Here is an 87,443-nt window from a genome sequence, read left to right on the forward strand (position 1 = left end):
AGGACCCGCCGGTTGACGGCCATCCGCATCGATGTGACGCGGGAGCCGTCCTTGAACTGGTACTGCCGGGGGTCGTCGGTGACGTTCCCGCTCAGCGTGACATAGATGTCGCTCATGAAGTGCCTCCCAGGCCCGGGCATTCGCCGGACTCGGAGGACACAGTGGCCCGGGACCGCCGGGCCGCAGGCCACCGAACCGCTTTCTGTGGACGGCCGGATCCCTGTGGATGATCGCGGCTAACGCCTCGCCGTGACCATCGCGCCGAAGAACTCGTTGTAGCGCTGCAACTCCCGCTCCACGGGCTCCACGACCATCTCCTGGGCGACGGTGCCCACACGACGCCGCATGTCCCGCTCCAGGCGGTCCCGCTCGTTGCCCGCGCCCAGCACGACGAAGTTCCGGCTGGCCACCGCCGACAGCAGGCCCAGGCCGAGGACGCTGACCATCATCAGCCCCAGCCACGGAAGGGCGGCGACGTCGCCGAGGATCTCCGCCGGAGGCTTGCCGGCCCTGAAGACGCCGTAGGCCAGGATCGAGCCCACCCAGGCGAGCCCGGCCACGAACATCGCGACGAGGAGGTACTGCCAGACCTTCAGCAGCCACCACCAGCCCGGCACCCGGTCAAGAGGTGGAGCGACCTTGGCGAGCTCGTCGGACAGCGCCTTGGGCAGATCCGCCGACCGCGACCGCGCCGCCTCGCGCACGCCGCTCTGCCAGACCTCCGGCATGCTCCCCGTGAGTCCGTCGGCCAGAGCCTGCACGGCGTTGTCCACCTCGGCCGGCTGGGCGCTCACCGCGCTTCCCACGAGGTTGCGGATCTCGTCCTTCACCGCGCCGAGACGCAGGCTGCTCAGTGGGTCGGGCCGCAGCTTCGCGGCCCACCGGGCGTACGGCCAGCCGACCCAGTCGACGGAACGCACGCCGTAGACGTTCTCCATGGCCTCGCCGAGGGCCGACACGCCCACCGCGTCGCACAGGGCGTCGGTGAGCCCCGCCCGGCGGGCGCCGTCCACCGCCGAGTCCACCTGCAGAACCTCCGGCATGTCCTCCGCCAGACGCAGCATGAGCCGGTCGAGGTCGGCTTCCAGGCGCAGGGAGGCGGCCCGGCCCGCGGAGACGGACTCGGCGAGCACGGCCTTGAGGCCGTCGACGCCCTTGCCCGTGGTCGCGGACGTGGCGACCACCCGGGGATGGGCGACCCCTTCCCGCTTCAGCAGGTCTTCCAGGTCGGCCACGCACTCGGCCTGCTCCTCCGGGCTGAGCCGGTCGGCCTGGTTGAGCACGAAGACCGTCACCGCGTCGTGCCCGGCCAGATCGGTCACATAGCGCCGGTGCACGGAGGCGTCGGCGTACTTCTGCGGGTCGAGCACCCACACGATCAGGTCGGAGACCTGGATCAGCCGGTTGGCCTCGGGGTCCGTCAGCGCCCGGATCGAGTCGTGGTCGGGCAGGTCGAGCAGGATGAGCCCGTGGAGCTGGCTCTCGCCCTTGTCCAGCGCGCTCGCGCGGGCGAAACGGTGCCGCCACTGGATCTGCAGCCAGTCGAGCAGCGGAGCGGCGCCCTCCAGCCCCCACACGCAGGCGTGGGTGCGCGCGGTGGTCGGGCGGCGCACCCCGATCGGGGACAGCTCCAGCCCCGAGATGGAGTTGAACAGCGACGACTTCCCGCTGCCGGTGCCACCCGCCAAAGCCACGACGGTGTGATCCGGGGAGAGCTTGAGCCGGTCACCCGCTCGCAGCAGCAGCTGAGCGGCCTCGGTGAGCAGCTCGGGGTCGGCCCGGCTCTGGCCGACGTTCACGATCCTGGCGAGAGCGGCGAGCCGGGAGCCCAGCCCGTGCTGCGTCTCGGCGGTGCTGACAGTGCTCATCGCGCGACCTCGAGGTTGTACGTTGCCTGGTACAGCCGGGTGGCGGCGGCCTCGTCCGGGATCCCGGCGCTGTCCAGTGCGTCCACGTAGCGGAGCGTCTCCTCGTCGAACAGCAGGCCGATCCGCGCCCGAAGGTCGCTGCGCGCCTTGGCGCTGATGCTGCGCAGGGACTCCGCGCCGAGCAGACCCCGTAACAACCGCTGGGGCAGCGCGCTGTTGCCCGAGCCCACCGAAACGTCCGTGGTCCCGTAGCCGAGCAGGCCGACCGTGAAGATCAGGGACAGCGATTCCACGTCGAACGAGACGAGCCTGGCGACCGACCGCTTGGTCACGCCCTCGGTCCTGATCAGCTCGGTCACATGGTCCTGCCAGGCGGTGATGGTCCGGGCGGTCCGCCGGACGATCTCGTCTGACGGGCGGCCGAGACCGGGAGTCGCGGCGAGGCGGTCACCGGCGCCCGCGCGCGCTCGCCACCGGGTCACGACCTCCTCCGCCGCACGCTGGGCCGCCGAGGTGATCACGGATTCCAGCGCCGTACGGAGGGCCGACCTGAGGGCGCGCAGCCGCTCGGGGCCCTGGTGCTGGGCCTTGCCGCCGCGGCGAAGCTGAAGCGTGCGCATGAGGTCGCCGGAACCGGCGAAGTCCTGCCAGCGGGCCAGCACCTCGCCCCTGAGCAGCGAGCCGTTCCTGGTCGCCTCGTCGATCTCGGCGAGCGCGCCCATGTAGGCGGCGTCCACGTCGGAGCGCAGGTCGGCCCGGAGAGCCACCTGGGTCTCCAGATGCCTGGCCAGCGCGGGGAGCCGGATCTTGAAGCTGTTCAGCACGCCGTTCAGCGTGGCCTGCACGGCGGCCGAGCGCCGCTGATCGTCGACGGAGAGCTCGGTCAACCACATCCGCAGCTCGGTGACCTCGGTGTCGCTGAGCCGTCCCTCACGCACGGCCGTCTCGTTGATGACGAAACGCTCGACGTCGCCCATGCCGTACTCGTCGAGCATGCGGCCGAAGTGCTTCACGATGACGTCGCGGGACTTCGCGGGCACCCGGGACAGCACGATCACCAGGCGCGCTCCGCGCTCCTTGGCGCGGCGCAGCAGCCCCCACGACGGCGCGTCGGCGTAGCGGGCGGCGGTCGTGACGAACACCCACAGGTCGGCCGCGTCCAGCAGCCGATAGGCGATCTCGTGGTGCTCCTCGACGACGGAGTCGATGTCCGGCGTGTCGAGCAGCGCGACGCCCTGGGGCAGCCGCTGGGTCTCGACGAGCACGACGCTGTCCGGCCCGGTGTCCTTCCCGGCCTGCTCGACCCTGGTGAGGCCGCCCAGCAGGTCGCCCTTGGAGAACCACTCGTAGTCGTCGGGGTGACAGGCGAGCACGGGGGTCGCGGTGGTCGGGCGGCGCACGCCCGTCGCCGTGACGTTCTGCGCGGCCAGCGTGTTGACCAGGGTCGACTTGCCCGCGCCGGTGGAACCGGCCACGACGATCAGCGCCGGGGCCGTGCTCATCCGGACGCGCGGGATCACGTAGTCGTCGAGCTGGGCCAGGACGGCGTTCTGCGCCTTGCGGGCCTCATCGGCGCCCGGCACGTCAAGCCCGAAGTGCAGGCCCTCGACCGCCACCCGGAGCTGGCGGAGCACGCCCGTCAGCGCCCCGGAGACCGGCTCGGGCAGCGGCACCTCCTGGACCCGCTCACCCGCCGGCGGCCCGTCATGGGTGCCCGTCTCGTCCGAAGAGGCCGCGGAGTCACCCGCCTCGCCGTCCCCGGCGCCCTCGGCCTCACCCGGCTCCCCGGCCAGTTCGCCGTCCCCGGGCTCCCGGGCGGAGTCCGCGTCTTCCTCTGTCTCTGCGAGTCCGGCGTCTCCCGGCTCACCGTCGCCTTCGTCGAAGGAGCCGGCCTCGGCGTCGTCGTCCGCATCCGCCCCAGGCACAGCCACAGCCACAGCCACGGCGTCCGACGCCTCGGCCTGTACGGCCGGGCGCTCGGCGGGCGACCCGGCATCGGCCGCATTGCCGGCCGCGCTGTCATCCGCGCTGTCATCCGCGCTGTCATCCGCGCTGTCATCCGGTGCCACGTCGCCCACGGGGTCACGGTCGGCGTGCTCACCGCCGTCCGGGCGGTTCAGGACGGGTCGCTGGAACGGATCGAACGGGGTGAACTCCTCTGATGACTCTTCGCCGTCGGGCCCGCCCGCCACCTTGGGATCCGCCGCCTCAACGATCGCCGCTTCGACGTTCACCGGCTCCGGCTCCAGCTCCGCGTTCGCCGGCTCGCCGGAGACATGAGCGAAGGACCCGCGCTTGCGGGCACCACGGGCGCGCGGAGCAGCCTGGGTCGGCGACTGGAAGGGCTGGAACGGGTCGAAAGCCGCGAACTGCTCGGACGGCCCCGTGTCGTCGGACAGGTCCGCGTCCTCGGCCGGGCTCGCGGCCTCAGACGCGCCCGAACCTAGGGATCCGCCCTTCCGGGAACCCCTCCCGGCCGAGGCGGCGTGAGCCGGCGGCTGGAACGGGTCGAACCGCTCGGACGGCTCTTCGCCCTCCGGCTCCCCGGAGGTGGCCGGAGCCGAGGATCCGCCTTTCCGGGGACCACGGCCGGCCGGGGCGGCGGGCGCCGGTGGCTGGAACGGCCGGAACGGGTCGAACGCCTGAGACTGCTGAGACGACTCGTCGCCGATCACGTTTGAGGCTGAAGACCGCGCCGTCTTGCCCTTGGACGGCTGCTGAGCGGTCCCGGCGGCATTTCCGGCAGTGGCTTCCGCGGCGTTCTCCGCGGTGGACGCGGTGGACGCGGTGGACGCGGTGAACTCGGACGCGGGCTGAGGTGCGGGATCGTCGTCGCGAATGGGACGGAACGCGATCGTCTGCTCCTCCGGCGTCTCCGGGTGCTCGTCGATGGCCGGCTCCTCGGTTGCGGCGTCGCCGGACGGCTTGGCGGGCTTGGGGACGGGAGTCTTCCTGGCAGCCGATTTCACGGGACCCGCTCCGCTCGCACCATTTCGATCTCCTGGCCGACTCTGACGACCTCACCGACGATCACGATCGCCGGGGGCCGTACCCCGGCCGCGGTCATCCGTTCGGCCACCGTGGACAGCGTGGCGGCGACAGCCCGCTGGGTCGGAAGAGTACCGTCCTGTACCACCATTACGGGCGTTTCTGGGGAACGTCCGTCGCGAAGCAGGGTTTCGGCGATCTCCGCCACCCGCTCGACGCCCATCAGGAATATCAGGGTCCCCTGTGATCTCGCCAGCCCACGCCAGTCGACCGTGGATCTGGGATCCCCGGGCGCCACGTGTACCGAGATCACATGGAACTCCTGGCTCACTCCACGATGGGTGACCGGAACACCGGCGGCCGCGGGGACGGCGACCGCGCTGGTGATGCCCGGGACCACGGTCACCGGGATGCCCGCCCGCGCGCACGCGATCATCTCCTCGCCACCACGGCCGAAGACGAAGGGGTCGCCCCCCTTCAGCCGCACCACGAACTTGCCCTGCCGGGCGTGCTCGATGAGCAGCTCGTTGATCTTATCCTGGGCGAGCGCGCGGCCGTAAGGGATCTTCGCGGCGTCGATCAGCTCGACGTCGGCGGGCAGCTCGTCTAGCAGGGCACGAGGCGCGAGGCGGTCGGCCACGACCACGTCGGCTTGGGCCAGCAGCTGGCGCCCCCGGACGGTGATGAGGCCGGGATCCCCCGGGCCGCCGCCGACCAGCGCGACACCGACCGGCTTGGTGCGGTGGCGGCGGGCATCCACGGTGCCGTCGCGCAGCGCGCCGACGACGGCGTCGCGGATCCCGGCGGCCCTGCGGGGGTCGCCCCCGGCGGTGACGGCGACGCTGATCTCGTCGACCCGGCCGCTCGCGGGCGTCCAGGCCGCCGAGGCGTCCTTGTCATCGGCCCGCACGCACCAGATCCGCTTGGCGTCGGCCTCGGCGGCGATTGCCGTGTTCACCTCGCGGTTGCTGGTGCAGGCGTGGACCAGCCAGGCGCCGTCGCAGTCACCGACCTGGTAGGGCCGCCGCTCCCATGTCACCCTGCCGTCGGCGATCAGATCGTCGAGCGCCGGGGTGACGCTGGGAGAGACCAGAGTGACCGACGCTCCGGCGTCGAGCAGCGCGGGGACCCGCCGCTGGGCGACGCGTCCGCCGCCGACGACGAGGACCCGTCTCCCGTGGAGGCGGAGGCCGAGCAGGTAGGGCGCCATGACCCCAGTCTCCCTAATGCGTCAAGCGTGCTCTGTTAGGAGGCAAACCTACCTGTTGACCTGTGATGGCACCCACCAGACGAGACTTATCGGCCTCGACCTGAGGGTTTCGGCGAGGCCGAGGGTCAGGACTCCTTGTCCGCCACGCCCGCGGCGTCGAAGGTCGCGACCTCGTGCATGACCCGCGCCGCCGCGCTGACCAGGGGGTGGGCGAGCAGGCCGCCGGTGCCCTCGCCGAGGCGGAGCTCCAGGTCGACGAGCGGGCGCAGGCCAAGGTGGGACAGCGCCAGCGCGTGGCCGGGCTCGGCTGACCGGTGCCCCGCGACGCAGTAGCCGACCGCGTCGGGAGCGAGCGCGGCGGCCGCCAGAGCCGCCGATCCGGCGATCACGCCGTCGAGGATGACGGGGACCCGCGCCGCCGCCGCGCCGAGGACGAACCCGGCGATCGCGGCGTGCTCGAACCCGCCGACCGCCGCGAGCGCCCGGAGGGCGGCCTCCGGCCCATCCTGTACGGCTCCCGCCTCCGGAATCGCGTTGGTCCGGAGCGCCTGGCGGACGATCTCGATCTTGTGCTGGTGCATGTCGTCGTCGATGCCGGTGCCGCGCCCGGTGGCCGCGGCGGGGTCGTGGCCGGTGAAGGCGCAGATCAGGGCCGCTGATGCCGTGGTGTTGGCGATGCCCATGTCGCCGGTGATCAGACAGCGGTCGCCTCGTCCGATCAGGTCTCGGGCCACCTCGATGCCGGCGCGGAGGGCCTCGACCGCCTGCTCCGGCGTCATCGCGGGCCCCTGGGACAGGTCGGCCGTGCCGTACGCGACCTTGCGGGAGATCAGGCCGGGGGCGGCGGGCACGTCGGCGGCCACGCCGACGTCGACGACGGTCACCGAGGCGCCGACCTGGGTGGCGAACGCGTTGGCGACGGCTCCCCCGGCGGCGAAGTTGGCCACCATCTGCGCGGTGACCTCCTGCGGCCACGGGGTGACCCCCTGGGCGTGCACTCCATGGTCGGCGGCGAAGATCGCAAGCGCGGCGGGCGCCGGCAGCGGCGGCGGGCAGACGCCCGCGACCCCGGCCAGCCGTACCGCCACGTCTTCGAGCACGCCGAGCGCGCCGCGCGGCTTGGTGAGCCGGTCCTGGTGGGCCCGTGCCTCGGCCATCGCGACCGCGTCCACGGGGCCGATGGCCGCGATGGTCTCGTCAAGCAGCGTCATGGGCCACTCCTTCAGACGGCGCTGGGCACCCCTGGCCCGGCGTCAATTCCGGCGTCGAAGCCCCCATCCAGCCCGGCATTCAGGCCCGCGTCAAGCTCGGCCTCCAACTCCACGTCGAGTTCGGCGTCCAACTCGGCGTCCAACTCGGCGTCCAACTTGGCGTCGAGCTCCCCATCCAGCTCCATGTCCAGCTCCATGTCGATGTCCGGGTCGATGTCCGGGTCGAAATCCGTGGGACGGTCCGCGGGGAGGGCCGGAGCCGGGGACAGCGCGAGGCGGGGCTCGGGCCGGGGAGGGGGCTGGATGGCGAGGACGTTGTGGTAGCCGTGGCGAGCGGGCGGCTCCCCGGCGCCGGCCAGCGCCTCCTCGTACCGGTCGATGACGACGTCGGCCAGGCCCTCGCAGTCGCCGATGACCTCCGCGCACCGGACGTCCAGGCCCTCGTGGTTGGCCGCGTAGGCCAGCGCCTGCGCCCAGATCCGCTCCAGGACAGCCCCGGCGAACAGGACATAGGGAAGGACGATCACGCGCTTGGCGCCGAGCCGGCGGCAGCGCTCCAGCCCGCCGGGGACGCCCGGGCGGCTGTGGGAGACATAGGCCGTCTCCACGGTGAGCAGCTCGCCGGCGTGGGTCTCCCAGAACAGCCTGGAGACCCGGTGGACCTCGGCGTTCACGGCGGGATCGGCCGAGCCGTGACCGACCAGGACCACGGCGGTCTCGGCCGGGCCGATGAGCTCTTGGGGCTCGTCCGTCACGAGCCTCGGCATCTCCGCGCGCGCGTCGGCGAGCCGTTCCGCGAGCAGCCGGAGCACGCGCGGGTCGGGACCGAGGGGCCGGCCGAGGTCGTATTCGAGCGTGGGGTGGCGCTCCTGCTCCAGCGCCATCGTGCCGGGCACGTCGCCGAGCGCCTGCCGGTCGCCGGTGAGGCTCAGCGGCACGGCGATCAGGTGGTGGTGCCCGCGGGCGACGAGGGAGGCGATGGAGTCGCCGAGCGCCGGGCGCGCGTTCGTGATGAAGCCCCCGCTGACCTCAGCGGGGAGGCCGTCGAGGCGGCAGCGGAGACGGTGAACGAACCTGCCGAACTCGGCCACGCCGGTCTCATCGTGGGTGCCATGTCCGATGAGCAGCAGCGGCGGTTTCATCTAGCTGATCTCCCATGCCTTGACCTGCGGATACGTGATCCGGTTTCGCCGGACAACCCCCAGGGGCCAATCATGGGCCGCGCTTGACCGATCGCCCAGGCGGTAGGGCAATTCTTTACCTTTTGTCATGAGATTTCCCCGTTGAGCACGCTGAACAGTACGGCGTCGGCCCGTCCGCCGGGCACCGGAAGGGCCTGCCTCAGGATGCCCTCCTCGATGAACCCGGCCCGCCGCGCCACCGCCTGGCTGGTGTGGTTCCCGGTCGCCACGAGCAGATGGACGCGGTGGAACCCCACCTTGAACAGATGCGCGGTGACGGTCCGCGTGGCCTCCACGGCGTACCCCTGGCGACGGGCCCACGGCGAGATCCAGTACCCCACCTCGACGTCCCCACGCTCGTGATCCTCGCGCTGCACGCCTATCGCCCCCGCCAGCCGGCCGCCCTCGCGCGGCTCGATCGCGAAATTGCCCAGGACCGAGCCTCCAGCGTGGGCGATCCGGGTGCACCAGTCGATCGCGCGCTCCAGCGTGTACCCGTGCGCCCAGGGCATCCAGCGGGCGATCTCCGCGTCGTCCCTGACGGCCGCCAGCAGGTCGAACGCGTCCCGCTTGACGAACCGCCGCAGGATCAGGCGGTCGCTCTCCAGCCCGTGCTCCATCCCGGTACGGCTGTCGCCGCGCAGCATGCCGAAGACCACCAGGTCGTGCGGGCCGTCGTCCTCGAACCCGGCGCCCCGGAGCAGGCCCTCCCTGGTGAAGCCGGCCTTCTCCGCGACGCGGACGGACGCCACATTGTCCGCGTTGGCCCGCAGCTCGATCCGGCGTAACACGCCCTCCCCGAGAAGCCGCCCGGCGAGCCCGCGGACGGCCTCCGTCGCGTAGCCGCGTCTGCGGTGGGCCGGATGCACGCCGTACCCGACCTCGGACGTGCCGGCGCCCCACTGCGTCTTGAACAGGCTGATCGCGCCCACGACGGCGCCCCCGGCCTCCATGGCGAGGTGGACGCCCTGGCCGGAGCGCCACAACTCGTGCACACCCTGGGAGAGCCACTGCGCGATCCCCAGCGGGTGGCCGGGAGCTCCCGGTGGCAGGGCGGTCGAGTGAGCGCCTTCGGCGATGATCGCGCGCACCTGACCCGCGTCCCCCGGGCCGAACGGCCGGAGCACCAGCCGCTCGGTGTTGATCGTCAGCCGCTCGTCGAACACAGCGTCACTCCAGTAAATATGTGGATCTTTTCGCCCGAGACAGACTCGGGTGCGGCCCGAAACCGGCCCACGCCGATGTTTGGAGCAAGGGGGCCGGGTACGAGCCACCTCATGACCCTAATCGGGAGGTGAGGTCATGAGTATCCAACGCGGCAGTGCCAAGCACGGCCCCCGCCTCGACGAGGAGCAGAAGCACGAGACCGCAGGGCTGGTGCGCGGCGCAGGGACGACCCACGCGCAGGAGTGGAAGGAGCCCGAGCCCGCGCAGCAGCCAGAGGACGACCTGTCGCCGAGGCGGCGGCCGCCCGGCCGCGAGCCCGGCACCCCCATCGGCATCACGCCGGCCGACGTCGAACGCCGCAGCAACCTCGCGAAATGGCTGAGCGACGCCCGCTATCCGGCCGGTCCCGACGGTCTTCTGGCCCACGCAGAGAGCAAGAACGCTCCCGACGCCGTCCTCGAGGCGGTGCGGCAACTGCCCGATCTAAAGTTCCACAACGTCGGCGAGGTCGCCGAGGCCCTCGGTCTTGGGGTGGAACGCCGGCGCTGGTGAAAGGAGGCGACCGGTGAGACTCGACTTCATCCGGCCGATTTACCGGCGCGCAGGGCCGTTCGCCTCGGTCTACCTCGACACCGACCGCTCCAAGGAAGGGGCGTCCAACGTCATCCAGCGGCGCTGGGCCCGGCTCAGACAGCGGCTCGCCCAGGCCGGAGCCCCGTCCGGCGTCCTCGACCCCATCGGGGAGCTGGTCCTCGACCCCGCCGAGGCCACGCCCGGCAGGGCGGTGTTCGCCGAAGGCCGGGAGGTGGTGCTCACCGAGCCCCTGACCTCGTCTCCGCGCCGGGAGACCGCGCGGTGGTCACCGCTCCCCCACGTGGTGCCGCTGCTGGCGCAGCGCGGGGAGCGGGTGCCGCACATCCAGGTGCTTGCCGACCACGCCGGGGCCGATGTGATCATCGTCGCGGAGGGTCCGAAGCGCGAGCTGGTCGTCGAGGCCGCGGACTGGCCCATCCAGAAGACCGGCGAGGGCGGCTGGGCCCAGTATCGCTTCGAGCGTGACGTCGAGGAGACCTGGCGGCGCAACGCGGCCGCGACCGCCGAGGTCGTCGACAAGGAGGCGCACGGCCTGGGCGCCGAGGTCATCGTCCTCGCGGGCGACCCCAAGGCGCGGGGGCTCGTCATGGAGTATCTCAGCAAGGACAGCGCGAAGCGGGTGACGGTCGCCGAGCACGGCAGCCGCGCTCCGGGGGCCGCGCCCCAGCCGTTCCAGGCGGAGGTGGACCGGGCCCTCCGCGCGTGGGCAGACCGGCGCCGGGCCGAGTTGCTCGACGCCTACGCGGCGGGTCCGTCGGCGACGGGCCTCCAGGAGACGGCCAGGGCCCTGCGGGACACGCGGGTCCGCACGGTGCTGCTGAAGGACGATCCCTCGTCGACCGCCACGATGTGGGTCGGCCCGGAGGCGGCACAGCTGTCCACCGACAGAGCCGAGCTCCTCGACTGGGGTGTCGAGCAGCCGGTCGAGGAGCGGGCCGACGCGGCCCTCGCCCGCGCGGTCGCCCGGACGGACGGCGAGATCTGGTTCGTCTCCGAGATCGACTCGCCCGACGGCGTCGGAGCCGTCCTCCGGTTCTGACCGGGACCGGCGCCCGGCTCAGACCACGATCACGACCTCGAGCGTGCGGGGGCCGTGGACGCCCTCGACCCGGTTGAGCTCGATGTCGCTCGTGGCGGAGGGGCCGCTGATCCAGGTCAGCGGCCTCACCGGGTCGAGCCGGGCGACGGCGTCCGGCACGCCCGCGACGATCTGGTCCGCCCGCACGAGGCACAGGTGGTAGTCCGGCACGAGCGTCAGAGCCCGCCGTCCCTGCCCCGGCCCGGCGTCGAGCACGATCGTCCCGGTCTCCGCGATCGCCAGCGCGCACGTGGTGAGGACGCCGTCCACCGCGTCCAGATCGGCCGCGCCGAGCCTGGGCTCGTCGGTGACCTGGTCGATCTCCGACTGCTCCAGCCACGAGGCCGGGAAGCCGCCGGGCACGGCCAGCCGCCGGGCGGGTCGCTCGGCCACCGACCGGGCGACGAGCGCCGGGACCTCCGGCTCCGCCACGACGTGGACGACGGCCTTGTAGTCCCGGACCCGCTCCGCGAAGAGCTCCACGAGCCCTTCGGCCCCTGCGGCGGCGGAGGCCGTACCGCGATAGGCGCGGGGCACCTCGACGTCGGGGACGCCCGCGACGGCGGCGCGGACGCGGGCAAGGATCAGGTCGCGTGAGCTCATCGGGAGCCTCCGTCCGTGCGGTTCCACCAGTCCCGGAACGACTCCTTGGGGACTCTCGGGAGGTCGCGGGTGTCCGTCCAGCCCGAGAGGGGACCGGGCAGCCGCTTGGGCACCATCGTGCGCATCTGGCCGCCGATCCGCTGGAGGCGGGCGAGCCGTCCCGACCGGTTGAAGACCCACCCGGCTGCCGCCATCCCGGCGCGCTCCGTCCACGGGTGACGGGCCCTGGCGCGCAGCTCCACCAGCACCGACGGGATGTCGATGGCCACCGGGCAGACCTCGTAGCAGGCCCCGCACAGCGAGGAGGCGTACGGGAGGGAGCGGTCGAGTTCCGTCTCCATGCCGCGCAGCAGCGGCGTCAGAATCGCCCCGATCGGCCCGGGATAGACCGAGCCGTACGCGTGGCCGCCCGCGCGCTCGTACACCGGGCAGACGTTGAGGCACGCCGAGCAGCGGATGCAGCGCAGCGCCTGCCGTCCCACCTCGTCGGCCAGAACGCCCGTCCGCCCGTTGTCGAGCAGGACGAGGTGGAAGTCCTGGCCTTCGGTCGCTCCGGTCCACATCGAGGTGTAGGGGTTCATCCGCTCGCCGGTCGAGCTCCTCGGCAGAAGCTGCAGGAACACCTCCAGATCGCGCCATGTGGGCAGCAGCTTCTCGATCCCGACGACGCTGATCAGCGTCTCGGGGAGGGTCAGGCACATCCGGCCGTTGCCCTCGGACTCCAGGACGACCAGCGTGCCGGTTTCGGCGATCATGAAGTTGGCCCCGGAGATCGCGACCTTGCTGGCGAGGAAGCGTTCCCGCAGGTGGAGCCGGGCGGCCTCGGCCAGCGCGGCGGGGTCGTCCGTGAGGTCGTCCGGCGCGGGGCGGCCCCAGCCGGACATGTTGTCCGCGAAGATCTCCCGGATCTCCGACCTGTTGCGGTGGATCGCGGGGACCAGGATGTGCGAGGGCCAGTCGTCCCCGAGCTGCACGATCAGCTCGGCCAGGTCCGTCTCGTACGCGGTGATGCCCTCCTCGAGGAGGGCCTCGTTGAGCCCGATCTCCTGGGTGGCCATCGACTTGACCTTGACGACCTCGGTCTCGCCGGTCGCCTTGACGAGCCCGGCGACGATCCGGTTGGCCTCGTCCGCGTCGGCGGCCCAGTGGACGTGCCCGCCGGCCTTCGTCACGGCCTCTTCAAGCTGGATGAGGTACGTGTCGAGGTTCCGGAGCGTGTGATCCTTGATCGCCTTGCCCGCCTGGCGGAGCTCCGCCCAGTCGGGAAGCTCGTTCACGACGCTCGCCCGCCTGGCCCGGATCGTCCGCGTCGCCTTGCGCAGGTTGAACCTGAGCTGCGAGTTCTGTACGGCTCTCGCGGCGTTGCCGGGGAAGGTCTGCCCGCTCTTGCCGGGAGAGGCGATCCCGGGCATTCCGAGAAACGTGCGGCTCATCGGGAGCCTCCCTGCCGGTGCTCGGTGGAGGCGAGGATCTCGGCGAGGTGCATGACCCGGATGCCCGTCTTCTGCCGGTGGAGGGTGCCGCCGATGTGCATCAGGCACGAGTTGTCGGCCGCGCAGAGCACCTCGGCGCCGGTGTCGAGGACGTTGCGGACCTTGTCCGCGCACATCGCCGCCGATATATCCGGATTTTTGACGGCAAAGGTGCCACCGAAGCCGCAGCACTCCTCGGCGCCCGGCAGTGGGACGAGCTCAAGCCCCCTGACCTGCTGAAGCAGTCTTGTGGGCCGGTCTCCCAGGTGAAGGCCGCGAAGCGAGTGACACGTCGGGTGATATGTCACCCGGTGCGGGAAATATGCCCCCACATCGGTCACACCCAGCACGTCGATCAGGAACTCGGACAGGTCGTAGACCTTGGGCGTCGTCTCGGCCGCCGCCGCCGCGAAGCCGCTCGCGCGCCCAGCCCCGGCACCGCCCCCGCCCGCCTTACCCGCCACCACGCCGGCGGCACCGCTCCCGGCCAGCCGGGGGTACTGCTCGCGGACCATCGCGGCGCACGAGCCGGACGGGACCACGACCGCGTCGTAGTCCCGGAAGACGTCCACGAAGTGCCGTGCCAGCCGTACGCCCTCGTCGCGGTAGCCGGTGTTGACGTGCATCTGCCCGCAGCACGTTTGCGCCTCGGGGAACTCGACGTCCACGCCGAGCCGCCGGAGCAGCGTCACGACCGCCCGCCCGGTGCCGGGAAAGAGTGTGTCGTTGACACAGGTGATGAACAGGGCGACCCGCACGTGCCCTCCCGCGTGTATGGTCAGACCAAATATGGTCAGACCATACATCGAACGTCGCCATCCGCACCACGGGAGCCGAGGAGGCCCAGTCATGACCGTCGATGACCGGCCCGAGCCCGGCACCGTACGGCGGAGAGCCTCCGGCCGGCCTCGCCCCCGGGCGTTCGAGGAGGTCCTCGCCCGGATCGAGGGATGGATCGCGGCCGACGGGCTCACCGTCGGCGACCGCCTCCCGGGGGAGCGCCAACTCGCCGAACAACTCCAGGTGAGCCGCTCGTCCGTCCGCGAGGCCCTGCGCGTGCTGGAGACCCTCGGTGTGGTGTCGTCCCAGGTGGGCCGGGGTCCCGACGCGGGAGCCGTACTGACCTCGCGGCCCGGCGGCGCGCTCACCGGCCTGCTGCGGCTCAACCTCGGCCTGGCCACGCTGTCCATGCGGGAGGTGATCGACACTCGGCTGATGATCGAGCAGTGGGCGGCCGGGCACGCGGCCCGCTCGCGTACCGGGCTCGACGAGATGGCCCGCGCCCTCGCCGCCATGGACGACCCCAGCGGCCCCGAGGAGTTCGTCGAGCACGACATCGCCTTCCACGTCGCCATCGTGGAGGCGTCCGGCAACCGGCTCACCTCCGCGATCATGCGGGCGCTGCGCGACTCCGTGCAGCGTTTCGCCATCGACGCCGTCGTACGGCTGGGCGACACCCGTGACCTGCAAGCCGACCACCGCAGGATCTACGCCGCGATCAGGGACGGCGACGCCGCCACCGCCGTCTCGGCCGTCGCCGTCCACCTCGCCCGCGCCTATCCCCCGGACTGAGGTCTGGCGAGGTTTGCTAGAACCTGTTCTACTTGGGGGTGTGGCTGATGACTTGAGACTCGGGCTGAACCTCGGCTATTGGCAGCGGAACCCCGACGACGCCACCGAACTGGTTCAGGCGGCCGAACGGCTCGGCTACGAGTCGGTGTGGACGGCCGAGGCCTACGGCAGCGACGCCTTCACCCCGCTCGCCTGGTACGGCGCGCGGACGAAGACCATCAAACTCGGCACCAGCGTCGCGCAACTGTCCGCGAGACCCCCGGTCACCACCGCGATGACCGCGATGACGCTGGACCACCTCACCGGCGGGCGCCTGCTCCTCGGCGTGGGCGCGTCCGGGCCCCAGGTCGTCGAGGGCTGGTACGGCCAGCCGTTCGCCCGGCCACTGGCCAGGACCCGCGAGTACGTCGAGATCATGCGGAAGGTCTGGCGCCGCGAGGAGCCCGTGACCAGCCCCGGCCCGCACTACCCCCTGCCGCTCCCGGACAGCCTCGGCAAGCCGCTCAAGCTGATCACCCACCCGCTCAGGACGGACATTCCGCTCTATCTCGGCGCGGAGGGGCCGAAGAACGTCGCGCTCGCCGCCGAGATCGCCCAGGGCTGGCTCCCGCTGTTCGCCTTTCCCGAGAAGATCGAGACGATGTACGGCGAGGCCCTGTCGGGCGCGGCGCCCGGCTTCGACATCGCCGCCATGGTCATGGTGCTGGTCACCGACGACGTCCCGGCCGCGCTGAACGTGGCGAAGATGATGCTCACGCTCTACATCGGCGGTATGGGGGCCAAGACCCGCAATTTCCACGCGGACATCGTCGGCCGGATGGGCTACGCGGAGGACGCCGAGAAAATCCAGGCGCTCTATCTGGCCGGGCGCAAAGACGAGGCCTTCGCCGCCATCCCGGACGAACTGGCCGACGGCATCTCCCTGGTCGGCCCCATCGGGCGCATCCGCGAACGGCTCGAGCTCTGGCGCAAGAGCCCCGTCACGAACCTGCTCGTCATGGGCCCCCGCGACGAGCCGACTCTAAAAGCCATCCGCGACCTCGTCCTCGGTTAGCCACCACCGGCCGCTCGTCGTGGGGTCGCCGGTCACCGGCTCGCTCGTCGCCGGCCACCGGTCTGTCCTGGCGGGCCACCGGCCACTGGTCACCAATCACCGGCCGGGGTAGTCGCGGGCCGCCGGTCACCGGCCTGTCCTCGCAGGTCGCCAGTCACCGGTCACCGGCCGTTGGTCACCAATCACCGGTCGGTGGGCGCCGGCCGCCAGTCGGTCGTCGCGGGTCGCCAGCCGCCGGCATGTCCTCGCAGGTCGCCAGTCACAGGCTGCTCTTGCCCCGCCGGTCATCGCCGACCGCTGGACATCGGCCCGCCAGCGTGGCCCACCCTCGCACCCGCCGATCTCAAGTGAACCCCCTGGCAGCCACCCACCCAGTCGTCATGTCGCTGGCCGTTTCGCGTGTCGTTCACATCTCCCCATAAGAGTTGTGGAAGTGGCAGAAATCGGCGGCCCTCATTCCCTATATACCATGAAATATCCGTGTATCCGGGAGGTTGGCGGTATCACAAACCTCGGACCTCCCCGGAACAAGTCCGTGAACGCCATCGGTTCGTGCGTTTCTCTTCTTTCCACCGCCTCCCGAACCAGCGTTTTTGTCGGTGGTGGTTGGTAGTTTTACCGTGTGATTGTCGAACGGCAGCAAATCCCCGAAGGGCTCGCGCGGATGACGCCCGGCCCCGGGCTCGCCGCCGTGCTGGACGGGCTGGATATCGCCCGGTTGAGCGGCTACGACGCCGTGCTCGTGCTGCAAGCCTACGCCCGCCTCGAAGCCCACGTCCAAGCCCGCAAAGCCGCCGTCATGGCCGAAGTCGGCCTGTATGAACCGTCCCCGGGCGACATGAAGAAAATGCCCCGCCCGGACAAATACTCCGCCGACGAAATCCGCGCCGCGCTGGTATTGACCCGCCGCGCCGCCGAGCGTGAATACGTCTTCGCCTATGACCTGTCCACCCGCCTGGCTCCCGTCCGCCACGCCCTGGCGGCCGGGACCATCGACAAAGCCCGCGCCCTGGTCTTCCACGACTGGCTGGAAGGCGTCCCCGACCCCCTCGCCCACGCGGTGGCCGGCCACCTGCTCCCGAAGGCGGGGGCATGCACGACCAGCCAGCTGAAAGACAAGATCAAGACGCTGCTGGTGGCCGCCGACCCGCAGTGGGCGCGGCGCAAGTATGAGCGGGCGCTGCAACGCCGCCGCCTCGAAGGGATGCGGCACGCCGACGGCACCGCGACCATCACCGGCCACCAACTGCCCGTGGATCAGGCGGCCGCCGCCATCGCCCGGGTGGACGCCATCGCCCAGCAGGCCAAACGCGCCGGCCTGCACGCCCCGATCGACCACATCCGCACCGACGTCTTCCTCGGCCTGCTCGACGGCACCCTGACCGGGCTCGACGACGACGCCATCACCGCCATCCTCCTCACCAAAGCCCACAACCCGGATCCCACCGACACCGAAGACGACTACGACCCCCACCTCAACGACAACAACCACGACAACAACCAGCCACACGACGACGCCGCCCAGCCCTACGACGACCGGCCCAACGACAACGATCACGACGCCGGCCAGCCCCACGACAACGCCCACGACGCCGACCAGCCCCACGACGGCCAGTCCCACGACGGCCAGTCCCACGACGGCCGGTCCAATGACGACGCCGACCCTCAGGAGCCCGCGGACCCCGACAACCCTGACAGTCCCGATGGCGCCCACACCCTGGCCCGGACCCGTCACACCGATGACCCCGGCGCCCACAGCTCGCACGGCGTTCACGACCGGGCCGGAACAGGGGGCGTGGACAGCGCCGAAGCCGCCGGTGGCAGGCGAGCCGGGGATGGCACGACGGCCGCCGACGCCGACGCCGACGCCGACGGCGACGGCTCCGACGGTACGGACGGCCCCGGCGGCGTGCGGAGCGGAGGCGGCCCCGGCGGCCCGCAGGACGGGGGCGGCCTCGGCGGCGGGGAGCAGCCAGGTGGCGGGGGCGGTGAGGCTGCAGCCTCGAAGGCGGCGCAGGGTGGTGGGGTGGCCGGCCTGCTGTCGGGTGGGGCGGGGTTCGCGGCCGGGGAGGTACGGGTGCGGGTCTCCACCCTGATGCACCTGGACGACCTTCCCGCCGAGCTCGCCGGGTGGGGGCCCATCCACGCTCAGCTCGCCCGCCGCCTGGCCAAACGCCAGATCAACGGCGAATGGCGGTTCGCGATCTGCGACGACGACGGGCAACTGCTGTTCGCCGGGATCACCTCCTACCGGCCCGCCGGATGGCCCCGCCGCCCCACGACCCCAACCCGGACGCCACGACAGCAACCACCACAAAAGCAACCACCACGACCGCAACCGCCACCGGCAGCACAACCGGCAACGGAACCGGGAGCTGAATGGGCTCCGGAACCGGCATCGGAACAAGCCGCTGGACGAGTAGCGGAACGGGCATCGGAGCAAGCGGCGGAACGATCACAGGCGCGAGCGGCGGTGCGGACGGCGCGCGGGTCGGTGCGACGGCGAGGCATCGTCGAGTTGCAGATCCCGCTCGCCCTGCTGCGCCAGTGGCACTCCGACCTCGCCGCCCTCGGCGCCGGATGGGCCTGCGTCATCACCGACATCACCCGCCAACTCGACGAGGCCATCGCCGACGGCCACACCACCGGCGCCCACACGGACAGCCACGCCGAAAAGGACACAGGCATCAACACGGGCCCCCGTGCCGGGGCCGAGGACGTCTGTGCTGAGGCCGTCGAGGCCGCCGGCCCTCCAACCGAGGACGGCCAGGCGCAGGCCGCCGAGGCCGTGAGCGAGAAGGATCAAACTTGGGGCGGGCGTCCGGTACGGGGCGGGAATGCTCGTCCTGATGGTGTGGATGAGCGGCGGCGGTTCGCGAGGGCCGGGTTGCGGCGGTGGGTACAGATCCGCGACCGCGTCTGCACCCACCCCGGCTGCCGCGCGCCCGCCACCCGGTCCGAGCTCGACCACACCCACCAGCACGGCCACGGCGGGCCCACCACCGACCGCAACCTCGGCGCCGCCTGCGCACACGACCACGACCTCCGCGACCACGGCTGGCGCGTCATCCAACCTCGACCCGGCCACCTGATCTGGATCAGCCGCACCGGCCACCGCTACCCGGTCACACCCCCGCCGATCATCGAACGCCTGCCCGAACCGATCATCCCGGCCACCTCGGAGACCGTCGCCACGGCTTTGGAGGACGACCTCCCGCTGCCATCAACCTGGGAATACGGCCCACCGTGGCTCGAAGAAACGCAGCCTCAACAACCGCCCGGCAGCCAGCCCAGGCCCGGCGACCAGCAAGCGCCCGATGGACAGCACCCACCCACGACCTGTTCATCAGACCTGGAGGCGGACATCCCGCCCTTCTGAGATCAAGGGCGGACACCGCTGCATCCCTGGGGCTGGGTCGTGCCAGCAGCGGAGGATGGCTGTCTCCTCGGCGGGCGAGTCGACGGCGAATGACGGCGCAGCTTGTTGCTGGGCTATAGGAACCCGCGTGCCGTCAGCCTTCTTGCCGGTCGCTGCCTCTCGCCGATGTGACGCTCTCGATGGCCTCGGACGGTGCGACGGCCTTGGAGAGCGCAGCGGCTCACACCAAGCGGCGGGCTCAGACAGCGGGGTGGCCCGGCACTGTGACGGATTGGGAAGCGGCTGGAGAAAGCGAGGCGGTCACGAAGGGGGCGAGGGAGCGTCCGGCCGCCTGGGACGGTGTGGTGGCTTCGACCAGGACGGCAGTCACGAAAGGAGCGAGGGAGGGTGCGGCTGCCTCGGACACGTTCACAGGATCGATGAGGCACCCGCTCGCGAAGAGGACGTCGGCTGCCTCCTGCTGTTCGGCGAGGAACTCGTCCGAGACCGGCTCCAGCCGCCAGGGCAGCCGCTTCAGCGCTTCCTCCCAGGCGTCGACCGAGCCGCCGACTGCCTCGACTGTGAGGTGGGCGGCCTCGCGGGGGTTGGCCTGGGCCCAGGCGTCGGCCTGGCGCAGCGCCCGCACGGCGGCGGCGACGGTCTCGGGCCGGGTCTCGGCGTAGTCGCGTCGGGTGTAGAAGACCGAGCGGTTGGAGATGACGCCCGCCGTGCCGGCGAGAGTACGCGTCCGGGGCTCGGCCCGGACGAGATCGGCGCCCTCGGCGACCCAGGCGGCGATCTCGCCGGAGCGCAGCCACTCCCCCGCCTCGGGACCGGCCGGCCGGGGCGAGACGTCCCGGTACGAGAGCCCGTTCTGGGCCAGGAGCTTGGCCAGGAAGTGCGTCTGCCAGGAGCCTGCTCTGAACGCGACGGACTGTCCGCGGAGCTGGGAGACAGACCTCACCGGGCCGTCCTTCGCGACCACCAGGGCGCCATGGCCGGGGCGAGGGGCCGAGGCCGCGGCGTAGACGATCGGCAGTCCGGCCGCCTGCGCATTCAGGGGTGGGACGGAGCCGGTGCCGCCGAAGTCGATGGAGCCCTCGGCCAGCAGGCGGCCCGTCCGGGTGGGGTCGGAGTAGAAGTACAGCTCCACCGCCTCGCCCAGCTCATCGAGGACATGGTCGAGCCGCGAGACGAAGAACAGCGACGGGTTGTGGTTGTGCACGCCTATGCGGATGGTCATGGGCCAACTCCAGGATTCGGGGGAGCCGGTGGCGGAGCCGTACGAACTCGGGGAGGGCCGATCCATCTCCACCGGCAGGTCGATGACGGAAGGCCCGTTCGCGGAGCACGATCACCCGGTCGCCGCGGCGGGGGGCGCCTGCGGGCCCTTGTCAACGGCGACGCCCGCGGGGCCAGGCACCGGGCAAAGCCAAGAAAGCGGGCGAAGCCGGTAAAACATGTGAAGCCGCCTAGCGCGGCGGCATCGCCGTGCCGGCCAGCACCGGCGCCGCCGGTCAAGCGGCCGAAGCGGGCCAAGCGGCCGAAGCGGGTCAAGCGGGTGAGCCTGCGCTCCCGCATGGCGTGCTCCTGTCGTGGTCGATCAGCCGGCGGACTTCAGAGACGACTCCAAAGACGACATCAAGGACGACTTCAAGGACGACAGAGCGCGCTGGACATCCGGCACAGGTCGATGTGATCACGGGAGGTGAGGAGCGCGCTACGGACCACGAGGACGACCGTAGCCGACCGCCGCACTGCTTTCAAGTTTCCCTACAGGTAAACCATAGAATGCGCCTGATTAGGGGGAACGCGGATGGGATAGGACTGAGGAGGACGACGCGCATGCCGGGGGGAGATACACATGCGGTCCACCTCGTCATCGGTGAGGCCAGTGGGTGAGACGGCGGTCAAGGCCGCGGGTAAGCCTGTGGGTAAGCCGGCCGCCAGACCCGCACCGGAGCCGGCACTCCAGTCGGCATTCCGGTCAGCCGTGCGATCAACTGAACGATCAAGGGGGCGATCAACCGGGACACCCGCGGTGAGGTCCGCCGTCAGCAGAGCGGCCGTCGCCGTGTACGTGTGCCTCACGGCCCAGGCCGTCTCGATGGGCGCGCTGGCGGTGTTCGAGGAGGTCCGAGGCCGGCGGCTGGCTCACCAGATCGCGGCGTTCGGCGGGGATCCGCACGCGCCGGGCGCGCGCCAGGTGGTCGGCGCGGTGACGGTGTTCGCGATCGTGATGATGGCGGTGGCCGCGACGACCGCCGCCGCCGCGGTGGCCTACGTGGTCTGGTCCCGGCGCCTTCGGCAGGCTCCCCATGGCCAATACAGCGGGTCGGGGCTCGGGCTGGCCGCGGCGTGGCTCGTGCCGGGGGTCAACCTGGTGGTGCCGCCACTTCTGGTGGACCGGGCGTGGCGGGAGCTGGCCGGCGAACGCCCGGCGCGGGACGCCCGGAGCCGGGCGCGCTGGCTGGTGCTCCTCACGTGCTGGTGGTTGAGCTGGCTGGTGGCGCTGTTCCTGGTGTTCGTACGGCCGGCGCACTCGGGGAGGGACCTGACGGGCGTCGGCCTGACCGACCTGGCGGCCACGGTCGTCGCCGCGATCCTTTGCGCGGCCACGGTCCGGGAGCTGACCGCCCTGAGCGAGGCCCCTCACCGGCAGGCCCCTCACCGGCCGGTCGTCGGGCCGGAGCTGCCCGAGCTGGCGTGCCAGAGTCGCCGGTGGTCGTCGCGCGGAGGGCCGATGTCGGAGTAGGGCGACAGCTGGAAGCCGTTGCCGTACTGGATGGGACGCCCGCCCACGCCCGCCCCGGGGACGGGCACTTCGTCAAGGATGGCGCGGACGGCGTCGATGCCCCCGCCGGGGGCGCGCCACACCCGGTCGAGATCGACCAGGTTCCAGCAGTGGACGGCGCGTAGTGAGATGGCCCTCCCGCCGGTCCGCCTGACCACTCCCCTGGCGACCAGCAGCCATGATCCGAAGACGGTCGCCGCGGTGTGCGCCTGGACCGACTCGAAGAACGTGAGGTCGATCGGGCCGGTGGAGTCGTCGAGGGTGGCGAAGATGACCCGCTGGCCCGAGCGTACGGCGGGCGTCTGGGTGGCGACCTTGACCCCGGCGACCAGGATCTCCGCGCCGTTCCGCTGCTTGAGCAGGTCCTTCGAGCGGATCACGCCGATCGCGTCGAGCAGGTCGTCGTGGAAGTGGACCACGTGGCGGCTGACGTCCATGCCGAGGATCGAGAGCTCGGCCTCGACCGCCTCGGCCTCGGTCATCTCGGGCAGCTCCCCCGGCGTGACGCTCTCGGTGAATCCCATGGGGAGCTGCACGGCCGCCTCCGAGCTCCCGACCACACCAGAGGCGCGGTCGAGCGCGCCGACCTGAGCGATCAGGTCGCGCCTCGTCAGCTTCCCCGGCCGCCACCGCGGCTCGCCGGGGCGCAGGCCGTACACCGCGTCGAGCCCGCCGACCTCCACGATGCGCTCGGCGACCGGGCGCGACGGGCGGGCCCGGTCCCAGAAGTCGGCCATCGAGGTGTACGGCTGGCCGGCGACCATCCGGCTCACCTCGGCCTGGCTCACCCCCCTGACGGCCGAGAACGGCACGCGCAGGCCGTACCCGCGCCCCATCTCCTCGATCCTGAGCCCGCCGGGCGGGCTCTGCCCGGCGGCGGGGGCGGCGGCAGCGGCCGGGCCCGTCCTCTCGACGAGCCAGTCCGTCCCGGACCGGTTGACGTCGAGCGGGAGGATGTCGACGCCGCACTGGCGGGCCTCGTCGAGGATCACGCGGTTGGGGTACATGCCGGGCTCGTGGGTGAGCACGCCGGCGAAGAACGCGGCGGCGTGGTGCCGCTTGAGCCAGGCCGACTGGTAGGTGGGCAGCGCGAACGCCGCCGCGTGGGCCTTGCAGAACCCGAACCCGCCGAACGCGTCGAGCACCTTCCACGCGTTCTCGACCGTGGCCCCGGCGAAGCCGTTCCGCCTGGCGAGCGGCACGAACCAGGACCTGACGATCTCCCTGCCCTCGGGGGTGCCGAGGGTGCGGCGGGCCTTCTCGGCGTCCGAGAGCCCGCATTCGGTCATGACATCGATGATCTTCAGGACCTGCTCGTGGAAGACGACCACGCCGTAGGTCTCCCTGAGCGCGTCCCGCAGCTTCTCGTGCGGGTAGCGCGGCTCGCGGAAGCCGTGCCTGGCCTCCAGGTACGGCGTGACCATGTCGGAGTTGACCGGGCCCGGCCGGAAGAGCGAGATGTCCACGATCAGGTCGTGCATCGTGCGGGGTTCGAGCTTGGCGACCAGCTCCCGCTGGCCGGGCGACTCGATCTGGAAGCACCCGAGCGTACGGCTGGCGCGGATCAGGTCGTAGGTGGCCTCGTCGTCGTGGGGGACGGCGTCCAGGTCGATCTTCTCGTGGTCGACGCGCTCGATCTCCTTGATGGAGTAGGCCAGCGCCGACTGCATGCGCACGCCGAGCACGTCGAGCTTGAGCAGGCCCGCCTCCTCGACGTCGTCCTTGTCGAACTGCGACATCGGGAAGTCCAGCAGGCTGCGCTCCACCGGCGTGCGGTCGCGGAGCGTGGAGTTGCCGATCAGGACGCCGCACGGGTGGAGGGCGATGTGCCGGGGCAGCCCGTCGAGCCGCTCCGCGAGCCGGAACACCGTCTGCAGCGACCGGTCGTTCAGCCCGCTGTCGCGCAGCTCGGGCAGGTCGGACAGCGCGGCCCTGATCTGCTTGGCCCGGACGTGCGGGAACGCCTTGGCGATGACGTCGATCTCATGCGGCGGCAGGCCCATGGCCGCCCCCACGTCGCGGAGCGCGCTGCGGGCCCGGTAGGTCTCCATCATGGAGACGCAGGCGACCCGGGCCTCGCCGTACCGGCCGAGGATGGCGCGGTAGCAGTCGAGGCGGCGGGCCGACTCCACGTCGACGTCGATGTCGGGCAGGCCCCGGCGGCCCTCGGACAGGAAGCGCTCCATCAGCAGGCCGTGTTCGAGCGGGTTCACCTCGCCGACGCCGATGAGGTAGTTGACCAGGCTGCCCGCTCCGGACCCGCGGATGGCGCAGCGGACGCCCATCGAGCGGATCATGTCGGTGATGCCGGCGACGGCGATGAAATACCCGGACAGCCGCTTGTTCTCGATGACGCGCAGCTCGTCGGCGAGGCGCCGCCTGGCGTCGTCTGACCGGGCCATGCCGCGATCGATCAGCCCGTCCTCGCACCGGTGCCGCAGCAGCGGGACCGGGTCCTCGCCTATCTCGGGGAGGTGGAGTTTCGGCCGCTCGGGGTCCAGGAGCGGGACGATCTCGACGGGGTCGAGCACGCAGTCGTCCGCGACGCGGCGCGTCTCCGCGAGCAGCCGCCCGGCCCGGTCGGGGTCGCCGCCGCAGATGCGGGCGGCCACCAGCGCCATCTCGCGGCCGTCCTTGAGGTAGGCGTGGGCGGTGGGCTGCTCGATGTGCCGGGCGTGGAGGGGCACGAGCTTGCGCGCCGCGTCGAGCACGTTGCCGATCTGGTGGTCGGCGGCGTCGAGGTAGCGGACCGCGTTGGTCAGCACGGCGGGCACGCCCAGGGAGTCGGCCAGGGCAAGCATGCGGGTGGCGTTGTTCGTGTCGCGGTAGCCGTAGTGGTCGACGAGCTCGACGACCAGGTCGGGCACCACGGAGCGCCAGGCGGTCAGCAGGGCGCGCGCCTGGTCGTCCCGCCGCTCGGCGATCGCCCGGCCGACGCCCGAGCGCGGCCCGAGCATGACCACCAGCCCGCCGGGCCCGGAGGCGTGCTCGGCGACCATCCCGGGAGTCACGTACGGCTCGCCGCGCTCGCCGGCGTGGTGGGCGGCGGTGACGAGGCGGCACAGGGCGGCCCAGCCGTCGGAGCGGGCGAGCACGACGATCCGCGTTTCGTCCCCCTGGAGCGCGAGGTCCACGCCGACGATGGGGGCGATGCCCTCGTCGTGGCAGGCCTGGACGTGCTTGATCGCTCCGTAGAGGCCGTCGCGGTCGGTCAGCGCGAGCCGGTCCATGCCGTGCTCGGCCGCCCGCCGGACGAGCACGCCGGGAAACGCCGTCCCGTACCGGAGCGAGTACGCGGAGGCCGTGTGGAGGTGGGCGAACGCGGCCATGGACTCGGCCATGAACGGGGTCATCGGCCCAGTGCCCCTCAATCCCAGGCCCTCAGCAGGAGCCAGCCATCGCCGGCGGTGTCGAAGCGCACCTCGTAGGTGCCGATCTCCTTGCCCGTGGCGGCCTCGACCCGCCAGAAGCGCCGCTCTCCCGGGTCGGCGTCGGTGGTCTTCCACCACTCGCGGGCGACCACCCAGTGGTCCTGGATCTCGCGAACGGTGTAGAGCCGGTCCCGCCAGACGAACTGAGCAGGCTGACCGTCCCGGACCCACACCTCGATCGGATCACCGTAAAGTCTGCTCAAGACGTCTTCTCCCTGTGGCTGCGTGGCACCCGGGGGAAGACGGGCGAATCAATCGGGCAGAATTGCCGCTACTTCGAACATACGTTCCCAGAAGATCGAACGCAAGTTCACTCGGCCGCGCGGCGGACGAGGGAGTTGGCCGAGGTGGAGTTCCGGATGCTGAAGGTGACGCTGCCGGCGCGGTAGCGGTCGTCGGAGCACTCGACCGGGCGGCCCTCCTGGGTGGTCGTGGTGCGCCGCTGGCGGAGCAGAGGGCTGCCACGGCGGACTCCGAGCAGGCGCGCCTCCTCGGCGCCCGCCGCGACGGCGTCGATCAGGTGCTCGCCGTACGCGAAGACCAGGCCGACCGACTCGTAGAGCTCCTGCGTGACGGACTCGCACGACGGGTCGAGCTTCTCCACGGCCGGCGCGATCCAGCCGGCGTAGACGGTCCGCTCGATCAGCACGGGCTCGCCGTCGAGCCGCCGGAGCCGCAGCACGGACAGGACCTCGTCGCCGGGGGCGACGGCCAGCCGTACGGCCTCGGAGGAGGTGGCGGGACGGCGCTGGGAGGCGAGCACGACGCCGCTCGCCCGGTAGCCCATGGAGCGCGCCCACTGGGCGAAGCTGTGCAGCTCGGCGAAGCTCTGGCTACGCTCGCTGCCGAGCACGATGCGCCGGGCGCCCTGCCGGGACCCGACGAGCCCCTCGGCGACGAGCACGGCCACGGCCTGGCGGACCGTGCCCCTGGCGGCCGAGAACCGCGCGGCCAGCTCAGCCTCCGACGGGAGTTGGGCGCCGATCGGATAGTCCCCGCGGATGATGGCGTCCCGCAGGTCTCCCGCGATCTGTTCATAACGCGCCATCGCCGCGGTCCCTTCTGTTCACTTGACCGACATCGATATGGGACTTACTTGGTCTGGCTTGTTTGTACAAGTTCGCTTAGGTTCGATCCACATATCTCAGTGGGAGGCACCGTTGTCCACACGTACCGCCGGCCTGTTGGCCGCCCTCACCATAACGACCTCCATGATCGCCGCGTGCGGCGCCGCCCCCAAGCCCGGAACCGGCGCCTCCGGCTCCGACGGCGGCTCCAAGGCGGCGACGGCGACCTCCGCGCAGGACCTCGGCGGGCTGGACAAGCTGGTCGAGGCGGCCAAGAAGGAGGGCGCGCTCAACGTCATCGCCCTCCCGCCGGACTGGGCCAACTACGGCGAGATCATCAAGGCGTTCACCGCCAAGTACGGGATCAAGGTCAACAGCGACAACCCCGACGGCTCCAGCTCGGACGAGATCAACGCGGTCAAGACCCTGAAGGGCCAGGGCCGCGCCCCCGACGTGCTCGACCTCGGCAGCGCCTTCGCGCTGAGCGGCGCCCAGGAGGGCCTGTTCGCCCCCTACAAGGTGCAGAGCTGGGACAAGATCCCCGACGGCCAGAAGGATGCCGGCGGGGCGTGGTTCTACGACTACGGCGGCTACATCTCGATCGGCTGTGACGCCAAGCGGGTCAAGGTCTGCCCGGAGACGTTTGCCGACCTGCTGAAGCCCGACTACAAGGGCAAGGTCGCCCTGAACGGCGACCCGACCAAGGCCGGAGCCGCCTTCGCGGGCGTCTACGCGGCGTCGCTGGCCAACCAGGGCTCGTTCGACGACATCCAGCCCGGCATCGAGTTCTTCAAGAAGATGAAGCAGGCCGGCAACTTCAGCCCCGTCGAGGCCACCCCGGCCACGGTCGAGAAGGGCGAGACGCCGATCACCATCGACTGGGACTACCTTCAGGCCAGCTACGCCAAGGAGTTCTCCGGCAAGGGCATCGACTGGAAGGTCGCCATCCCGACCGACGCCAAGTACGCCAACTTCTACTCTCAGGCGATCAACAAGTCGGCTCCCCACCCGGCCGCCGCGCGCCTGTGGGAGGAGTTCCTCTACAGCCCCGAGGGCCAGAACCTGTGGCTGAAGGGCTACGCCCGCCCGGTCCTCCTGCCCGCCATGCAGACCGACGGCAGCGCCGACGCCGCGCTGGTGGCCCAGCTTCCCAAGGTGGACGGCACCCCGGCGTTCCCCACCCCCGCCCAGGTCGACAAGGCCAAGGAGACCCTGGCCGGCGGCTGGGGCGCGGCGGTCTCGGGCTGACGTCCGTGGCCAACGCACCCCTGTCGAAGAACAGGTCGAAGAGCTGGCTCGCGGCCGTCCCGCTGCTGGCCTTCGTCGCTCTCGTGTTCGGCGTCCCGCTCGTGGTCATCCTCGGCGGGACGTTCACCCGGGGCGGCGCGGTCAGCACGGCCAACGTCACCGAGTCGGTGCAGGGCGCCTACCTCACCGCGCTGCTCGGGAGCGTGAAGCTCTCGGCGCTGGTCGCGGTGGTCGGCGCGGTGCTCGGCACGTTCCTCGCGCAGGCCGTGGTGACCTCCCGGTTCCGGGCGCTGCGCGAGGCGGTCCTGACGGCCTCGGGCGTGCTGTCCAACTTCGGCGGCGTGCCCCTGGCCTTCGCCTGGATCGCCACGCTGGGCAACTCCGGTGTGATCACCACGTCCCTCGGGTTCGACGCCCGGGGGTGGAGCCTGTACAACTTCTGGGGCCTCGCCCTCGTCTACCTGTACTTCTCCATCCCGCTGATGGTCCTCGTGGTCGTGCCGGCGCTAGACGGCCTGCGCCCGCAGTGGCGGGAGGCCGCCCAGAACAACGGCGCTAGCGCCTGGCAGTTCTGGCGGTACGTCGGGATCCCGGTCCTCACGCCGACACTGCTCGGCGGGGTCGTGCTGCTGTTCGGCGGCTCCTTCGCGGCCTACGCGACGGCGCAGGCGATGGTCGGCTCGGCCGTCCCGCTGGTCACCCTGCAGATCGCCAACGCGCTGTCCGGCAACGTCCTCATCGGCCACGAGAACGTCGCGCTGGCCCTCAGCCTCGACATGATCGTGGTCGCGGGCCTGGTCATGGCGGTCTACCTCCCGCTGCAGCGAAGGAGCGCCCGATGGCTGCGCTGAGTCCGCAGACCCTCCCGGCGGCCACGAAGGCGACACCCGCGCCCGGCCGTCCGCACCGGATCAGGGTCTGGCGCGGCGCGATCCTGCTGGTCGCCGCGGTCTACTTCCTCGTCCCGCTCATCGCCTCGTTCGCGTTCACGGTCAAGACGCCCGGCAAGGGCGTCACACTGGACGCCTACGGGCAGATCTTCTCGGCGGAGGGCTTCGGGCGCGCGCTCCTGCTCTCGCTCGGCCTCGGAGTCGCCACGATCGCGGTGGTCCTGCTCCTCACGCTGCCCGCGATGCTGGCCGTACGGCTCAGCGTGCCGAGGCTGCGGCCGATCCTGGAGGTCGTGTGCACGCTCCCCCTGGTCGTGCCCCCGATCACGTTCGTCGCCGGGATCAGCAAGGTCCTCCAGTGGGGCCCCGACTACCTGGCTAGCACGCCGTTCTACCAGACGATCATCTCCATCCAGAACCCCGACTTCCCGGTCGTGCTGGTGCTCACGTATGTGGTCCTGGCGCTGCCGTTCGTCTACCGGGCGCTGGACGCCGGGCTGAGCGCCATCGACGCGCGCACACTCGTCGAGGCCGCCAGGAACCTCGGGGCCTCGTGGCCGCACCTGCTGCTCCGGGTGATCGTGCCCAACCTGAGGGCGGCGCTGGCCAACGCGTCGTTCCTCACGCTGGCGCTCGTGCTCGGAGAGTTCACGATCGCCCGGCTGCTCAGCTTCCAGACCTTCCCCGTCTGGATCTACACGATCTCCGGCTCGCAGGCCCAGGTGTCGGTGGCCGTCTCGGTGTTCAGCCTGCTGATCACCTGGCTGCTGCTGCTCGCCCTGTCCTCCGCCGGAGCAAGGCAAAGGAGTGGTAAATGAACGGGGCCCGGGTCGAGTTCCGCGGGCTGCGCAGGCGGTTCGGGAACACCGTCGCGCTGGACGGGCTGGACCTGACCGCCGAGCCCGGCGAGCTGCTCGCCCTGCTCGGCCCGTCGGGGTGCGGCAAGACGACCGCCCTGCGTTGCCTGGCCGGATTCGAGCACCCGGACGAGGGCGAGATCCTGGTCGACGGGTCGGACATCACGCGGGTTCCCGCCAACCGCCGCGACGCGGGCATGGTCTTCCAGTCCTACAGCCTCTTCCCCAACCTGAACGTCAAGGACAACGTGGCCTTCGGCCTCCGCGTCCGCAAGGCGCCCACGGCCAGGCGGCACGCCCGCGCCCAGGAGCTGCTGGAGCTGGTCGGCCTGCCCTCGATCGGCGAGCGGTATCCGCACCAGCTCTCCGGTGGCCAGCAGCAGCGCGTCGCGCTCGCCCGCGCGCTCGCGCTGGAGCCACGGGTGCTCCTGCTGGACGAGCCGCTGTCGGCCCTCGACGCCAAGGTCCGGGTGAATCTCCGGGAGGAGATCCGCCGGCTCCAGCTCTCCCTCGGCATCACGACGATCTTCGTGACGCATGATCAGGAGGAGGCCCTGTCGGTCGCCGACCGGGTGGCCGTGCTGCGCGCGGGCCGCCTGGAGCAGGTCGCCGACCCGGCCACGCTGTACGACCGGCCCGCGACGCCGTTCGTGGCCGAGTTCGTCGGCACGATGAACCACCTGCCCGGCCGTGTCTCGGGAGACAAGGTGACGGTCCTCGGGCAGGAGCTGCCCGTGGAGGGCCCGGTCCCGGACTCGGCGGACGTGAACGTGCTGATCCGGCCGGAGGCGGTGCTGCTCACGCCCGACGAGGACGGCGACGGGAAGGTCCTGGTCTCCTCGTTCCGCGGTTCGACGGCCCGCCTGCGGGTTCAGCTCCCCGACGGTAGCGAGGCCCTCGCCGACGTGCCCGGCCACCATTCCGTACGGCTGGCGCCCGGCACCGCCGTACGGGTCGCCCTGGTCGAGCGGCCGGTGCTGGTCTCGGTTGCATCGTCCGGCGAGCACGGACGATGACGTGTGACGGTCTCGGCGCCGTCCTGCTCGACATGGACGGCACCGTCGTGGACACCGAGGGCCTGTGGTGGGATGCCTGCGCCGAAGTGGCGCAGGGCCTCGGGTTCGCGCTGACGCCGTCGGACCGGGAGGCGCTGTTCGGCCTCCCGGTCGAGGACGCCGCCGCGTATCTCGTCGGAGCCGGAGGTCTGGAGGATGCGGGGCCGCGTGAGGTGGAGGGCATGCTCACGCGGGCGTTCACCGTCAGGGTCGAGGCGGGGGTGACGACCCTGCCGGGAGCCGTCGCGCTGCTGGACTCGCTGGGCGCGGCGGGCGTCCCGGCGGCCCTGGTGAGCGCGTCGCCCCGGTCGGTCGTCGACATGGTGCTGGAGACGGTCGGCGGGTTCCGGCTCTCGGTCGCGGCCGGGGACAGCCCCAGGAACAAGCCCGCGCCCGACCCCTACCTGACCGCCGCCGGGAGGCTCGGCGTCGACCCGGCGTGCTGCGTGGCGATCGAGGACAGCCCCGCCGGGGTGGCCTCCGCCCGCGCCGCCGGGTGCGCGGTCATCGTGGCGGGCGGGGCGGGAGCCGTACCGGGGGACGGGGTGGTCCCCGTGCCCGATGGGATAGTCCGCGTCCCGTCCCTGGAGAGCGTCGATCTGGCCCTGCTGCGCCTGCTGGTGTCGGGGCGCGGCTGATCCCCCGGGCAACGGGAACAACGAGTGCGGGCCGCCGGTTGGACGACAGACAGCGAGCCTTCAGACAGGGAGTTGCGCAATGCGTGCGGTCGTCGTCCCCTCCTACGGTGATTCCTCGGTGCTGCAATACGTCGAGCGCCCGGATCCCGTCCCCGGACCGGGCGAGGTCCTGATCGACGTGGCGGCGAGCGGGGTCAACTTCGCCGACGTCTACCACCGGGAGGGCCGTTACCCGCTGCCGCTGCCGTTCACCCCGGGCTGGGAAGGCGCGGGCACGGTGGTGGCCGTGGGCCCCGAGGTGACCGACGTCGTCGCGGGTGATCGGGTCGGATGGGTCAACGTGGTCGGCTCCTACGCCGAGAAGGCCGTCGTCCCGGCGGACAAGGTGATCCTCCTCCCCGAGGGGCTGTCGCCCGAGCTGGCCGCCGCCGTCCTGCTCCAGGGGCTCACCGCCCACTACCTCTCGCACTCGACGTATCCGATACGGCCGGGGGACGACGTGCTCGTCCACGCCGCCGCGGGCGGAGTGGGGCTGCTGCTGACGCAGATGGCCAAGCTGCGCGGCGCCCGGGTGATCGGCACGGTCTCCACGCCCGAGAAGGAGAAGCTGGCCCGCCAGGCCGGGGCCGACGAGGTGCTCGGCTACGACGACTTCGCCGAGGGCGTCAAGGAGCTGACCGGCTCCGGCGCGCACGTGGTGTACGACGGCGTCGGAGCCACCACCTTCGACGCTTCGCTGGCGTCGCTGCGCCCGCTCGGCATGATGGTCCTGTACGGCGCGGCCAGCGGGCCGGTCCCGCCCGTCGACCCCCAGCGGCTCAACTCGGGTGGCTCGCTGTTCCTGACGAGGCCCTCGCTCGGCCACTACGCCGCGACGCGCGAGGAGCTTCTCTCCCGGGCGGGCGACCTGCTCGGCTGGGTGGCGTCGGGCGCGCTGAAGGTGCACATCTCCCAGCGCTACCCCCTGGCCGACGTACGGCAGGCCCACGACGACCTGGAGTCCCGCCGGACGACCGGCAAGCTCCTGCTGATCCCGTAGGGCTACGTGGGCGGCCTACGTGGCCTGATGTCGCCTACGTGGCGGCGTGGAAGATCAGCACGCCGAGATAGATGCCGCCGGCGATGGCGATCACGTGAAGGGCGATCGACAGCGCCCGGACCGCGGTGACGTTCATCGGCGTGACCCCATCAGTGAGAGCCGTTCAGTAGTCGTTTCTTGGCGGCGGAATACTCGGCGTCGTCGAGCTGTCCGGCCCGGTGCAGTGCGGCCAGCCGTTCGAGCTCGCCCACGAGGCCGGACCCGCCCGCGGGCTCCGGCGTGACCGGGGCGAGCGGGCGGTTCCTGACCCGGTCTCGGTTTCGGTCCCGGTCGCCGGGGAGCTCCACCGTGGTGGTCCAGCGGACGTTCCCCGGCCCCGGGCCGCTCACAGCCGGCGGCGGCGGGGCCGTACCCCAGAAGACCTGCCGGAACGTGCCCCGGTTCGCCAGGAAGAGCAGCGGAACGCCGCCCATGAGGATGAACAGCACGGCGCAGACCATGAAGCTCCAGTCGACGCCCGTCTCGGGGTCGAGGCTGGAGTCGAGGAAGGCGTAGCCGAGGCTGAGGAACAGCGCCGGCCAGGCCAGCGAGGTGAGCCGGGGACCGACCGGAAGCAGGCTCGCCGCGTAGACGCCCAGCGCGACCAGACCACCCAAGATCGAGACCGGGACGATCCAGGCGATCCCCGTGGGGCAGGGCGTCGCGATGACGTACGGCCCGCCCGACCCGCAGCTCCCGCCGATCCCCATGACGGAGCTCGACGCGAGATAGAGCAGGGTCAGGGCGCAGGAGAACGCGCCGAGCCCGACGAGCAGCCCGATGGAACGCCGGACGAGCTGGAGAGGGGTGAGCACGGCTCGAATAGTAGGACAGAGGCCACGCCGATGCCCTAACTACGCGATCACCCACCCTTGCCAGGAGACAGTCAGATCAGCGGCTGGGCCGGCCAGTCGAGCAGCCGCGCCCCCAGCACCGCCGTCTCCAGGGTGAACCGCTGGGTCGGGTCGGCCGGCGAGAACCCGGTCAGCCTGCGGATCCGCTCCAGCCGGTAGGTGATCGCACGGGTGCTGACCCCGAGCCTGCGGGCTGCCGCGGTGTGGTTGCCCTGCGACGCGAAGACGGCCTCCAGCGTCTCCAGCAGCGGCTCGGGCCCGCCGCGGGCCTCGGTGAGGGGGCCGAGCACCGTGGAGACGAGGTCCACGATCGCGCCCCTGTCCCTGAGCAGCACGGGGAAGACCAGGAGGTCGGCCGCCTTGAGCACCTGGGCCCGGAGGCCCAGCCGCTCGCCGAGGTCGATGGCGTTCGACGCCTCCCGATAGGACGTGACGATGCCGCCGGGCCCGTGGTGCGGCCTCCCGACGCCGATCCGCCAGGAGGGACGCGATGCCTGGGACGACAGCGCCGACCGGACGTGGTGGGTGAACTCTCCGGTGGCGGCGGTCAGCGACGCCGGGGAGGCGCAGACAAGCAGGCCGTCCCTGGCAGCCACCAGGACGTTGTGCGAGCCGAACCGGGCGACCAGAGCCTGCTCGATCGTCCTGATCAGCGGGTCTCCCATGGGCAGCGGTGTGGTCATCCTGGCCACGGTCACCACGTAGGCCTCGGCGAGCCGCAGGCCGAAGTGCTCGGCCCGCCGGGCGTCGGCCCGGCCCTGCAGCAGGTCGTCGACGAACTCGCGGCGGGCGTCGTCCTCCTTCCGGATGGCCGTGAGCTGGGCCTCCTCGTATCCCTCCGCGAAGGCCGCCATGCTCCGCCGTACAGCCGCGAAGGCTCCTCCCGCGGTGAGCTCCGCCGCGTGGAGGCAGGCGTCGGCGAGCACGCGGAGGGGGATGCCGCGCTCGGCCGCGAGGGCGCCGCACTCCTTCAGATCGTCCATGTCGGAACGGCCGGGCAGCCTGCCGGTCGCGGCCGAGGCCGCCAGCACGGAAAGGTACCCGCCGAGAAGGTCGGCGGGCACCCCGGTCGCCTCGCTCACGCGAGCGAGAACGCTGTCCATCACACCCCTACGTCACGCCGCTCGAAGGCGAGCACGGCCGTCAGGAGCAGCACGGCCGTCGCGCCCAGCAGGACAAGGTAGTCCCCCACCGGCCAGCCCAAGAAGACCGGCCTGCCGTCCAGGTAGTAGTGGAACGGCGAAAGCCAGCGGAGCCACGCGATCGCGTCCACGCTCTTGCCGAGGGTCTCGATCACATATCCGGCCACCGCGTAGCCCCCGGCGACGGCCAGCGCGAGACCCTTGCCGCCAGTGGCCGCGCCGACCGTCAGCGCGACCGTGCCGAAGAACAGCGCCACAAGAAACAGCCCCGTGTGGGCGGCGACGATGTGGCCCGCCGGCACGCGCATGTCGCTCTTGGCGGCCATTGCGAGGATCACGGCCAGCGTGACGACCGCGATGACCAGCAGGCCGAGGAACAGCGCCTGCCAGCGCTCCAGCACGAGCCGCTTGCGGTCGATGGGAAGCGTCAGCGTGAGCTCCAGCGTCCCGTTCTCCTCCGGACCGGCGATCGCCCGGTTGCCGAGGATCGCCGCGGACATGATCAGCAGCAGCGGCACGAGAAGCTGGTAGGCCACCGCCTGGAGGTAGCCCTCTCCCGACGCGATGTCGGCCAGACCGCCCATGAGGTCCCTCAGCGCGCCCGGATACTTCGACAGGGCCGCCTGCTGGGAGAACTCCGGATTCGCCCGGATGCTCGGGTAGATCGAGAGGTAGAGCAGGAGGAACGCCGAGATCCCGGCGGACCAGCCGATGACGGCGCGGCGATACTCGCGCAGGGTCTTACGCACCAGCGTGGGCATGGTGGGCGTCCTCCTCGCTGTAGTAGGTCAGGAATATCTCTTCGAGGTCGGGCTCGGCGCTGACCATGTGGACCACGGTGAACTTCGCCGCCGCCTTGATGAGCGCGTCCGGGCGGCCGTCGATCGTGCAGCGGAGGCTCGCGCCGTCCACGACCAGGTCGCGGACGCCGGGAAGCCCCTCGAACGCCTCCTTGGGGACGGGCGCGTCGAAGTGAAACTCCACATGGCGTACGGCCCGCTCGCGCAGGGCGGCGACGTCCTCCACCGCGACCAGCCGGCCCGCCCGCACGATGCCCACCCGGTCGGCGACGTGCTCCACCTCGGCGAGGACGTGCGACGACATGAGCACGGTCCGGCCGGAGGTGCGCACCTCCCGGAGCATCGCGAGGAACTCCTGCTGGACGAGAGGGTCGAGGCCGCTCGTCGGCTCGTCGAGGATGAGCAGCTCCGGCTCGTGCATGAACGCCTGGATCAGGCCGACCTTCTGCTTGTTGCCCTTGGAGAGCTCGCCCATCCTGATCGACAGGTCGGCGTCGAGCCGCTCGGCCAGTTCGTCGATCCGCGCCCGGCTCACGCCGCCCCGGACGTCGGCCATGAAGGTGAGGTAGTCGCGGGCTCGCTCCCGGCCTTCGAGGGCGAGCTCGCCAGGGAGGTACCCGATCCGGGCCCGGACCGAGGAGTCCCGCGTGTCCGCGCCGAGGACGGTGGCCCGGCCCGACGTGGGGCGGATGACGTCCAGGAGCAGCCTGATCGTCGTTGTCTTCCCCGCGCCGTTCGGACCGAGGTATCCGAAGACCTCCCCCGGCTGGATGTCCAGCGTGAGGTCCTCAAGGCCCTTCCGCGTGCCGTAGAACTTGGTGAGTCCCTCGGTCTCCACTACTGCTGTCATGCCCGCCATGGTCCTGCGGCGGGCCGTCCCGGCATATACCGATCATCGGACAGTTGGGCGCCCGTTCCCTTCCCACATCCGGCAATCGGTGGGCGTCACACGGCCGTGGTGCCGGGGGCTCCCGGGAGGCGGTGCCGATAGCGGGAGACAAGGCGGTAGCCCGTCTCGGCCACCCAGCTCACCGGGGGCACGAGCATGATCCGGCCGGCCGTACGCCATCCGGGGTTGGGCTGGAGGGAGAGCATGACCGCGATGGCGCGAGCGCCCGAGGCGTGCAGGCCATTCGGCCCGACGAGCTGGACCGACGCCGCCGCCTCGCCTCGGGTCAGTCCGAGCGCCCCGAGATCGGCGAACTGCCAGGCGCGCACGCCGGGCATGTACGCCAGGGACTTCCGCCCCACATTGACGCACATCTGACAGAAGGCACAGTCTCCGTCGAAGAGAAGCACGATCTGGTTGTCCCGGCCCACACCCCCAAGCTACCAACCCCCCTCAGGCGTGATCATGCACAGGTTCCCAGAGCTCACCCGTGACCTGCCCCTCCTCTGGGCGTGATCATGCGGAGGTTCCCCGAAGGGCATCGGACCAGCGCCGATACCGGTCGTGATCATGCGCAAGGCCATGCCCGGCGAATCCGGGCGGTGACCGTCAGGGCCACGGCCGACAGCGACACCGCGCGTGCCAGCCGTACGGACCGGCGGATGTCCGCGACGGCGGGGCGCGGGCCGTCGCCCAGTTCGGGACGGTGCTCCACCCGGCCGCCGTAGTCGTTGGCGCCGCCGAGCCGTACGCCGAGGGCCCCCGCGAAGGCGGCCTCGCACCGCCCGGAGTTGGGGCTGGGGTGACGGTGGCCATCGCGGCGGAGCATGGCCAACGCGCGGCGCGGGGATCCGCCCACGGCGGGCGCGAGGGCGACGGTCAGCAGGCCGGTGAGCCGGGCAGGCACGAAGTTGGCCACGTCGTCGAGCCGGGCCGACGCCCACCCGAACCGTTCGTAGCGCGGCGACCGGTGGCCGACCATGGCGTCCAGCGTGTTGATCGCCCGATAGGCCAGCAGGCCGGGCACCCCGGCGACCGCGCCCCAGAAGAGCGGGGCGACGACGGCGTCGGAGGTGTTCTCGCCGATGGACTCGACGGTCGCCCTGGCGAGATCACCGGCGTCAAGATTGGCGGGATTACGGCCACACAGGTGCGGCAGCCGCTCGCGGGCGACCGGGAGATCGCCGGCCTCAAGGGCGCGCGCCATGTACGCGCCCTCCCGGGCCAAGGTAGTCCCGCCGAGGACGGCCCAGGTGGCGGCGGCGGTGATAACCGTCCGGGCGACAGGGCGCGAGCGGGTCAGCCGGTCGGCGATGACGCCGATGCCGGCGGCGGTGCCGACGCATAACGCGGTAAAGGCCACCCCGCGGCGACGCGAGTCACGATATATCCGCTTTTCTAGGGTGGCCGCCCGACTGCCGAACACGGCCACGGGATGACCTCGCCTCGGGTCCCCCGCCACGGCGTCGATCGCCGCCCCTAGCAGCATCCCCGCCGCGGTCGCGCTCCTCATGCCCTTGATCACGCGGGCATTCTTCCACTCAGATCAGGTGGGAGTGGAGGGAGTCTTCGTGGGCGTCGAGCCACGCGGCCGCCCTTCTCATCCGCTGTCCGGCCCCTTCGGCCCACAGGACGGCCCAGCCTCCCCCGTGGGTCTGAGCCCTGTTCCGCATGGCCGTATAGGACCGGCCGAACCTGATCCGGGCCGTCTCCAGCAGCCGCAGCCGGTCCCTACGGCCCAAGCCGTACGCGTCGGCGAAGAGCCGCAGGCGTGCCCCGACGTCGAGGTGGCGCTGGAGCGGGTCACGGTCGATCGGGTCGGCTATCGGCGCCCAGTGCCGCAGCGTCGTGACCACGTCGAAGAGCCGCGTCGTCGGCCGGGCCATGTCGAAGTCGATCAAGGCGTACGGCACCAGCCGCGACGCTCGTGGGTCCTCGCGGAAGACGACGTTCTCGGGAGTGATGTCGCAGTGGCCGATCAACTCGGGCTCGTCGTCCGGGGAGGACCCGACCTCCCAGATCGCGCCCGGCGGTGGTGTGAAGGACGCCGCCGCGTCATGGAACCGCCGCAGCAGACGGGCGAGCTCGACGAGCGACTCGTCGCTGACGGCGTGGTGCGGCAGGGGACGCGTCGGCACCTCGCCCTCGACGTACGTCAGGATCTCCCGGCCGAGCCCGTCGATGCCTACGACGCGTGGAGCGCCCTCGAAACCGGCCACCTCCAGGTGCCTGAGCAGCGCGTGCACTGAGGGTGAAGAAGCCCGCATGGGGCGCCTGACCGTGCCGCCTACTCGCACGACTCCCTCAGTGACATCACCGGTGAGGGGGATCTCAGAGGGGGCCGTGCGCGCGAACATAGCCATCCACCTTAGCGGTCGCAGCCTCGCCCGGAGCCTGACCTGCGCCAAGACGGCATGTCGGGAGAAGGAGCCACAAGCACGGGTTGATGCGAGCCATAGGCGTCGACTGCGAGCGCCGTAGATCGATGAGTGCCGGGTTCATGGCGACCCCTAGGATGATCGGCGTGCGAATCGGTACGCTCGGCGCCGCCCGGATCACCCCCGCCGCCCTGGTGAGGCCCGCCCGGCTCGTTCCCGGTGTCGAGGTGGCGGCGGTCGCGGCCAGAGACCGGTCACGGGCCGCCGCCTTCGCGGCGAAGCACGGCATCCCGGTCGTGCACGACTCCTACGAGGCGCTTGTCGCCGACCCGTCGATCGACGCCGTCTACAACCCGCTGCCGAACGCGCTGCACGCCGAGTGGACCATCCGGGCGCTTGAAGCCGGCAAGCACGTCCTGTGCGAGAAACCGTTCGCGTCCAACGAGGCGGAGGCCCGTACGGTCGCCGAGGCCACGGACAAGTCCGGCCTGGTCGTGATGGAGGCCTTTCACTACCGGTACCACCCGCTGGCCGAACGGATGCTCTCGATCGTCGGCGACCTGGGCGAGATCCGGGAGATCGAAACGTGGCTGTGCTTCCCACTCCCCCGCTTCTCCGACATCCGATACTCGCTGCCACTCGCCGGCGGAGCGCTCATGGACGCCGGGTGCTACGCCGTACATTGCGCGCGCCTGCTCGGCGGAGGTGAGCCCACCGTCGTGTCGGCGCGGGCTCTGCTCCGATCGCCGGGGGTGGACCGCGCGATGACGGCCGCGCTGGAGTTCCCCTCGGGGGCGTCCGGCCGCGTGCACGCCTCGATGTGGTCGTCGCAGGTACTCAAGATCGCGGCCCGGGTCATCGGTTCGCGCGGTGAGATGCGGGTCCTGAACTTCATCGCCCCGCAGTTCTTCCACCGCCTGTCGTACACGGTCGACGGCGTCACGCGGCGGGAACGGGTCGCGGGAGACGCCACGTACACCTACCAGTTGCGGGCGTTCGCGAAAGCCGTTCAGACCGGGGAGGGCAACCTCACGCCGCCGTCGACTTCGATCGCCAACATGGCCGTCATCGACGAGATCTACCGCAAGGCCGGCCTGGCCCCACGAGGCACCATCTGAGGCCCCTGCCGGAAACCGGGTGTGTACTCACTCGTAGGATCATGCAGAATTAGGCACGAGCGCCCTTAGCTCAGCCGGATAGAGCATGGAACTTCTAATTCTTCAGACCTTCAGATGGTGTGCGGCAACCCCATCGTCGCAGCTAGACCGCACGTTCCCCGTGTCGGTGTAGGTAATCCGATGCTCTTTCGTCGCAGCAGCTCAGCGGCGCCGAGGACGGAACATTATGTCCATTCGTCCCGTTTCGCGCCCCGCCGAATCCGACCCCCCCCGCCACGCCTTCAACGCCGCCGCGCACGCGCCGGGACCGCGTCACCGACGTCTGCCGAGCTCGCCGCGAACCTCGCCCGGTTCTTCAACCGCCTCGAAGACCACATGGCCGACGACCCGGCCAACCTCGTACTCGCCGACGAGCTCACCGCCTACCTCCGCGACTGCAAGCTCCGCGCGATCGCCCGCGCCGCCCGGGCGGCCGACGAAGGCGGCGACTACACCCTGGGCGACATCATCCGGATCCTCGGCATCACCAAGCAGTCCGTGCACGAGCTGATGCGCAAGGGCCAGGCGCTGCTCGCCGCCAAGCGGGCCAGGCCCGGGGTGGCCGACCTCCGCGAGCGCCGCCGCCGACGGCTCGACGAAGCGGGCATCGGCGAGCGGCGTGAGGCCGCCCGGTGACGCTGCTGGGCATCAGCCCTCGCGGCTTGCCCCCTCTGGCCACACTACGGTGACGGGCAAGCCTCGGCGTCGCGCCTCGGCCACCACATCGGCGGTCCCCGACCGGCCCCCTGGCTGCCCATCCCACACCGCGACCAGCTTGTCGACGCTGCCCAGCACGGCTTCGTTGGCCGACTCGTACGCGTCGCGATTGGCGTGAGGGTGGTCCATCACCCGCACCTGTGAGGCCCGGGAGACGAGCGCGTCGAACTGGTCAGCATGATCTGACTTGACCTTCGCCTCTCGGTAGTCCTGCGACGGAATAACGACCTCCAGGGCGCCGCCGACCGAGAGAACCGCCTCGGCGAACACCGAATCCGCGCCCCGAGCAATGCAGGACACACCCACGAGTCGCTCGTCCACCTGCTCACGCAGGAGATCGCACAGGGCGTCGAACACAAGCCGCTGCGTGCCGTTGGTGATGTTGGTGTGGCCGGTGACGCCGATACGCATAATGTCCCTCTCGAATCGGGGTCAGTTTGCCGTAGCTGCCTGCAGCCGCGCCCGGAGGTCAGCGACTCCCGCCGTCGGCCGTTCGGCCAGAGCCTGGTCCAGGTGACGCAGCTGAGCTCGCACACGGTCGGATGTAACCCGCCCGGCCGCGGCCGCCGCAGCGCCCCCCGCGATCACGGCGGCGTCGACGTTACCCCGGATCATGTGAGCATGTACCAGCCCGGTGTAGTCCAGAGCGAGACTTCGACCGGCAGAGCGGCCCCGCAGGTCGATGGCACGCTGGATGTAGGTCACGGCCTCGTCGGCGAACCGGGCGTCGTTCCGGGCCAGGTCGAGGTACCGGCCGCCGGTGACTCCCGCCAGTTCGGCCTCGTCGAAAGAACCGCCCTCGTCGTCACTGGCCCCGGCGAGCGCCTCTTCGGCGGTTCCGGTAGCGCGGCGAAACGCTTCGACGCGGCCAAGCCCTGCGTAGGCCCAGGCTTCACGGGTGTGGAGCATGGCGCACAGGCGCCCAGCCCCGCTGGCGCGGGTGCCGTCGAGGGCCAGCCGCACCAGTTCGAGAGCATCCCGAGGCTGGTCGAGGTACAGCAGTTGCCGCGCCATTCATGACCATGAACGGGCGCGACGGTATGGCAGGCTCCCAGGCCCCACGCTGTCGCGCCTCCAAGTCGCGCGTCCCGGACCTGGGGGGACCTGGGAAGTGCGCGCGGCGGCGGCAGGATCGCGCGTCGTTCCTGCCGCCGCCCACGGAGAAAACTGAGGCGGACCGTGGCCACGTGGGATGACCTCGTGCACGAGGCTGGCCGCGCTCTGGCCGCAGGAAAGCCGCACGAGTTCCAGATCACGGGCCAGGTCGCAGAGCTGGCCAACAAGTTCAACATCCCGGTCGACACGCTGCGGGTCATCCTCCTTACCGAGGCGTTCGCCTTGTACATCGCTGAGGTGCGCCGAAGCATGGTGATCCGCCCCTGAGCTGCCCGGCCGGTTGTCCTCGTTGGCCAACATGCGACCGGCCGGGCTGGGCCGCCTCCTGTACGCCGTGGGGGCTGGTGGGAGGCGGCCCCCTGAAGCTGCTCGCCTGCCGCGGATGGTCCCCCGTCCCCGCGGCAGGCGGGCCACCAGACCGGCCCCGAGGTAGCGCGCCCAGCTAGGGGCCACGAGTGCCCCTGGAGGTGGCACGTGCAAGAAGATGCTCGCCGCCGCGCTGCAGGCGGAGGTCGACGCCTATATCGCCGCTTTCGCCGGAGAGCGTGACGAGGCCGGCCGCCGCCTGGTCGTCCGCAATGGCTACCACCAGCCCCGCGAGATCCTCACTGCGGCCGGTGCGATCGAGGTCAAGGCCCCTCGGGTCAACGACAAGCGCATCGACGAGGCCACCGGTGAGCGCAAGCGGTTCTCCTCGGCGATCCTGCCCGCAAGACGCCCCAGCTCACCGAGGTGCTGCCGCTGCTGTACCTGCACGGCCTGTCCTCCGGCGACTTCGTTCCCGCGGTGGGGCAGTTCCTCGGCTCGAGCTCGGGCCTGTCCGCCTCGGTGATCACCCGTCTCACCGAGCAGTGGAAGGGCGAGCAGCGCACCTTCGCCGCCCGTGACCTGTCGACCGTGGACTACGTCTACCTGTGGGTCGACGGCATCCACGTCAACATCCGGCTGGAGGAGCACAAGGTGTGCCTGCTGGTGATGATCGGCGTACGCGCCGACGGCCGCAAGGAACTGCTCGCGCTGACGGACGGCTACCGCGAGTCCACGGAGTCGTGGGCCGGCCTGCGCGACTGCAAACGACGTGGGATGAGGGCGCCGGTGCTGGCCATCGGGGACGGCGCGCTCGGCTTCTGGGCCGCGCTGGGAGAGGTGTTTCCGCAGACCAGGGCCCAAAAGTGCTGGTTTCACAAGATTTCTAACGTCCTGGGGTCGATGCCGAAGTCGGCGCACCCGGGCGCCAAGAAGGCGCTGGCGGAGATCTGGAACGCTGAGGACAAGGACCATGCCCTGGCCGCGGTGCAGGACTTTCAGGCCGCCTACGGCGCCAAGTACGTCAAGGCCGTCGCCAAGGTGGTCGACGACCTGGACGAACTGCTGGCCTTCTACGACTATCCGGCCGAGCACTGGGTGCATCTGCGTACGACCAACCCCCATCGAGTCCACCTTCGCCACCGTCCGGCACCGGACCAAGGTCCCCAAGGGGCCCGGCTCACGCGCGGCCGGGCTCGCGATGGCCTTCAAGCTGATCGAGTCGGCCCAGGCCCGCTGGCGCGCGGTAAACGCGCCCCATTCTCGTCGCCTTGGTCCGCGCCGGAGCGACGTTCGTCAAGGGCAGGCTCGTCGATCGGCCCGAGGAATCACCCGCCGTCGAGGACCGCTCCATAGCCGCCTAAAGATATTGATCCACAGGTCTTGACGATTGATCGGCATACCACTTTCATTCATCAACGATTCATGTGATGGTGATCACGCGACTATCAAAAGGCTTCATCTCATAGTCGGTAATTTCCCGTTCCCAATCGGAGAAAAGGAGAGTGCATGCGCTACCCTGTCCGCATCGGTATCGTGGCTGTGATGCTGGTGACCGCGATCACAACCGCCTTAGCGCCGCCCACTTGGGCCGATCCCGGATTTGTCGATGGGCCGCCTGATGGCGGTCAGCACAACTGGTGCCTCAGTGCCAGCGTCAGTCAAGCCCTCATCGCCCCCATACAAGCGTCCATGAGCTACTTGGACTCAGCATCGGACGTCAACGGCGTACCCCAGCACGTACCATGCCGACTCTCAGGCGGAAGCCAGACAGACGTCGTCTGGAAGGGATCATTGTTGGACCCAGGGGACATCGGATGGACGGGTTGCGAGTCCTGGTGGTCTGACCTCGCATCGTGCGACCGATACGGGGTTTACCTCGACAAGAACCAGATCGATTACTACGCCCTTTATCCCGCCAACGAATACAGGCATACCGCTTGCCATGAACTCGGGCACTCCGCAGGACTGTCCCACTACGTGAATGGGGACGAGCCTGGCGGGGTCAAGGACTGCATGATGAGCGGAGTGTGGGACGGCGGGCAGAGCTGGACGCGGACCTACGATCCCCACCACATCACATCCCACCTCAACGCCTACTTCTAAAGGAGGTGCGAAGCGCAATGAGGAAGATCCGCGTTTTTCTTGTTCTCGCCACAGCAACCGCTAGCTTCACGCTGGCAGGATGCGGCACCGACGGGGCTGTGACTCAGAGCCAGAGCTCTCTTCAAAGGGAGATTGATATCTCTGTCTTGCGAGTCGGCCACTACAACTACATCCCTTTCGACACCCCAGAGAAGCTGGCGACCAGTAAGGTTACGCAAGTGGTTGCCCAGGGCGAGGTGGCCGGATTCGCCGCCGGCCGAACGATCGTAGGTGCGGACCCAAACGACAAGCGTTACTACGTCGTCATGGATGTCAAAGTGACGAGGAAGCTCAAGGGAGTGGTCGGCACTCCTGCCGATCAAACCGGGCACGTCTACGTCGAGCTTTTCCGTGGGCCGGTCTGTAATGACACAATGCAACCCTGCCGATCGATCGACGACTTCAACCGCGCTATCCCTAGCGGGACCAAGATTCTTCTATTCGGCAACGACGGATCAACTCCCTTCGCAGTTGACGCGAACGGACACAGCGAGGGCGACGACGCCGGTCGCCCGAAGGGATCTCCCCTTCTGCGTCCCTATCCTCAGGGGCTACTGTTGGAGCAGACCACTGCCAGCGGCAAGGAAGTGCTAGGCGGACTAGAGGAAGACATCCCGAAGGGATGGCTCACTCCCTCCATCACAAAGACGGGTCTCGACGCCATCGCCGATCGCGTAGCTGCTGCTGGATTTAACGGTTAGCAATCAGCTGTACCAACGTATCCCTTAATAGGATGCCCCCGGGTTTCGGTGCGGGGGCATCCTGGGGACGCATGTCAAGCCTGGCCCACCTCTTGCCAGGTGTTTCACGGAGCATCGATGCCTTCTCGGTCCTGCTTGCGTCCCAGCCCAAGCCCTCCTGATATGCGCCCTGAGCTGATGCCGATACTCGGCGACCTTTTCATCGGCCTTACTGCGGGCGTCCTCATTGAGGGCGACCGCCGCACGCCGCTTGTAAGCATTCAGCAGTTTTGTGACGCCTCGTCGACTGGGTCCGCCGGTACCTCGGCCAGCATCAGCTCGCAGCGGCGGCCACCGCGTCTCTCGCCGCAGCCACCACCATCTATGGCGCGACCCTCGCCGTCAGGGAAATCCCACTGAGCCAGCCGCCCGCAACCACGACCGTTACCGCCGCCTCGGCGGCGCCCCCGTCATCACCGCACGTTGGCCGCAACCAGATCAACCCGACTCAGCGACCGGCGCCGAAACCGTCAGAAGCGCAGCCGGACGCAACCACCGCGGACACAACCACCGCAGATGGCCACGACGAGGACCGCCGCGACGCTCCCAACCCGATGGCCAACCCCAGCCCGACACCGTCACGCATCGAACTCAAGGACGACCCGCCACGTCCCGTACGGCCGACGCCAACCCTGCCGCCTGCCGTCCCGTCCGACGCTCCGGCGCACCTGCCCACGGCTCTGCCTTCCCCGCTGGAGTCCGCGTGCCAGATCGAGATCGATCCGCTTACGAAGGTCAAGACGTGTCTCGGGGGGTGATGTGGCTAGAGCCGGTCGCTGGGCGAGAGCCGAGCGTGGGCGTCCCTCGCCCGGCGCTGAGCCGTGGCCTGCGTGTAGCGGCGGACCATCTCCAGCGAGGTCCAGCCGCCCACATGCATCAGGTCGATGGGGTCGCCCCCGGCGTCCAGGAACGAGGTCGCCATGGTGGTGCGGAAGCGGTGGGTGTAGACCCCGGGGATACCGGCCTCCTTGGCGCGCCGCTTCAGCATCTGCAGGATGCCGGTCGTTGTCAGACGGCGGTCGCCCCCCGCCGCGGTGATGCCCCGCTCGGGCAACCACAGCCAGGGGGACTCGGCGTGCTTGTGCCGGGCCCGGGCGCGGATGTAGCGGTCGATGGCGGCCGCGGTCTTGCGTCCGATCGGTGCCATGTGCATCCGGCCGCCCTTGAGCCGAATCCGCAGGACGTGCTGAGATAGGAACACGTCGGTGAGCTCGTCGTCCTCGGGGTGGTAGCGCAAGCCGGCCAGGCCCGAGCCGCGCATGCCGTTGTCCAGGAGGACCCGCATGATGGCGGTGTCACGGCGGTCGATAAAGCTGGTGCCCTCGCAGGCCTTGAGCATGAGCTTGAGTTCGGTCTCGGTGAGGGGCTCGACCGGCTGAGCGACGACGTTGGGCGGCGCGACGTTGGCCATCGGAGAGCGGCCGTCCAGTTCGCCGTCGGCGACCAGCCAGTTGAACATGACCCGCAGGTTGCGGAAGTGCTTGTGGCCGTCGCCCGCGCTGCGAGCCCGGGTGTCGCCACAGGGGCAGGGCTTGATGCGCTTGTCGTCGAGCCAGCAGCCGTACAGGCGGGCAGCCAGGAAGGCGCGGACGTGCTTGGCCTGGATCTTTTCGAGCTGCTCGGGCATGTCATGCTTGTCGAGGTAGGCGATCAGAAGTCGCGCGGAGTGGAGGTAGCTCGTGATCGTGCCAGCGGCGAGCTTCTCGCCTTCGAGGGCCAGCTTCCACGAGGGGATGAGCTCTCGCAGGAGTGGGGATCTACCCATGAGGGAAACTCCAAATCCGATGCTGTTTCATCGGTGTGCGGCTATGCTACCTTAGGCCAAGGTCAGCAAACCTGCTGGTCATCCCCCAATTTCTAGCGCCCTTAGCTCAGCCGGATAGAGCATCGGACTTCTAATCCGACGGTCGGGGGTTCGAATCCCTCAGGGCGCGCTCACAATCATGCGATGACCTGCGATTTCTCGATCGAGACGGACTCGCAGCGAGAAGTTGATCTCGTATGGTCGCTCGTTGTTTGCTCGCGTGTTCCGTCGAGCACCCAACCATCGGACTTCGGCATCGGATTCTTTCATGATCGGGCACGGGTTGGGCAGCCGGTAGATCGCTTAGAGCCGGTGCGTCAAACCGGACCCCGAAGACGGTCAACGGAAGATGAAAACCGAACACCTCCCAGGCTTCGCCCCCCTTCCACGGCACGCTGACCGTCAAGAACCCCCAAGGGGCACCCAGGCGAACAAGTAGGGCGAAAGGTGACAATCCGCGCCAGAACTCGACAACCAGCGGACGAATAATCCGTAGGGCTGGTTCGACTACTCGACCCCCGTCAGGACATGTCTTTCCCACCGCTGGAGCACGCGGCCACCGCCATGTGGTTAAGCAACCGATCAGCTACCCTGCTGGGCGGGCCGGCGTTCGGGCATGACCCCAATGTAGGAACCAGTCAGGATCAGGAGGAGTCCAAGGACTGCCCACTCCGCTGGGTTCCTGAAACGAGGGTCAGGCAGTGACCACCGCAGCTCTGATAGCTGACAGCTCCCCGCCTCTCACAGTACGCGAATGGAGGAGATCAGCCGGTTCACGTCCGGAAGATAGTCGTGTGACGGGTCCGGCATGCTGACGAAGAGAAAGGCGGGACGTTCCCGCCCGATGTCGATCAGCACGAGAGTGTGCAGCTCGCTCCGGATGTTGGCGGTGCTCGCCTTCGGCCCGAACCCGATCCACCGGGTGATGACCCAGGCCTTCCGGCCGTCGATGGTCAGCGGTTGGGAGACCATGTCCCGATAGGTGGTGTCGGACGAGGGGATCGCCGTGAGGGCGTCCTGCTGGGCCAGCGCAGCCTGGAAGAGCCCGCCGTCGCCTTCGTAACGGTAGAGCAGCTCCGGATCCATCAGGCCGGAGCCGTACATGGCGAGCCAGCCTCGCTCGGGGCGAGAGTCGCGCAGGAGTGTGAACTTGCTCGCGTATGTTGGGCCCCTGTCCGGGCTCTGCGGGCCCCACCCGCCGCTCAGGCGGGCGTAGGAGATACCCGCCGCACGGTCGGTGAGCCGCCCGTTCACCGGGGAGGACCGGCCCGAATACCGCGGAAGCTTCATGACCCCGCCCAGCTGCGCCGGTACGTTGAAGACTTCCCCGGACGTCGAGGGCACATAGGTCGCCGGTTCGCCGATCGTGGCGCCGCATCCCGTGCTCTGACCGGTGTTGGCGGCGACGAGCCGGCCGTCGATCCGCAGATGGCAGCTGACCAGGACACCGCCCACCCCAGTGGCGATCACGGACACACGATCGCCGCCGTGAACGATGAAGTCCCGGCGCAGGGGAGCGGCGATCCTCGTCCGCTGCGGGTGCTCGGCACCGGGCAAGGTCAGCTCGACGTCGGCGCGGCCGGTCACGCCGATCTCGTAAGTCACCTCGCTCGACTGGAGGCCGTTCGAGTGCTGAGCCGGCACCGCGGCGTAGCCGAGCAGGATGAACGCCCCGAGGCCGCCTACCCAGCGGGGAACGGGACCGCTCAGGCGCCGTCCCTGACGCGACAGCCCCATCAGCTCGCCACCGCCAGACCCGGAGCCAGGGCGAGCCCGGCCTTGCGTGCCCGGCTGACGCTGGCCCGCAGCGTCTCCTCGATCCTGCGGGCCTCTTCGGTCAGTCCCGCGATCTGGGCGATCGCGAGCTCGTCCCGCACGGTGCTGGCGAGTAGTTCCTGATAGGCGGCACTTCGTCCGGACAGGTGCTGCACCGTCTTCCACTGTCGCAGCGCGTCGTCCGCCGCGCGAACCTGTGCCGCGTAGTCCTCGATCGCGCCGATACGCCGGGTGACCGCCTCGGTCGCCAGTGTCAGCGCCTCAGCCTGCGCGTCCAACATCTCGGCGATGCGCGGGTTGTCCCTATCTGGCACGGCCTCATGCTCCGCCCGCAGCCGGTCCACCCGCATGAGCGTGAGCGCGATCTCCCAGACCTGGGCGGGCAAGGTCACCGCGTTGCGGACGTCGTCGAGCATGCCCGCGGCGTTGACGTCCGATTCCAGCACGGCCGCCACCGCCATCTGCGCCCGTCCGAGCAGGCGGACTCCCGCCGCGTCGAGGTCCTGTGGCCGGACGTACCGCCCATGCAGGCTCCGCGCCAGCCGCGCGGCTGGCCCTTCCCCGCACCGGCCCACCAGGACGCCGAACAGGACCGGCATCGCACACCCGCACAGGACGAAGAACGCTCCCAGTCCGAGACCCCCAACTGCAGCGGCCACCGCCAGCCCCACCACGATGCCCTGAGCGACCAGGCCCACCGCTTTCACACGCCTGCCGTAGAACCAGCCCATCAACCCCGGCAGCAGAACCCACACCGGCGTGTGCACCAGGCACACGCCGACGTCCTGCCAGGTCCGCCCGCCGAACCAGGGCCTGCGTGGCAGCACTCCCGGCCCATGCAGCACCACGGCGTCATCGATCAGCAGGTTCCGCGCCCGCTCGGGAACCTCAGGATCGATCACCGGTTCCGGCACGCGTCCCACACTCGGCTCGCCCACATTAGTTCAGACGCCAGCACACGGCCGAAAGTTCTCCAGAGCTTGGCAGCCAGTCACTTGGAACGCTGGGGATCTTGAGGAAGTAGGCTGGAAACACCGATCGCGACGGCGTGCGAGTGAGCGGAGGCACCATGGCCCCCGTCATGGTCGATTAACCTGGCTTATTGCCGACTCTGCCCGGCAGAGCAACCATCCGCCCTCCTCATGACATTTTGGACCGCATGGCGCTCCGTGGGGTGGTGATGAGCGCGGCGGTCGACTCCGCTGCCGCCTTCGCGACCTCCGGGAAGACGCTGGTGTAGGTATCCCGGGTAAATGTGGACGAGACGTGGCCGAGGGTTTCCTGGACCACCTTCAGTTCCACTCCGGCGGCCAACATAAGCGACGCGGCGCCGTGGCGCAGGTCGTGCAACCGGATCGGCGGCAACTCGGCCTCGTAGCACAGCCAGGAGAACTGGTCGGAGACGTGCTGCGGGTGCAGCGGCCTGCCGTGCTCGTCGGTGAAGACGAACCCGCTGTCGATCCAGTCCTCTCCCGCCTTGAGGCGTTCCTTCCCCTGTCGTGTGCGGTGCTGTTTGAGGATCTGGAGGGTCTCGGCATCCGCGGCGATGACTCGGTCGCTGGCTTCGGTCTTCGGCTTGCCTTGCACGGGGGTCCAGCAGAGTTGCGTGATCTGCCAGTTGACTCCGATCGTGCCCGCGGTGAAGCTCACCTCGGGCCAGCGCAGCCCGACCGCCTCACCCCGGCGCAGCCCCCGAAGGGCGATCAACCGGTACAGCGCGTACAGCCGGTGGCGGCGCGCGTAGGCCAGGAATGCCGAGGTCTGTTCCGGGGTCCACACCATGACCCGTGAGGGCCGGGCGGTGCTCAGGTAGACGTTGACCACGTCGACCGCGCGTCCGGCCCGCCGCTGGTTCTCGGCGGCGCGGTTGACGGCGTGATCGGCCCGCCAGCGGGTAACCCGTTCCTCGGTCCACACGAGCCCTTTGGGTCGGGTGACCGGTGGGAGTTCGACCACGGCGGCGGGGTTGAAGTCGATCAGCCGGTCCTGCTTGATCGCCACGTTCAAGGCGTGGCGGAGGGTGGCGCGGATGCGGTGGATGGTGGCTGGGCCGACCGGCTTGCGGTATTTCACCTTCGCCCGCTCCTGCGGGTCGTCGCTGGCGCGGGCGGCGGCGATGACGTCGTTGAACTCTTCGATCGCGTCGAACATGCCGCTGATGTCGGACACTCGTAGCCGGTCCAGCCGGATGTTGCCGAGATAGGGGACGAAGTACAGCCGGACGTGCGTCTCATAGGAGCGGCGGGTGGTGGGGTCGATCCTCTTCTTCCGTTTGAGGAACTCGGCCATCCATTCCGCGACCGTAACGGTCCGGTCGAGGTCCTGATGGGTACGGACCTTCCGCCGCACCTCATCGACGGTCGGTAGCGCCCGGGTGTCCTTGAGGACCGACAGCATCAGCTCGCAGACCTTCCGCCGGGTGTGCGGGTCCTCATCCAACGCAAGTAGGCCGCGGGCATGGTCGAGTTCGGCCTCGGCGTCCTCCAGCGTCGCGAACCCGTGACGCCGCAGGGGGGTACGGCGGCGCCCGTCCGCGTGCGGGGGGAGTTCGAGCTGGTAGGCCCATTTGCCGTGCGTGGAACTCCACCGCTCCCCTCCCCCACCGGCGCGGCGGAGTTTCGGGCATTTCTTCCCGAGCTGCTTGCCGGTGGCCGCGTCGCGGCAGCCGCAGGTCTTGTAGGTGGTCCCGTTCGCCAACCTGTCTCACCCTTCCTCAGGTTCTGGACGGCGTGTGCCGTCGTCGTGGTAGCCGAGCAACGCCCACACCTCCCGCGTCGGCACCAGGTAGCTGCGTCCGATCCGCAGCACCCGGCAGGGGAACCGGCCGTCTTTGGCCAGCTGGTAGGCCTTGGTCCGGCCGATTCCCAAAAGCCGCCCTGCGGTGACCACATCGATCACCGCAGGCAGATCCCCCAGATCAGCCGCCCGCACCGTCGCTGTCATCGCCCACCCCCGCACGGGAGCGGGGCCGTCGCGACGGCGCGCAGGCGTGGCGTCGTTGCCGTGGCCCAGGCGGTCCAGCGGCCCCCACGTCGCCGCGCACGGGCGTGGCGGGGCGCGGGGACGCCGGTCGACCATGGCCGCCGGTATCGACGCCCATCTCTATGGTTCGCGTCAAGCAATATCCGCTGGTCAGGCATGCCGTGTCGCCGCCGGGCCCGTGCCGTCCTCACCGCGACCCCCGATCACCGGGGTGTGGTTTCGTCGGCGGGCGGCTTGCGGAAGATCAGCAGATCCTCGTGGGCGAGCGCGTGGATCGGCACGCCGCGTTCCCATGCCTTGCGTGCCTCGTGGAGCTGGAAGAACGACGCCCGGTTGACCACGATGCCGGCCGCATGCCGCCCTTGATGGATCGCCTCGACCAGGGTGGTGCCGATCCCGCACATCGGGTCGATCACCAGCTCACCGGGCTGCGTGTAGGTGGCGATGACCTTGGCGGCGATGGCGGGAAGCATCTTGCCCGGGTGCTTCATCGACTCCGGCAGATAGCGGCCTCGCCGCTGAGTACGCGAGGGATGTTGCCCCGTCGCCCATACAGATCCGTTCGGCTCGCTCATGGCTACTCCTCCTCTGCGCGCAGGTACATCCTGGCGGCGACGGGCAGGCTGGAAGGCTTGGTAAAGATCAACACGTCGGCATGCGCTCGCACGGCCATGAAGACATGTGGCGGGGCAACGGTCGCGCGTGCGACGGTGGCGGGAAGCAAGGACAGGACGATCCCGCGCCGCCTGACCGGGCCGTGGACCGCCACGATGTGCTGGAGATAGACCAGCCCCGCCCGCTGTGCCTCGCGGATGGTGCCGGGTACCGGGTCGTGCGGGCGACCATGGACCAGGTGCACGCCGGTCACGACCGCGAGATGGCCGCCGCGGGCAAGCAGAGCGGCGCACCCTGACAAGAAGCTCTCTTCCGGAGGGCCGCCGGCCGAGCATGCGCGCGTTCTGGTTTCGCACGTTCGGCGCAGGACGGCGAGGGCTGCTTCACCCCGTGGGAGAGCCATGGCGGCATTCGGGGCCTCGGCCCGTGCGACACGCTCCTCCACCGTGCGTCCATCGCCTTTGTCGCGGCTGTTGGGTGCCCACGTCCAAATGACGCCCGCCCTGTTGGTGTCCGTGACAACAGCCGAGGCGCGGCGGCCGAGGATTACCGCGTTGGCTACCAGCGTGTGGTCGGCGGGGTGGATGTCGACGACGAGCCCACCCGTCCGGGTGAAGGTCGTGATGAGCTGGCGGGCGAGCCGTCCGGTAACTGGCATGCAGCAGCCGTTCGGGCACGCTGTGGGTGACTGCCCCTCCGGGCTGGTCAGCCACACGCTGAGCGGCAAATGCCTCGGTTGGGAGGAATGAGTGGAGAAGTCCTGGAAGGAGTGGGGCGAGGTCGTCACGATGGTGTGGCCCGGTCACCCCGGCCACCTGATCCCTGTCACTCATTCAAATACCTGCGTAGGGATGCCTGTTGGGACAACGTCGCTCGAAGACGCGTGCACATCAGTACTGTTGCGGTGTCCCCAGGAGGCCGTCAGAAGGGCGTCGGCGGCAGTATGCGCGTCAGGTACGGTGTCCGCAATTGAGCGGACGGTGTGCGTCAGGTGTCAGGCGGTCGTCTTACACCGGCCGGGCGCGCGTTCGGGAAGGGGCGCGACGGTACGGGGCAGTCGGCGAAGTCCTGCGCGGACTTAGGGAGCTGGAGACCTCGCCACCAGGGCCCGTGGGCAATGGTCCGGCGCCGTCGGCTGAGAGCGTCGTCCGGCCCGCGTTGAGGCGCAACCGTACGGCCGGAGAGCCTGCTCAAGGGCATGGTGAAAGGGGCAGGCTGTCAACCGCGCTGGAGCTGGTGCCCGGGCCACTCGTGGGGCGTTCGGAGGGCAGGTGCGCTGGATGCTCGCACGCCGACTCGACAGGCCCACCCGTATCCCTGCCTGTCGGCACATCACCTGTGAAAGGTGCCGGCCCGCAGAATGGTCAATGCCGGGACAACTGCTTGAGGGCGGCCTGGCTTATCTGCAGCAGAGCTGAGCCGTCCATGTCGGTCTTCGCGAGAAACTCGATGCCCTGCATGACGCCAAGGAGCAGTCGCCCGAGCTCCTGGGCGTCCGCGCTCGGTTCGACCGTCCCCTCGTCCTGGGCTTCCTTCACGCAGGCGATCAGAAGATCTTCGACCGCTTGATAGCTGGTCCGCGCCCGGGAGACGACATCCGGATCATTGCTGTGCAGCTCGGACGTGCTGTTGACTAGAAGACAGCCGCGCCGCTGCGGGTCCTCCATGAATCCCTTGGCCACTCCCTCAACCAGCAGGGTCAGGCGTTCGAAGGCCGTACCGGGGCCGGTGAGGACCGCCCGGACTCCGTTCAGCTGTTCGTCGCGGTAGCCGTCCAGCACGTGCAAGAACAGCTGCCGCTTGTCGCCGAAGGCCCCGTATAGGCTCCCCTTGCCCAGTCCCGTGGCGTCCGTCAGGTCCTGCAGTGACGTAGCCGCGTAGCCCTGATTCCAGAACTGCTCGCGCGCAGATTTCAGTACCTGGTTCTCGTCGAAATTCCGCGGTCGTCCCATGTTCAACAGCATACGTTGTTCTTGACCTATCGGTCCAGATTATGAGGTCCCATCCCGGCCGTAGGGAGCGCAGGGAGGGCCGGGCGGCCTCTCCGTCATCGCCACACAGGGCGGCAGACCGCGCGATGGCGGGGGTGCGTGATGCATGGCTCCCGGTCGGAGCCTTTCGCGGCGCCCCTCGCGGACGGGCCGGCGTCGGCCAGCCTGTCGCTGCTCGGAGGTGTGGATGCAGTCACGTTTTTGTCCGTGCGGTCCACAACGTGGTTCTTTACCGTATAGTCCATAACCGGGCCTGGGACCGTCCGGTTCGGACTGTAATGCGGTAGTGACACTTGGTGCACGTCTTCTGGCGTTCGCACCAGACAGGAGTAAACGATCATGGGACAGCTTGACGGGAAGACGGCAGTCGTCACCGGAGGCAACAGCGGAATCGGACTGGCCACCGCCAAGCGATTCGCACGTGAGGGCGCGCACGTGTTCATCACGGGCCGCCGGCAGAAGGCTCTCGACGCCGCGCTGGTCGAGATCGGTGGGGAAGCCACCGCTGTCCGGGGCGACGTCGCAAACCTCGCGGACATCGACCGCCTCTACGCGGCTGTCGCCGAGCAAGGCCGGTCCATCGACGTACTGTTCGCCAACGCGGGCGGCGGTGAGTTCGCCCCTCTTCAGCAGGTCACCGAGGAGCACTTCGACGCCACCTTCAACATCAACGTGCGAGGCATGCTCTTCACAGTTCAGAAGGCCATTCCGCTGCTCAATGACGGCGCCTCGGTGATCCTGACCGGATCGACTGCCGCCACCTCAGGCGGCGCCGCCTTCGGCGTGTACGCCGCGTCCAAGGCCGCGGTCCGTTCCTTCTCCCGCACCTGGGCCAACGAACTCAGCGGCCGCGCGATCCGAGTGAATACCCTGGTGCCCGGCCCGATCGTCACCCCGGGCATCACCGGCCTGGCTGCGGACGCCGACCAGGCCGCGAAGATGAGGGACGTCTTTGCCAGCCAGATTCCGCTGGGCCGGATGGGGCACCCGGACGAGGCCGCAGCTGCCGCACTGTTCCTCGCCAGCAATGAGAGCAGCTTCGTCACCGGATCCGAGCTGTTCGTAGATGGCGGACTCAACCAGATCTGATTGAAGCCATACAGCCGGCGGAAGCGGCAGAAGACACGAGGCCTTCCCCCGGCAGGGCCCCACAAGGCACGAATCACCCCGAGCCCCTCCGCCGCTGCGGGAAGGACCCGTCACCGACGCTCTTGCCCATGGTGACGGCTAGCAGTCCGCCGCTGCGCCCATGGCAAAGACGCCTGCTTCTGAGCACCGGCACCGGCGTAAGCAACATGAGTGGGGCCCGGTCGTTAGCGGCCGGACCCCACTCCTATGGTGCCGTGCGCGTCAGATCACCACCGCTACCCTCCTCCGCGGCCGTCGCCCACGCCCGTGCAGAGCGTGACGAACCCGAGCAGCCACAGCACCAGGATGGCGGGCGCCACCCGCCAAAGGGACTTGACGGCGAACCCGCACCGAACGGGACGCGTGAGAAAGCAGAACGAGCAGCAGGGAAGCCATGGTTGTCGACGTCGTGTGCCGTGGCCTGCCCTGCTGCAGCTCCTTCAGCCCGTAGCCCGCTGAACCGAACCAGAGGATGTCGAGCTGCTCAGCCGGATCTGCACGGCGGCCGGCGACGCCGGGTTCGGGTCCGACGCCGGCCTGCCCTCCACGACCGGCGGCCAGCGCGCAGCACGGCATCCGACGGGAGGGCCTTGCTACTACAGCGCAAGGTCAGTGAGGACCAGCACGCGCTCGTAGGTGTAATCCATCATGGCGTCGACGCCCTGGACGCCGGCGCGCTGCGGCGGGTCCAGGACGCCGACCGCGCCCGGGACGAGGCGCTGGCCGAACGCGACGCCGCCCTCGCCGGCCAGGAGACGGCCGAGACCGCCCGCCGCCGAGCCCTGGGCAACGAGCGCGAGGCCGCCGAGGCCCGCCGGCGCGCCGAGCGCGTCGCGGCCGCGGCCGCCGATAACGAACGGCGGGCGCTGGCCGAGGCCGGAGCCTTCCGGGCGCGGGCCGCAGCCGCCGAGACAGCCGCCGACCAGGCCCGCGAACGGCTCACCGAAAAAACCGAGGAGTTCGAGCGGGAGCTCGCCCACGCCCGCGCCGAACTGGAGACCGAACGGGCCCGGACCGAAACGCTGCGCGCCGAGCTCGCCCAGCAGCAACGCGCCCTCGCTGAGGCGCGCGAAGAGCGCGCAGCGGAGCGGACCGCGCCGAGGGCCTGGGCCAGGAGCTGGCGGCCGCCCGCACCGCACAGCTGGCCGAGACCGCCGCCGCCCTCGAGCGCGCCGAACAGGCGCTGGCCGAGGAGCGGCGCGCGGCCGCCGACCGGATTGCCGTGGCGGCCAGCCCATGACAACCGACACCGTCGAAAAGCTTCGCCTACACAGCCTTCACAACGTGACGATTACCGTCAGTGACCTCGACGCGTCGATCCAGTGGTGGAACCGGGTGTTCGGCCTCACCCTGCTGGCGAAGTCCCGCTTCGACGCCATCGGAGCCGACGTCGCATTCCTGGAGGGCCCCGGATTCCGGCTCGAACTCCTTCAGTCTGCAGACGGCGTGCGGATCCCCGAACTGACGGCAGAGCCCCCCGCCCACATCCGCCCGATCGGCAACAAGGCCCTGGTCTTCCACGTCGAGGACCTCGCCAGCGTGACCCGCACCTTCCGTGACCTGGGCGTGCCGACCGTCTGGGAGCAGATGGACCTCGGCGACGGCAGCATCTCGACCGCGATCCGTGACAACGACGGAAATCTCATCAACGTCTTCCAGCAGGTCGCAAGCCCGATCGGCTGACACGGCGAACCGATCGCGCTCCGTCCATCCAGCCGGCACAGGACCGGACACTCACTGTGGAGACGGCGCGCGATCGCCCTGGCCGCCGAGCCAGGTTCAGCCGCTCCGAACGCGGCTGTCCGGGACGCGGTTCGGGAGCGCCGCCGGACCGATGCCTGACAGGCGGGGAAGTGGCCCGTCTCGTAAGGTGGTCCAAGACGACGCCGCGGTCGCTTGCACGGTCAGGAGAAGCCAGGGTTACGCCACCCCAGGAACTCCCGGGCACGGTCACCCACCCGCCCTGAACATCACCGCTGGCGGCGGGCGGTAGTCTGACAATCACCCGTCGTACTGCTCGTTCTGTGGCACGGGGAGGACAGAGTATGGGATCCGACATTGACGTGCTGGTCGTCGGTGCTGGTCCAGCGGGGTTGCTGCTCGCAGGTGATCTGGCCGAGGCCGGAGTGCGCTGCACCGTCGTGGAACGGCGGGAAGGGGAATCCGAGCTGACACGTGCATTCGCCGTCCACGCCCGAACGATGGAGCAACTGGACGCCCGCGGCCTGGCCGACGACCTGCTGCTGACCGGCCTGCGCAACCCGATCCTGCAATTCCTGCGGATCGATCTCTCGCACCTGCCGACCCGATACCCCCACGTACTCGTGACGCCCCAGTACAACACCGAGCGACTGCTCCTGGCTCGCGCCCTGACACACGGCGTGAACATCATGCGGGCCCACGAAGTCACCGGCGTCCAGCAAGACCCCGCCGGTGTCGACGTCACCGTGAAGACACCAGCCGGCACTGAACACAACCTGCGCGCGGACTACGTCGTCGGCGCAGACGGACGGAACAGCTGCGTGCGCCAGTCCCTCGGCCTCCCGTTCCCCGGCCGCTCCGCCGTTCGCTCCATGATGCTCGCAGACGTCCGCATGGCCGAACCGCCAAAGAAGCCGCCCACCGTGGCAGCAATCGGAGACGCCTTCGCCATCGTCGTCCCGTTCGGCGACGGCTGGTTCAGGGTCATGGCCTGGAATCGCCACCACCCCATGCCCGACACCGCATCGGTCGACCTGGAAGAAATCAAAGACGTCGCCCGCCAGGCGCTCGGCAGCGACTTCGGCATGCACGACCCCCGCTGGCTCTCCCGATTCCACAGCGACGAACGCCAGTCACCCCACTACCGAGTCGGCCGAGTGTTCCTCGTCGGCGACGCCGCCCACGTCCACTCCCCCGCCGGCGGCATGGGCCTCAACACCAGCATCCAGGACTCCGCAAACCTGAGCTGGAAACTCGCAGCCGTTCATCGCGGCCGCGCACCAGACACTCTGCTCGACAGCTACCAGAACGAACGGCACCCGGTAGGTCACCGGGTTCTGCGGATGAGCGGCGCACTGCTCCGCGGCGTCCTCACCACACCACGGGCACTGTGCGGCCTCCGTGACCTCTCAGCACGTACAGTGCTGCAAACCCCACCAGTGGCCCGCCGACTGGCCACAGCAATCTCGGGAATCGACATCTCCTACGCCGCACCGGCCGGTGCACACCCTCTCGCCGGCAAGCGAGCACCTGACATCCCCCTCACCGACGGACGCAGACTCTACGAAGCCCTCCGCAAGCGACGGTTCATCCTTGTCACCCCGGCCGACACCGAACGCCTCCCCTCACTCATCACAGAGTGGGCCGGCGAGGTCGAAATCGTGTCACCCAAGGGGGCCACCAAGAAAAGCGTTCTGGTCAGACCAGACGCCTATATCGCGTGGGCCATCTCGGACGAGTCGCCTGAACGTCGCATCGACGCCGCCCGTCAAGCACTGACCGAATGGTGCGGGGTAGCCGGGTCTGGCGGGCAGTGACGGGTCTTGGCTGCGGCGAACTCGGCCGCGATCGCCTGCTGCTCGGCTGCGGCGACCAGCACCCGGGTCAGGTGCACGGCCGTCAGCTCGGGCGGGGCGCCGGCGGCGCCGGTCACCGACCGGCCCAGCTGCGCCAGGATCGTGGTCAGCTCGGTGACGCCGAGCGGTGGGGTCGCCTGTGCGGTCATTGCCGTGTCAGTCTTCCTCGTCGTCGGGAGCATCAGGGTCGCGGAGCTCGCGGATGGCACCGGGTTCGATGTCGGGCAGGGAACGAGTACGTCCCATGCACCCCCAGATGCTTGCGCACGAACGGGGACAGCCGTGCGGCGTCCTCCTCCCGTACCGGATAGTCCTGGGCCTTCAACTGCTCGATGGCGGCGTTCAGGTACACCGTGGTCCACAGCACGACGCAGTTGAGAACCAGGCCCAGGACACCGAGCTGGTTCTCAAGTCCGCGTTCGTAGTGGTGGAACAGCTCACCCTTCTTGCCGTGGCAGATGGCGCGGGCCAGGTCGTGGCGGCCTTCTTGGAGGTTGCGGATGTGCTTGATGTCGCGGCGGTAGGTCTCATCGACGTCGACGTAGGCCAGAATGTGGAGGGATTTGAAGATCCTGCCGTAGGCGGCCAGAGCCTCACCGAGGGCGGTGGGGTGTCCGTCGCGTTGCAGCATCGTCACCACGTCGTAGGCGCGGACGGTGCCGGTGTAGATCGAGGCGATCACCCGCAGGATGTCGCCCCAGTGCTTGCGGATGCGGGCCGGGTCGATCTTGCCGCGGGCGAAGGTGTTCAGCGGCCCGTAGTCAGCCTCAGCGTTGATCCGCCAGCCCTTCTGGTCGGGCAGGTCGGCCAGCGCGGGCCGGTAGGAGATCCCCAGCAATTCGAGGACCCCGAACACCAGGTCGCTGTACGAGCCGGTGTCGGACACCACGATCTGCGGAAGCTCCCCGCCGTCCAGCCCGAAGATCACATCGACCATGTGCAGGGAGTCGCGGACCGTGCCCGACACCACCTTGGCACCACCCGCACCGTCGCGCCCGGCCTGTCCGCGTGCGGAGCGTCACACACGCCATCAGGCCCACATAGCGGTCCTGCGCACCTGGGAGAAGGGCAGGCACCGCCCCCGTGCCCGCTGTCAGGGGAAGGCAGCGAACGGCACGGAGCCTCACAAGCTCATCGGTAGTAGTCAGCGGGAATGCCGGCTGGTTGGATCGGCGGGCCGGTCCTCTTGTCGGGCCATTCCGCATCGAAGACAGACAGGATCCCCATGAGTGCGGTTAGCCCGGCCCGAGGGACGCGGCCACCGCTCATCAATCCCTGGGGGTCGCGCTGCTCGCGCGTGACGATCTCCATCGTCACCCCCATCGTCCGGGCGGCCGTCAGTCTCGCGAACCGCGCGGGACTTACCGTCGGAAAGCTTTCGATGCCTCCGGCGGGGCTCAGGTTCCACGATGATCGCCCGCGCTCACGCCGAGACCGTAGGTGGTTGCGAAGCTGATCGTCCCGTCGCCATCGCCCCAGGACAAGCCGAGCAGACCAGGGCCCGCTTCCCCTTCGGGTGGGACGACGGCGACGGAAAGATCAGCATTCACCGCGCGTCATGCGCGCTTACCAGAGGCCGCGTGTCATGCGCGCTTACCAGAGGCCGCGTGTCACATCGCAGATAAGCCCCCAGAGCCCCCGAAGCGCCAAGATCCAGAGGATCACTTCCGGAAGCACTTCGTCCCTCATCTTGCGGTTCGCCGCAAGGACGGCCTCCCACCTGGACGGTTCCTGACCCACGGCAATCACCCTTTCGTGATCGCCTCTTCAGGGAAGGTGGAGCTCCTCCCGCCAGTCGCTCTTTGGCGAGAAGGTGGCACCCATCCGAGACAATCAGATCGGTGATCCCGAAGGATCGCATCCTTTCAAGGTGGTGTAACGTTCATGGGTTCTCCTGATCGGAGCCCAACCTTTGAAGCCAACCTCAGGTTAGCTCACTGGATGGCGGTCCGCGCAAAACAGAACCATTTCGTGCCCTTCCTCGTCGTTGCCGGCTCATAGTCCCCGAGCTTCGTCCCCGCCGCAGCGATCCGGAGAACGACGCGGGCTGACACCTCCGCCCGGGTTTGTACAGACAGGATCCGAGCTGCTGATGCGTTTAGGTTGTCGTTCAGTCATCCACCGGGCAATACGCGTGTGACAAGATCCAAAATATGCCCGGAAGGATCTTGCTCCACCGAGCAAGCTGTCAGAAATCACCTGCAGGTCAGGATCACGCGCGAAGCAAGAGCGCAAAATCCACTTCTAAAATCCGACGGTCGTTCGAATCCCTCAGGGCGCGCTCACGATCATGCCGATGACCTGTGGTTTCTCGATTAGGAGTGACCGGCGATAAGGTGATGACCGGGCGGCTTCCGATTGGCAGAGATACGAACAGGCACGGCCCTGAGTGATCAGGGAGTTCTCTACGCTCAGTGATCACCGAGGTCATGACCGGGGTGTCCGGATCGCCTCGATCTGCAGCGGAGCGTTCATCCTGGCGGATGATCGCAGACGCGGCGGCGTTCAGTGCGGAATCACCCAGCCCGGCGCCCAGGTCCCGCCGGCGTCGTGGCCGGCCGCTGTGGCGGCGAGGTGGGCGCGGAGGGTGGCCAGCGCTGGGTGGGGGTTGTCGCGGTGCCACAGGAGCGAGTGCGGGTAGACGGGCATGGGGCCGGTCACCGGGATGCGGCGCAGGCCGTGGCCGGCGGGCCAGACCAGGCGGGTCTGCTCCCCCATGAAGGTGGCCAGGGCCGGGGTGTCGGCGATGGTGTCCAGCAGCGCGTCGGAGCCGAAGTTGGGGCCGGTCGCCTCGATGGTGAGGCCGAACTCGGCGACGAGGTCGTCGTAGTAGGTGGCCCACTCGGTGCCGGGGACAAGGCCGGGCATCCAGATCCGGTGCCCGGCGAGCTGAGCGATGGTCACCGACCGGGCGCCGGCCAGTGCGTGGGCGGGGCCGGTGAGGAGCTGGAGCGGCTCGTCGAGCACCCGGACTGACTCGATGTCCTCGGAAAGGGGCCGGCCGGGCGCGGCGACGGCGCGGAAGGACGCGTCGATCGCACCGGACCGAATGGCGGCGACGGCCGTCTCTATGTCGAACAGCATCACCACGTCGAGGTCGATCTCGGGGTGTGTGCGGTGGAAGCCGCGCATCAGGCCCGACGCCGCGCTGCGCGAGGCGATCACGTCGACGCGCAGCGGACGGCTGCCGGCGCGCACGGACGCGACCGCGCGGTCGGCGACGCGCAGCAGCTCCCAGGCGTGGGGCAGGAACGCCTGGCCGTCGATGGTGAGCTGGGCGCCGCGCGGAGTGCGGGTGAACAGCCGCACGCCGAGGTTGCGCTCCAGCGCGGCGATGCGCTTGGAGACGGCCTGCTGGGTGACCGCCAGCTCGGCGGCGGCCTCCTGAAACTGCCCCGCGTCGGCGGCGGCGACGAAGGTCCGGACGGTGTCGAGGTCCATGCGGACACCCTATGGATACAACCGTTCGTTGTGGCCGGGCGGCCTTGCGTTGTTTGATCTCCTAATATGGCGCGCGCTTTGATGCTTGCGATCGCGGATCGGTTGTGCGAGTGAGTAGCGAGGAGCGTCGGGCATGAGGAACGGGCACCGGCGGGGACATCGGTTGGGGCGGCGGTTCGGGTGGCTCTGGGGAGCGTACGGGACCAGCGCGCTCGGTACGTGGCTCGCCTTCGGCGCGTTCCCGCTGATCGCGATCCAGGTGTTGCACGCCGGGCCGGCGGAGGTCGCGGCGTTGTCCTGCGTGGGGGCTGTGGTGGGCGCGGCCGTGGCGTTGCCACTGGGCCCCTGGGTGGAGTTCAGCCGCAAGCGGCCGGTGCTGATCGGGATGGACCTGGTGCGGTTCTCGGCGCTGTTGACGATCCCCGCCGCGTTCGCGCTCGGCGTGCTCACCTTCCTTCAGCTCCTGCTGGTCTCGGTCGTCATGGCGGCGGCCGAAATCACCTTCCGCGCCGCCTCAGGGGCGTACCTGAAGGCGCTGTTGCCGGGCGGGGACCTGCTCATCGCCAACGCCCGATTCGAGTCCACGGCCTGGACGGCCACGATCATCGGACCGCCGCTGGGCGGCGCGGCGATCGGGCTCCTCGGTCCGGTGGCGACGGTGGTGGCCGACGCGGTCAGTTACCTGCTCTCGGCCTTGGGTATCCGCGCGATGGGCGGCCAGGAGTCGCGGCCCGAGCGCCGGGAGGTCGCGCGCATGCGGGCCGGGGACCTGCTCGACGGTTGGCGGTACATCCTTGCCGACGCGACGCTGCGTCCGCTGTTCTTCAACACCGCTTTGTTCAACGGCCTGGTGATGGCCACCGACGCGCTGCTGGCCGTCCTGATGCTCGGCCGACTCGGGTTCGCACCGTGGCAGTACGGCCTCGCCTTCGCCGCGCCCTCGATCGGCGGGCTGCTCGGTTCACGGCTGGCCCGGCCGCTCGTCATCCGGTTCGGGCAGCACCAGGTCCTGGTCGTGGCCGGGACGCTGCGCGCGATCTGGCCCGTCGGCCTGGCCTTCCTGGGGCCGGGCACCGGAGGGCTGCTGCTGGTGATGGGCGTCGAACTTGGGCTCATCTTCTGCTGCGGGGTCTTCAACCCCGTCTACGCCACCTACCGCCTCGAGCGCACCGCGACCGACCGGGTCGCCCGCACGCTGTCCGCCTGGGCGGTGACGACCAAGGCCTCGACCGCGCTCCTGACGGCCGTCTGGGGCGTGCTGGGCGGCCTGCTCGGCCCACGTACGGCCATCGGCCTGGCCGGCGTGCTCCTGCTGGCGACCCCGCTGCTGCTCCCCCGCCGCCCGGCCGCCCTTCTCTCCGAGCCGGAGCCGGCACCGAGCCGCGCCTGACGGGCACCAAGGCCGTCACCGCGATCGGGGTGCGCCGCCCCTATCGGAGCGGTTCACCGCCCGCGTGCAGTTCGCAGATGAGCGCGCCAGCCTACGCTGTAGCCAGTGGGGGTCGCGGCGTGAGAAGTCGTGGCTCACGTGCCCATGCGCGTCAACAGCCCTCAGATACTTGTGAGGCACATAGGGCGCAAGGCCACCTACCTCGCATACCTGCAGCCTTCTGGCGACCCCAGACAACGATAGCTGTCGCGATTCGCCACTCAGTTGAGCAGGAGGTCAGCGGGGGGTTGCGTCCATAGAGGTGGTGTAAGAGTTTCCGCTGGTAGAGGCGTGGCGTCGTGAAATGAGGACGGCCATCGCATGATCCTTCATGATTGCCAAATTCACCGCGCGAGCAGCGGGAGCGCCGGGAAGGTGTGGTCCCTGCCACAGCAGCCGCGAGGTCTCTTCCGGGTAGGCGGTGACCATCGACGGCGTGTCGAAGAGCTGTCCGAGGCGGTGGTCGGCGTTGTACGGAGGCCAGCCCGAGTCGCCGTGAGCGGCGAACGCCGTCCACGCTCTGCGGATCTGCGCGGACAGCTCCTCCGCCATCGGGGAGGGCGGGTCGCCGATCAGCATGGCGGGCTGTCCGCTGCTCAGGTTGCCGAAGACGAGCGGCACGTCCAGGCCGTGGCAGGCGCCGAGGCCACCGCCCAATCCCGGAGCCCTCGGCGTAACAGCCGGCCCGGTCGCGGCAGACGATCTGCCCGCCGGGATGGTCCTTTAGCCAGGCGGCCAGAGCGTCGGCGGCCCGTTCGCCCAGCACATCGATCGGTCGGCTGGTGGCGATGTCGATGAGGACGGTGCCGTAGCGGTGACCCCGGCGTAAGGCGAAGTCGTCCACCCCAAGGACCTTCGGCCCTTCGGTGATGGCCGGGTCGGGCAGGGAGCGGATCATCCGGATGAGGGTCATCCGGTTGATCGCCGCTGCCAGGCGCTGGGTGAGTCTGGCGCCCGGCCGCCCAGCGCCAGAGCGATGCCTCGCAGGCTCTCGCGCAGCGCCAGTCTGTAACGGCCATAGCGCGTGGTCAGCCCGGGCACCTGTTCGGCGAAGGTCTTGTTGCCACAGTCCTCATTGCGGCACAGGAAGCGGAGCACCTGCAGGCGGATCACGGTCTCCTGGCCGCCGACCGGGGCGTCGAATATCTGGCAGTCATACCTGCTGCGCACCCGATCGGACACCACGCCGCAGGATGTGCATGCGGCCTGTGCCGTGCGCGGTCTCGCATGAATCCGGGCTGTCCTGCCGGAGCGAGAGTTCCGATCAATAACCAGGCAGGTGAGATGGGGGAAGCAGATGCCGATCAAGTCCGAGACGATCACGCGACATGATCGTCAAGCGCGTGTCTTCTCCGCTGGCGATCACGGAAACTGTGCCAGAGCCAATTTCACGTGTCGCCGACAGATGTCGATCAGCCGCTGATACCGGGAGCTTCAGGTGAGTTCCAGGCCGCCGTCGATAGTGAGGACCTGGCCGGTGATCCAGGTGGCGGCAGGGTGGGCGAGATGCACGATCCAGGCGGCCACTTCCTCGGGAGTGCCTCGGCGGCCGAGCGGGATACGGGCGGTCTCGTCTCGCTTGATCTGCTCGACGTTGACGTTGGGCAGACCGGCGGCGGTCAGGGCCTCGCTTTCGGTGGGGCCGGGGGCCAGGGCGTTGACGCAAATGCCGTCGGTGGCCAGTTCCAGTGCCCAACTGCGAGTCAGCTGTTCCAGGGCGGCCTTGGTGGCGGCGTAGTGGGCGGCGCCGGGCAGGGGGCGGTGGCCGTAGGTGCTGGAGACGTTGATGATCGTGCCGCGGCTGCCGCGCAGGTGTGGTAGCGCGGCGCGGACGAGCAGGCTGGGCGCGGTGACGTTGAGGGCCAGCAGGTCGGCGATGCGTTTGGCGTCGGTGTCGGCCAGCGGCATGACGGTGGTGGCGCCGGCGTTGTTCACCAGGACGTCCAGGCGGCCCCAGTGGTCCGTCGCCGCGTCGATTACGTGGTGCGCCGTCGGCGGTGATGTCGGCGGGCAGGGTGGCGATGCCGGGATGCTGGGCGGCGGTCTGGTGCAGGGCTTCAGCGCGGCGTCCCACGCCGAGCACGTGCGCTCCGGCGCGGGCGAGGGCGAGAGCGGTGGCGCGGCCGATCCCGGATCCGGCTCCGGTCACGATCGCGACATGGTCCTGCAGGGGGCTGCTGGGGTGGATGGTCATGCCACACTCCTTTGTTCGATGTTCGTGAACTCAATGTATGGACTGTTGTTAGGGATGCCTCAGGTAGTCCAGGGGGCATCGGAGCCGCTCTACATCGGAAATCCGGGCATCGCCGACTACGCCGAATAAGGCACGTCGCCGCGCGCAGCCGCGGCTGGGCCCAGACCTCGGCCCCAGGAAGGTGACCGCGAACACCCCTGGCCCGACCGACGTCGGTTAGGACCCATCCGATGAGGTGATTTCCCGTATCGTTCGGGCTGTATGGTGCGACCGGAGGAGGTGGCTGGCCTGGTGGCTTCCTGGCGGGCCCGAAGGTCTCCTGCATCACCTGGGCTGACATCGTCATAGACGACGGATACAGCAGGCGGCCTGGCCGCCGACCCCGGGAGTACTGGATCAGTGGACGAGCGGAATGCGGAGCACAAAACACGCGCCACCGTCGGCCGAGTCCTCGACGTGCAGGGTGCCGTGGTGGGCTGAGGCGATGTCGCGGGCGATGGCCAAGCCCAGGCCGGCGCCTCCGCAGTCGCGGCTGCGGGCGGTATCCAAGCGGACGAATCGCTGGAATATGCGTTCGCGGTCGGTCGGGGGGACTCCTTCCCCGTCGTCGGCCACGGCCAGTTCGGCGTGGTCACCTGCGCGGCGCAGGTCTACCTCGACACTGTGTGTGGCGTGACGTCGGGCGTTTTCCAGCAGGTTGGCGAGTAATCGGGCGATCTGGGTGGAGGCGGCCTCCACCGTCACCGCGGGGTCGAGGTTGAGTCGTACGCCATAGCTCTCAACCCACCGAGCCGCCTCTGTCCTGACCAGTTCCGTCAGATCCACTTCCTCCAGCTTCCTGTCGATGTCAGCCTCCAGCCGGGCCAGGAGGAGCAGGTCGTTGATGATGTTCTCCAGCCGGTCGAGGTCATCCATAACGTGGTTCAGCAGATCGGGCAGGTCGATGTCGTCCGGGTGCAGCTGCGCCGCCTCGACTTCCACGCGTAGCGCGGCGAGCGGCGTGCGCAGCTCGTGTGAGGCGTCGGCGGCGAATTGACGTTGCCGATCCAATAGCTGCTCCGCGTGCGTTTTCGCCTCCCTCACCTGCTCGTTCAGCTCCTGTAGCTCCTTGGCGCGCGCATAGAGCTCGGCCTCCATCGCCTCCTCGCCCGCGCCCGGCCCGCTCACTCGCGAGCTGGTCCGCTGTCGCTGCTGGATGAACCCGGTCACGTCCTCCGTGCGGTGGACGAACAGCACCACCGCTCCGTTAGGGCCCAGGACGGGAGAGTTGATCGTGCTCCAGTCCCGTTCCTCGCACAGTTGCGCGCTACCAGAGACCGGCATGGCGTACTTCTGTGGTGCCATCGCGTCGGGTTTACCGGTCGCCGGGACCTGGCACAGTGAGGCTTCGCGGTTCCGCAGGGCGCGCAGCTCACCAGGATGGACGCGGTCATGGGTAAATGAGTCGAACACATGCCTGCCCAGCAACTCCTCTCGCCGACGTCCGCAGACGTCGAGATATGCCTGGTTGACGGCCACGACTGTCGAATCCAGCGTCATGACCAGGCAAGGACTGGGAACTGCCGCGAGCAGGGCAGCGTAGTCGACGTTCTGTCCCATCAGGTTTCCCCTTCTACGCGCTCAGTACGGCTCATGGATCCATCGCTTCGCAAGGGCGCCGGACCGCACCGGCCGGATCAACTGAACCTGCGAGGGGAAGCCGCAGTACGAAGCACGCGCCACCGGTCGCGGACTCCCCGACGTGCAGGCTGCCGATGTGTGCCTGGGCGATGTCCCGGGCTATCGCCAGGCCCAGGCCGGTACCGGTGTGGTCGAGGCGGCGTGCGGCCTCCAGGCGGGTGAAGCGCTGGAAGATCCGTTCCCGTTCGGATTCCGCGACTCCTTCTCCGTCGTCGGTTACCGTCAGCTCGGCGCTGTCGCCGTCGCGGCTCACCCCGACCTCGATCATGTGCTGGGCGTGCCGTTGGGCGTTGTCCAGCAGGTTGGTGAGCACCCGGCCGATCCGGATCGGGACGGCCTCGACGGTCACCCCGGTTTGCAGCCGGAGCCGAACCGCGATGCGGTCGGCCCTGCGCGCGATCTCGTCACGGACCAGTTCGGCGAGGTCGACCCGCTGTGGCTGCACGGAGGGGCCGGCCTCCATCTCGGCCAGGACACGCAGGTCGGTGATGATGGCGTCCAGCCGGCCGACGTTCCTCAATGCCCTGGCGAGCAAGTCGCCGAGGTCGGTCTCATCGGGATGCAGGCAGGCCTCCTCCAACTCCGCGCGCAGCCCCGCGACCGCCGTGCGCAGCTCATGCGAGGCGTCGGAAGCAGAAACGCCGCTTCTTCTGCAACTCGCGCTCCAGCGCATGCACCATGTCGGAGGGCATCTGGATCGTCGGCGGGGTCCGGCCCTCACAAACCGGGTTGGGAACCTCGCGGTCGTACAAGGACGTCAGGCGTGCTATCACAGCACACACTCCATTCCATTCAATTTCTTCATTCGGTGCGGCATGTAACCTCAGGGATGCCGTGGAGCAGATGCCACATACCGTTGACGCCGATGTTCGGTGCCGCCCACACCGCCTTGTGGCCATGCTCACCGAGCGTCGTCACGGTTCCGACCCGATCAGGCCAGTCCCGCCCGACCACCACGATCTCCGTGACAGACCTTCGTGGCCGGATATACGTCGCCATCCGGTCGCCAGCTAAGACAGGACAGCCTCTCGGCCTGTGACAGCTTTACGGAAACGCCTCTGATCGCGTGTCCCCGCGCCGAGCTGTCACAGACCGGAATGCTGTCCTGTCTTTCAGATAAGACGGACTCGCGGAGCGACAGGAGCGAAAGCTTGCCGCCAGCCAGCAGCAGAAGCCAGATCCGGATCCGGATGAGCGCACGTGCAATCGACGAGCCGCACCGCGTCTCGAGCCCGCTCGAACTTTTGTTCGACCTCACCTTCGTGGTCGCGGTCGCGGCCGTCACCGCCCAACTCGCGCACAACATCGCCGACGGCCACGGCCTCACCGGACTGATCCCGTTCCTCCAGGTGTTCTTCGCGATCTGGTGGGCGTGGATGAACTTCACCTGGTTCGCGTCGTCCTACGACACCGACGACGTCGCCTACCGGCTGCTGACCATGGTGCAGATGGCTGGCGTACTGGTCCTGGCCGTCGGCGTACCGGCCGCGGCCAGCCACTCCAATTACGGTGTTGTCACGCTGGGCTACCTCATCATGAGGATCGGGCTCGTCGCCCAATGGCTGCGGGCCGGTCTCGAAGACCCGGCGAGCCGTCGCACCGCGCTGCGCTACGCCGCCGGCGTCACCATCATGCAGGTGGGCTGGGTACTCCGCCTCTTCCTTGCAGAGACGGGCGCCCTGCCCTCATCCTCCGAACTGCCATCCTTTGCCTGCCTGGTCGTCCTGGAACTCGCGGTGCCATGGTGGGCCGAACGGAGCAGGGCCACCAACTGGCACCCGCACCACATCGCCGAGCGCTACGGCCTGTTCGTGATCATCCTGCTCGGCGAAGGCGTTCTCGCCGCGACCAGGGGAGTCAAGGGAGCGCTCGAAGCGGCCGAGATCAGCAGTCCCTTCGTCATCATCGCCATCTCCAGCCTTGTCCTGCTGTTCGCCCTCTGGTGGCTCTACTTCCTCGCACAGGCCGGCGAAGGTCTCAGCAGCCGCCGGCATCGGTCCTACCTGTGGGGATATGGCCACTACGGCATCTTCGCGGCCCTCGCGGCCGTCGGCGCCGGCCTCGAAGTCGCGGTCGAGCAGAGTGGGCACGAGGTTGAGGCATCACCGCTCGCACTCGGCTACGCCGTCGCAATCCCGGTCGGTGTATTCCTCATCCTGCTTTGGATGGCGCACGCGCTTATAGAGGCAGAGCGCGTCATCCATCCCGCCGCGGTTCTGGGCTCCGTCACCGTCATCCTGTTGCTGCCGCTCGCGGCACCCCGGATCGGCGTGGCCGCCGTGGTCGCGGCGATCGCAGCCATCTCCGTCCTGCTGGTCGCCGTCACGATCGCAGCTAAAGCCGATTAGGTATCGCTGCGATGCGTCGTCGCGGCCCGAGAATTCCAAAAGCTCGGCGAGCCGTAAGGTAGACGGACGTCAGTACCGAATGTCAGCCCTGGGTTTCGTCGAGCGGTGGGTCGCGCTGCCCTCCTACCAGCACCTTCGGCGGAGGCCGGAGTAGGCCGGAGTAGGCCATGGAGGTGTTTGCGCCGTCCTCGGCGGTGCGCGTCGACGCCGAATGCCCGCAAGCTGGTGCGGGGTTCACGGACCTCCCGGGCAACTCGGCAGTGACCAGCCGTGTGAGGTGCCGTCTGCGGTGTCGCGAGGAAGCCCTGAGGCTCACGGACGATGGGAGCTGCGGGCGCCGCATCCCACTTCGTGAGCGGTCGCGCCCGCGCGCGATTGGGTCCGCGCAGCCGCGCGTTGACGCGGACGGCGTCCCGCCGACTGGCGACGATGTTCTACGCGGGCGGCTTGCCTGCCGTAGCGCATGCTGCGCGTTCGGCGCCGTCAGGGCACCGGACGGCGTTCCCGTGCGCCAGCCGGGCAGTGTCTCGCGGCGGTCAGCCCGCGGCGGACACTGCGGTGATCTTGGCCGGGTTCATCATCCACAACACCTGGTCGATGCCCTGCGCCGAGGCGTTCACCGTGAGGACCGCGAATACCTCGCCGTCGCGGCGCAGCAGAGCGGATGTTTGCCCGTTCGTGCTCGCCCACGCCACGTCGACTCCGGCCCAGAAGCGGTTTGCGAACGCCCTGACGTACTTCGCGACCCGGGACGCGCCCACCACAGGGATGCGAGAGGCGCCGCGGGCGCCACCGCCGTCGGAGTAACTGGTCACGTCCGCGGCGAAAAGCTCTTCCAGCGCGGTCAGGTCGCCGGAGCGGGCGGCGGTGACGAAGGCGGTCAGCAGTCTGCGTTGTTCGGCTCTGGTCACGGGCGTGCGACGTTCGGCGAGCACGTGTTTGCGGGCTCTGCTGACCAACTGGCGTACCGCCGCCTCGTTGAGCTGGATGATGTCGGCAATCTGCCGGTAGGGGTAGTCGAATGCTTCCCGCAGCACGTATGCCGCGCGTTCGGTAGGCGAGAGCTTCTCCAGGAGAAGCAGGACCGCGAACTCCAGAGCTTCCCCTCGCTCGGCGCCGAGGTGCGGATCCGCGCCGGTGTCGACGGGGTCGGGCAGCCACGGGCCGATGTAGGTCTCGCGGCGGACGCGTGCGGACTGAGCGGCATTGATGGCCAGCCGCGTGGTGACAGTCGCCAGGAACGCGGCCGGGTTGTCCACCGTAGTGCGGTCACAGCTCTGCCAGCGCAGCCAGGCGTCCTGCACCAGATCCTCGGCTTCAGTGACGCTACCCAGCATCCGGTACGCGATCCCGAAAAGGCGCGGCCGCACGCCGGCGAATACCGCCGCGGCTTGCTCGAGATCTTCCGGGCCGCCGGACTCGCTCACCGGTACGGTATCCGTCACTGTTAGCGCCCCCCTTTCTCACCGGTGTCCCCCACCCCGTGGGCAGTCGCATTCTCCGCCACCATCCTCGACGGCCGCCTGCCGCCTACCCCCTTGAGCAGCAAGGATAGGGCAGCGGTATGTGACAATCCCAAAAGACCTCCTCCGGCGGAGCGGCTCGCTATAGCTAGCGGTCTGCTCCTCGAGGACGTGGACGAAATCCGCTGCCCCGCGATTCCGGTGGCGGCCAAGGCGGCCAAGCCACAGGATGGCCGCTGTTGAGCCCCCTCCGACAGCCTGATGTGACGGATCTTGCCAGGGGCAGCCCGCAGTGCGCGCCGTGGCCATCAGGCGAGGTCCTCGGCACTCCAAGAAGGAGCTCGACCTGATCCACGAGCGCACGCTCGACGGCCTGGCCGCCGCCGCCCAGGGCCGCAAGGGTGGCCGGCCTCCGGCGGCCAGCTCCGACGTGCTTGACATCGCCCGGGCCCGCCGCGCCCGCGGGGAGTCGGTGACCTCGATCGCCCAGCGCCTGAGCGTCAGCACACCCGGACGCCTCGTCCCACGGCAGGTCCACCTGGTGCCACGGCGAGACGTTGCCAACGATCACCTGGCCTGCTCAGCCAGCGGACGATCTGCTGCAAATTCGTCCTCGGCGCAGGTCAGTGGGCAGCTTCAGAGCAGATCTCGCTCGTTGTCGATGGCGTCATCAGTGATCTGAAAGGAATTTTCGCCGCAGCTGTCACAAGCCTGGAGGCTGTCCGGTCTTAGCTGGCGACCGGGTGGCAACGAGGTGGCCCGGTGGACGAAAGGGATCGCGATGAAGATCGTGGTAGTCGGCGGGACGGGCCTGATCGGGTCGAAGCTGGTGACGAAGCTGGGCGAGCATGGTCACGAAGCGGTGGCGGCGGCGCCGAACACCGGCGTCAACACGCTGACCGGCGAGGGGGTGGCCGAAGTGCTGGCGGGTGCGCAGGTGGTGATCGACGTGTCGAACTCGCCGTCATTTGAGAGGGCGGCGGTGCTGCAGTTCTTCGAGACTTCCACGGGCAACCTGCTCGCGGCGGAGGCGGCGGCGGGCGTGGGTCACCACGTCGCGGTGTCGATCGTCGGCACGGACCGGATGCCGGACAACGGCTACTTCGCGGCGAAGATCGCTCAGGAGCAGCTGATCGAGAAGTCAGGTATCCCGTTCTCGCTCGTGCACTCGACCCAGTACTTCGAGTTTGCCCACAGCATCGCCGACGAGGCCACAGTGGATGGCAAGGTGCACATGGCGCCTGTGCTCTTCCAGCCGATCGCGGGTGACGATGTGGCCCAGGCGGTCGGCAGGACCGCGGTGGGGTCGCCGCTGAACGGCAGGGTCGAGGTCGCCGGGCCCGAGCAGTTCCGGATGGATGAGTTCTTCCGCCAGGCGCTGGCTGCCTGGGGCGACCCGCGCGAGGTGGTCACCGACCCGCACGCGCGCTACTTCGGCAGCGAGTTGAGCGAGCGGTCGCTGGTTCCGGTTGAGGGCGCCACCCTCGGCACGATCCGCTACCACGACTGGCCCGGCCGGAACGTGACCGGAAAGTAGCTCCCGGCGCTCATAGGTCACGAGAGGCGGCTTCCATACCTGGCATCGCCTCCAAACCGAGATCGACCGCGCGGCAGACGGCGCTCACCATGGTGTAGGAGACCCAAACGCAGTCCATCCCGCGGGGCGCGCACACGATGATCGTCACCGAGTCCCCGCAGAGCGATCCCGGAGCGCCGCCGCACCCCGCACTCCGGTCCCGTGTTCGGCTCCATGCCGGAGGGCGAGCCGGAGCGCATCGTACGCGCCGGCGAGGCTTTCTGGGGGCCTGGCGGCGACAACCGCGACGACATCCGCTCCGCTTCGCCGCCACCTGCTGTGCGCACGCTGGCAAGCCCATGCTCACCTGGTGGACGAGGAAGAGCTCGCCAGCGCAAGGACCGCCGGGCCCGCGCCCGTCCTGAACCTGAATCGACTGATGGCCGGCAGACGACGCAAGTGCCTGCAGCTGAACAGCAGTTGTGTTGTGACCGCATCGGCGATGGTCGCCGAGTTCGATGATGTCGCCGGTTGGACCGCCGACGCCGTCGAGCACCTCGGAGAGCGGCACGCCATACCCGCCACCTGTCGCGGCAGCGCGATTCCGGCCGCACTGGCCAGGCTGGCCGAGGCGTGCGAGCTGTCGCCAGGGATCAGGTTGCTGGACGTGGGCGCCGGAGCCGGCGGGCCGGCGGCCTGGGTTGCCGAGCGGTTCGGGGTCCGGCCGATCCTGGTGGAACCGATGCCGGCCGCGGGCCGGGCCGCCGCCCGTCTGTTCGGACTGCCGGTCATCGCGGCGGACGGCCGGCGGATCCCGCTCCGTACCGGTCGGCCGACGCCGCCTGGTGCCTGGGGATGTTGTGCACCGTGCGGGACAAGGCCGCGGTGCTCAGCGAGATTACTGCGACTGGCTCGAGCAGAACACCGCTCGGTAACAGCGGATGCTCGCCGCACTTCAAGCACTCGTTCGTCCTGGTGGACGACGAAGAACTCGCCCAGCGCCAGGACCGCAGCGCCCCCGGCGCCCGTCCCGAGCGCGGCCGGCCATCCGAAAGAGGCCGTCGGCGATCACGCTGCGCGAAACACCCCTTTCTGACAATGGAGGTAGGACTCCCATGAAGAATCTCGAACCGCAGGGGACTGCCGCTGCTCCCGGGCCGGCGCGGATCGACACCCTCGACAGTCTGCGTGAGCACCTGCAGTGGGCGGTCGAGCTGGAACACGCGACGTTGCCGCCGTACCTGTGCGCGCTGTACTCGCTGGATCCGGAGCGGAACCCGGAAGCCGTCGAGGTGTTGGGCAGCGTCTTCGCCGAGGAGATGCTGCACTTGGCGCTGGCCGCGAACCTCCTCAACGCCGTCGGCGGCCGACCGCGCTTCGACATGCCGGGGGTGTTGCCGCCGTATCCCCGGCGGCTGCCTCACAGCGATTTGGAACTGTCGCTGCTCCCGTTCGGCCCGGAGGCCCTGGAGATGTTCCTGCGCCTGGAACGGCCTGCGCCGCCCGACGCCCCGGCGGAAGGCGACGGCTACGAGACGATCGGGCAGTTCTATGACGCGATTGAACAAGGACTGCGCCACCTGTGCGAGCAGCTCGGCGAGCGGGAGGTCTTCTGCGGCGACCCAGCCCGACAGGTGAGCGGCAGCCATTTCCGGCACACCGCGGGGTCGCTGTTCGCGGTGGAGGGTCTGAAGTCGGCGCTGGGGGCGTTGGAGGAGATCGTCGAGCAGGGCGAGGGCACGGCCCGGGGCGTGGTCTGGGACGGGGACCAGGACGTTTTCCACCCCGATCGGGACGAGGTCGCCCACTACTACCGCTTCCAGGAACTCAAACTCGGCCGGCGCTACCGGCGCGGCGACACCCCGAAGTCCGGGCCCACCGGCGAGCCGATCTCGATGAACCTGGCCGCCGTGCGCCCGATGCGGCCCAACCCGCGGCTGTCCGACCACGCCCCGGGCAGCGCCATCCGCACCGCGCAGGAGGAGTTCAACCGCACCTACTGCACCCTGTTGAACCAGCTGGAGCAGGCCTTCAACGGCGACCCGAAACTGCTCGGGGTCGCCGTCGGCACCATGTACGCGCTCAAGGCCCAGGCCAGCGCCCTGATGCTGGTGCCCGACGAGGACGGCACCACGGCCGGCCCCACCTTCGACTACGTGCCACCGGAGCAACGCTCATGAGCGTCGAGCGCGCCGATGAGAGCGAACCCGCCGGCGATCTGGGCCGGGCTCAGCGACCGGGGCAGTTCCCGCAGCGCCAGCGGGTTGCGCGCGCCTCCGCAATCAGCTGGTCGCGCACCCTTCGGCCAACGCCGCGAGAATGGCCAGATCGGCCATTTCGGTTGCGGGCGCGTGACCTGACGCCGCGACACCGCCACCTCGTGACGCAACGCCATGATCTCAACTGAACTCATCCGACCATCCGACCCCGACCATCCGACCATCCGAACACCGATCCGGAGAGGCGCGTGAACCTCTCTCGTGGACGCAAACCCCGGGCGCGGCTGGGTGGACCGAAGGAGATCCCGCCGGGTCCTGGACGAGATCGCCTCACTGATGGAGGACGTCTCCGCTGGCGGCAGCTGGTGGAATGACCTTCCGGCAACGCTGAAGGCGGGAACCGAACCCGGTTCCCGCCTTCTTCACGTTCAACGTGCGGTGGTGAACAGGAACGCGCTGTCCTCTACGGCCTCGACGCGGTGACGGCGTTCGGGCATGACCAGCAGATCGCCCGGCAGCCCATCCCACGAGTCAGACCCGGCGACAAGCCGCACCCGCCCGTGCAGCACGTGCACCGTGACCTCGCCGGGATGCTCGTGTTCGTGCATGTGCTCGCCCCGCCGCAACGCCATCACGGTCTGCCGCAACGAACGATCGTGTCCGCCGTGGACAGTGGTGGCACTGCGACCACTGTCCGCCTCCCGGGCAAGCATGAGCAGATTGCCAACGAGCGCAGTCAACGAAACCTTGGTCATGACTGCGGCGCCCGGCGGTCTCGCCGTGCTTCCAACTCCTCCGGGCTGACCGGGATCAACATCGGCTGCCCAGGCGCGCAGAACATCGTCACCACGAACGCCGCCTCCTCATCAGCGAGGTGGTTGCCGTCCTGGTAGTGGATCACGTCCCCACCAGGCTCCCAGAACGCTTCACCAGCCCGAACAACCCGCACGGGCTCGCCTTCGAGCTCGAAGTTGACGGCCCCCTTGATCACGAAGCCGTACGCGGGCCCGGAGTGCCGGTGAGGCGGCGCACCAGGGCTGTTCGGCGGCAACGTGACCAGGATCGTCATCGCCTCGGCCCCTTCGGGCGCAGGCGGCGCCCCCGGCACGGTGGCGACCACGTCGATCTTCGGCGGCGGCCCGCTCTTGTCGGGGTTCTCGAGGTGGTGAGCGTGAGCGTGATCGGTGCTCATCAGGCTTCCTTCGCGAAACAGTGGCCGGCTCGGATCCGGCCGTGCACCAGCTCAGACCAGACAGCGCCCCGATCTGTGACAACGCCCTGAACAGTGCGCCTGCCGTAAACCTCGTCCGCGCGGTTCAAGCGGCATGTTGGCATTCGTGAAGCTCCGCCGACGGCTTGGGGATGCTCCGTTGGGCAGATGGTCCACCTCCAGATGGATCACGGTGCCCTCGATCACCGGCAGCGCGTGGCAGTCGGCCCAGGCGGCGCGGCGGGTCAGGCGCGGGTGCAGCCGATCCCACGCCCGGGCGGTGGCCCGCCCGTACAGGCGGGTGTCATGGACGCGGCCGGCCTTCGGCGTCGGAACCTCGATCAGCAGGCCATGGGACCGGCCCGGTCAGACGGCCACGGGGTAGGTCTCCGGGGCCTCGCCGCGCTCCCACAGGGCCGTGCGCTCCAGGGGCTCCACCGCGCGGGTCTCGTCGATGTGGATGACCGCGTCGAACTGGTCGGACACGCGGGTCTGGAAGTAGTGGCTCTGGCGTTCGGTGTCCGGGCGGTAGATGACGCCGATCGCCCGTTCGAGCAGCGCCCTGCGCATCAGGACAGCCGCCCTGGCCGAGTGGACGAAGTCGAGGAGGAACTCCTTGTGCCCGACCTCCTTGAACAGCTCCTCGACCGAGTCGGGGAGCGCCGGGCGCACGTTCTTCCGCTCGGCCGGGCGACCCCAGTCGTCGGCGGCGGTGACCGTGCCGCTGTAGGTGGTGAAGCCGATAAGCCGGCAGTCCTCGGGATTGTGCTCGCGCACGAGCTGGCCCAGGTTGAGCTCGCCGCGCGTTCCCATCTCGGTCGCCCGCGCGTCGCCCAGGTGGGAGTTGTGCGCCCAGACCACGATCTTCGCGGGCTCGCTCCGCTGCCAGCCGAGGTGCTCGGCCAGCGCGAACAGGGTGTCGGCCATGTGCCGGTCACGCAGGTTCCACGACGAGACCCGGCCGCCGAACATCGTTCGGTAGTACCGCTCCGCCGTGGCCACCACCTTGGCGTTCAGCTCCGCATAGAAGAACTCGTCCTCTCCGAGCAGGCCCTGTGCCCGCTGGTACCGCAGGGCGTTGCGCTGGAGGTCCACGAGCTGGTCGATCACGTGCTGCTCGCACGACTCCCCCGCGCCGAAGGCCGCGGCGAACCCGTACGCCTGTCCGTCGTCGCCGTCGCTGTGATCGAGGCAGGAGTAGCGTTCACGGGCCCTTTCCGCCGCGGCGGGGTCCACCTTCTCCAGGTAGGCGACGACCTCCGCGGCGGAGCGGTGCAGACTGTAGAGGTCGATCCCGTAGAACCCTGCCCTCGCCCGCTCGTCCAGCCGGTCGTTGCGCTCGCGCAGCCACCCGACGAACTCGAGCACGTCCGCGTTCCGCCACATCCACGCCGGGAAACGCTGGAAGCCGCGCAGCGCCTCCTCGGCGGTCGCATCGTCGCCGCGGCCCCGCACGAACCGGTTCACCCGGTAGGCGTCGGGCCAGTCCGCCTCCACCGCCACCGCGGTGAAGCCCTTCTCCTCGATCAGGCGCCGCGTCATCCGGGCGCGGGCCGCGTAGAACTCGTGGGTCCCGTGCGAGGCCTCGCCGATCAGCACGAACCGCGCGTCGCCCACGATGTCGAACAGCACGTCGTCCACGGGCACCCCCTCCTCCGTGGGCACGAGCTCCGAGCGCAGAACGGCGAGGTCGGTCCGGGCGGGCGGGGCCCAGACGCGGGCCGAGGAGGCGGCGTGCAGCAGCTGGCGCACCTCCTCGTCGGTGGTCTGGGTGAAGTGCCAGTACGACTCCCCCACCGAGAAGAAGGGCGTCGGAGTGGTCGCGCAGATCACCTCGTCCACCAGGGTGGACAGCTCTCTGCAGGTGGACTCCGGCGCGGCGGGCACGGCGACGACGATCTGGGCGGGCTCCCGCCGCCGCACCGCGCGGATGGCCGCGCGCATGCTCGCGCCGGTCGCGAGGCCGTCGTCGACCATGATCACAATCTTGCCGCGGAGTTCGGGCGTGGGGAGGTCGCCTCGGTAGGCCAGCTCCCGCCTCGCGAGCTCGCGGGCCTCGCTCTGGACGACCTGCCTCATCGTCTCCGGCGTGATGTCGAGCGCGCGGACGACGTCCTCGTTGAGCACGACCACGCCGCCGCTGGAGATCGCCCCCATCGCGAGCTCCTCGTGGCCCGGCGTCCCGAGCTTGCGCACCAGGAAGATGTCGAGCGAATGGCCCAGGGCGGTGGCCACCTCGTACGCCACCGGCACGCCGCCACGCGGGAGCCCGAGGACGACGACGTCGGGCAGCCCCCGGTAATGGCGGAGAAGTCCCGCGAGCACCCGGCCCGCGTCTCGGCGATTCGAAAACAGGCGATCGTTCATGAGTATCGCCTCCCGGTTCCCGCCCGGTACCCCCGCTCGGGCGGGGCAAACCTCGACGGGCCTCAGTCGACGTGGACGCGGGGGCGGCGCCAGGCCGGGGGCTCGGGAGCTGACAACGAACCGGTCGCGACCCCGTGCAGGGGGAATGGATGAGGAGCAAACTCCCGGTAAGGGGGTGGGCCGCTCATCAAGCAAAGTGGGCCGCTCATCAAGCAAGCTGAGCGGCCCAACGGCCCCGAACCGGGATTTAACCGTCGCCGCAACAACGCCGCTGACGCTTGCGAGGATTATGCCTCGGTCGGGTTGGTCAGCGTCTTTCATCGGACGAGTTCGAGGCGCCCGTTCCCTGACGAGAACGGCGTTGGCCCTTGGACCGCGCCTCTGTGACCTCGACGTGGCGGGTCCGGCCCTGCGCCGCTTTGGGGACCCGTATGGTCAGGACCCCGTCGTCCATGGACGCCTGCACGTTCTTCTCGTCCACGTCGGAGGGGAGTGAGGTGTGATAGTGGAACCGCCCCATCCGGACCCGCAGTGCGGTGGAGCCTTCATCCTCTTCGCGGATTTCACCGTTGATGCACAGTTCGCGGTCCGTGATTCCGATTTCGATTTCCTCGGGTGCGACGCCGGGGAGTTCAAGCTTGATCATGTACGCGTCATCGGACTCGTCGATTTCGGCGACTGGCACCCATGGGCGATGCATCTCGGTCTCGCCCGACGGTGGGATCAGCCACCCGATCCGGCTGAGGAGTTCCTGAACGTCCGCGAACGGGTCTCGCCGCAGCATCGCGGACGGCTCGACGCTGTGCATCTGGTGTGCGCGGCCACGTCTCATTGGCAGTGTCATGACATCTCCCTGTCGTCCCCGAGCGACTGGCTGAAGGCGTCCTCCTCTCGCGAGGAGTCGCGCCCGCGGCAGGCCGGCACGCCTGCATGCCGGCCGGCGCACTGGGCTACGCCTGCGGTGACAGATACCCCTGGAACAAATCCGCCACGCCGTGACGAAGTGCCCCTAAATGTGCACTTGCAGAACGGTGCGCCTGTGCGCTTTCCCGGCTGAGGCGCGCCCATGCCCATGGACTCGTGGACCGAAGCCGAAGGTCCCTTCCGTGCGCTGCCAGCGACCATGCGCGGGCGCCCGATCGCCGACCGTCTTTGTTGTTTGATCCAAAAATGGATATCCGGGGGTTTCGGGGTGGCGTTCATACCCTTTGGCTGGACCTGTAGAGGTTCGGAAACCGGGGCGCCGGTCTTTGGCCTGTGGGTGGTGCAGCGGTGACCCAGGCTTCTCGGTAGTCGGAACAACCAACCCGAGGGAGGTTGATCCATGAGAACCCAAGACCTACGTCAGCCGCACAAGACGGTGCTCGGGACCTACAGCACCTACGATGCGGCCCAGCATGCGGTGGACACGCTCGCTCGGCATCGCTTCCCCGTCGAACATGTCTCCATCGTGGGGACCTCCCTGCGGTGGGAGGAGAAGGTGCTGGGCCGCTGGACTCTCGGCCGCGCGCTGATCACCGGAGCGGGCACCGGTGTCTGGATCGGTTTGCTGATCGGGCTGGTGTTCCTGATCGTCAGCCCCTGGCAGGGGTGGGCAATGACCTCCGCGATCGTGCTCGGCCTGATCTTCGGCCTGATCTGGGGCGCGATCAGCTACGCACTGCAGCGCCGGGCGTTCGCCTCGCAGCCCGCGATCGTGGCCGACAGTTACGACATTCTGGTCGACCCCGAGTTCGCCGATGAGGCCCGGCGGGTGCTCAACACCGCCCGTGTGGACACCGGAACCTTCAAGTAGGCCGACGCGGACGGATGCGCGTCCGGACTCGGAGCGTTCGGCGGCATGTTCCAGCCGAGATCAGTGGAATCAGGCTGCGCCGTGGATCCGGAAGGACGCTCGGGATTCATGAAGGGATGGGCAGATGGCGAAGGCGGCGGGAATCGATCTGGGCACGACGAATTCGGTGATCGCGACAACTGAGGATGGTCATCCGACGGTCATTCCGAATGCGGAGGGGTCGCGGACGACGCCGTCGGTGGTGGCGTTCACCGATCAGGGTGAGGTGCTGGTCGGTCAGATGGCGCGGCGTCAGGCGATCTTGAATCCGAAGGGGACGATCTATTCGGCCAAGCGGTTCATGGGGCGGCGGTTCGAGGGAGGCTCACGACGAGATCAAGGCGGTCTCGTTCGATGGGCCGGACAAGGACGTGATCGACGCCGAGTTCACCAGCTCGGAGTGACATGACCGACAAGGACAGGATCCCGCATCAGGGGCGCACTCCAGCGGCCGAGGCCGTGGAGGCCGAACCGGCCTCTGAGCGGCCGGCCGTACCCGGAAAGCCGCAGGAGTCGGGCGAGCCGGGTAAGACCCGCGAAACCGGCCCGACGGTCACCGAACCCGAGCCCCGGGCGACTCGTGAGAGCACCGATACAGGTGCCGACAAGGACGCCCGGCTGGAGGAGCTGCACGATCGATGGCTGCGTGCGGTCGCGGAGCTCGACAACCTCCGTAAGCGGACGGCCGGGGACATCGCCAGGCAGCGGCTCGACGAGCGGGCCAGGGTCGCCGCGGAGTGGCTACCGGTCATCGACAACCTCGAACTGGCGCTGCGGCACGCGGACGCCGACGCCGATCCCGGTGCCGTCATCGAAGGCGTCCGCGCCGTCCGCGACCAGGCGGTGGCCGTACTCGCCCGGCTGGGCTTCCCGCGCGTGGAGGACCTCGGGACGCGGTTCGACCCCGCCAGGCATGAGGCCGTGAGCACGGCGGAGGACCCGGAGGCGGAGCCGGGCACGGTCGTCGCCGTAGTACGGCCCGGCTACGGCGACGGCCCCGACCAGCTGCGGCCCGCGTCGGTCGTGGTGTCCACCAGGGCGGAGGACTGATGGCGGACCGCGACTTCTACGAAATTCTCGGGGTGCCGAGAACGGCCGGCCGTGAGGAGATCCAGCGGGCCTACCGCAAGCTCGCGCGCTCCTACCATCCCGACGTCAACAAGGACCCCGGGGCCGAGGACCGCTTCAAGGAGGTGTCGGAGGCCTACGAGGTGCTGTCCGATCCGGGGACCCGCAAGAGCTACGACGCGTTCGGCAGGGACTTCCGGCAGGTGCCCGAGGGAGTGGACCCGGCGGCGTACGCCAGGGCCCGGGCCGGGGCGGGCACGGGAGGCCGGGCCGGATGGGCGCACGGTCCGGCCGGGCAGGAGGTCCGGTTCGAGACCGGAGAGGGCATCGACTTCGAGGAGCTGTTCGGCGGCATCTTCGGGGGGCGCGGGAGACGAGCGGGCCGCGGCTGGGGTCCGATACCCGGAGCCGACCAGGAGGCCGACTTGCCGCTGACGGTCGAGGAGGCTTACCGCGGCGGCCGCCGCACGATCACTCTTCCCGGCCGCGGAGGATCTAGGACGCTGGAGGTCACGATCCCCCCGGGCGTCCGGAACGGGCAGCGGATCAGGCTCTCGGGCCAGGGAGGCGAGGGCGCCGACGGTGCGAAGCGGGGCGACCTGTACTTGATCGCGCGAATCCCCGGCCATCCCCGCTACCGCGTCGAAGGACGGGACATCCACGTCCTGCTTCCCCTCACCCCCTCGGAGGCCGCACTGGGCGCGACCGTGGCGGTCGAGACCCCCGGCGGGGAGGCGAAGGTCAAGGTACCGCCCGGCTCCTCCTCCGGCCGCCGCCTGCGCCTGCGCGGGCAGGGCATGCCCAATCCCCGGGGCCGGCCCGGGGACGCGCTCGCCGAGGTCCGGATCATGGTCCCCCGCACGCTGACCGACGAGGAGCGCCGCCTCTATGAACAGCTGGCCAGCGTCTCGAGCTTCAACCCGCGCTCCGAATCGGGAGGGAGGGCCCGGCCATGAGCCATCCCCTGGTACGGCTCCCGCTCCTGGACCTGGAGTCCTCCTCGCGGGCGACCGGGCTGCGTCCGGAGTTGGTGCGCCGCCTGGTCGCGCTCGGCCTGATCGACCCCTTTCCCGACGCGGCGGGCGATCTGTGCTTCCCGCCGTCTGAGCTCGCCACCGCGGGGTGCCTCCAGCGGCTGCACACAAACCTGGCCGTCAACTACGCCTCCCTCGGCCTGGTGGCGGACCTGCTCGACCGCATCGCGGAACTCGAAGCCGCCCTGCGAACCCGCGCGAGGACTCCCGGAGGTGCGCCGTGGACGTGAACCGTCTTACCCAGAAGTCACAGGAGGCTCTGCACGACGCGCAGACCAAGGCGACCCGCTTCGGGCACACCGAAGTCGACGGCGAACATCTCCTGTTGGCATTGCTCGAACAACCCGAAGGTCTGGTCGCACGCCTGCTCTCGGCGGCCGGCGCCGACCCGGACAAGCTGGCGATGGAGCTGGAGTCCGAGCTGGAACGCCGGCCCCGCGTCACCGGTCCCGGCGCCGCGCCCGGCCAGGTGTATCTCACCCAGCGGCTGTCCCGCCTGCTGGAGGCGGCCGATCGGGAGGCGAAACGACTGAAGGACGAGTACGTCTCGGTCGAGCACCTGCTGCTGGCCCTGCTCGACGAGGGGCCGGACACCGCCGCCGGGCGGCTGCTGAAGGCGCACGGCCTGAACCGCGAGCGCTTCCTGGAGACCCTCACGCGGGTGCGCGGCAGCCAGCGGGTGACCTCCGCCAACCCGGAGGTCGCCTACGAGGCACTGGAGAAGTACGGCCGTGACCTGGTCACCGCCGCCAGGGCGGACAAACTCGACCCGGTCATCGGCCGCGACGGCGAGATCCGCAGGGTCATGCAGATCCTGTCCCGCAAGACGAAGAACAATCCCGTCCTCATCGGCGACCCGGGAGTCGGTAAGACCGCGATCGTGGAGGGCCTCGCCCAGCGCATCGCCCGAGGCGACGTCCCGGAGGGCCTGAAGGACAAGACGATCTTCAGCCTCGACGTGGGCGCCCTCATCGCAGGGGCGAAATACCGCGGCGAGTTCGAGGAGCGCCTCAAGACCGTGCTCACCGAGGTCACCTCGGCGCAAGGGCGGATCCTGCTGTTCGTCGACGAGGTCCACAACGTCGTCGGGGCGGGCGCGGCCGAGGGCTCCATGGACGCGGGCAACATGCTCAAGCCGATGCTGGCCCGCGGCGAACTCCACCTGATCGGCGCCACCACGGTCGCCGAATACCGCAAATACATCGAGAAGGACGCCGCCCTCGAGCGCCGCCTCCAGCCCGTCGTCGTGGACGAGCCCTCGGTCGAGGACTCCGTCTCCATCCTGCGCGGCCTGCGCGAGCGCCTCGAGGTGTTCCACGGCGTCAAGATCATTGACAGCGCCATCGTGGCCGCCGTCGTCCTGAGCCACCGTTACATCAGCGACCGCTTCCTGCCCGACAAGGCGATCGACCTGGTCGACGAGGCGTGCGCGATGCTCCGTACGGAGATCGACTCCATGCCGGCCGAGCTGGACGAGCTCACCCGCCGCGTGATGCGCCTGGAGATCGAGGAGGCAGCCCTCGCCAAGGAGGACGACCCGGCGAGCCAGGCCCGCCTGGAGGCCCTGCGCAAGGAGCTCGCCGACCTGCGCGCCCAGGCCGACGCCATGCGCGCCCAGTGGGAGGCCGAACGGCACGCTCTGCACAAGGTGCAGCAACTGCGCCAGGAGATCGAGGCGGTCCGGCGCGAGGCCGAGCAGGCCGAACGCATGTACGACCTGAACCGCGCCGCCGAGCTGATGCACGGCAGGCTGCCCGAGCTGGAACGCAAGCTGGAGGCCGCGGAGGAGCAGCTGGAATCCAAGCACGGTGCGGGGCGGTTGCTCCGTGAGGTCGTCACCGAAGAGGAGATCGCCGGCATCGTGTCCCGCTGGACCGGCATCCCGGTCAGCAGGCTCCAGGAAGGCGAGCGGGAGAAGCTGCTTCGCCTCGACCAGATCCTGCACGAGCGGGTGATCGGTCAAGACGAGGCCGTGCAGGCCGTCGCCGACGCGATCATTCGGGCGCGCTCCGGGATCAAGGACCCGCGCCGGCCCATCGGCTCGTTCATCTTCCTCGGCCCGACCGGCGTCGGGAAGACCGAGCTGGCCAAGACGCTCGCCGAAGCGTTGTTCGACACCGAGGACAACATGGTCCGCGTCGACATGAGCGAGTACCAGGAGCGCCACACGGTCAGCCGGCTCGTGGGGGCGCCCCCGGGTTACGTCGGTTACGAGGAGGGCGGCCAGCTCACCGAGGCCGTACGGCGCAAGCCGTACTCGGTCGTGCTGTTCGACGAGATCGAGAAGGCGCACTCGGACGTCTTCAACACCCTGCTGCAGGTGCTCGACGACGGACGGCTCACCGACGCCCAGGGCCGTACGGTCGACTTCCGCAACACCGTGATCATCATGACGTCCAACATCGGCTCGCATTATCTGAGCGAGAAGCCGGGGCCCTCGGGCGAGATCGATCCCGAGGTGCGCGAGATGGTGATGGCCGAACTGCGCGCGCGGTTCCGGCCCGAGTTCCTCAACCGGATCGACGACATCGTGCTGTTCAAGCCGCTCACCGAGCCGGAGATCGAGCAGATCGTGTCACTGATGTTCACCGAGATCAGGATTCGGCTCGCCGAACGCAGGATGACGCTGGAGGTCACACCCGAGGCCGTGCGCTTCATCGCCGAGCAGGGGTTCGACCCCGTCTACGGCGCACGGCCGCTGCGCCGCTTCATCGCGCGCGAGGTCGAGACCCGCGTCGCCCGCGCCCTGGTCGCCGGCGACGTCGTCGACGGCGCGGTCATCCGCGTCGGACTGACCGGCGGCACGCTCTCGGTGACGTACGAGAATCCGGAGGTCTGACCATGCGGTCACAGGTAAAGGACGCGAGCGTCGTCCGATGCTCGAAATGCGGACGGAAGAACCGGCTGCCCAGGGCCGCCTCGGGGATCCCGCAGTGCGGCGACTGCCACCAGCCGCTTCCCTGGGTCACCGAGGCGGGGGACGACGACTTCAGCGAGGTCGTCGAGGCGGCTCGGATCCCGGTGGTCGTCGACTTCTGGGCACCCTGGTGCGGCCCGTGCCGCATGGTCAGCCCGGCGCTGGAGCAGGTCGCGGCCGATCTGGCCGGTCGCCTGAAGCTGGTGAAGGTGAACGTGGACGAAGCGCCCCGGCTCTCGGAACGCTTCGCCGTACAGGCCATCCCGACGCTTGTCGTGATCGATCAGGGCCGGGTCCTCACCCAGCGGGCGGGCGCGGCGCCGGCTCCTGCCCTACGCGAATGGGTGGACGATGCGCTGGCCGCCTGAGCTCGGCGAGACGCCGGACCCGCAGGGGGCCTACCCGCGGCTGAGCGACGCGCAGCTCCAGGCGCTGGCCCCGCACGGCGAGCGGCGCCGGGTCCGCCAGGATGAGGTCCTGTACGCGGAGGGCCTTCCGTGCGCCGAATTCTTCGCGGTCCTGGCCGGCAAGGTGGCGACGGTCGAGGGATTCGGAGTCGACGACCAGGTGATCGGCGTCCACGGGGCAGGCCGGTTCCTGGGAGAGCTCAACGTGCTCACCGGCCAGGTGGGCTTCGTCACCGGCGTGGTGGCCGAGGACGGCGAGGTCCTCGCCGTGCCGGCGGACGGGCTCCGCCGCCTGGTCGCCGGGGATCCGGCACTCGGCGACCTCATCCTGCGGGCCTACCTCATCCGCCGCACGATGCTCATCGGACTGGGGGCGGGCTTCCGCATCATCGGCTCCCGCTTCTCGGCCGACTCCCGGCGGCTGCGGGAGTTCGCGGCACGCAACCGGCTGCCGCACCGGTGGATCGACCTGGAGCAGGACGAGGAGGCAGAGCGGTTCCTGCGGAGCATGGGCGTCACTCCGGAGGAGACCCCGGTCGTGATCTGGCGTGGCGAGACGGTGCTCCGCAACCCGAGCAACGCGGAGCTTGCCCGGGCGATCGGGCTCCCCGCACCACGGGTACAGGAGGAGACCCACTGCGACCTGCTCGTCATCGGGGCCGGGCCGGCGGGGCTGGCCGCGGCGGTCTACGGGGCGTCGGAGGGCCTTGCGACGATGGTCCTGGACAATGTCGCGACGGGCGGCCAGGCGGGCACCTCCTCGCGGATCGAGAACTACCTCGGCTTCCCGTCCGGGATTTCCGGCGGTGAGCTGGCGGAGCGGGCGGCGATCCAGGCCGGCAAGTTCGGCGCGCGTTTTTATGTTCCCGCACAGGCATGCGCACTGCACCTGAACGCGGGCGATCACATCGTCACCGTAGGGGAGGGCGGCACGATCCACGCGCGCACCCTGATCATCGCCACCGGCGTCCGCTACCGCAGGCTCGACGTGGCGAACCTGGAAAGGTTCGAGCCCACGAGCGTCTACTACGCGGCGACCATGTTCGAAGCCCGGATGTGCGAGCGGGACCCGATCGTCGTCGTGGGCGGAGGCAACTCGGCAGGCCAGGCCGCCCTGTTCCTGGCCGGGCACGCCGCCTGCGTCCGGCTGCTCGTGCGGGAGGACGCGCTGTCCAGGAACATGTCCCGCTACCTGGCCGTCGAGATCGAACGGCACCCCCGGATCCAGATCATGCTGAACACCGAGGTCCGGGAGCTGATCGGGGAAGAGACGCTCGCCGCGGTCATCGCCGAGAACAACGTCACCGGCGAGCGTTCCACGATCGAGGCCCGCGCGATGTTCATCTTCATCGGCGCTGAGCCGTACACCGCCTGGCTGGCCGACGAGATCGCGCTCGACCCGCGGGGCTACATACTGACGGGCGCGGACGCCGCCCGGTCCGGAAAGGAAGGCGCGCCCGACTCCGTCGGCCGGCCGTTCCCGCTGGAGACGAGCAGGGCGGGCGTGTTCGCGGCCGGGGACGTGCGGAGCGGGTCGGTCAAGCGGGTGGCCGCGGCGGTCGGTGAAGGTGCCATGGCCGTACGGCTGGTCCACGACTATTTCCAGGCCGGAGAGTGACTCCGGGCAGGAAGGAGACCTTCATGGTTGTCATGGCGGTGTCGACTTCGGCGCCGCGTCCTGCCAAGGGCGCGGTCACGGCGAGCGAGGAAGGAGGAATGAACCGTTGACCTGCTGTAAGGCGCAGAACCTTCCATCCCGTCGCTGACGGGTAAGGCGATCCTTCGCAATCAACCGCATGCGAGGA

General features: G+C 69.6%; 80 protein-coding genes, 1 tRNA gene and 4 pseudogenes (1 of these 85 only partly in view). 36 read left to right on the plus strand and 49 right to left on the minus strand.

Features of this window, described 5'->3' with window-relative positions; translation table 11 throughout:
- The 7 genes from N5079_RS26925 to N5079_RS26955 form a co-directional block, all read right to left on the minus strand.
- A protein-coding gene (locus N5079_RS26925; RefSeq protein WP_261586921.1) for a single-stranded DNA-binding protein crosses the window boundary here: on the minus strand, positions 1 to 116 show its start. It extends 577 nt beyond the left edge of the window; 116 of the gene's 693 nt are visible here — the first part of the coding sequence; the start codon lies at positions 114 to 116; its stop codon lies off the left edge, out of view.
- Between the two features lie 120 nt (positions 117 to 236).
- Entirely contained in the window at positions 237 to 1,868 is a 1,632-nt protein-coding gene (locus N5079_RS26930; protein WP_261586922.1) for a GTPase family protein, read from the minus strand.
- The gene (locus N5079_RS26935) at positions 1,865 to 4,837 is read right to left on the minus strand and encodes a dynamin family protein (protein ID WP_261586923.1); all 2,973 of its coding nucleotides are present in this window, start codon (positions 4,835 to 4,837) and stop codon (positions 1,865 to 1,867) included. The genes N5079_RS26930 and N5079_RS26935 overlap by 4 nt, the downstream gene beginning before the upstream one ends.
- Positions 4,834 to 6,066, minus strand: coding sequence for a uroporphyrinogen-III C-methyltransferase (gene cobA, locus N5079_RS26940; protein WP_261586924.1), 1,233 nt, complete (start codon positions 6,064 to 6,066; stop codon positions 4,834 to 4,836). The genes N5079_RS26935 and cobA overlap by 4 nt, the downstream gene beginning before the upstream one ends.
- 125 nt (positions 6,067 to 6,191) lie before the next feature.
- Entirely contained in the window at positions 6,192 to 7,277 is a 1,086-nt protein-coding gene (cobT, locus tag N5079_RS26945; protein WP_261586925.1) for a nicotinate-nucleotide--dimethylbenzimidazole phosphoribosyltransferase, read from the minus strand.
- Between the two features lie 11 nt (positions 7,278 to 7,288).
- Positions 7,289 to 8,419 carry a sirohydrochlorin chelatase gene (locus N5079_RS26950; RefSeq protein WP_261586926.1) on the minus strand — a complete coding sequence of 377 codons (1,131 nt, stop codon included), beginning with the start codon at positions 8,417 to 8,419 and terminating at the stop codon, positions 7,289 to 7,291.
- A 125-nt stretch (positions 8,420 to 8,544) separates the two neighbouring features.
- Complete coding sequence (locus N5079_RS26955) at positions 8,545 to 9,624, minus strand: GNAT family N-acetyltransferase (protein ID WP_261586927.1); 1,080 nt, start codon at positions 9,622 to 9,624, stop codon at positions 8,545 to 8,547.
- Between the two features lie 136 nt (positions 9,625 to 9,760).
- Here N5079_RS26955 and N5079_RS26960 point away from each other — a divergent pair, with 136 nt between their 5' ends.
- Together N5079_RS26960 and N5079_RS26965 are read left to right on the plus strand one after the other, a co-directional pair.
- On the plus strand, positions 9,761 to 10,177 hold the full coding sequence (locus tag N5079_RS26960; RefSeq protein ID WP_261586928.1) for a DUF2795 domain-containing protein: 417 nt from the start codon (positions 9,761 to 9,763) through the stop codon (positions 10,175 to 10,177).
- A gap of 13 nt (positions 10,178 to 10,190) precedes the next feature.
- Positions 10,191 to 11,258, plus strand: a complete 1,068-nt coding sequence (locus N5079_RS26965) for a Vms1/Ankzf1 family peptidyl-tRNA hydrolase (protein ID WP_261586929.1) — start codon at positions 10,191 to 10,193, stop codon at positions 11,256 to 11,258.
- 18 nt (positions 11,259 to 11,276) lie between these two features.
- On the opposite strand, the gene N5079_RS26970 is transcribed toward N5079_RS26965, so the two are convergent.
- From N5079_RS26970 to N5079_RS26980, 3 genes are read right to left on the minus strand one after another with little or no spacing between them, the layout of a single operon-like run.
- Positions 11,277 to 11,900, minus strand: a complete 624-nt coding sequence (locus N5079_RS26970; protein ID WP_261586930.1) for a lactate utilization protein C — start codon at positions 11,898 to 11,900, stop codon at positions 11,277 to 11,279.
- Positions 11,897 to 13,333, minus strand: coding sequence for a lactate utilization protein B (locus tag N5079_RS26975; RefSeq protein ID WP_410007832.1), 1,437 nt, complete (start codon positions 13,331 to 13,333; stop codon positions 11,897 to 11,899). The genes N5079_RS26970 and N5079_RS26975 overlap by 4 nt, the downstream gene beginning before the upstream one ends.
- Entirely contained in the window at positions 13,330 to 14,130 is an 801-nt protein-coding gene (locus N5079_RS26980; protein ID WP_261586931.1) for a (Fe-S)-binding protein, read from the minus strand. The genes N5079_RS26975 and N5079_RS26980 overlap by 4 nt, the downstream gene beginning before the upstream one ends.
- Before the next feature lie 91 nt (positions 14,131 to 14,221).
- Between N5079_RS26980 and N5079_RS26985 the strand changes: the two genes are divergently transcribed.
- The 3 genes from N5079_RS26985 (at position 14,222) to N5079_RS26995 (ending at position 19,377) form a co-directional block, all read left to right on the plus strand.
- A complete protein-coding gene (locus tag N5079_RS26985) occupies positions 14,222 to 14,944 on the plus strand; it encodes a FadR/GntR family transcriptional regulator (protein ID WP_261586932.1) in 723 nt (240 codons plus the stop codon).
- Positions 14,945 to 14,984: 40 nt separating this feature from the next.
- Complete coding sequence (locus N5079_RS26990; protein ID WP_261586933.1) at positions 14,985 to 15,998, plus strand: LLM class F420-dependent oxidoreductase; 1,014 nt, start codon at positions 14,985 to 14,987, stop codon at positions 15,996 to 15,998.
- 622 nt (positions 15,999 to 16,620) lie between these two features.
- Complete coding sequence (locus tag N5079_RS26995; protein ID WP_261586934.1) at positions 16,621 to 19,377, plus strand: HNH endonuclease signature motif containing protein; 2,757 nt, start codon at positions 16,621 to 16,623, stop codon at positions 19,375 to 19,377.
- 238 nt (positions 19,378 to 19,615) lie between these two features.
- On the opposite strand, the gene N5079_RS27000 is transcribed toward N5079_RS26995, so the two are convergent.
- Complete coding sequence (locus N5079_RS27000) at positions 19,616 to 20,599, minus strand: ABC transporter substrate-binding protein (RefSeq protein WP_261586935.1); 984 nt, start codon at positions 20,597 to 20,599, stop codon at positions 19,616 to 19,618.
- A gap of 410 nt (positions 20,600 to 21,009) precedes the next feature.
- Entirely contained in the window at positions 21,010 to 21,114 is a 105-nt protein-coding gene (locus N5079_RS35640) for a putative leader peptide (protein ID WP_410007833.1), read from the minus strand.
- 283 nt (positions 21,115 to 21,397) lie between these two features.
- Here N5079_RS35640 and N5079_RS27005 point away from each other — a divergent pair, with 283 nt between their 5' ends.
- Complete coding sequence (locus N5079_RS27005; RefSeq protein ID WP_261586936.1) at positions 21,398 to 22,111, plus strand: DUF4328 domain-containing protein; 714 nt, start codon at positions 21,398 to 21,400, stop codon at positions 22,109 to 22,111.
- On the opposite strand, the gene N5079_RS27010 is transcribed toward N5079_RS27005, so the two are convergent.
- From N5079_RS27010 to N5079_RS27020, 3 genes are all read right to left on the minus strand, one after another.
- Positions 22,024 to 25,503, minus strand: coding sequence for a DNA polymerase III subunit alpha (locus N5079_RS27010; RefSeq protein WP_261586937.1), 3,480 nt, complete (start codon positions 25,501 to 25,503; stop codon positions 22,024 to 22,026). The two genes, N5079_RS27005 and N5079_RS27010, sit on opposite strands and share 88 nt — an antisense overlap.
- 14 nt (positions 25,504 to 25,517) lie before the next feature.
- Positions 25,518 to 25,784: a DUF6504 family protein gene (locus N5079_RS27015; protein ID WP_261586938.1), complete on the minus strand. Its 267-nt coding sequence runs from the start codon at positions 25,782 to 25,784 to the stop codon at positions 25,518 to 25,520.
- A 107-nt stretch (positions 25,785 to 25,891) separates the two neighbouring features.
- Complete coding sequence (locus tag N5079_RS27020; RefSeq protein WP_261586939.1) at positions 25,892 to 26,629, minus strand: GntR family transcriptional regulator; 738 nt, start codon at positions 26,627 to 26,629, stop codon at positions 25,892 to 25,894.
- Between the two features lie 112 nt (positions 26,630 to 26,741).
- On the opposite strand from N5079_RS27020, the gene N5079_RS27025 reads away from it, so the two are divergent.
- The 6 genes from N5079_RS27025 to N5079_RS27050 all read left to right on the plus strand — a co-directional run bounded on the left by N5079_RS27025 (position 26,742) and on the right by N5079_RS27050 (position 32,375).
- The gene (locus N5079_RS27025; RefSeq protein WP_261586941.1) at positions 26,742 to 27,896 is read left to right on the plus strand and encodes an ABC transporter substrate-binding protein; all 1,155 of its coding nucleotides are present in this window, start codon (positions 26,742 to 26,744) and stop codon (positions 27,894 to 27,896) included.
- A 5-nt stretch (positions 27,897 to 27,901) separates the two neighbouring features.
- Positions 27,902 to 28,747: an ABC transporter permease gene (locus N5079_RS27030; protein ID WP_261586942.1), complete on the plus strand. Its 846-nt coding sequence runs from the start codon at positions 27,902 to 27,904 to the stop codon at positions 28,745 to 28,747.
- Positions 28,735 to 29,604: an ABC transporter permease gene (locus N5079_RS27035; RefSeq protein ID WP_261586943.1), complete on the plus strand. Its 870-nt coding sequence runs from the start codon at positions 28,735 to 28,737 to the stop codon at positions 29,602 to 29,604. The genes N5079_RS27030 and N5079_RS27035 overlap by 13 nt, the downstream gene beginning before the upstream one ends.
- A complete protein-coding gene (locus tag N5079_RS27040; RefSeq protein WP_261586944.1) occupies positions 29,601 to 30,659 on the plus strand; it encodes an ABC transporter ATP-binding protein in 1,059 nt (352 codons plus the stop codon). The genes N5079_RS27035 and N5079_RS27040 overlap by 4 nt, the downstream gene beginning before the upstream one ends.
- Entirely contained in the window at positions 30,656 to 31,336 is a 681-nt protein-coding gene (locus tag N5079_RS27045) for an HAD family hydrolase (RefSeq protein ID WP_261586945.1), read from the plus strand. The genes N5079_RS27040 and N5079_RS27045 overlap by 4 nt, the downstream gene beginning before the upstream one ends.
- 79 nt (positions 31,337 to 31,415) lie before the next feature.
- On the plus strand, positions 31,416 to 32,375 hold the full coding sequence (locus N5079_RS27050; RefSeq protein WP_261586946.1) for a quinone oxidoreductase family protein: 960 nt from the start codon (positions 31,416 to 31,418) through the stop codon (positions 32,373 to 32,375).
- A gap of 149 nt (positions 32,376 to 32,524) precedes the next feature.
- Here N5079_RS27050 and N5079_RS27055 read toward each other — a convergent pair whose 3' ends face one another.
- The 7 genes from N5079_RS27055 to N5079_RS27085 all read right to left on the minus strand — a co-directional run bounded on the left by N5079_RS27055 (position 32,525) and on the right by N5079_RS27085 (position 38,366).
- Complete coding sequence (locus tag N5079_RS27055) at positions 32,525 to 33,229, minus strand: SHOCT domain-containing protein (RefSeq protein ID WP_261586947.1); 705 nt, start codon at positions 33,227 to 33,229, stop codon at positions 32,525 to 32,527.
- Between the two features lie 71 nt (positions 33,230 to 33,300).
- Positions 33,301 to 34,350 (minus strand): PucR family transcriptional regulator, encoded by a 1,050-nt coding sequence (locus N5079_RS27060; RefSeq protein WP_261586949.1) that lies wholly within the window; start codon positions 34,348 to 34,350, stop codon positions 33,301 to 33,303.
- Between the two features lie 20 nt (positions 34,351 to 34,370).
- Positions 34,371 to 35,171 (minus strand): ABC transporter permease, encoded by an 801-nt coding sequence (locus N5079_RS27065; protein WP_261586950.1) that lies wholly within the window; start codon positions 35,169 to 35,171, stop codon positions 34,371 to 34,373.
- Complete coding sequence (locus tag N5079_RS27070) at positions 35,152 to 36,060, minus strand: ABC transporter ATP-binding protein (protein WP_261586951.1); 909 nt, start codon at positions 36,058 to 36,060, stop codon at positions 35,152 to 35,154. Before N5079_RS27070 ends, N5079_RS27065 begins: the two co-directional genes overlap by 20 nt.
- A gap of 95 nt (positions 36,061 to 36,155) precedes the next feature.
- Positions 36,156 to 36,530: a thiol-disulfide oxidoreductase DCC family protein gene (locus tag N5079_RS27075; RefSeq protein WP_315967890.1), complete on the minus strand. Its 375-nt coding sequence runs from the start codon at positions 36,528 to 36,530 to the stop codon at positions 36,156 to 36,158.
- Positions 36,531 to 36,667: 137 nt separating this feature from the next.
- The gene (locus N5079_RS27080; protein WP_261586952.1) at positions 36,668 to 37,612 is read right to left on the minus strand and encodes a cobalamin biosynthesis protein; all 945 of its coding nucleotides are present in this window, start codon (positions 37,610 to 37,612) and stop codon (positions 36,668 to 36,670) included.
- A 28-nt stretch (positions 37,613 to 37,640) separates the two neighbouring features.
- Positions 37,641 to 38,366 (minus strand): aminoglycoside phosphotransferase family protein, encoded by a 726-nt coding sequence (locus N5079_RS27085; protein ID WP_261586953.1) that lies wholly within the window; start codon positions 38,364 to 38,366, stop codon positions 37,641 to 37,643.
- 257 nt (positions 38,367 to 38,623) lie between these two features.
- On the opposite strand from N5079_RS27085, the gene N5079_RS27090 reads away from it, so the two are divergent.
- Complete coding sequence (locus N5079_RS27090; protein ID WP_261586954.1) at positions 38,624 to 39,595, plus strand: Gfo/Idh/MocA family protein; 972 nt, start codon at positions 38,624 to 38,626, stop codon at positions 39,593 to 39,595.
- 375 nt (positions 39,596 to 39,970) lie between these two features.
- Positions 39,971 to 40,270 carry a hypothetical protein gene (locus N5079_RS27095; RefSeq protein ID WP_261586955.1) on the plus strand — a complete coding sequence of 100 codons (300 nt, stop codon included), beginning with the start codon at positions 39,971 to 39,973 and terminating at the stop codon, positions 40,268 to 40,270.
- Between the two features lie 12 nt (positions 40,271 to 40,282).
- Here N5079_RS27095 and N5079_RS27100 read toward each other — a convergent pair whose 3' ends face one another.
- Together N5079_RS27100 and N5079_RS27105 are read right to left on the minus strand one after the other, a co-directional pair.
- A complete protein-coding gene (locus N5079_RS27100; RefSeq protein WP_410007834.1) occupies positions 40,283 to 40,762 on the minus strand; it encodes a hypothetical protein in 480 nt (159 codons plus the stop codon).
- A 21-nt stretch (positions 40,763 to 40,783) separates the two neighbouring features.
- Positions 40,784 to 41,365, minus strand: a complete 582-nt coding sequence (locus N5079_RS27105; protein ID WP_261586957.1) for a hypothetical protein — start codon at positions 41,363 to 41,365, stop codon at positions 40,784 to 40,786.
- A gap of 165 nt (positions 41,366 to 41,530) precedes the next feature.
- On the opposite strand from N5079_RS27105, the gene N5079_RS27110 reads away from it, so the two are divergent.
- The 4 genes and pseudogenes from N5079_RS27110 (at position 41,531) to N5079_RS27125 (ending at position 44,619) form a co-directional block, all read left to right on the plus strand.
- Positions 41,531 to 41,734, plus strand: coding sequence for a hypothetical protein (locus N5079_RS27110; protein WP_261586958.1), 204 nt, complete (start codon positions 41,531 to 41,533; stop codon positions 41,732 to 41,734).
- A gap of 211 nt (positions 41,735 to 41,945) precedes the next feature.
- Positions 41,946 to 43,137, plus strand: a pseudogene (locus N5079_RS27115) (IS256 family transposase); the annotation flags it as partial.
- A gap of 616 nt (positions 43,138 to 43,753) precedes the next feature.
- A complete protein-coding gene (locus N5079_RS27120; RefSeq protein ID WP_261586959.1) occupies positions 43,754 to 43,879 on the plus strand; it encodes a hypothetical protein in 126 nt (41 codons plus the stop codon).
- 17 nt (positions 43,880 to 43,896) lie between these two features.
- Positions 43,897 to 44,619: a hypothetical protein gene (locus tag N5079_RS27125; protein ID WP_261586960.1), complete on the plus strand. Its 723-nt coding sequence runs from the start codon at positions 43,897 to 43,899 to the stop codon at positions 44,617 to 44,619.
- Between the two features lie 802 nt (positions 44,620 to 45,421).
- Here N5079_RS27125 and N5079_RS27130 read toward each other — a convergent pair.
- On the minus strand, positions 45,422 to 46,423 hold the full coding sequence (locus N5079_RS27130) for a tyrosine-type recombinase/integrase (protein WP_261586961.1): 1,002 nt from the start codon (positions 46,421 to 46,423) through the stop codon (positions 45,422 to 45,424).
- Positions 46,424 to 46,518: 95 nt separating this feature from the next.
- Between N5079_RS27130 and N5079_RS27135 the strand changes: the two genes are divergently transcribed.
- Positions 46,519 to 46,592, plus strand: a tRNA-Arg gene (locus N5079_RS27135).
- Between the two features lie 611 nt (positions 46,593 to 47,203).
- On the opposite strand, the gene N5079_RS27140 is transcribed toward N5079_RS27135, so the two are convergent.
- From N5079_RS27140 to N5079_RS27170, 7 genes are all read right to left on the minus strand, one after another.
- Positions 47,204 to 48,199, minus strand: coding sequence for a hypothetical protein (locus tag N5079_RS27140; RefSeq protein ID WP_261586962.1), 996 nt, complete (start codon positions 48,197 to 48,199; stop codon positions 47,204 to 47,206).
- A complete protein-coding gene (locus tag N5079_RS27145; protein ID WP_261586963.1) occupies positions 48,199 to 49,152 on the minus strand; it encodes a hypothetical protein in 954 nt (317 codons plus the stop codon). Before N5079_RS27145 ends, N5079_RS27140 begins: the two co-directional genes overlap by 1 nt.
- A gap of 226 nt (positions 49,153 to 49,378) precedes the next feature.
- A complete protein-coding gene (locus N5079_RS27150; RefSeq protein WP_261586965.1) occupies positions 49,379 to 50,935 on the minus strand; it encodes a tyrosine-type recombinase/integrase in 1,557 nt (518 codons plus the stop codon).
- Positions 50,936 to 50,941: 6 nt separating this feature from the next.
- A complete protein-coding gene (locus N5079_RS27155) occupies positions 50,942 to 51,316 on the minus strand; it encodes a helix-turn-helix domain-containing protein (RefSeq protein WP_261586966.1) in 375 nt (124 codons plus the stop codon).
- A 107-nt stretch (positions 51,317 to 51,423) separates the two neighbouring features.
- Entirely contained in the window at positions 51,424 to 51,795 is a 372-nt protein-coding gene (locus N5079_RS27160) for a site-specific DNA-methyltransferase (protein ID WP_261586967.1), read from the minus strand.
- A 2-nt stretch (positions 51,796 to 51,797) separates the two neighbouring features.
- Positions 51,798 to 52,493, minus strand: coding sequence for a hypothetical protein (locus N5079_RS27165; RefSeq protein ID WP_261586968.1), 696 nt, complete (start codon positions 52,491 to 52,493; stop codon positions 51,798 to 51,800).
- Between the two features lie 706 nt (positions 52,494 to 53,199).
- Entirely contained in the window at positions 53,200 to 53,787 is a 588-nt protein-coding gene (locus N5079_RS27170) for a TetR/AcrR family transcriptional regulator (protein WP_261586969.1), read from the minus strand.
- 378 nt (positions 53,788 to 54,165) lie between these two features.
- Here N5079_RS27170 and N5079_RS27175 point away from each other — a divergent pair, with 378 nt between their 5' ends.
- Positions 54,166 to 54,915: a glucose 1-dehydrogenase gene (locus tag N5079_RS27175; protein ID WP_261586970.1), complete on the plus strand. Its 750-nt coding sequence runs from the start codon at positions 54,166 to 54,168 to the stop codon at positions 54,913 to 54,915.
- A 635-nt stretch (positions 54,916 to 55,550) separates the two neighbouring features.
- Here N5079_RS27175 and N5079_RS27180 read toward each other — a convergent pair.
- The gene (locus N5079_RS27180) at positions 55,551 to 56,003 is read right to left on the minus strand and encodes a hypothetical protein (protein WP_261586971.1); all 453 of its coding nucleotides are present in this window, start codon (positions 56,001 to 56,003) and stop codon (positions 55,551 to 55,553) included.
- Positions 56,004 to 56,238: 235 nt separating this feature from the next.
- Between N5079_RS27180 and N5079_RS27185 the strand changes: the two genes are divergently transcribed.
- Both N5079_RS27185 and N5079_RS27190 read left to right on the plus strand, forming a co-directional pair.
- Complete coding sequence (locus tag N5079_RS27185; RefSeq protein ID WP_261586972.1) at positions 56,239 to 56,637, plus strand: VOC family protein; 399 nt, start codon at positions 56,239 to 56,241, stop codon at positions 56,635 to 56,637.
- A gap of 362 nt (positions 56,638 to 56,999) precedes the next feature.
- Complete coding sequence (locus tag N5079_RS27190) at positions 57,000 to 58,472, plus strand: FAD-dependent monooxygenase (RefSeq protein ID WP_261586973.1); 1,473 nt, start codon at positions 57,000 to 57,002, stop codon at positions 58,470 to 58,472.
- Here the strand turns inward: N5079_RS27190 and N5079_RS27195 are convergent.
- The 4 genes from N5079_RS27195 to N5079_RS27210 all read right to left on the minus strand — a co-directional run bounded on the left by N5079_RS27195 (position 58,424) and on the right by N5079_RS27210 (position 61,952).
- Entirely contained in the window at positions 58,424 to 58,660 is a 237-nt protein-coding gene (locus tag N5079_RS27195) for a hypothetical protein (RefSeq protein WP_261586975.1), read from the minus strand. The genes N5079_RS27190 and N5079_RS27195 overlap by 49 nt on opposite strands.
- Positions 58,661 to 58,692: 32 nt before the next feature.
- On the minus strand, positions 58,693 to 59,478 hold the full coding sequence (locus tag N5079_RS27200) for a transposase (protein ID WP_261586976.1): 786 nt from the start codon (positions 59,476 to 59,478) through the stop codon (positions 58,693 to 58,695).
- 164 nt (positions 59,479 to 59,642) lie between these two features.
- Positions 59,643 to 59,822 carry a hypothetical protein gene (locus N5079_RS27205; protein WP_261586977.1) on the minus strand — a complete coding sequence of 60 codons (180 nt, stop codon included), beginning with the start codon at positions 59,820 to 59,822 and terminating at the stop codon, positions 59,643 to 59,645.
- Positions 59,823 to 61,016: 1,194 nt separating this feature from the next.
- Complete coding sequence (locus N5079_RS27210) at positions 61,017 to 61,952, minus strand: LysR family transcriptional regulator (protein ID WP_261586979.1); 936 nt, start codon at positions 61,950 to 61,952, stop codon at positions 61,017 to 61,019.
- Between the two features lie 133 nt (positions 61,953 to 62,085).
- Here N5079_RS27210 and N5079_RS27215 point away from each other — a divergent pair, with 133 nt between their 5' ends.
- On the plus strand, positions 62,086 to 63,342 hold the full coding sequence (locus tag N5079_RS27215) for an MFS transporter (protein ID WP_261586980.1): 1,257 nt from the start codon (positions 62,086 to 62,088) through the stop codon (positions 63,340 to 63,342).
- Positions 63,343 to 63,618: 276 nt separating this feature from the next.
- Here N5079_RS27215 and N5079_RS27220 read toward each other — a convergent pair whose 3' ends face one another.
- The 7 genes and pseudogenes from N5079_RS27220 to N5079_RS27245 all read right to left on the minus strand — a co-directional run bounded on the left by N5079_RS27220 (position 63,619) and on the right by N5079_RS27245 (position 67,928).
- Positions 63,619 to 64,038 carry a hypothetical protein gene (locus tag N5079_RS27220; RefSeq protein ID WP_261586981.1) on the minus strand — a complete coding sequence of 140 codons (420 nt, stop codon included), beginning with the start codon at positions 64,036 to 64,038 and terminating at the stop codon, positions 63,619 to 63,621.
- Between the two features lie 70 nt (positions 64,039 to 64,108).
- Positions 64,109 to 64,294, minus strand: a pseudogene (locus tag N5079_RS35645) (transposase); the annotation flags it as partial.
- Entirely contained in the window at positions 64,291 to 64,704 is a 414-nt protein-coding gene (locus N5079_RS27225) for a transposase family protein (protein ID WP_261586982.1), read from the minus strand. The pseudogene N5079_RS35645 and the gene N5079_RS27225, both read right to left, overlap by 4 nt.
- A gap of 111 nt (positions 64,705 to 64,815) precedes the next feature.
- Positions 64,816 to 65,442 carry an SDR family oxidoreductase gene (locus N5079_RS27230; RefSeq protein ID WP_315967892.1) on the minus strand — a complete coding sequence of 209 codons (627 nt, stop codon included), beginning with the start codon at positions 65,440 to 65,442 and terminating at the stop codon, positions 64,816 to 64,818.
- A pseudogene (locus N5079_RS27235) lies at positions 65,438 to 65,575 on the minus strand (SDR family NAD(P)-dependent oxidoreductase); the annotation flags it as partial. The pseudogene N5079_RS27235 and the gene N5079_RS27230, both read right to left, overlap by 5 nt.
- Positions 65,576 to 65,971: 396 nt before the next feature.
- Complete coding sequence (locus N5079_RS27240) at positions 65,972 to 67,174, minus strand: PAS domain-containing sensor histidine kinase (protein ID WP_261586983.1); 1,203 nt, start codon at positions 67,172 to 67,174, stop codon at positions 65,972 to 65,974.
- 31 nt (positions 67,175 to 67,205) lie between these two features.
- Positions 67,206 to 67,928: a sensor histidine kinase gene (locus tag N5079_RS27245; protein ID WP_261586984.1), complete on the minus strand. Its 723-nt coding sequence runs from the start codon at positions 67,926 to 67,928 to the stop codon at positions 67,206 to 67,208.
- Between the two features lie 304 nt (positions 67,929 to 68,232).
- Here N5079_RS27245 and N5079_RS27250 point away from each other — a divergent pair, with 304 nt between their 5' ends.
- A complete protein-coding gene (locus N5079_RS27250; protein WP_261586985.1) occupies positions 68,233 to 69,603 on the plus strand; it encodes a low temperature requirement protein A in 1,371 nt (456 codons plus the stop codon).
- Positions 69,604 to 70,139: 536 nt separating this feature from the next.
- Here the strand turns inward: N5079_RS27250 and N5079_RS27255 are convergent.
- Positions 70,140 to 71,030 (minus strand): RNA polymerase sigma-70 factor, encoded by an 891-nt coding sequence (locus N5079_RS27255; RefSeq protein WP_261586986.1) that lies wholly within the window; start codon positions 71,028 to 71,030, stop codon positions 70,140 to 70,142.
- A 337-nt stretch (positions 71,031 to 71,367) separates the two neighbouring features.
- On the opposite strand from N5079_RS27255, the gene N5079_RS27260 reads away from it, so the two are divergent.
- From N5079_RS27260 to N5079_RS27275, 4 genes are all read left to right on the plus strand, one after another.
- Complete coding sequence (locus tag N5079_RS27260; protein WP_261586987.1) at positions 71,368 to 71,748, plus strand: hypothetical protein; 381 nt, start codon at positions 71,368 to 71,370, stop codon at positions 71,746 to 71,748.
- Positions 71,749 to 71,847: 99 nt separating this feature from the next.
- A complete protein-coding gene (locus tag N5079_RS27265) occupies positions 71,848 to 72,603 on the plus strand; it encodes an SDR family oxidoreductase (RefSeq protein WP_261586988.1) in 756 nt (251 codons plus the stop codon).
- A gap of 349 nt (positions 72,604 to 72,952) precedes the next feature.
- Positions 72,953 to 73,678, plus strand: a complete 726-nt coding sequence (locus N5079_RS27270) for a hypothetical protein (protein ID WP_261586989.1) — start codon at positions 72,953 to 72,955, stop codon at positions 73,676 to 73,678.
- Between the two features lie 19 nt (positions 73,679 to 73,697).
- On the plus strand, positions 73,698 to 74,762 hold the full coding sequence (locus tag N5079_RS27275) for a ferritin-like domain-containing protein (RefSeq protein WP_261586990.1): 1,065 nt from the start codon (positions 73,698 to 73,700) through the stop codon (positions 74,760 to 74,762).
- 467 nt (positions 74,763 to 75,229) lie between these two features.
- Here the strand turns inward: N5079_RS27275 and N5079_RS27280 are convergent, their stop codons facing one another.
- From N5079_RS27280 to N5079_RS27295, 4 genes are all read right to left on the minus strand, one after another.
- Positions 75,230 to 75,556: a LuxR family transcriptional regulator gene (locus N5079_RS27280; protein WP_261586991.1), complete on the minus strand. Its 327-nt coding sequence runs from the start codon at positions 75,554 to 75,556 to the stop codon at positions 75,230 to 75,232.
- Positions 75,553 to 75,993: a cupin domain-containing protein gene (locus N5079_RS27285; protein ID WP_261586992.1), complete on the minus strand. Its 441-nt coding sequence runs from the start codon at positions 75,991 to 75,993 to the stop codon at positions 75,553 to 75,555. Before N5079_RS27285 ends, N5079_RS27280 begins: the two co-directional genes overlap by 4 nt.
- 384 nt (positions 75,994 to 76,377) lie before the next feature.
- Positions 76,378 to 78,378: an erythromycin esterase family protein gene (locus N5079_RS27290; RefSeq protein WP_261586993.1), complete on the minus strand. Its 2,001-nt coding sequence runs from the start codon at positions 78,376 to 78,378 to the stop codon at positions 76,378 to 76,380.
- Between the two features lie 307 nt (positions 78,379 to 78,685).
- A complete protein-coding gene (locus N5079_RS27295; protein WP_261586994.1) occupies positions 78,686 to 79,222 on the minus strand; it encodes an Hsp20/alpha crystallin family protein in 537 nt (178 codons plus the stop codon).
- Positions 79,223 to 79,702: 480 nt separating this feature from the next.
- Here N5079_RS27295 and N5079_RS27300 point away from each other — a divergent pair, with 480 nt between their 5' ends.
- The 8 genes and pseudogenes from N5079_RS27300 (at position 79,703) to N5079_RS27335 (ending at position 87,256) form a co-directional block, all read left to right on the plus strand.
- Positions 79,703 to 80,173 carry a general stress protein gene (locus tag N5079_RS27300; protein WP_261586995.1) on the plus strand — a complete coding sequence of 157 codons (471 nt, stop codon included), beginning with the start codon at positions 79,703 to 79,705 and terminating at the stop codon, positions 80,171 to 80,173.
- A gap of 124 nt (positions 80,174 to 80,297) precedes the next feature.
- Positions 80,298 to 80,519: pseudogene (locus N5079_RS27305) on the plus strand (Hsp70 family protein); the annotation flags it as partial.
- Positions 80,520 to 80,617: 98 nt separating this feature from the next.
- A complete protein-coding gene (locus N5079_RS27310) occupies positions 80,618 to 81,262 on the plus strand; it encodes a nucleotide exchange factor GrpE (protein ID WP_261586996.1) in 645 nt (214 codons plus the stop codon).
- Positions 81,262 to 82,236: a J domain-containing protein gene (locus tag N5079_RS27315; RefSeq protein ID WP_261586997.1), complete on the plus strand. Its 975-nt coding sequence runs from the start codon at positions 81,262 to 81,264 to the stop codon at positions 82,234 to 82,236. Before N5079_RS27310 ends, N5079_RS27315 begins: the two co-directional genes overlap by 1 nt.
- Positions 82,233 to 82,544: a chaperone modulator CbpM gene (locus tag N5079_RS27320; protein ID WP_261586998.1), complete on the plus strand. Its 312-nt coding sequence runs from the start codon at positions 82,233 to 82,235 to the stop codon at positions 82,542 to 82,544. The genes N5079_RS27315 and N5079_RS27320 overlap by 4 nt, the downstream gene beginning before the upstream one ends.
- A complete protein-coding gene (gene clpB / locus N5079_RS27325) occupies positions 82,535 to 85,153 on the plus strand; it encodes an ATP-dependent chaperone ClpB (RefSeq protein ID WP_315967891.1) in 2,619 nt (872 codons plus the stop codon). Before N5079_RS27320 ends, clpB begins: the two co-directional genes overlap by 10 nt.
- A 2-nt stretch (positions 85,154 to 85,155) precedes the next feature.
- Positions 85,156 to 85,599, plus strand: a complete 444-nt coding sequence (trxA, locus tag N5079_RS27330) for a thioredoxin (RefSeq protein ID WP_261587001.1) — start codon at positions 85,156 to 85,158, stop codon at positions 85,597 to 85,599.
- A complete protein-coding gene (locus tag N5079_RS27335; RefSeq protein WP_261587002.1) occupies positions 85,583 to 87,256 on the plus strand; it encodes an FAD-dependent oxidoreductase in 1,674 nt (557 codons plus the stop codon). The genes trxA and N5079_RS27335 overlap by 17 nt, the downstream gene beginning before the upstream one ends.
- Positions 87,257 to 87,443: the final 187 nt, after the last annotated feature.

The sequence above is a fragment of the Planotetraspora sp. A-T 1434 genome (assembly GCF_025420585.1).
GTDB lineage: Bacteria > Actinomycetota > Actinomycetes > Streptosporangiales > Streptosporangiaceae > JAOEGB01.

What these genes read in the sequence shown, in the direction of transcription:
- N5079_RS26930 (WP_261586922.1), bottom strand. Translation starts at nt 1,868, where the DNA reads ATGAGCACTGTCAGCACCGCCGAGACGCAGCACGGGCTGGGCTCCCGG.
- cobA (WP_261586924.1), bottom strand. Translation starts at nt 6,066, where the DNA reads ATGGCGCCCTACCTGCTCGGCCTCCGCCTCCACGGGAGACGGGTCCTC.
- cobT (WP_261586925.1), bottom strand. Translation starts at nt 7,277, where the DNA reads ATGACGCTGCTTGACGAGACCATCGCGGCCATCGGCCCCGTGGACGCG.
- N5079_RS26950 (WP_261586926.1), bottom strand. Translation starts at nt 8,419, where the DNA reads ATGAAACCGCCGCTGCTGCTCATCGGACATGGCACCCACGATGAGACC.
- N5079_RS26960 (WP_261586928.1), top strand. Translation starts at nt 9,761, where the DNA reads ATGAGTATCCAACGCGGCAGTGCCAAGCACGGCCCCCGCCTCGACGAG.
- N5079_RS26970 (WP_261586930.1), bottom strand. Translation starts at nt 11,900, where the DNA reads ATGAGCTCACGCGACCTGATCCTTGCCCGCGTCCGCGCCGCCGTCGCG.
- N5079_RS26975 (WP_410007832.1), bottom strand. Translation starts at nt 13,333, where the DNA reads ATGAGCCGCACGTTTCTCGGAATGCCCGGGATCGCCTCTCCCGGCAAG.
- N5079_RS26985 (WP_261586932.1), top strand. Translation starts at nt 14,222, where the DNA reads ATGACCGTCGATGACCGGCCCGAGCCCGGCACCGTACGGCGGAGAGCC.
- N5079_RS27000 (WP_261586935.1), bottom strand. Translation starts at nt 20,599, where the DNA reads ATGACCATCCGCATAGGCGTGCACAACCACAACCCGTCGCTGTTCTTC.
- N5079_RS27010 (WP_261586937.1), bottom strand. Translation starts at nt 25,503, where the DNA reads ATGACCCCGTTCATGGCCGAGTCCATGGCCGCGTTCGCCCACCTCCAC.
- N5079_RS27020 (WP_261586939.1), bottom strand. Translation starts at nt 26,629, where the DNA reads ATGGCGCGTTATGAACAGATCGCGGGAGACCTGCGGGACGCCATCATC.
- N5079_RS27035 (WP_261586943.1), top strand. Translation starts at nt 28,735, where the DNA reads ATGGCTGCGCTGAGTCCGCAGACCCTCCCGGCGGCCACGAAGGCGACA.
- N5079_RS27040 (WP_261586944.1), top strand. Translation starts at nt 29,601, where the DNA reads ATGAACGGGGCCCGGGTCGAGTTCCGCGGGCTGCGCAGGCGGTTCGGG.
- N5079_RS27045 (WP_261586945.1), top strand. Translation starts at nt 30,656, where the DNA reads ATGACGTGTGACGGTCTCGGCGCCGTCCTGCTCGACATGGACGGCACC.
- N5079_RS27050 (WP_261586946.1), top strand. Translation starts at nt 31,416, where the DNA reads ATGCGTGCGGTCGTCGTCCCCTCCTACGGTGATTCCTCGGTGCTGCAA.
- N5079_RS27065 (WP_261586950.1), bottom strand. Translation starts at nt 35,171, where the DNA reads ATGCCCACGCTGGTGCGTAAGACCCTGCGCGAGTATCGCCGCGCCGTC.
- N5079_RS27070 (WP_261586951.1), bottom strand. Translation starts at nt 36,060, where the DNA reads ATGACAGCAGTAGTGGAGACCGAGGGACTCACCAAGTTCTACGGCACG.
- N5079_RS27080 (WP_261586952.1), bottom strand. Translation starts at nt 37,612, where the DNA reads ATGAGGAGCGCGACCGCGGCGGGGATGCTGCTAGGGGCGGCGATCGAC.
- N5079_RS27085 (WP_261586953.1), bottom strand. Translation starts at nt 38,366, where the DNA reads ATGCGGGCTTCTTCACCCTCAGTGCACGCGCTGCTCAGGCACCTGGAG.
- N5079_RS27095 (WP_261586955.1), top strand. Translation starts at nt 39,971, where the DNA reads ATGGCCGACGACCCGGCCAACCTCGTACTCGCCGACGAGCTCACCGCC.
- N5079_RS27100 (WP_410007834.1), bottom strand. Translation starts at nt 40,762, where the DNA reads ATGCGTATCGGCGTCACCGGCCACACCAACATCACCAACGGCACGCAG.
- N5079_RS27105 (WP_261586957.1), bottom strand. Translation starts at nt 41,365, where the DNA reads ATGGCGCGGCAACTGCTGTACCTCGACCAGCCTCGGGATGCTCTCGAA.
- N5079_RS27125 (WP_261586960.1), top strand. Translation starts at nt 43,897, where the DNA reads ATGAGGAAGATCCGCGTTTTTCTTGTTCTCGCCACAGCAACCGCTAGC.
- N5079_RS27130 (WP_261586961.1), bottom strand. Translation starts at nt 46,423, where the DNA reads ATGGGTAGATCCCCACTCCTGCGAGAGCTCATCCCCTCGTGGAAGCTG.
- N5079_RS27140 (WP_261586962.1), bottom strand. Translation starts at nt 48,199, where the DNA reads ATGGGGCTGTCGCGTCAGGGACGGCGCCTGAGCGGTCCCGTTCCCCGC.
- N5079_RS27155 (WP_261586966.1), bottom strand. Translation starts at nt 51,316, where the DNA reads ATGGTCGACCGGCGTCCCCGCGCCCCGCCACGCCCGTGCGCGGCGACG.
- N5079_RS27160 (WP_261586967.1), bottom strand. Translation starts at nt 51,795, where the DNA reads ATGAGCGAGCCGAACGGATCTGTATGGGCGACGGGGCAACATCCCTCG.
- N5079_RS27165 (WP_261586968.1), bottom strand. Translation starts at nt 52,493, where the DNA reads ATGCCAGTTACCGGACGGCTCGCCCGCCAGCTCATCACGACCTTCACC.
- N5079_RS27170 (WP_261586969.1), bottom strand. Translation starts at nt 53,787, where the DNA reads ATGGGACGACCGCGGAATTTCGACGAGAACCAGGTACTGAAATCTGCG.
- N5079_RS27175 (WP_261586970.1), top strand. Translation starts at nt 54,166, where the DNA reads ATGGGACAGCTTGACGGGAAGACGGCAGTCGTCACCGGAGGCAACAGC.
- N5079_RS27190 (WP_261586973.1), top strand. Translation starts at nt 57,000, where the DNA reads ATGGGATCCGACATTGACGTGCTGGTCGTCGGTGCTGGTCCAGCGGGG.
- N5079_RS27195 (WP_261586975.1), bottom strand. Translation starts at nt 58,660, where the DNA reads ATGACCGCACAGGCGACCCCACCGCTCGGCGTCACCGAGCTGACCACG.
- N5079_RS27205 (WP_261586977.1), bottom strand. Translation starts at nt 59,822, where the DNA reads ATGGAGATCGTCACGCGCGAGCAGCGCGACCCCCAGGGATTGATGAGC.
- N5079_RS27210 (WP_261586979.1), bottom strand. Translation starts at nt 61,952, where the DNA reads ATGGACCTCGACACCGTCCGGACCTTCGTCGCCGCCGCCGACGCGGGG.
- N5079_RS27215 (WP_261586980.1), top strand. Translation starts at nt 62,086, where the DNA reads ATGAGGAACGGGCACCGGCGGGGACATCGGTTGGGGCGGCGGTTCGGG.
- N5079_RS27240 (WP_261586983.1), bottom strand. Translation starts at nt 67,174, where the DNA reads ATGGGACAGAACGTCGACTACGCTGCCCTGCTCGCGGCAGTTCCCAGT.
- N5079_RS27245 (WP_261586984.1), bottom strand. Translation starts at nt 67,928, where the DNA reads ATGCGCTGGAGCGCGAGTTGCAGAAGAAGCGGCGTTTCTGCTTCCGAC.
- N5079_RS27265 (WP_261586988.1), top strand. Translation starts at nt 71,848, where the DNA reads ATGAAGATCGTGGTAGTCGGCGGGACGGGCCTGATCGGGTCGAAGCTG.
- N5079_RS27275 (WP_261586990.1), top strand. Translation starts at nt 73,698, where the DNA reads ATGAAGAATCTCGAACCGCAGGGGACTGCCGCTGCTCCCGGGCCGGCG.
- N5079_RS27280 (WP_261586991.1), bottom strand. Translation starts at nt 75,556, where the DNA reads ATGACCAAGGTTTCGTTGACTGCGCTCGTTGGCAATCTGCTCATGCTT.
- N5079_RS27285 (WP_261586992.1), bottom strand. Translation starts at nt 75,993, where the DNA reads ATGAGCACCGATCACGCTCACGCTCACCACCTCGAGAACCCCGACAAG.
- N5079_RS27290 (WP_261586993.1), bottom strand. Translation starts at nt 78,378, where the DNA reads ATGAACGATCGCCTGTTTTCGAATCGCCGAGACGCGGGCCGGGTGCTC.
- N5079_RS27295 (WP_261586994.1), bottom strand. Translation starts at nt 79,222, where the DNA reads ATGACACTGCCAATGAGACGTGGCCGCGCACACCAGATGCACAGCGTC.
- N5079_RS27300 (WP_261586995.1), top strand. Translation starts at nt 79,703, where the DNA reads ATGAGAACCCAAGACCTACGTCAGCCGCACAAGACGGTGCTCGGGACC.
- N5079_RS27310 (WP_261586996.1), top strand. Translation starts at nt 80,618, where the DNA reads ATGACCGACAAGGACAGGATCCCGCATCAGGGGCGCACTCCAGCGGCC.
- N5079_RS27315 (WP_261586997.1), top strand. Translation starts at nt 81,262, where the DNA reads ATGGCGGACCGCGACTTCTACGAAATTCTCGGGGTGCCGAGAACGGCC.
- N5079_RS27320 (WP_261586998.1), top strand. Translation starts at nt 82,233, where the DNA reads ATGAGCCATCCCCTGGTACGGCTCCCGCTCCTGGACCTGGAGTCCTCC.
- trxA (WP_261587001.1), top strand. Translation starts at nt 85,156, where the DNA reads ATGCGGTCACAGGTAAAGGACGCGAGCGTCGTCCGATGCTCGAAATGC.
- N5079_RS27335 (WP_261587002.1), top strand. Translation starts at nt 85,583, where the DNA reads ATGCGCTGGCCGCCTGAGCTCGGCGAGACGCCGGACCCGCAGGGGGCC.